Here is a 113,064-nt window from a genome sequence, read left to right on the forward strand (position 1 = left end):
GGCCTCTGAATCGGCCCATGGGTCTGCAGCCCAGCCGAGCGATAGGATGTGCCAGTCCGTTTTACTTGCTGGCAAGCTACTCCATTCTTGGAATAATCTCACCCCACAAACCTAAAGGCCGGAGCGGTCAAATCACCCCCTTCCGCAAGTATCCTAACCTGGTGAAAGGGAAGAACGTAGACGCACCCAATCAGCAATGGGTAAGCGATATCACGTACTTGCCCCTGCCTCGTGGGTTCGCGTACCTGAGTTTGATCACCGATGCCTATTCACGAAAAATAGTCGGTTGGGCGCTGCATCCTACTTTAGAAATGGTAGGGCCATTAAGTGCGTTGAAGATGGCTTTGAAAGCCAATAAAGCAAGGCAGCACTTGATTCACCACAGCGCCGGCTGCCCGGTCGGACCGGGGCGTTCAGTATTGCTGTCATGCGTATACGGGTCTGTTACGGAAAAACAAGATTGCCATTAGCATGACTGAACAGGGCGATCCGTACGAGAATGCATTGGCTGAACGAGTCAATCGGACCATAAAGGAGGATATGTTACTCAACCGGGGCTTTGTCACTTACGCAGCAGCCGAAGAAGGGGTTCAACGAGCGATTGAGAACTACAATCAGTTACGACCGCATCGGAGCTGTGACTATTACACCCCCGACCAAGCGCATCGAATGCAAGGTGAGTTAATCAAGAAGTGGCGGGTAACGAAACGTCGGCAAGCAGCCAAAATGCGATCGATAGACTCAATGTCGGCTGCATAAAAATGAATCTAAATCTGTCAAGTAAAATCAGGGTAATACAATAAACTATTTTAATAGTTATTCTACGGTCATTATAGTTATATTGCAATGCTTTGTAAATCTTCTAACTGTTCTTAATCATGAGGTCTTCACTAACCGCTTCTAAAACTGCCTTACTCGTAGTAATATCTTCTTTAGCTTTTGTCTCGTCAGGCTGTCAGAAAGAGTATGAACAGGATTTGGAAACTATTCAGAATCAGTGGGCTGGTTCTAGTAGCGACCTAATGGTCAATCATGGGAAGGTGGTGATTAAATTAGAGCCACATGGCAGTATACGGGCCAAAGTTTTTCAAGGCCAGATACCAGTTTACGAATTTATTTTAGATCGAGAAAAGCAACAGAATTTGCTAACGAATACGATTGACAATGCTGATGTCTACCTGACCGGAGAGCATCGGGATGGCTTGGTGATCGACGATTTACAAAGCAGGACGCGTTACGTATTATCGTTTTATGATGTTGCCAACCGACTGAAGGACATTCCTACTTCGCAGCCTAAAACCATTTTCATTAAGGGCTATGCAATGGGGTTAGCTCCTTACACACAATCAGTTGCACTCAACTCATATTGAGTCAACGACAAGTTGACTATATTTCTGTCTTTATTCTCTTTACATAAAGTTAGTTATAAAACTGGGCTTGCAAGAGTACAAACTACTGGCTATTAATCAAATAATACTTTTCTGAGATTTGTCGTCGTACTTTAATGAGTAGCTATCCTGATCATTTTAAAAATTTATTTAGAATAGTAACCTTGCTCACTTTGTTATACGCAGGTGTTGAAAATTACTTAGCTGATACCTTTTGGAATGTAAAGAACTTGGCCCACTTTATACCGTTTATCGTTGTTTTACTGGCCTACAGATTTGGAGCTTTTTACCGGCCAATCAAGTTCGATTCAGAGTTTTTCTACGTAGAGAACAGCCAGAATAGGATTCCCCTCTCCAGCATTCAGTCAATTAAGCTCACAGAGCTGTCTGATGTGTACAATACCCGCTACTAGCAAGTAACGTACTTAACAGATCAACTTGATTCTGTTCGCGTTCTACCTTCTGTTATAGATGATGGCTTCCTTAGATTTATCGAAGCCGTAAAAGAAGCGAACCCGTCTGTTAACACTGATGCTTTTGAGTTCAAGCTATACTTCGGTTTTCTACCTAAAGTACGTTGGGAGAAAAGTACAAACTAGCTATTCATCAATGATTTGCACTTCTCTAAGCCTAGTTTTATAACTATGAATATGTAAAGAAATTTTTCTTAGAAACGTTCAGAGTTATTAAATCAATCGGTTCTGGATTTTATACTAAACAGAATCTCCTCCAAGGAGCGCTTTTATGAGGTAGCCTATCCAAAACAACCCACTCAAAACCTATCAAAGATAGTACTCTCTTTTCTTTTGTAGGATGATCTGAGAAGTAGATAAATACCATAGGCAGTCAGCAAAAGACCTGAGCATAGTAAAGCAAATAAGCCTACAACAAGGGAATATGCAAACGGGCCTCTTTCATCGGCATACATATAGAGAATAGTAGTTTCGGATTACCGTTGGACTCCCGGCCGCCCGGCGCTTCGGTGGTTCTACTACTACGCTGGTTTCTTCAATGTGCAATAGACCCGAAGTTGATTGATACGGTTGGAAAGGTAAACACTTGTGGTGTCTGAAACATTTGCCCAAGCAAAAAGCCCGGATCAGTACGTCCAGGCTTTTTGCTGTTTTCAATACAATCCGTAGCGTTAGCTTATTTCGTCTCCACCAGATTTGGAGCCAGCCAACGTTGCGATACGTTCAGCGTGTAATCTATAAAGGCACGGGCGGTTCGTTCGTACACCTCGTGTCCAATAAATTGTCCGTTCTCGTCCAGGTTCTTATCCGTCTCGTGCGATTCGTACAACTTTGGCGATACGATTGAATAGCTGTTGGTGAAGCTGATGATTTTATTGACTACGGTCGTCATATCTAGCGCGGGCTGACGACCTCCCCGTCCGTTTGAGATGCCGACCATGGCGAACACTTTGTTCTCGAAAAGGTGCTTAAACGCGGGACCGCCGAGCTGATGGATGGTGTTTGTGGCCTGCGGAGGAGCCGTCCAATTGTATTCGGGCATGGCAAAGATGACCAGATCGGCCCCTTCCCAGGCGCTGATCAACTCCTGCTGGAAGTTGGTCAGGCTGTCTTTTTTAACCGATCCTTGTCCCACAAAGGGTATGTCGTAGTTCTCGAAGTTGACAATCGAAACATCGTGCTGGCTGGTTTCAGTCAGTACGTGTCGGACGTAATTGGCAAAACGCAGTGAATTGCTGTTTTTGCGCGATGAAGTGGAAATTAAGGCGATGTTCATTGCGTCAGGTTGAATCAATTTGGTCTAGTAACTACAAGGTTAAGCGATTAGTTTCTTGATAAAACCAGGCTGACGTTGCAACGTATTCAATAGGAGGTGGGTCCTTTCTATTAGTGGAGTTAGGATAGATAGACCCTCTGTGTAGCTCTAGGTTATAATCTCAGCTTTCACTTAACGATAAAGCCATGAAACTAATCGCATGTTTGCTCTTACTAGGCGTGTATGCTTATGTACAGGTACCGGCAACGGCCATTCGACATGGACACACCTCAATGCGGAGCGATTCTATGCCGTCTGTCTTTCCGCCGGACTTGATGCCAAATATAGGAGCGAACAACTCGTTTTATCGGTATAAGAGTGATCTACCAAACGTAGTACGGGCTACCCTGGATAATATGCCCGTGAAAGTGCCTGATTCATCAATACAGTATTCAGCATTGCCAGTGCTGCCAACCTACCCCAAACCAAATCAACCGGCCGTTCCCTTCATAAAACCACTGCCGCCGGTCTTGCCAAAACACTGGAAGAAAGACTAATAAAGAGGTCATCATTTTTCGACGAACAACCGGGCATTTTGGGCAGAAAATACAACTTTCCCGCCTTTGTAAATCAATTGTTTGGTTTGGGCAGTGTTCGTTGATATTGTAATAATGTGCGAGCTATTAATGATTGTTACATCGGTGCTTGTTGGTACGCGTCCGCATGACCAGGTAGTCGAGCTTGTCCACTCACCCGACTGGGCTGACTCGCAAACGCTGACAGTTAGAGGGCTGGTCTGGAGGTAGGCCAGTATGGCGCTTTGGCCATTTGGCGTTGTACTGCCCCAAGATGGTGCGTTGGCCGTTGGTACGGCGTTGCCCAACGATGTGCCTGGGCTACTCGTGTTTTCTTTATGCATACCCAGCGCTAACACCCCATTGGCGACGGGAAGCACGTTATACAACTCGGTATTATCACCACCGGCACCGGTGGCCGGGTTGAACTGACCGGTAATGAGCGAACTGTAACTAACCGATGACAGATCGGGTTTGTAGATGCGCACAAACTGACTCCAGGGCGAAGTTCCCTGACCAGGCTTTACGTTCTTTTGAAAGGCGTTGGCGGTGGTAATCGTTTTTCGACCCGCACAGACTACGCATACCGCCCCATCGTCGGTGACTTTTACATCCGTACAGCGGGTCGTGTTCAGATTGGGCCAGCCACCATTGGGATTTGGCCATCCATCCAGGTTAGGATCAGTCAAGGCGGCTCCGTAGTTGTTGCTTCCTTCATTAAATTCGCCCAGGTAAGTGCTATTCGTCAGGGTGCCGTCGCCCAGTTTAAATTTGCCCAGCCAGCTCAGGTGAATATTGCCGTTGTTACCCGTAAACTGATTTTGGAAACCCGTCCCGCCTGGATTAGCCGCTACGGTATTGCCTTCCCACAGGTTCTCAGAGTTGTTACCGTGGCTGCGGGCCAGTACCACCAGCGATGCCGACGAAACCGGCTTTGAGTAATCAATGGCTAAATCATCTACGTATTGGTCGGGTGACGAGTTGACCAGAGTGCCATTTGGCCTGATTTCGTGATAGAGCCGACTCCACCAGATCAAGGTGCCGGAATTATCGTACGCCAACACGGCTGGTTCAAAATCAGGATTGCCGTCGGGCAGCACGCTTTTGATGTTCATACCGATGTAAAAAGCATTCGTCCGTCGGTCAATGACCAGCGCCGACGGACCATACACGAAGGTGGCGGCCGGGGAATAGCCCGTATAGCCCTGGCCACCCGCCCCTCCACCCGTAGATGGATCGCCTGGCCCGGAGAAGAAAGCGTCCAGCGGCCACTTTCCTTTTCGGGTACCCCCGTTGCCATCGGGTTGAACCAGGTTATAATCGTCCAGTGTCCATGAGCGCAGATCGCAGCGCCCAGCCCGCTTGAAAATGATGCTGCTATAACTGATGGCACTGGTACCGCCCGGTGCTGCCGACGCTAACCCCGCAAATTCAGAACCCGTTTTGAGTTTATGATAGCGCCAGTTCGGAACGACCTCGGCTACGCCGTTAGCGTCTAACCGGCGGGCTTCGGCCCAGTCATACCCGTGCGATTCCCCCCACATATACACCACTTTACCATCGGAACCCACATCCCAGGGATGGTACGTTTTGGGGTAACCAACGGCCCACAACGGCACGGCCCAGGCCAGATCGGTGGGGATGCCACTCACGAAGTTATTGTTTAGTTTCGCGATGAAGTAGCCACCATTGTTGGCTTTGGTATCGCTGGTGTTTCCCGAAATAAATACCTCCCCCGTTGGTTGGCCAGGAGTACTGGAGACCTTAATAAAGCGCACGTCCTCGACAGCTCCTTTCGGAAAATGAACTACCTGAAGAATCGTTTTCAGGTCACTGCTCAAGTGTAAGATAAAGCCAATTTTATTGGTGCCGGTACCGTTCTTGATCCCCTGAGGATTGAGCACCTGCCGGGGAACTCCCGACGCAACCCAATTTAGATCATCGGCATAGCCGCCAACCAGGTAATTTCCATTCGTCAGGCGAAGCGCATCATAAAACACTTCTTTTCCGGTACCTCCTGCATACGTAACCACCGATTGGGCGTTCAGGATTTGGCCGCCGAAATTACCTGCCAGCCACAGTAAAGTAAATAATGCGTACCATCGACGCGTGTAGCTGTATGACATCATAGCCAAAACAGGGTAAAAGTTACCGGTTAACAATTTGCATAGATCGCTTCCAGGGTTTGCCGAAGTTGTTCAATACTCGACTCCGACAGCCCTCGTAAGGCCGTGCTCCGATACTGATGTACAATGGGCGTAACGGCCTTCAGCAACGCCTGGCCCTGGGGCGTAATGGTACGGTCGACCCGGCGCCGGTCTTGCTGACTCGTATTTTGAACGAGCAGGTCCTTCTTGACTAGTAAGTCAATAATGCGGGCTACGGATGCCTGATCCTTGAAGACTCGCTCGGCAATTTCGGTCTGCCCCAGCGCGGGCGACTCCTGAATTATGTTTAATACCAACCACTGATCGATGGTAATAGGCAGACCGGCCTGATCAATACTACTCTGGGCAAATTGCCGGTAGCGTTTAATCGTCTTTTCGAGCACGTAAAAAATAACATCATCGAGCATAAGGTTGTCACGGTAGGTAAGTTAGTCACTACAAGTATATCTAAACTTGTCGGAATCCAACCGTTCATCCCCAAAATAGTTCGTTCACCCTGCTTTTTGCTCAATTCATTCTAAATCCTTGTCTTTAATTAAATGATATATCATAGGTTTGTTCCCGGCGATTGTAGTGCCGCTTATTTATGAAAACACCGCTTTACCTAAACAGCTTTCTTGCTCGGCTTCTGCTACTCTTCACGTTAGTGCTGAGTCAGGTTGCTCTTGCCCAAACAACTGCTCACCTGCGGGGTAATATTCGGACGGAATCCGGATTAGCCGTTGAATTCGCTACGGTTACGCTCCACCGGGCGAGTGATTCGGTCGTGGTTAAGGCCGAATTTACCGATGCCGAAGGTGCGTATGCGTTTTCAATACCCTCTGCTGGACGTTATTACGTAGCGGCTTCACAAGTTGGCTTCGCCCGAGCTAAATCAGCGGTGGTCGACGTAGCAACGGGGGATCAAACTGTACCCGCCCTGGTGCTCCGGCCCAGTCAGAACACCACGTTGAACGAAGTGAAGGTCGTGGCGCAGAAACCGCTGTACGAGCGACAAGCTGATCGTACCGTCGTGAATGTAGAAGGTAGTTCGCTGGCAGCCGGAAATACATCTTTAGACGTGCTGGCCCGCTCACCGGGCGTGACGGTCGATAACAACGACAACTTAGCCCTGCGTGGTCGGCAGAACGTTTTGGTACTCATCGACGGCAAACGCCAGCCCATGACCGGCTCGGAGTTGGCTGATTATCTGCGGGCGTTACCGGCCGATCAGTTAAAAAGCATTGAACTAATCACCAATCCACCCGCTAAATACGACGCGCAGGGCACGGCAGGGGTTATCGCTATCAATCTCCGGAAAGACCAGCGCCTAGGGACCAATGGCACAATACAGGCCAGCTACGGACGTAGCCAGTACGACAAATACACGGCGGGTGTCTCGCTTAACAATCGGCGGAAAGGGCTGAACCTGTTTGGATCTTATAATTATGCCAACCGGGATGGCCTCGCGCAACTGGATATCCACCGCGACTTCTTTCGGTCTGCCGATGCGGCCGTCGACCCGAACCGCCAACAGACGCTGACGGGTAGTAGCGACCAGATTAACCGGAGCCGGATGAATTTCCTGTCGCATTCGGTACGGGCCGGATTCGACTATACGCTCTCGAAACGAACCGTGCTGGGTGCGGTGGGTAGCTACCAGCAAAATCGTGCGCCGGGCCAGCTTGGCGAGAACCAAACGACGCTTTACGACGCTGGCGGCCAGCCAACGGACATCTACAACGCGCGTAATATCCGCAGCTTTGTTTCGCCGAATGGCTCGGCCAATCTGAATTTCAAACACACGTTTGCCGACTCATCGAACAGTCCGGAACTGACGGCTGATGTTGATTATGCCCGTTACCGCACGAGCCGCCTGCAACAGTTATCGACCACCTACACTTTGTCTAATCGCAGTAGTACGTTGTTGGACGGTGACCAGCAGGGTGACCTGACAATTGTGTCAGCCAAAGCGGATTACACGCGTCCGCTCGCCCGACGGAGCCGGATCGAAGCGGGGGTGAAAGCCAGCCGCGTATCGTCTGATAACGATGTGGTGTTTCGCCTAACCGAAGGTTTTCTGACAACGATTGACCCTAACCGGTCAAACCGCTTCAAGTACGACGAAACCATTTTAGCTGCCTATGGAAACTGGAACCGTACATTAGCCAAAACAACGCTTCAGTTTGGCCTGCGCGTTGAGCAGACGATAGCTGAAGGACGACAGGCCGTGGGCGACAGTAGCTTCAGCCGTCGGTACGCGCAGTTGTTCCCCAGCGCAGCCATCAAACGGACGTTGAGCAAAAATCATGAGCTGAATCTGACCCTGAGCCGTCGGATTAATCGACCATCGTACGGGCAGTTGAATCCATTTCGCATCATCATCGATCCGACTACAGCTGGCTCAGGCAATCCCAACCTACGTCCCGAAACTAGCTACAACCTCGAACTGACGCATACGTTCAAGGGGACGTTTAGCACGGGATTGAGCTATGCCCGTACGAGCCTGCCCATCATTGGGGTGGTGCAACCCGAAACCGACTCGACGGTGTTGTCGACCAGCGTAAACCTCAACCGGCAGGATTATTTCGCTTTGACAATTACAGCACCTGTACAACCCGCTAAATGGTGGCAGATGTACAACAATGCCGTGTTCTATTACAGCCACTTTGTGGGCAACTTGGCGGGTACTTCGCTGAACAAAGGTCGCCCGGCGTTTAACCTGAGCAGTAACCACACCTTTACGTTCGGCAAGGGTTGGTCGGCCGAGCTGAACGGCAGCTTCCAGTCGGGGGAGCAGTACGGTTTTCTACGCGTACAACCCAATGGTCAGGTAACCGCTGGGTTGCAAAAAGCCCTTTGGGACCGGAAAGGAACCCTGCGCATAAACGTAGCGGATGTGTTCTTTACGCAGAAAGTACGGGCTGTGTCGGCTTACGATAACTATATCGAGCGGTTTTACCAGCGCCGGGATTCGCGGGTCGCCACCGTTTCGTTTTCGTACCGGTTTGGTAATGACAAAGTTACGCCTATACGCCGACGCACGAGTGGTGCCGAAGACGAAAAACGTCGGGCCGGAGGAGCGTAGAAAACTGTGAGGTCAAGAGTGGTCAGAAGGTTATTAGGTATTGTCATTGATTGATAAAGAGCGAACGACTCCTGACCATACCTCGTAACCCCTGCCCACTACCTTAATGCCTGTGCCAGATCCGCAATCAGATCCTCGGCATGCTCAAGCCCAATGGACAGCCGAAGAAGGTTGACGGGGGTTGATGAGTTGGCGCCCTCGGAACTGGCCCGATGCTCAATTAAACTCTCAACGCCCCCCAGACTGGTGGCTCGTGTAAACAACGTTAGCTTGCCAATAAACTGTAACGCTTCTTCAGCTCCTCCTTTTATCTGTACGGAAACCATAGCGCCTGGTCCGTTCATTTGCTGATGAACAATCGCTCGGTCGGGATGGGTTGACAAACCTGGATAATGGAGTTGCTCAACCGCCGGATGATCGCTTAAAAAGTCAGCAACAACTTGCGCCGTAGCCATCTGCGCCCGCATACGAACGCCCAAGGTTTTAATGCCCCGGCTCACCAACCAGCAGTCGAACGGCGAAGGAACCGCCCCTGATAAGCTCTGTAGCGTCCGGACACGCTGCGTAAATTCGTTGTTGGTTTTAAACACTAACGCTCCACCCAATACGTCGCTATGCCCGCTCAGGTATTTGCTGGTCGAGTGCATCACCACATCGCAGTTCAGTTCTAAAGGACGCTGGAGTACGGGAGTCGCCCAGGTGTTGTCGCAAACACAAAGGGCGTCGGCTTCATGCGCCAGCCGCGCCACCGATAGCAAATCCGTAATGGCCAGCATGGGGTTAGAGGGCGTTTCGCACCAAACAATTCGAGTGTTTTCGTGAATGGATGCCTGCACGGCGTCGAGGTCTCGCATGTCTACACGGGTATACGTAAGGCCCCAGGGGTGAAATACCTGCTCAAGCAGGGCGGGCGTACCGTAATACGCTTCGGTAGACAGCAACACATGGTCGCCCGGTCGAAGTGCCTGAAGGAGGGTCATCGTAGCTGCCTGCCCTGAGCTAAAGGCCATGCCAACCGCTCCACCTTCCAGCACCGCCAGGGCTTTCTCCAGCGCTTCGCGGGTCGGATTGTTGTTGCGAGCGTATAGGTAATTGGCTGGCAACTCGTTTGTTTCGTTGCGAGCAAAGGTTGTTGATAGATGGATAGGCGAAACAACCGCACCGGTCGCAGGGTCAGGTGCATGGGAAGCATGGAGCGCAATCGTATCGAAATGCATACCGTATAATCAGAGTAAGATAAGTCAGCGGGTTACTAAATCTGCCGAGCGCTAAAAATAGACAGGAATACTGAGTTGCTTGTCATTCGTTAGCCTACCGAATAGAAACTTAGGTTAGTAACAACAAACAGAAAGGAATAGTGAGGAATTAAATTATATTATGTTTGTTTAAAAAATCTTGTTTATGTTTATTTATGAGTTTATTATGTGCCTTATTCTGCTAATCTAGCTCTTTGATGCCTTACCTGGACCTGTACACCGAACCGCTAACAGCCAGAACGGCCGCTCACTTGCTTCGCCGGGCTACCTTTGGGCCGACGCAAACCGAAATAACTAACTTTACCGGGGTAACGGCTACGCAGGCGGTGCAGCAACTGATCAGCAATGCTAATTATTCGCCCCCGCCCCCAGTCGACCTGGACAGCACCAAACCAACGGCGGGGCAGACGTATCTGGACAAACCCTTCAACGGGGATCGAAATTTCGACTTCGGGCACTATCTACGTTATTGGTGGTTAGGCTTAATGACCTCCCAAACGGCCCCGCCAAGCCTGCTCGATAAACTGACGCTTTTCTGGCAGAATCACTTCGTAACCACCCGCGAAGTGGTCGATGATTACCGGTTTGTGAATCAGTATCTGCTCCTGCTGCGAAACAACGCGCTGGGCAACTTCAGGACTTTGGTCACCAGAATCAGCAAAGAACCCGCTATGCTACGTTACCTGAATGGTAACGAGAATGAAGTAGGCAAACCCAACGAAAATTACGCCCGCGAACTTCAGGAGCTATTTACGGTAGGAGCGGTTGATTTCGCCGGGAATAAAAACTACACCGAAGATGATATAAAGGCCGCAGCCAGGGTGCTCACCGGCTGGAAGTACACCAACTACTGGGTAGTCGGGTCAACCAGTTTTACAACGACGTTTGCCGACAGCAAGCACGACAAAACAGATAAACAGTTTTCGGCCAAGTACAACAATACGATTATCAAAACACCCGCAGCAGGTACCGTACCTCAGGGCAAAACGACCGGTGATGTTGAACTAGACAGTTTGGTGACGATGCTGCTCAAGCATCCCCAAACCCCCCGGTTCATTTGCCGAAAGCTGTACCGCTGGTACGTTAATCCGAACGTAACGCAGGCCATTGAAGATAACGTAATTGGGCCACTGGCTACGTTTTTTGCGAGTCCGGCGAATGATTATGCCATTCAGCCGGTCATCGTCAAGCTGCTGACAAGCCAGATCCTTTTCGACGAAGCCAATATCGGGGCTATGATTAAGTCGCCCGCTGAGCTGGCCGTTGGTGCCCTGCGATTTTTTAACCAGCCCGTGCCGGACATGACCACGGACTATGCCGCGTTCAAGACGTATTTCGACTTTGTATTCTGGCGAATGCGTGATTTGCAGCTGGCGTTAATCGACCAGCCCACGGTGTTCGGCTACGAACCTTATTACCAGACTGGCTATTCCAAAATCTGGATGAACACCACAACCATCGCTCTGCGCAGCGACTATACTGATGCGTTTATCTGGCGATGGCTTACCGTAAAGCCTGGGTATAAAATGGGCATCGACGTAGTGGCCTGGGCGACGGCGCTCCAGCCCAATTTCTCGGATGTGACCGGAACGCCCGCTATTTCCTGCGTTGATGTGCAGAATGGCTTTTCTAAGAACTTGTTTGCCAGAGAGTTGTATCAGTCGCAGAAGGATTTTTTGATTGATACAATCATGATGCAGGGCATTCCGCGCTCCTCCTGGACATTTGAATGGAATGCCTACCGCCGGGCGCCAACCGATACAAATAAGAGAAATGCCGTCACCTGGCGCTTGCAGAACCTTATGAAGTATATGCTCCGAATGGCTGAATACCACCTCTTTTAACAGAAAAGCCACCGACTAACTGACCTATTTTCGTATGAAACGCAGAGACTTTTTAGCGTCGGCTTCGGCAAGCGTACTTCCCGTTATGCTGAATGGCTTTGGCCTGAAAGCCATGAATCGGCAGTCGGCTCTGGTGCAGGCGCTGCTGGGAACCACGGCCCTTAACAACGACCGGGTGTTGGTGATCGTGTATTTGAATGGCGGTAACGATGGGCTGAACACGGTGATTCCTGTCGATCAGCTATCGGCCTATAACGGGCTACGTAGCAATATCGCTATACCACAAAACAAAATTCTGACGTTAGAAGGCAATCAGGCAACGGGACTCCATCCGGCTATGACGGGTATGCGGGATTTATACAACGAGGGTAAATTGTCCATTATTCACTCCGTATCGTATCCCAACCCCGATCAGTCGCATTTTCGCTCGACTGACATCTGGATGACGGCCGTCGACGCTAACCAGACGTCTGCGTCGGGCTGGGCCGGACGCTATCTGGAAAACTCCTTCCCGGGTTATCCCGCCAATTATCCCAATCCGCAAATGGAAGACCCGCTGGCCATTCAAATCGGCTATTTGACCTCAACCGCACTGCTTGGGAGTCAACAATCGATGGGAATTGCACTCAACGATCCGAATAGTTTCTACCAATTGGTTGGTTCAGGTGATGCCGCATCACCCACCGATGTACCCTGTTGCGATGCGGGCGACCTGATTACGTATATCCGTAAGCAACAGGCCCTTTCGGTAGGGTACGCCGGTGAAATCAAGCGAGCGGCCGACGCGGGCAAAAACCTGGCGACGTATCCTGATGCGACGGCTAAAAACTCCCTGGCCGATCAGTTGAAGATTGTGGCCCGGCTGATTCACGGTGGGCTCAAGACAAAAATCTACTTTGTGTCGCTGGGTGGATTTGATACGCACGCCAGTCAGGTCGATAACAGTGACACTACCCAGGGAGAGCATGCCAGTTTGCTGGGTAAGCTTTCGGTGGCGATCTCGACCTTCCAACAGGACTTAAAATTGCAGGGGCTTGAAGATCGGGTCGTAGGTATGACTTTTTCCGAGTTTGGACGGCGGGCCAATTCCAACAACTCGAAAGGAACCGACCACGGTATTGCTGCGCCGATGTTTGTATTTGGTACCAGTGTGAAACATCGCACCATTGGCCAAAACCCAAACTTATCGAACCTGACTGGCCAATGGGGAGATAAAGAAATCGATATGCAAATTGATTTCCGACGAGTGTATTCCGATGTCCTCAACGACTGGTTCGGTACGGCCCGTTCGACGACCGATACGCTGCTGTTCCGCAATTTTCCGACAACGTCGCTGTTTTCCAACATGGTCGAAACCGTTGCCTCGGGCGATTGGATGGACCGAACGCGCTGGACCGTTGGCCGGGTTCCGTTTGCGAATGAATACGTTAAAATCAACGCTGGGCATACGCTGACGGTCGGGCAAACGGTTACCGTCAAAAATATCAGGTTAGAGGGGCTGCTGAAATTTACCGGCCCTTACTCCATTCGGATGACTGGATAGGGTTAGATCTGGCGCTCTCTGACGAGGTGCGCTGCTTATGCGAAATTCTGCTACCTTTACGCTGATCGTATGCAAGCATACTATTAGCTATGGAACAAACCTATCAGTCTTTATCATTCGAGCAAGCCAACGGCGTGCTGACTGTCTCGCTGCTCGGACCAGGCAAGGGAAACGCCATGGGGCCGGAGTTTTGGGATGAACTGCCCAAAGCCATGGATGAAATCAACCGAATGGCCGAGGTACGTTGTGTTGTCTTCCGGGGCAGTGGCGATCACTATAGCTACGGCCTTAACGTCGCGCAGATGATGCCTCGCCTGAGCGCCATGACCACGGGAGCCGTCATGGCGCATCAGCGGGTTAACCTCATGGCCCAAATTCGGCAAATGCAGTTGGGTTTCCAAAAGATGCATCAATCACCGAAGCCCGTGATTGCTGCCGTACACGGCTGGTGCATTGGCGGGGGCGTAAATATGATTGCCGCTGCGGATATCCGGCTATGCTCACGTGAGGCCAAATTCAGCCTTCGCGAAGCAAAACTGGCTATCACGCCCGACATTGGTGGCTTGCAATGGCTACCGCCCATCATTGGGCAGGGATTCACGCGGGAGATGGCGTTCACGGGGGCTGACTACGACGCTGCCTTCGCTGAACGTATTGGACTGGTTAACCACGTGTACGACACGCCCGAGGCTCTGTTCGAGGCTGCCGCAGCCCTGGCCGGTCAGATTGCTGACAACCCCGCCACGGCTGTGCAGGGAGCCAAACAAGTGCTTAATTACAGCCTGAACAAATCCATCGAAGATGGGCTCCAGTACGTTGCCGTCTGGAATTCAAGTCAGTTGCAATCTGACGACTTCAGCGAGGCCATGCAGGCAACGCTCGAAAAACGAAAAGCCGAGTTCAACAAGAAAACAAACCGAGGATATTAAAGAGTGAAAAACTGAATGAGCGAAAGAGTGGTTTGTCTGTTCGCCCTTTCAGTCTTCCGCTCTTTCACTCTTTCACTCAATATGACTACAGGAATGCTGCGCGATGATGCGCTAAAGGGGAAAGTAATTATTGTAACCGGTGGTGGCACCGGGCTTGGTAAGTCAGTAAGTCGGTATTTGCTTCAACTGGGAGCTAATGTTACGATTTGCAGCCGCCGTCAGGCCGTTCTGGATCAAACAGCTGAGGAACTGATGACCGAAGTTGGCCGAACAGATGGGTATGGGCAAGTGCTGGCTGTTCAATGCGATGTTCGTAACCCACTCGACATAGAAAATGTTATCAACAAAACCGTCGAGAAGTTTGGTAAGATTGATGGCTTATTGAATAATTCGGCTGGTAACTTTATCAGCCCCACCGAACGCCTGTCGTACAAAGCCTTCGATACGATTGTCGACATTGTCCTTCGCGGCACCTACTACTTTACACTGGCAGTGGGCAAATACTGGATCGAGAACAAAATTCCCGGTACAGTGCTCAATATTTCGACAACCTACGCTACAACTGGTTCGGGTTACGTAGTGCCGTCGGCGGTAGCGAAGGGGGGCGCGTTGATCATGACGAAATCACTGGCGGCTGAATGGGGTAAATATGGTATTCGGCTCAACGCCATTGCGCCCGGCCCGTTCCCAACCAAAGGTGCCTGGGATCGGCTCTTTCCTGAACCGCTGGCCAGCATGATGGACCCAACCAGCCGAATTCCGCTCAAGCGGGTTGGGGAACACGGCGAATTGGCTAATCTGGCGGCTTATTTGTTATCTGATTACTCCGGCTACATTACGGGCGAAAGCATCACCATTGATGGGGGGGAGGTCTTGTCTGCCGGTGAATTTTCGCATCTCGAGAAAGTCACCGAGGAGCAGTGGGACATGATCGAAAGCACCATCAAGCAAGCCAACCGAGCCAGTAAAAAAGAAGGACAGTCGTAAGCGTTTAATTTCGTTTGTAGCCCCGACAGCATTTCGACGTACCGTTTCTGTTGGGGCTACAAACGCTATAACTTGGGTCGCTTGGCGGTTTCGTAGGGTTGCGCGACGGTACGCCGTCGCGGTCGCTTCTTTCACGCCTTAAAAGCGGTAATCTACAACTCATCGCTTATCGTATACGAGCTTCATCGTATTCTCGCGAGAGATTGAGCTCGGATTGACCTGGACAGAAATAGACTTTCCATCGTTAATCAACTTCCAAACCTCTGTTACTTTAAAATCTGGCTCCTCAGCGATTGTAGCGAACGATCTAACCGAGATAACCGTCATCGTCTGGCCATCAGCTGACCACCTTGCGGTAGACTTCTCCCTTGGACTTCCGACAACAATAGCTTCGCTTTCTTTCCCGTCGAAGAATAGTTTCTCTTGTCTTGTAATCAAGGCTCCGTTAGAAGACGAGTTCACTACTTCTACAGTTAGAAAATCTGCATGTTCGGCTATTTTCATAGTTTTAGAAACTATATGATCCCTCTCTCCGAATATACAAATAGGAAACTGTCTATCAAGTTCACTCTCCGACTCATTTAGTTTCCATTCCCCAGAAAAGTTGGCGCGACCTGCGGCCATACTTGTTAGTTCGCAGGAGGTGATTACGCCTTTGGTTTCAGACTTACAAATATCTGTTGGTCGGTCAGTTTTATTTTGTTGTTTCCAGGCGGTGCAAAAAACAAACAAGAAGAACAAAGCATATACAGGTGCGTATTTCATCATTTTTTTCTTTTTCAGTACAAAAGAATCTCAACAAACTTAAATGCTTTTATGCTGAGTTTTAGTTAATGGCTTGTAAAAGAATGTTAATGAAACGTTAAAGCATCTTTTGTTGACTGCTGTGGCTTTTTGCTTTAAAGACTCAAGTAGTTAGACACAATGTACACAAATCTTGCCAATACAACTGTCTCACAATAAAGCTCTTATGCTAGGCGAATAAGCATCCATGTTGAGTGTCTGCTCTTAAATTGGAGCGTTTAATGAAACTATGTATTGTGATTTTACACGCTCATTGGTAAGCTATTCTAGCGTAAGACAGATCCAAAAGCGTTGACCGAGTTGACTTAAAAATCTAGGATAGCTGTTTTTGTGTATGTAAATATTTACTCGATGATCAAGATAATAGCCATTTAGCTCAATCCCAGTAAATGAGCGCAGTTAGCTAACAAAACTTTAGTGATTAATTGAGACAAGTGCCCCCATGAATGAGGAAATTCGATTGCTGAGTTACGGGTCAAAAGGTTAACCGGTAGAAAGGTATGGGTAGAAAACCTTGTTGATAAGCAGTCCCAATCGTGTTGGTGCGGGGGTTATAGGCCTGCATGAAAATGTTTTGATGGCCCGTAAAATTCTGTAAATCCAAGGCGTATTCGTGAGTCAGGCGACGGCGGTTTATCTTAAAACCCAGCTTTAAATCGGTTCGGAAATAGGCGGCCTTCTGACTCGAAAAAGCCTGGTTGTAGTCATCGACTTGTTGATGCTGAGTGGCCGAAGCCGACCGATTAACGGGCGTGACATACTTTCCCCCGGCGGTGGTTAGTTTCCAGTTTATGCTCAGTACATTTCCTTGTCTACCAACCCGAAATTCACGGCCCGTGAGCAGGTTTACTACGTAGTGATTGTTGAAAGGTGTATTGCGTTCAACGCCGTCACTACCTCTGTAAGTTGAGTTAAAGAGTAAAATCGTCGCCAGGAAATAGTAATTATTGGAAAAGAATTTTTCAAGCGTCAGTTCTAGCCCGTAGTTTCGCCCCGTGCCTCCATTAACCAGATTACCCCGGTTGACTGGACCAAAATCGTTACCCGTCGTCAGCATTGAAAAGTAACTGGGTGTCTGGTCAACAGGGACCTCAAATAGCCACTGGTGATACGCTTCTAGCTTCAATCGCACCGACTCCGTAAGCATTCGGTCATAACTAATTACCAGGTGATGACTACGCGTAAAGCCCAGATTTTTGTTGGTCAGCGCATATGAACTGTCTGGCTGACGCGTCTGGTAGAAGTAGGTTAGGATCGGCTGCATCAGGCTATGTTGAGTGAGCTGGTTGGGCCAAGTTGATAACTTAGTCCTAGTCTAGGCTCAAGAGCGGTGGAACCATTAAGGGTCAGATGCAAGAAAGCCAGGCCCGAATTCATCGTCCATCGCTTAGTGAACCGGTGCTTCCACTGACCATAGAGTTGAGTCAGCAACGTACTGCCCGTCGCATTCTGCGTTGACCGACTAATCGGGTAGAAATCCGCTGCCTGCAAGTTATACTGGATAACATCGGCAATACCCCCCACCGACAGGTTGTCTTTAGCCCCTATTTTGTGCAATAGAGAAGCATTGAGGGAAAGTTTGCGCTGCGTGTAGGTCGATTCGCTGTTGGGAATTTGCTGCTGGATTTCTTTCACTTTTTTATAAATCACCGTATCGCCATTGAACCATTGCTTGGTGCGGGAACCTGATAAAATCAGTTTCCCGTAGGTGCGCTTGGAAAACCGGTGTTGGTAAGAAATGGCTGCGATGTTGGTAGCGTACCTTACCCGGATATTATTGTTCTCGTTGCCATAGGTATCAGCCCGCTTAGCGGCTAAGAAAGGGATTGTCGTGGTGACTACGTGTACGGCGGTGTATGGCTTACCGCCAACGGTTCTGTCGAAAGCAAATTTAGTCCAGGTGTTGAAAGTTCAGCAGGAAAACCTTCAACTGCTCCGGGCCAACGGAGTGGTACTGGCCATCGGTAGCGACATGGTCAACGATTCCTCAGTGGAGGAAGCGGAGTATCTTCAAAAGCTGGGCATTTTTGATAACCTGACGTTATTGAAGATGTGGGCCGAAACCACGCCAAGGACGATCTTTCCTAAGCGGAAGATTGGCCAATTGCAGGAGGGCTTTGAAGCCAGCTTTCTGGCTTTAGCGGGAAACCCATTGATGGACTGGACTAACGTGCGAAAGATTAAAGTACGATTTAAACAGGGTAATTTGTTGGCGCCCTAGTAGAGCAACTTTGCCGAACAGGCAGCTTTTGTAAGAAGGCTGGTATGGGTAAGCTTATGAGAAAAATAGCTCACTTTTTTTGAAGGAGTGAGCATTAGTAAGACCAATTGCTGAGCATTGGTTAAAGTGATTTCTATTACGGATAAAAGCATTGTTTCATAAAAGGCTCAGTTTGGTGTTACATAGTGAGGCAAGTGACGGATTGTACGGTCCCGCAACGGCGTACCGTCCCACTGCCTACGAAACGGCAAAGTCACTCAACTTCTTCTGATACGCCAGGAATCGTAGACCGGGCCGGAACCCCAGCGTGATCTCTCCGGCATACTCATAGCCCATTCTAGGAAATAACTTTTGGGTGATGTGGTTTTCGGAGTTCGTGTCGATGCGTAAGTACGTGATGTTCCGATCGAGGGCGAGTTGCTCGGCCTGAGCCAACAAGGCTGCCGCTACACCTTTCCCCCGAAAGGCGGGGGCGACCGCCAGGCGGTGTGTGACAATGGCCCGTTGGCTAATGTCGAAGCCGACCTGTGCATATTCGGGTTCCTGATCTTCCGTAAGAGCAGCCACACCTGCTAGCTGACCGTTTATCTCGGCCACCCAAAGCTGATGCTTGGCAATGTCCTCGCTAAAAACGGTTTCGTTCGGGTAATGATTATCCCACTGAAAATTACCCGCTTCGTGCATGAGCGGCACCACATGTTGGAGCAAGATAATCAGAGCAGGCAAATCAGCAGGGGTAGCCGGTCGTATGGTCATTTGGGTATTAAGAGTAGTAGTAAACAAATATAAAGACACCCTTTTAACTGACCATTTCGAGTAAGTAAATTTCTCCTGCCTGTATTAATTAACTAACCTGTTCCGCATAAATCAAGGGACAGGCATTTTGCTTAATGGGCTTAAATAGAAACACTTAGTAATTTATTATAAATTATAAGTTTATTAAAATATATGTTATTCGTTATTGTTTGATAATAGTTTACTTATTTGGCATTAATTAAACTAATTGACTACTTCTTCATGAAAAAAAATCTTTACTTGATTTTAATGCTATTGAGTTCGTTCGCTTACGGTCAAACCAACATAATGGTTACCAATGCAACGGCCGACGCCATCATGGCGGGAAACTATACCCCGTCTACTTACAGCTCAGGTATTACCGCAACGCCCAGTGCGATTTCAATGGACCTTCATCAGTCCATCTCATCCGATTCGCTGAAGGATTATGTCCGGCAATTAGCGTCATTTGGTACGCGGAATACGAACACGGTATCGAATACATCCACAACTACCGGATTAAAGGCGGCCAACGCTTGGGTAGAAAATAAATTCAGGCAGATTAGTGCCCAGCGTAACAATCGGCTGATTGTTTCCCGAATGACGTTCAATGCAACGGTTTGTTCGGTTAGCAAAGTGTATAGCCAAGTTTTTGCCGTTTTACCCGGCACGGACATAACTAACAAGTCATTTATTCTGGTCGAAGGACACATTGATTCCCGCTGTGAATCAACCTGTGACGTAACCTGTAATGCCCCCGGCGTTTCAGACAATGCCACCGGATCGGCGCTGGTCATTGAAACGGCGCGTGTGCTGTCAAAATATAACCTAAAGGCAACGGTCGTTTTCCTCTTGACAATTGGTGAAGAGCAGGGGCTGTATGGCAGCACAGCTTTTGCTAATTACACCTCCTCTAAAGGCCGTTCGGTTCGTATGGTGATGAATAATGACATCGCCGGAACAACCCTGTGCGGCCCCTGCTCATCGGCTCCTTCCTGCGTGGCGGGCAACGTAGCCAATAACAGTATCCGGATTTTTTCGTACGGTAGTTCCAATTCGATCCATAAGCAACTCGCCCGCTACATCAAGCTTGAATACAACGAGCAGATTAGACCAGTAGCTGCGGTGCCTATGACCATCAATATTATGAGTGCAGAAGATCGCACGGGGCGTTCCAGCGACCATGTTCCCTTCCGGAATAAAGGGTATGCCGCCGTCCGGATGATCTCTCAGAACGAAAACGGGGATGGATCCGGCACTTGTGGGGTTGTACACTCCATTAAGGACAACGAGCAAATCGACACCAACAACGATGGAGTTATGGATGATTTCAGCGTTGATTTTGGGTATCTATCGCGTAACGCGGTCATCAACGCCAATGCGGTGGCCATGGCGGCTCAATCTGTAAAAGCCCCCACATCATTTACCGCCAAATACGTAAGCCTTAATAAGGTTTCGCTGACGATTACCGATGCCAGCAACGCACCTGGTTACCGGATTGCGTTACGTTCGCTAACAAACGACTGGGATTCTGTTTACACCGTCTCGACCAAAAATCCGACGATTGCATTCGTAGGAAACAGCAGTACGGTGCGCTACGTAAGCATTGCTGCGGTAAGTGCAAGCGGTGTTGAAAGCCTGTTTTCGGGCGAAGTTACCGTGAATGTACCGGCCACCATGGCGATGAATCAGACGCAAGGGATTAATTATCTGGAACGGCTCATGCGGGCGCCGACATCCTCGCAGCCAGGCGTTGAAATTCTTAAAAACTACCCTAACCCGTTCGATGAGTCAACGTATATGGTATTGAAGAATGAAAGTGATGTCACCTACAAAGACGCTTATCTGACGGTTCGAAAAGGCGATGGAACGTTAGTTGAGCGTCGGAAAATAAGTATCCAGGCAGGCATTAATGAGTATCTGTTCAGCTACAAAAACGACGGCCGAATCGAAGTGTTCTATTACACGTTTGAGGTTGATGATAAAGTGATTGCCACAAATCGGATGATGATGAGGCATTAAGAAAAGATAGAACACCCATTACGCGGATAAAACAGATATGTACAGATTTTTATCGGCGTATATCCGTTCAATCCGCGTGATCGGTGTTCTATCCTGTTTATTATTTTTCTTCTTTAAGCATCTCAACAATCAGCGTCAATTCATCGACGGTGGTTACGGGATCGCCGGAGTAGCCGACGTGGCGGTAACGTACGCGGCCTTTTGGGTCAATGACAACCTTTGTCGGAATCCCCTGAACTTTATACGCATTGGCCACCCGCTGCGATGCGTCGAGGGGTACGGTGAATTCGTATGGGTGTTTGTTCATGAAGTCATGCACGCGCTGTAAAGGCCCACCTTCACGGGTGTTCACGAACAGAAACCGGACGTTTGGATCGCTCTGGAACCTATTTTGAGCCTGCTGCATGGCCGGAAAGGAAGCGATACAGGGCACACACCAGGTAGCCCAGAAGTCGAGTACCACGACTTTACCCTTCAGGGCCGCCGACGAAATGGTGCGCCCCTGCAAATCGGTGAGCGAAAAAGCGGGTGCGGGTTCATTAATGAGCAGTTCTCGAAGCTCATCGCGCTGTTCAGCTTTCAAATCGGCTTCGAGCTCAGTTAAGTACGCGTCCGCCTTAGCGTTATCGTTGCCGGGTTGTTTGGCGTACCAGTCGCGCAGCGCCGTTTTCATGCGAGGAGTCGCCTTTCCGATTTGTATGGCGGCTTCGGCCAGCGGTCGGGCCTCGGCTCCGTGATTCGTCTGCAAAGCACAGAGTAAATACCGTTCGTTGGTGCGCGGATCGCTGTTATCTACGTCATCCGGCACCATCACTTCCTGATAAGCCGTATACGCTTCGGGGTATCTACCCTGCTGTTCCAGAACCCGGGCGTAGGTGTTCATGAGCTGCCGCTGACGGAGCTGCTTTTCGGTTGCCCAGTCGCCCGTTACGTTGCCTGGTTTAGCTTGCGTTTTCAACACGGTCAGCGCCCGCTTTACCAACTGCTCAGCTTCTGGCAAGGCCCGCTTGTCGTCGGCCATTTGAAACGCCATGGTGTTGAGCATCAGTACGTCGATGTGATTGGCTGGTTGCTGCTCCACAAATGCGACCAGTCCCCGAATGTCGTTGTTTTTGAAATAGCCGTCGGTCATCATTACCGTTAGGGCTGGTAGGTACGAGGAGTTCGGAAACTCCTGCGCAAACGCCTGATACGCTGCTTTCTTACGGGTCCAATCAGGTTGGTTCCGGACGGCCATAGCCCGGTCTTTTTGAGCAAGGGAGCCAGCCGGGTCAAGCGTTTTTATCCGCTCGCGCAGGGCATTGGCTTTCACAAAGTCGCCCATGCTTTCGTAGAGCTGAATAGCCGTGTTCAGTTCGTTGGCGGTTGGGCTCGGGCGGGAGGCCAGATACGATTCAATGCCAGCTTTCACCTTTGGGCCGTAGCCCGGCTTCCTCTGCTTTATCTGAGCAGATAGGTAGTCTGACCAATAAAGCGGCCGAACATCGGGATTTTGCCGGATTTCGTATTCATACAACGCGACAACCCAGTTTGGGTCAGCGCGTCCACCGGCTTCATACAGAAAATTCGTTCGGTTGTACACCGACGCCTGACCGCCCATGGCGTGAGGAAGCATTCGCCCGCTGGCATCACAAACCGGGATAACGTACATCCGTCCCTGGCGTATGTCGTTACGTTGGGGCATCATACTGTTGCGGAACATCAGCATGATACCGGCTGCGTCTTTTTTTGGAACGTACACTTGGCCTACGTAATCCAGCCCCTGCTTCGTTAACTTAACCGTAGCTGGGCGACTCATGTGCATGGTTGTTGGTGCACCATAATACACGTATCTTCCTTCGATTGTGCTGTCAGCGGCCAGCGGTGTGCCTTGGGGTGTGTAAGTGAACGATACCGTTTGCCCGATCTGGGGCTTCTCGGGCAAGTAACAAACCTGAGCTGTAGCCGACAAGTAGGTCGCTCCGGCTAAGATGGTCAAGAGGTAGGCTTGGAGGTTCATAACGTGAAATTTAGAAAAAATTAAGCGGCTATCGGCATCTGTTTCTTCACCGGACGCGACACGGCCCATAGGCCAACAAAGGTGAACAGCCCATTCAGGAGTAACCGCTCGAAACCGAATTGGTAGCCGTTGAACCAGGCCGATGAGTTTTCATTCACAATGTACGTTAAGAGGGGCGACGCTACGCAAATCCAGGGAACAAACCGATCCATGACCGGGCGTTTGCTGAAGATACCGAAGGCATACAACCCCAGTAACGGTCCATAGGTATACCCAGCAATGTCAAATACGGCCGTAATGACCTCTTTACTGTTCAGCTGGCGAAAAACGATGATGACGACGTAGAACAGCAATGAGAAGCCAATGTGTACGGCGTGCTTAATCCGGGATCGCTCGGTTTCTGGCCGGTTTTCGACATTCATAAAATCGACGCAGAACGACGTAGTGAGCGCCGTCAGGGCTGAGTCGGCGCTGGCGTAGGTAGCGGCCGTAATGCCTAGCAGAAACGTAATGCCCACCACCAGACCGAGGTGATTCAAGGCCAGCATGGGGTACAGATCATCGGTGCGTTCGGGAATGGCGATGCCTTCGCGTTGGGCAAACACATACAGCAATACGCCAAGGGAAAGGAACAGAAAGTTAACAAAAACCAGCGTGACCGTAAACCAGAACATGTTCTTCTGGGCTTCGCCGATGTTCTTGCAGGTCAGGTTTTTCTGCATCAGATCCTGATCCAATCCCGTCATCACGATGGCAATGAACGTACCCGAAATGAATTGTTTAAAAAAGTTCTTAGAGTCGTTACCGTCCCAGAAGAACACCTGCGACATAGAGCTATCCCGCACCGTTTGAACCAAGTCGCCAAACGACAAACCAAGATTTTGGGAGATGAGAATGATGGTCAGCACGACGGCCGTAATCAAAAAGATGGTTTGCAGCGAGTCGGTCAGGATAATGGTTTTTACGCCCCCTTTAAATGTGTATAGCCAGATCAAACCAATGGTAATCAGCACCGACACCTCGAAAGGTATACCCAATCCGTCGAATAAGGCCAACTGCAGTACATTAGCCGCTACGTAAAGACGTACCGCCGAGCCGACCGTGCGGGCCAGCAGAAAAAAACCGGCCCCGGTTTTATAGGACCAGAAGCCGAAGCGCTTTTCGAGATAGCCGTAGATTGAAATAAGGTTCAGCCGGTAATAGAGGGGCATCAGCACCGTGCCGATGACCAGGTAACCGATGATGTAACCCAGGACGACCTGAAAATAGGAAAATCCAATCTTGCCGACGGCTCCGGGCACCGAAATAAACGTAACTCCGGATAGTGACGTACCGATCATACCGAAGGCAACCAACCACCAGGGCGACTGCCGGTTAGCGGTGAAGAACGTAGTCGTATCGGCTCCTCGGGCAGTGTAAAACGAAACGGCGATCAGCATCCCAAAATAGGCGACCAAAATCACCAGGGCGACGGTGGTATTCATGTACTAAAGTATGGAATTACAGAGTAAACTATAAGCCGATTTTACCCCTGTATTAGCAGACAAATCGGGCAACTTTTTTAAGGTAAAAGAGGTTCTTTTAACGCGCGGGGCTAGCTTTCAAAAGTGCCTGTTTTGCCGTAAATTTGCTAAGTAAATACCATTTTATCTCCCATGCAACCTTTTGAAGAGACAGACGTGGACGTATTGGACGAAGTAGTTGAAACTGCTGTCCATAACCTCGTAGTCTTCAATGACGACGTCAACACATTTGAGCACGTCATCGATACATTGATCGATGTGTGTGATCACACCCCCGAACAAGCTGAACAATGCACTTTATTGATTCATTACAAGGGTAAGTGTGCTGTCAAAAACGGATCATGGGAAGAGCTCGTGCCGATGCGCAACGAAATCTGCCGACGGGGTATCTCGGCAGAAGTTTTAAATTAAAGAGCGAAAGATCGGTTGTTACCATCGACCGTTTTGACAGCCAAGTCTTTCGCTCTTTTACTCCGCATCGACGGTCCGATTTCACTCTTTAATCAGTTAAACCTTGGAGTATCCGTCCAAACTTATAGAAGACGCAGTCAACGAGGTGTCGAAGCTGCCGGGGATTGGTAAAAAAACTGCCCTTCGGTTGGTGCTCCACCTGCTGAAACGCGACGAAGAACAAACTGAAACGCTGGCCCAAAGTCTGACGGCCATGCGCACAAAGGTTAAATACTGCCGCAAGTGCCACAACCTCTCTGATCACGATTTATGCAGTATCTGCTCCAGTAACAAGCGCGATGAGTCGCTGATTTGCGTTGTTGAAGATACCCGCGATGTATTGGCCATTGAGAACACAGCGCAGTACAAAGGCTTGTATCACGTACTGGGCGGCATTATCTCTCCGGTGGAAGGTATTGGGCCAAGTGATTTGCAGATTGATTCATTGATAGCCCGGCTTAGCGGACCCGAAGGTGAACAGGTACGCGAAATCATTCTGGCCATCAGTCCGACTATGGAAGGCGATACCACGGCCTTTTACTTACAAAAGAAGTTAAAGCCGTTTAAGCTTAAAATTTCGACTATCGCACGGGGCGTTCCTATTGGGGGCGACCTCGAATATGCCGATGAGGTCACGCTTGGCCGGAGTATTCTCAGTCGAATTGCTTACGATTAATAGCAAGGTAGCCCTGGTTCATCGGGGCTTTTTTGTTGCTTAAGGAATAGGAAGAAACAGCCTTCACAGACTGTTCTCTTTGTTTAAGTCGCTTTTAATGGGAGTGGGGCCTATTTTTCGGGAAAAGTATCGTTCTTTACGCCGATAAGCATACGCTGGCTAAACATCCCTTGTTCAAGCCGGTTGTATGACTAAAAGCAAGTTTAATTCCCTCCAAACCAACACTCGCATGAATCGCTCCGAGTTTTTGAAGCTGGCTTTCGGTGCTTCGGCCGGTCTGGTCGCTTTCCGCTCTTATGGGTTAGCCACACTTGGCCTTGCACCTGTCCAGGCAGAAGGACCTTTTAAGTTAGCTCCGCTACCGTTTGATGCTGGTGCGCTCGAACCGCACATTGATAAGACAACCATGGAAATCCACCATGACAAGCATCATAAAGCGTACGTTGACAATCTCAACAAGGCTGTGGCTGGAACCGATATGGCCAAGATGGACATCGACGCCCTGGTTAAAAGTGTAAGTAGCAGCACCCCTGCGGCTGTGCGGAACAATGCCGGTGGTCACTGGAACCATACGTTCTTCTGGAATATTCTAGGACCTGGTGCCGGTGGGGCTCCTAAGGGGGCGCTTGCCGATGCCATCAACAAGAAGTTCGGCTCGTTCGACAACTTCAAAACGGAATGGGGAAAGGCCGCCACCGCTCGCTTTGGCTCAGGTTGGGTGTGGTTAATTAAGAACGGGAACGACATCGAGATTACCTCGACGCCTAATCAGGATAACCCGCTCATGGCCGTCGCCGAGAAAAAAGGTACGCCAATCATGGGACTTGATGTGTGGGAGCATGCCTATTACCTGAAGTACCAAAATCGCCGGCCCGAATACGTGACGGCTGCCTGGAACGTGTTCGATTGGAATAAGATAGGAAAGAATTTCGCGTAGCATACGTAGAGACGCGATACCTCGCGTCTCTACTTTTTTATACCCATCGGTAAGTAGACATGGAAGGTGGTGCCATGGTTCAATGCACTCTCCACGGTTATAAATCCGCCATGGTTTTCCGCGACCCGCTTGCAGGTCGCCAGGCCAATCCCCGAACCCGTAAACTGCTGCCGACCGTGTAACCGGCTGAATAAGCCAAAAATCTTGTCGAAGTTCTCCGGAGCGATGCCGATGCCGTTATCCTGAACGCTGATTCGTGCGTAGGTTTGGCTGTGCTCAACGTCCGGATATTCAGGCACATCTTTGCCCTCGACCAACTGGCCCATTACCTTTACCTCCGGGCGCTGGCTGGGCTGTGTGAACTTGATGGCGTTCGTTAACAGATTCTGAAATAACTGCCGGAGCTGCGTGGCGTCGCCGGGTACTGTGGGTAAATATGGCCCAATTGTGATAAGCGCGTCGCGTTCACTAATTATGACCTCCAGGTCATTCTGGATGCAAATCAACAAGTCTTCCAGAGCAACTAAGTCTGGTTGTTGCTGCGCCAGACCACCCGGCGATGAAAGGCGGGCATAGGCTAATAGACTCCGAATCAGCGTATCCATCCGATCGGCCGCTGATTGCATGCGGTGTACAATATCAGTCCCTTCCTCGTCTAAATCATCAGCGTAACGCTTATTTAAGAGATCGCCAAAGGATTTTATTTTGCGTAAGGGCTCCTGAAGGTCATGGCTGGCCACATAAGCAAACTGCTCCAGACTGCGGTTCGACTGCTGTAACTCGTTGTTCATCCGCTGGAGCGTCTGCTGTTGACGAAACTGTTCGGAAGTGTTTCGATAAACGCATAACGCCATCACCACATCGCCCCGTTCGTTACGGACCGGCCCCACGTAACACTCACACCGCCAACCACCCCAATGGTCGCTAAAATTATGCTCTTCACCCCGCAACGCTGTACTGATATAACGTTTCCAGTCGTCCTGATACTCAGGCAAGATCACATCGACGATGCGCTTGCCAAGTAAGTCGTCGGCATCGCGGCTGGTGTACAGGCCCGGTAAATCACCAGTTGCCGACAAAACCTTCTGAAAAAAACTGACGACAACCACACACATACCCGGTACGTTGGAAGACAGCGCTTTGAACAGAATCGCTTCGCCCATTAGCGTCTGTGTCATCTTTTTCAGCGCGGTGATGTCCGTAAAAGACACAACAGCGCTTTGCCCATCGCCCAGAGGTTCTATACTCAAATCGAACCAAAGCTCTTGCTGAGTGCGGCTGATTTTATAGAATAACTCAGCATGGTGCGCTTCGCCCGTCTCAATAACCTCAGCAATGTCGTCCCAGAGGGTGGTCGCCTGAGTAGGTGGAAACAGTTCGGCAGCTGTACGGCCCAGCATCTCGTTACGGTCGATGCCCAGAACCTGCTCAGCCCGGTGGTTGGCCAGCTGAACGGTATATGTTTCTATTTCACCATACTGGTCACGCACAGCTTTATAGACTATAATCCCACTGGCCGATTGATCTAACGCCTTTTGCCAAAGCGAAGGGGGCGTTTGTGTAGAGTTAGCAATGTTGACGTTCATGATGTTGAAGGATGGTGGTAGATGGCTGCTGAGCGAAGTTCAGGACGCCTACTTACGTACTTTAACAAGTTAAAACCGGCCTTGTTGCAAAAAATCACAGTACCACTTGGCGCTGTTCACCGTAACAGAGTAAAAACCAAAAATAGGCTGCATGAGTTAAGGCTTGTTTGTATGCTGAAGGTTCATAGTGCCCTTTTCATGTGCCTGGTTCCTGCTGACGCATCAGGAAGCTGATTAAAGCCGGTGCTACATTGTCGCCTGTCCTGGCCGCCTTCATTGGCCAACATCAGATTTGGCAAAGTTTTGTATTTTTGTAAAAATAGTCTAGTCTATGTCATCACAAGAGTTATACGACGAAATCCCATCCTTAGATCTGGCCGACTTTACTTCGGGCGATCCCGAACGTAAAGCCCGGTTTGTCCAAACCCTGGGCCAGGCGTTTAATCAGATTGGTTTCGTAGCCATCCGTAATCATGGTTTGACCGATGAGCTAACCAAGAAATTATACGATTCAGCACAAGCGTTTTTCTCGGCTTCTGACAACGTTAAGCAGAAATATGAACGTCCTGATCTGAACGGCCAGCGGGGCTATATCGGAAAAGGAAAAGAAACCGCCAAAGGGTTCAAAGTAGCTGACTTAAAGGAGTTTTACCACATTGGCCAGCCTGAACCAGTCGGTGACATGCCGGCCAATGTGTTGCCCGACGAGTTCCCCGAGTTCAGCGAAGCGACTTTAACCGCCTACCGGACGCTGGAGAATGCGGGTAAGCAACTCCTGCGGGCCATTGCGCTTTATCTGGAGCTGCCCGAAAATTACTTTGATGATAAAGTGCAGAATGGCGATAGCATTTTACGCGCCCTGCATTATTTCCCGCTCGACCCTGAAACAACCCCCGACGGAGCCGTTCGGGCGGCTGCCCACGGCGATATTAACCTCATTACGTTGTTGATGGGCGCTTCGGCCGATGGGTTGGAAGTGCTCCGGCGCGATGGTAAATGGATTGGCATTACGGCCCTGCCCGACCAGGTTGTGGTAAACGTTGGCGACATGCTCGACCGGCTGACGAATCATAAACTGAAATCAACTATCCACCAGGTAGTAAACCCACCGCGGGAGAAAATGAACCAGTCGCGTTATTCGATTCCTTTCTTTATGCATCCCCGCGCCGACATGGACCTAACCAGTCTTAAGAGTTGCATTGATGCTGAGCATCCAAAATTATATGTCGACATGACCGCTGGTGAATTCCTTAACGAGCGGCTCATGGAACTAGGCTTGAAAAAAGCCTGATTGTGGCCTGGTCTAGTCAATTCATTGAACTGACTAGACCGGGCTTATAAAATGCGCTTCCTAACCACCTTCTATGCTGCCCTATCTGACGACTGTCAAGCCTATGCGCCGAATTCGGTACTTCATCTTTTTGAAAGATGTACTGATTTTGGCGCTGACAACGTTTGGTGGTCCGCAAGTGCATTTGGCCATGCTCTACGATCGGTTTGTGCAGAAACGACGCTACCTGACCGAAGAGGAATTAATGGAGCTAAATGCGCTGTGTCAGGTACTGCCTGGGCCAACGTCAACCCAGACAATTACGGCGGTGGGGTTTAAGATTGGTGGCCCGAACCTCGCCTACATTACGTTATTGATTTGGGTACTGCCTGCCGTTTGCGTTATGACAGCCGCCGGTATGGGAATTTACTACCTGGAGCAACGTAACTTATCTTTGCAATTCGCCCGGTTTATTCAGCCCATGGCGGTAGGCTTTCTGGTCGTGGCGGGGTATCGTATAGGACGTAAGGTTATCAAGAATCAGGTAAGTTTAGCGCTTGCCCTCACGGCAACGTTGGTAGCTTATGTGTTTAGCTCGCCGTTCATGACACCCATCGTGATTGCGGCAGGAGGGCTTACCACTGCCTTGACGTACGAGAAACAGGAGCGTATGACAAAGAAGCCTCTGCAAGTGCAGTGGGCTAACTTTTTTTTGTGGCTGGGGGTGTTCGTTGCCGCGGCCGGGCTAGGGGCCATTACGCAGTCACTGCCAGTACGTCTGTTTGAAAATTTCTACCGGAACGGCAGTCTGGTCTTCGGGGGTGGACAGGTGTTAACTCCTATGCTTTACAACGAGTTCGTTGCCTTTAAACACTACCTCAGCCGGGAGGAGTTTCTGTCTGGCCTTGGTCTGGTGCAGGCGCTCCCCGGACCCGTTTTTGCGTTTGCGTCGTACATCGGTGCGTTGTCTATGCGTAATGATGGGCTGAACGGGCAGTTCTGGGGGAGCTTTGTTTCCACAGCCGGTATCTTTCTGCCGGGTACGTTCCTGATCTTCTTTGTGTATCGATTCTGGGAGCAGTTGAAACGCTACCGGGTAGTACGGGCGTCTCTGGAAGGAATCAACGCCACCAGCACAGGACTGACAGCAGCCGCAGGTTTAGCGCTCTTTCAGCCGATGGCCGCGCATTGGCCCTCGGTGGTGGTAGTGGTGGTTACTATTGCAGTGCTCCTATACACTAAAGTACCGCCTTACGTATTGATCCTGGGCGGTTTGCTGGCTGGCATCTATTTATAAAGTAAGCTTCTCTTCGGTACAGCCTTCGGCACGACAGTTTCATGCGGCCTATGCAATGACAGCTTATCGGCGTTCTGCATATCAATGGTTGTAATGTGCCTGGCCATACCTTATAACTATTGACTAATTACTGTAATGCCTGTACTGCGAGTGGTAACCCACAGCTTGTAGAACCATCTTGCGGGTGGGAACCCGCAGTAAAAAAGGCCGTTGAAAGGGCGCTAGCCTAACTTTTTATAGACTAAACTACCTTATATATAACCCTAGTGGTTTAGTATGGTTTTCTGTTGAAAGAGGTAGTGAACTATGACTGAAAACCGTGCTACAACCTGGAACCAGCTTATGGACTTTCTGTACGAAGATGCCTGGACGCCTGCTCTAAGACGATTTAGACCGTCCTATGCGTTTCGAGGGCTGGCCGATGCTGTTTTCACGCTGGATACATCATTGATGAGGTTGGGTAATGACTATGCGAGTATTGAAGGACACTTACTACGTAATTTCAAGAAATACGCGCTTCACAATGTTACTGAGCATGATTCATTCTGGTACTGGCTTTCGGTCGCTCAGCATCATGGTTTGCCCACGCGACTAATGGACTGGACGTTCTCTCCGTACGTAGCGCTCCACTTTGTTACCTCTTCCTTAGACTATTATGACCGGGATGGGGCTATCTGGTGCCTTAATTATAAGAAAGTACATCAAGAATTACCTGGTTCGCTTGGCAAGTTATTGGAAGAAGAAGGAGCCGATGTATTTACGGTTGACATGTTAAGGCAAATTGACTCGTTGCACGATTTTGACGATCTGGCCAATGAGCCATTTGCTTTGCTGTTTGAGCCACCATCCATCGATGATCGCATAGTTAATCAGTATGCCTTGTTTTCGGTCATCTCTGACCCTACAATCAGTCTGAGTCAGTGGCTGGAGTCGCGGCCGGATATGTATCGTCGAATCATTATTGGTCATGAGCTCAAGTGGGAAATACGGGATAAGCTTGACCAGGCTAATATTAACGAGCGTGTCCTGTTTCCGGGCTTGGATGGTTTGAGTGGCTGGTTACGGCGGCAGTATATTCAGCCCAGTGGTGATGATGTAATCAGTGATTGCAATCCTGGCGAGCCGTAATGACAACGTTGATCTATAAAATAGGTGATTGATGGGTCGTAGCCTCATAAGGGCGACTAATTAAGAACAAGCGTTGCGTGTGCGTGTTAACCTAGCGTAAACATAGACTCAACGTTATGCAATCAATTCAGGACCCGCGTCAACAGTATCCAGCACCCCCTTATCCGCAATCACCTCAAGATCACCCCGGCTCAGATGCAACGCTGGCACCCAAGGCCGATCATGGAGAAACATCCTATAAGGGAAGTGGTAAACTCACAGATCGGAAAGCGTTAATCACCGGTGGCGATAGTGGCATTGGCCGCGCGGTTGCGCTGGCTTTCGCCCGCGAAGGAGCCGACGTACTTATTTCGTACCTGAGTGAAGAGCAGGACGCTCAGGAAACCGTGCGGCTGATCGAAGAAGCGGGCCGCAAAGCCGTGGCCGTTAAAGGAGATATTCAAGATGAAGCGCATTGCCAGGAGCTTGTCAATCGGGCGATCGGCGAGTTTGGGCAGTTGGATATTCTGGTCAATAATGCGGCTTATCAGATGAACCACACGTCATTTCTGGACATTTCGACGGAAGAGTTTGACCGTACTTTCCGGACCAATGTTTATGCTATGTTTTTTCTCAGCAAAGCCGCTTTGCCTTTAATGAGGCCCGGTGGGTCAATTATCAACACGACGTCTATTCAGGCGTATCAGCCGGAACCAAGCCTACTGGCCTATGCGGCTACCAAAGCGGCTATTGCTAATTTCACCAAATCGTTGGCTAAAGAAGCGATTGAAGTAGGTGTGCGCGTCAATGCCGTTGCACCGGGGCCTGTCTGGACACCATTGATTCCGTCAACTATGCCCGAAGAAAAGGTGAAGAGCTTTGGCGAGGACTCGTTGCTTGGGCGAGCCGCACAACCTGTAGAGTTGTCACCAATTTATGTATTGCTAGCCTCTCAGGAAGGCAGTTATATTACGGGAATGATCTACGGGGCTACCGGTGGCCGACCGATTGCGTAAGGGGCTAATTGCTAATAAGATCATCATTAATCAGAATCGGATTTGTTGGTGGATACGCATCAGATTAGCTGTTTTGTTGAAGCTCAATGCTCGTTAGGAGAAGGGCCCGTTTGGGATGATACCCGAAATGGCTTATGGTGGGTAGACATTGTTGAAAAGCAGGTCTACTTTGCCGATGCTACGGGCCAATTTGTCCGGCAATGGACTATGCCCGAACTCGTTGGCTTCGTGCTACCCCGGTCTGATGGGCGGCTGTGGGCAGGGTTCGAATCAGGGCTGCACATTGTACATCTGCCCGATGAAGGTGAACCATCTTATGAACGCATCGACAAGATCGACCATGATCCACCTAATGTTCGCTTCAACGATGCTGCGTTCGATGGTAACGGCAATATCTACGCAAGCACAATGGACTTGAACAATGAACAGCCGTTAGGCAAGGTCTTGTATTACAAGGTCAACCCAGACGGTCGGCCTGAGTCCGCGGTAGTGGTTGCCAGCGATTTCGTTATTGCTAACGGGCCAGCTACAGCTGATAGCCAAACGCTCTTTATGATTGAAAGCAGTGGGCATCCGGGCCGAGCTAAGGGAATATGGGCTTCTTCGATCCGACCAGATGGTACCCTTGAGTCAGAAAGGCATCTGGTGGAATGGCCCTACGACGGATCACCAGATGGAGGTACTATCGATAGTGCCGGAAATGTGTGGGTTGGTCATTACGGTGGCGATACCATTCGGCAGTTTTCGCCAGCCGGCAAATTGCTACAGGCGATTCAACTACCCGTAATTAACCCTACCAAGGTTGCAATTCAGGAGGAGGGTAAGTTATATGTCACCAGCGCCCGAGAAGGCGCTACGGACGAACAGATTGCGCAGTACCCGCTGACGGGTAGTGTGCTGCAGGTTCAATTGCCCTGAAGGAAATAAACGTACAGTAGCGTAGGAGACAACCCGCACTACTGTACGTTTATTCCTTTATAAATCATCTGACAGAAACTTACGAATGGTCTGGTAGGGGCGAAGTCCCTGGGGTTTGCCATTGGTAGCTTTGTCGGGTTGACCACCGTTTGGCCTGACTTCACCACTGCGGCCACCATTCAGGCGGCTTCCGTTTTGCAGGGATAGCATTTCTTTTCGCAACTGTCGCTGTTCATCGTCGCTCAGCACCGTGCGGGTGGCTTCACCCTGACCATAGCCATCGTTGAAATTACTGATTCGACTGTCGGTTTGCGCTAGTTTCAGTTCGGCTAACAGCTCATTCAGTTCGGCCGCGACTGTCCGACGTTCTTCTTTTAACTCATCCAGGGCAGGCAACAGATCAAGGTTGTGCTGTAACACATTCTGGCGCGTCCGCTGCTCGGCAAGCTGAGCCTCCAGCGGAGCCATTTCTTTGTCTAATCGCTTCAGTCGACGGCGTAGCTTCCAAAGTTTAATGTCGGCCTGTAACCACCGGAACCAGAACGCCGAAAGAACCGGGAGGGCAATGCCCAGACAGACGGCTCCTGCCAAGGCGAACAAAATTCCACTCAGTACAAATGAGAGAAGCGCCCAAGGGCTGTTGACCAGCGCTAAGTTAAGTTCGCTTGATTCACTAAGCTGTTTTTCAATCTTGCTTAATGTGGCCGCGTCCAGCGTTTGCGTAGCGGATGTCGGGTCGGTGTTTAACTGGAGCTGCCGAACCGACTTGTTAATGGCGGCCTTTAACTGGTCAGTACGGTACGCTTCATACCGAAACCAGCCTAAAACGGCCAGCGTCAATACAGAAAACACGGCCAGTGCAATCTTAAATCGCTGGTACTTTCCCTGATTCTGCTCTGGGTTTTCCTGGTAAGGCTTTTCAATCAGTCGATCGTAAGCCGGTTTCAGCAGGATCGATACCATGGCCAAACCGACGGCAAAGGCCCAGGCTTCGTTGGTGTTGCGAATGTTAAGGGCATAGGCTACAATCTCGTGCGAGATAATGAGGTCACCCGCTAAAAACGAGATACCAGCTACCAAAAAAAGTAGTCCAGCCAGCAGCGAATAATCAGGTGCGGCTTTTGTTCGGCGCTCGCGTAGGTTGTCGCGGTCGTTTTCGAGCGCCAGCCGATCCGCTTCACGGCTTTTAACCTGCCTGTCTAACCGCTCTACCTGAAGGGCATGATTTTGTAGGTCAGCGTAAGCTACCCGATTGGCTTCAGTGGCTTCGGCCAGTTGCCGATCAACAGTGGTTAGTTCGTTCCGTTTCTCCTGAATACGGTCCGTGAGCCAGTCGGTATTAACCTGACTGGAGAGATAGCCTTCGTATGTTTCCCGGTTGACTCCCTCCACGCCACTCGTGTAGCCGTGCTGAAAGTCTGGGTTGTTTGTTGGTTCCATACTTTACGTTTTATAGTTGATGAGTCATATCGGTGAAGAAAGAGCGTTATAAATCGCCACTTTCTCCTTCATTAACACACTATAAATGACTCAGTAATGGTAAACTACATAACGTTATAATTTCGTAAAACTTCGGTTCGTTGCTGTTCCGTTAGCCGATCACGGAGGCTTCTGGCCAGTTCAAACTCGCTCAGAAACAGATTAACAAGCTGGTCGCCCTGGGCGTTCAATCGAGCCAGCTCCGTCTCAACGCGGTTGAGAGCTGCTACGAGCGGCCATTTTTGAGCGCGAACGGCCTCTATTTCGCGTTCGAGCTGCTCGGCTTGGGCCTGCCATAGGGGCAGTTGTTGCTGCTTATCAAGCACTGACTGGCGGTTTTCCTGAATTATCGCCAGATCATGACGTAATGTCGTCAATAGACTTAACAACAGTTTGCCGGCTAGCAAAAACAGAAAAAACACAAAGACAAACAAGGCAAAAGCTTGCCAGAAGGGCTGTTTCTGAATAGCCTGGGCCAGTATAAAGCTAGCGGCTGCCAGCGGCAAACCCGCTTCTTCCAGTAATCGACGACCCGTTAGCCGTCCTCCTTCTTCATAAAAGAACGACGTACGACCAAATAAGTTGAACATACCGGCCAAAAATACACCGACGGCAATCCAGCGGTTGGCAAATACCGGACGCAATGTTTCATCAATCAGGTAAAAGTTGCCAACGCATAGCATCACTGATACGCCCAAGCTTAGAAGCGTTCGAATGAGGTTATCAGTAGCCGGTTGGCGGTTGATCAGGTGGTTAATCCGTTGCCTGAGGTCGTCAATACGATTATTACGTTGTGCAATAAATCTGTCAAGCTCAGCAACTCGCTCGTTATAATGATCAATCGCTTGTTCGTAAGGAGCTGACTGGTTGGTGAAGTACGCTTTAATTTCGGCTATTTTCTCGTTAGGAGACGCTTCCGAGAGCCCAAACAAAACACCTTCGTCACGTAACGATTCCTGGTCAACCAGCCAGTAGGGTGTACTGTCAGTAGGACCATCGGAGGGCTGAACAATCGGTAAAAAAAGGTTAACTTCAGGTTGTAAGGATGGTGTTGCTGACACAGGTATAGACGCTGGAAATGTGGGACTCATGGCCCCATCAAATCGGGTAGAATCAGGGACAAATAACGAATAAAGGCGTTGGAAAAGCGTCATTTAAATAAACTGGTCGTAAGCTGGCTGAACGGTCACTTGCTTAAAAACGCCTTCAAATACGCGAATAGTGCCTCAATAATGCAAATCTTGATTAAGACACTGGATTAGAAGACGAGCGAATGACAGGAAGCGATACATTCCTGAATAAAACCCACGACAGCGCCATACCTCCCAGGAAGAGAAGACTTAAACCTGGGTTGAAGTAGATAATGGCGATTAGGCACACCAGGGAGAGTACTAACGCAACCAACGGCACGAGTGGGTATAAAGGGGTTCGAAATGGGCGGTGCAACGTAGGTTCGGTCCGACGTAATCGAAACAGGCTGAGTAAGCTGATGATATACATGCCTAACGCGCCCAGCACCGATAACGTAATGATTTCGCCGGTTGTGCCCGAAAATAAAGCGGCTAAACCGATGATTCCACCCACGATCAGCGACCAGTGTGGCGTATGGAAGCGCTGATTCACATCAGCCAGAAACCGGGGCAAATACCCCGCCCGCGCCAGGGCAAACAGTTGGCGCGAATAGCCGAGCGTATTTGCGTGAAAAGAAGCAATCAAACCAAAAAGGCCAAGCCCTGCGAAGAGCTTTGCCCACGAGCTTTGCCGCCCCAGTACAATGGCGAGTGTTTCAGGCAATGGATAGTCGAGCTGGCTCAACTGCCGCCAGTCACCCACCCCCGCGCACAAGAGCATGGTGCCAAGCGCTAGCACTACTAACGTCCCGATGCTTAGTAAGTAGCCGCGGGGAATCGTTTTGTGTGGGTCACGAACTTCTTCGGCCACCATGGCCACGCCCTCAATGGCCAGATAAAACCAGATGGCAAAGGGTAAGGCCGCAAATACGCCACTAATACCAAACGACTCATTATGTGCCAATACGTTTTCGGTTTTATAAGCCGGAGCTACTAGTACCATGAACACCAGTAGTTCAACCACGGATAACACCGTAACAATGACCGAGAAATTAGCCGATTCTTTAATCCCTAAGATATTAACGCTAATAAAAACTACGTAAGAGGCTACGGCTACGCCCAGTACCGGTAAGGCCGGGTTCAGAAAATGGGCATAGGCACCCAGAGCAGCCGCAATGGCGGGGGGAGCCATCAAAAAATCGACCAGCGTAGCAAAGCCAGCTATAAAGCCACCCGTCGTGCCAAAGGCCCGCAGGGCGTAGGCGAAGGGACCACCGGCATCTGGAATGGCCGTTGTGAGCTCCGTATAACTGAAAATAAAGGCTAAATAAAGAACCGTAACTGCCAACGTAGCGACTAGAAAGCCGAGGGTGCCGGCCACCGCCCAACCGTAGTTCCAGCCGAAATATTCGCCCGAGATAACCATACCGACGGCAATCGCCCAAAGCTGGGTTGTGGTAATAACCCGGCGTAGCTCTGACGGCTGGCTTTTTGGTCCGCCCACTTCCGTAGAAGAGGGTGAGCCGTTAGGAGGTTCGGTCATACGTAGGGTGGTGATGGCGGTTAGGCAACTTCAACGAACCGGGGCGTACTGGTCAAAGCTATGCGTATCGCTGTAAAAATACACGCTGTAAGGCAGCCCACAACCGTTTTTTTAAGTTTTGATCCGCTTCAATGGTTGGCAGAGAGTCGGCCATTAAAAACGTAATTCCTTCAAACCGCACAGGGGCATAGCGATCCATCATGATATCGAGATTAATACGCTCAAACGGCACACCAAACGTAATGAAATGGTTGATGTATTTGCCCCGCAGCAGCTCGGCAAAATTAATGTCCCGAACACCATGTAAGTTTAATAAGTCGACCCCGTCGATGTTCAGATTGACCGCTTTTAGGATTTTCTCCAGGAATAGCAGGTTGCTGGGGTCTAGTTCTTCATCGGCGAGCAGCAGCACCTTATGATTTAATTGGGGTAGGCGGGAAGATTGCTGAACCGGTGGAAGAATTGAAGGCGCTAAGGGACGGGGAACGGGTTGCGGTAAAGGCTCCGGTGACGAAATCACGACCGCAGCCTGCGGTTGTGGCAATATGACGACTGGCGTTTCTACAACGGGCTCTGCATCCTCTATGAGTGCGTCAAGAGTAATCTCGGTGGCTACTGCCAATGCATCGAGGTCGCTTAATAAATCCGTAGCGGTTTCAACCGCATCTGACGATACGTCCTGTGCCGTGGGTAACTCCTCAACAACAGTCCACGACTCATCCGCCAGCCGAAAAAGTTGGTCTGTTTGGAATAACGTCTGATAAAAATTCTTCGCCGACATAAATTGAGAGATTCGTAGCTACCGGGCAATAGCGGTCACTTGCTTAGTTTATACCACTTCGTTGCTTTTAAGGGCTCCCGGCGCCCATCATACGTTCGTTCAAGAGGACCGTAGTGCTTTACCAGGTAATTCACAATAGCTGGTTCTGACTCGCCTAAATCCCAAAGTTTCTGCGTACGCTGCATCCATCGAATCCGTTCAATCCACTTCTCACGGGAGAAATGACTTTGCAGAATCAATTTGCTGGAGTGGCAGGCGGTGCACTGGCCTTTGACCAGCATGAGTTGGTCATCTAATGCCAGGCCGGTTTCTGGATCAGTCCTGATGGAGTCAGCTGTTGTCAGTAAAGCCTCCGCGACTGGTTTGTGAACCTTGTCCGTAAAATGAACACCAACATGTTTGCTACCAGATAGGGTCGTTGTAGCTACGGACAGCCAAATACCAATGGCAAGCAGTAGTAATGTCTTCGTTGCTTTCATGACGTTGAAAATCTATTAACTAACCAACCTTTACCGCAATCCGATGACAGGCGTTATTGCAATAGCCTTCCGGATTCCATTGCGGCATCACCATCGGCTGCGACACGCCGGCATCGTCGGTGGCGCGTGCCCAGACCTCATAATAGCCCGGCCGAGGTAGTTTTACTTCTGCCGACCAGTGCTGCCAGGCGAGTCGATTTTTGGGTGGTTTCAGGTTCGCTTTTTGCCAGGTCGCCCCGAAATCAGCGGAGACGGCCATCTCCCGAACGCTACGGTCGCCCGCCCACGCGTGTCCCCGCAAAGCCAGCATCTGTCCCGCTGCAAGCATAGCGCCCGTTTGTGGGAAGGTTATAAGCGATTTGACGGGCATGGATTCGATAATACGGAACTGATCTTCGGGCGGATCAACACCGGGCTCAACCGGATTGATAGGAACTTTATAACTCTTCCCGGTCATTTTAGCGCCGTCGTGTACTTTATTACGTACTGCTAACGTATGAAGCCACTTTCCCGATGCTGACGCAGGCCAGCCACCCGCCACCAATCGCAACGGATAACCGTGCACGAGCGGAATATCCTGACCATTCATGGCCCAGGCGATCAGCGTTTCATCTTCAAGGGCCTTACGCATGGGTACGCCCCGCGAGATAACGGGTTTGGCAGGGTCGAGGCTGACATGCAAATCTTTGCCATAGTAACCGATGTAAACGGCATCATCCGTGATCCCTACATCGGCCAGAATGTCTTTTAATCGAGCACCAGTCCACTCGGCACAGCCAACCCCACCATCGGTCCACTGATTGCCGGATGTCTTGGGGAAATAACCGGATCGGCCGTTACCCGCGCATTCCAGGGTTAGCTGGTATGTATAGGGCTTAAACTTTTTCTTAAGGTCGCCTAACGTATAGGTTTTTGCTTTTTTTACCGACTCCCCATTGATGGTCAGTGTCCAGCGGGCCGCATCGATTGTTTCCGGCATGAGACCATTGTTTCGGATAAATAATTTGTCGGCCGGTGTAACGGCATCATCTAACAAATGAGCAGGTGTCTCAACATTCCAGGGCTTATCGCTAAGTACCACTAATTGCTTGTTCTTGTTGGCCATCGGATCAATGTCGAAGGCCATAGGCAGGTAGTTGGGCGGTAATTGATTCGCAAAAACGATGTCGGTGCCCAGTAGTGTTGTTAGTGTGGCTAATGAGCTTTTTTTGAGAAAGCCCCGACGGTTAAAAAGATGATCTGATGGGTTGAGTAAGTTCATATACGTAAAAGCAAACCCAGATAATTTGCCAAAAATACATAAAAAACCAGCCCTATTCATATACGACAAGGCTGGCTCTTAGTAATGATCAAATACCTCATGTGTTGAGGGTAGGCCGTGTCGAAATCTTCAGTAGGTCATACACCCAACAATAGCCTAGCAAACAACTAACGGATAAAACTAGGGCTAGAGTAAGCATTAAGTAGACAACCGGACCGGTTACAAATCCCAGCAGACAGGGCATCACCAGATCAAGGACAAGTACTGCCCGTACCACCTGGTCGACAAGGCCAACATTCTTTTTTAGATTCATAGGTCAAGAAAGGTACGTTCAAGGTGGGTAAATATAGGTAATTACTTGTAATTAATAGGGCTAATTATCAGGTATATATAACAAAAACGCTCAGAAGGCTGAGCGTTTTTGTGGAAACGTATATCATCAATTAAAATTTATACTATACCGACGGCCTGCCGATGAATAATAGCTTCACGATCCGGACTGGTTGAAATAAAGCTTATGGGCAAACCAAGCGAATCCTCCAGGAAGTTGACATAAGCGGCTAATTCGGTCGGCATCTCATCGAACGAGTGGATATTTTTCAGACCTGTTTTCCACCCTTTGAATGATTTATAGACCGGTGTTACGTCGGCATCACAGAGGTCATAGGGAAGATGTTCGGTCGTTGTTCCATCCGGGAGTTTGTAGTGCGTGCAGACCTGAATTTCGTCGAAGATATTTAGTACATCCACTTTCATCATCACCAGCTGGGTAACGCCGTTGATCATGATCGCGTACTTCAGCGCAGGCAGGTCGAGCCAGCCGCACCGGCGTGGGCGGCCCGTGGTAGCGCCGAATTCACGCCCTTCCTGCCGTATCCGCTCTCCTGTTTCGTCAGACAATTCGGTAGGGAAGGGGCCACTACCAACGCGCGTGCAATACGCTTTGAAAATACCGAAGACCTCGCCAATCTGACGTGGCGCTATGCCCAGCCCTGTGCAGGCTCCGGCCGTCATGGTGTTCGACGACGTAACAAATGGGTAGGAGCCAAAGTCGATGTCCAGCAAGGAGCCCTGGGCACCTTCAGCCAGCACTTTGCGGCCGTCTGCCAAGGCCTGGTTAACCTCGTATTCGCTATCCGTAAGCTGGAACTGCTTCATGAAGTCAACCGCCTGGAAAAACTCCGTTTCAGATTGGGGGAGTACCGAAGCAAAATCGAAGTGATTCTGTTCTAGGATCACCTTATGAATGGCGACCAGCTTGTTGTATTTATCCTGAAAGTTGGGCGATAAAATGTCGCCTACCCGCAGGCCTTGCCGTGCTACTTTGTCTTGATACGTTGGGCCGATCCCGCGCAGGGTCGAGCCGATCTTCGACTCGCCCTTCGCCTGTTCGTAGGCAGCATCGAGCAACCGGTGCGTTGGCAGGATAATAGACGCTTTCTTAGAGATTTGCAGATTTTGAGTCAGAGCAAGGTTATACTTCGCCAGCCCGTCGATTTCTTTTTTAAACACGATTGGGTCAAGCACGACTCCGTTACCGATGATGTTTAGAATATCATTCCGAAATATACCGGATGGAATCTGGTGCAAAACGTGTTTAAAACCATCAAATTCGAGGGTATGCCCAGCGTTGGGCCCCCCCTGAAAGCGGGCCACTACCTGATACTGCGGAGCCAGTACGTCCACAATCTTTCCTTTCCCTTCGTCGCCCCACTGGAGGCCTAATAAAACATCTACCATGCTACAGTACATTAAAAAACATCCTTATCGGGTAATCTCACTCTATCGTTGAACCTGAAGATATCGACAGTCACTTTGCCAATTGGCGTCAATGGCTCTATGAAGCCGCCGGATAATCTAAAATGCTCAGCCCAAATATCGGTCCTTGGGTTAAAAAAACGTACAATCTCCTGACTACTCCAATCAATTGATGCAATATCAGTTCCCTTATTACGATTACAATCCGGGCATGTATACGCGAGATTGCTTTCATCGTTTGACCCCTTATGCTTACGGCTAATGATATGGTCTATTTCAAAACCAATGAACGAATTTTCATCTTGTTCAAGGCAATACTCACAGATATAAGAAGCTCGTTGGGCTACCCGTTTCCGTGCGGTTAGAGAAACGGGTGTATTATTGGTGGGCATATTGCTTCGCTCTCGCTTTAGCCAAGCGCATAATGTGCTCAACGCTCATGAATTTGTCGATGAGCTCGGTTTCTTGTTGAGTAGCAGTGCCCACTTTTTCTTTTTCTAATAGACTATAAAAATGGTCATGCATTTCTTCGGAAGCCCTGAACTGAAGTATGTCTTCGGGTTTCACGTGTTTAAGCAAGAAGTCAACTAGTGTCAAATACGGGTCCATATCAGCTAACCGTCGGTATCACCAACTCATTGTTTTCAACATCAGATACAGTCTGCATTGGCCATACCTCCCGAAAGGTAAAGGCCAGAGGCCCCGGTCCGTTTGCATTTAACTGCTCAAGGCGTTCGCGGGCTTCCTCCACCGTCGGGATACGGCCATCCGGTACCCACCACAATACGGTTGTCATCTGAGTAGGCTTCTCAAACCATTTCCGGCGATCTTTCATGACCTCCGTATGCATACTTTTGAACACAAATGTTTGCAACTTCTCCGGCGATTCCCAAACCGACAGGTTGACAATGATGCGGTCATCGTCGAACGGACGGATGTCTGTTGCACTATTACCATCGCCTTTGAGCCGCCAGATGAACCCGTCACTGCGCTCGGCCAGCCCATTAATCACATCGAGCTGAGCCACAAAATCTGCCATGATGGGATGACTAATGTCTGGCGCAAGCATCCGTGATATATTAAGCTGAGCAAGGTGCATAGTAATGGATAAGCTGTAACTATTGATGGGTTGAGGTAAGAGCTTATGGGTAAGAAACACAGCTCATAAGCTCCACATTCTTTAGTCTTCCACGGGTACTTGTCTCCCCGGCGAATCCACGCCGGGCTGCTGCGCGGTTTCCGCACGGTTTTCGCAGCGGTCGCGGGCGCAGGAGCCGTAAAAAATCAACGAATGGTGCATGACGTTGAATTTTAACATATCGCCCACCATGTTCTGAATGTTTTGAACGCGGGGATCGCAGAATTCCATCACTTTATGGCAATCGGTGCAAATCAGGTGGTCGTGCTGGCGATAGCCAAACGATTTTTCGTACTGAGCTAAATTACGGCCAAACTGATGTTTGGTGACTAAGTCGCAGTCTACCAACACATCCAGTGTATTGTACACCGTTGCGCGGCTGACCCGGTATTTTTTGTTTTTCATAGAGATGTACAACTCATCCACGTCAAAGTGGTCTTGCCGGTTGTAGATCTCTTCAAGTATGGCAAATCGCTCCGGGGTTTTCCGCAGTCCTTTCCGTTCAAGATAGGCCGTGAAAATCATCCGGGCAGATTCTAAATTGGATTGATTCGGCGCAGGCATAAGACAAAAGTAATGATGAATGACGAATGATGAATGCCCCTGGACAAAGCCACTCTCCATTCGTCATTCTTAATGGGTTGTTTAAGAATCAAACCGAACCACCTCAAATACCCCCTGAACGCGCTCCAGTTTGCGCATAAGGGTTTCTAAGTGGCCGGTGTCATGCACGTAAAGTCGGATATTACCCTCAAAGATACCATCTTTCGAGTCAATCGTTACCGAGCGCATGTTAATGTGTAATTCATTGCTGATAACCCGCGTTACGTCGTTGACCAAACCGACCCGATCGGTACCCGTAATACGCAAACCGGCCAGAAACGCCAGTTCTTTTTGACTGGTCCATTTTGCCTTGATAATACGGTTACCGTGGTTCGACATCAATTCAACGGCATTGGGACACGTAACGCGGTGAATCTTGATCCCGTCGTTGATGGTTACAAAGCCGAACACGTCGTCGCCCGAAATCGGATTACAACATTTAGAAAGCGTGTAATCAATTCGATCCATGTCTTCGCCAATAAGCAGCATGTCAGCATCGGCGCGTTCACCATGAATCTTTTTGAGTTCCTTAACAAATGCTTTGGCATCGGGTAAAGCGTCGGTGTTTAGCTTATTGGCGCGATTTTCCTTTGCTTCTTTATCCGACTTGAACTTCTTAAGTTCCTGAACGTCAATATGCCCCTTCCCAACGCGATAGAAGAAGTCATCGGCAGTTTTAGAGCCGAAATAAGCTCGCAACTGATTAATGATTTCGTTCGTCATATCCAGCCGTAGAACCCGTAACTTCTTACCTACCAAGTCACGACCATCCGTTACGTACCGCTTATTTTCTTCCTTGATTAAGTCCTTAATCTTGGTTTTAGCTTTCGAGGTTACCACAAACCGAAGCCAGTCTTCACTGGGCTTCTGGCGGTTCGACGTAATGACTTCGACCTGATCCCCATTTTGCAAAACGTGACTTAATGGCACCAGGGTGTTATTCACCTTAGCGGCCATACATCGCGCCCCAATTTGGGTGTGGATATCAAAGGCAAAGTCGAGGGCGGTAGCCCCGCGTTGCAATACTTTCAAATCGCCTTTGGGCGTAAAGACAAAAACCTCTTCGCTGTAAAGATTACTCCTAAAATCATCGACGAACTCAATAGCGGCTTTTTTATCGCCACTACCCGCCGATTCGATCATGTCGCGCACCTGGCTAATCCAGGCTTCAATGCCCGCACCGGTTTGCGTATCGTTTCCTTTGTATTTCCAGTGAGCGGCATACCCTTTTTCGGCAATCTCATTCATGCGCTCCGTCCGAATCTGAACTTCTACCCACTGGCCCGATTTGCTCATTACCGTAGTATGAAGCGATTCGTAGCCGTTGGTTCGGGGGGTACTAATCCAGTCTTTCAAGCGGTCTGGATTAGGCTTGTAATGATCGGTTACGATTGAATAAGCGCGCCAACAAGCCGCTTTCTCTTCATCCTGGGGTACGTTGAGGATGATGCGAACGGCAAACAAGTCATATATCTCTTCGAAGGGCTTCTTCGATTTATTCAGCTTCGTCCAGATCGAATAGATCGATTTGGGTCGACCTTTGATAACGAATTTTATATCGGTCTCGGCTAAGTCAGCTTCGATGGGTTCAATAAAGCGACTAATAAAGCGGTCCCTGGCCAATTTTGTCTCCCGTAGTTTCCGGGCAATATCTTTATATGCTTCTGGCTCAACATGCTTTAAGTACAAATCCTCCAGCTCCGACTTGATGGCGTACAAACCAAGCCGGTGCGCAAGCGGGGCATAGATATAGATAGTTTCGGAAGCAATTTTTAGCTGCTTGTCGCGTGGCATGGAATCCAGCGTCCGCATGTTGTGCAATCGGTCGGCGAGCTTAATCAGGATTACCCGTACGTCATCTGACAAGGTCAGCAACATCTTGCGGAAGTTCTCGGCCTGCTGCGACGTACCGTATTCGAAAATGCCCGATATCTTAGTCAGTCCGTCAATAATTTTGGCCACTTTAGGGCCAAATGCATGATCAATGTCGGCGATAGTGGTGTCGGTATCTTCGACTACGTCATGCAACAGGGCAGCTACAATACTGGTCGGCCCCAGTCCAATCTCTTCAACAGCAATCTGTGCGACTGCCAGCGGATGGTAGATGTAGGGTTCACCGGACCGCCGACGCATGTTTTTATGGGCTTCAGCGGACGTATTGAACGCTTTCTTAATCAGCTTGGCATCGTCGCCTTTCAGCATAGGTTTTGCCGCCCGCAATAGTCGCCGATAGCGTTTCAGAATTTCCTGTCGTTCCAGTTCCAGATCGATAACAGGCTCGGTCGCATCAGCGGGCCGACTGGGTCGACGTTCGATAGAATTAATCATTGGTTGGCGTCTGTATGGGCTATGACCCTTCGGTTGTACTCGTACTACCAAGATAACAAATTAATACTGGAAAGTTGATTAGATAGATGCGAAAAATAAAACCTTCGCAGAAACCCTTGCTCAATTAAAACTTATTTGTACTTTTGCACTCCCAAACGACGCGAAAGCCTCTAAATTGTTGGGAAAAAGTGCAGCCGTGAGGCTGAGGTGGCCTTAGTTCTGCGGGCGTGGCGAAATTGGTAGACGTGCCAGACTTAGGATCTGGTGCCGCAAGGCATGGGGGTTCGAGTCCCTCCGCCCGTACAATGATTCAAAGAGTGAAAGAGCGAATGAGTGAATGAGTGCCTAGTTTCCGAACAACCGCCCTTTCACTCATTCGCTCTTTCACTCTTTGTTATTTTAAACTAACACATTCGTGGATATTACGCTAGAAAAGTCCAGCGATACCAATGCTTCGCTGAAGATTACGCTAACCCCGGCTGACTACAAGCCTGAAGTAGATAAGAAACTGAAAGACTATGGTCGTAAGGTTCAGCTGAAAGGGTTTCGTCCTGGTCATGTGCCTGCTTCACTTGTTCAGAAGATGTACGGAAAAAGCATCCTGGTTGATGAAATCAACTCGATGCTGAGCAAAACTGTGAGCCAGTATATCCGCGAAAATAAATTGCAGGTGGTGGGCGACCCGGTGCCCAATCGTGAAGAAGCTGATGCAATCGACTGGGATAATCAGACTGACTTCGCGTTTAGCTATACACTTGGACTGGCCTCTGAGTTTGACATCGACTTTAGCGACTTACCAAGCGTAACACAATATGAAATTCAGGCTGGCGAAGCTGAAGTAGATAGCACGATTGCTGATTTGCAGCAGCGGTTCCACACCCACTCACATGGTGACGAAGTGGCCGATGGCGATACGATTTACGGTGAGCTGAAGCAGTTGAATACCCCCGAAGGCGCGGAGCCATTCAGTGCTAAGACAGCGTTCCCGATGAACCAGATGGCCGAAGAAGCTAAAGGTCAGTTCGTTGGTAAGAAAAAGGGTGACGTTGTTACGTTTGTGCTGGAGCAGGCTTTCCCCGAAGATAAAGCGCGTGCAACAGCCACCGGCGTAAAGAAAGAGGAGGCCGCCAACCTGACCGGCGAGTTTACGTTTGAGATCGACGACATTACGCGTCACGAACCTGCTGAATTAAATCAGGAGTTCTTTGATAAGGTACTCGGTGCCGGTGCCGTTGAAGACGAAGAACAATTCCGGACAAAAGTAGCCGAAATCATTCGGGGTAACTACGGCCGTGAGTCGGCTCAACTTCTGCGTCTGGACATCGAAAAGACGCTACTCGACAGTACGCCAATCTTATTGCCCGACGAATTCCTGAAAAACTGGCTGCTTGAAGTAAACGAAGGTAAATTCACGCCGGAGCAGGTTGAGGAGCAGTACGATGATTTCACGAAGTCAGTTAAATTACAGCTCATCAAAAACAAAATTGCTGAGAAAGCTGACATCAAAGTCGAGTTCGAGGAAGTGCTGGAAGTGACGCGCCAGATGGTACGTGAACAGTTTGGCTTCGCGGGTGGTGAAAACGAAGAGATGAATCAAACCATTGACCGCATTGCTCGTAATTACCTGCTGGACGAGAAAAACAACGGCCAAAACTACACCAGTACGTTCAACCGGGTGTACGATGACAAAGTGATTGAATACGCCAAGACGCAGATGACTCTAGTAACGCAGGAGGTGTCGGTCGATGAGTTTAAAGCGCTGGTCGAAAATCGATAAGAGCATTAAGTTCAGGAAACAGCAACGGCCCGGTCATTAACCGGGCCGTTGCTGTTTAAGAAGCTGGTTTCCTTATTGTTGGTAAAATGTCTATTTTGAAAAGCAAATACAACTGATACTGTTTAGTCGTTTCGTCAAATGTTGGGAGTTGATGGCTATGAAGAAGGTATTATTGATGGTCTTGTGTGTTTTGGGCCTTGGAAAGACCAAATCACAGGCACAAAGTTTGCCTAGATTGGTCAGTTACAGTCAACAAGATACCGTACGCGCCATTGAGCACTTGTTTGCCGCCAGACGAACAGGAGGGAAAATCTATTTGGGTGTTGGTTTACCCCTAACATTGATTGGGGCAGGTACCGCCCTGGTGGGCACTACGCTGGCAGCAACGGTTAAAGGAGGGGAAGGTAAAGAAAATATTATACCCGTTACTTTAGTCAGTGCCGGAATTGGATTAGTGCCGGGCAGTATTGGTCTAGTGAGAGCTATGCGTTTTAGCCGCAGTCGAGAGAGCACTATATTGACTACTTATCAGGAAGGCGAAGCGTTACCCCGCAGCATTCAACGAAAATTGAAGCCTAAATTTTTCTGGTAACAGTAATAGGAACAGATTCACATAATAAATCTTGAAATCGAACCCATAGTAAAACACAAAGCCGGACTCGCAGTAATCCGGCTTTGTGTTTTACTATGGGTTCGATTCTTCTACTGATACTGAATGTACATTGGTTTTGGTGTTAAGGCCAGTACCTCTTCGGGCTTCATAATGCGAGAACCAGGCTTGCGGAAATCGTTATCGTAGAACAGCTTAAAGCCGGTGTATTGTACGGGCTCTTTCTGTATGTAGTCGTGATAAGAGTCTTTCTTTAGCACCGGTGGCCCCCAGCCATCCATGTCCATCACAATCTGTACGTCTGGATTAAGCTTGATATTTTTGTAATTCTTGATCATGCCCTGGGTGAATCGGTGCACGACTAATACTTTAGGCGGTAGGTTATTCTCTTTAACGACCTTGCTCAAGAAGTTGACGGCTTGATTAACATCGGCCGCATCATAACTACCAATTTTGGTGCCGGGTTTGGCCCCCGTTACCATCGAGAATTCAGGATCAATACCCAAGTGCACAAAGGGCAATTTAAGATACTTTTCAAGGTAAGCCATTTCTGGGCCAAGTGGAGCATGCCCACGCTGAATGTCCAGGAATACAATGGCTTTGTGCTCGTTGCCCCATTTGAGAACTTTCTTAATGGTTTTGTCGGACATCCGTAACCGGTAGCCACCGTCTTTGCCAGGAGCACCCTGCGCCGAAATGGCCACTAAATGCAAGGCGGGCTGAATAGGAGTATTAGGGTCAGCTTTCTGCCAGTTTTTGATTTCCTGATCCAATCGCTGCAGCATTTCATCCTTGGGATACTTCCCCAGGATACCCATCTTTTTGGAGTGTGGGTTGCCGTAATAGGCGAAGATGCGCTTTTTAGGTAGAATGGCTTCGTTTGGTGCGTACGTCAGCGAATCAAGTGTTGCATCGCCTGTTTTACCCGCCGGGGCGCTAGTTGTCGATTGGGCGGTTGGCGTTTCCGACGAATCAGGTTTCGCGGTTTTGGCCGATTCAGGTTCGGCGGAGGCTTCGGTGGTAAGCTTGCCGGTTTTCGACGAGCCCTCCAGTTTAGATTCTGAAGAACAGCCGGTGAGCTGACTTAGGGCCAAAAATGAGAATACGGCCAATGACAAACGCATACTGCAGAAATGAATTAGGGGTTGCTTCACAAAAAAAGGGTTAAACTCCGGGATGAAGGAGTGTTAACCCTACGGTGCAAGTATAGAATGTTATGGCAACTTTTCAAAGCACTAATTCACCCAGGCCCTGACGAACGATTGAAAATTCATCGTCGGTCGCATCCACGATCGTCGAAGGAACATTGCCGCCATACCCCCCGTCAATAACAATGTCTACCTGATGCTGAAATTTTTCAAATATCAATTCCGGATCGGTTGAATACTCAATAATCTCGTCTTCGTCGCGGATGGATGTCGTAATGATTGGATTCCCTAATTCGTGTACGATCTGGCGCGGAATGTCATGATCGGGTACGCGAATACCGACAGTCTTCTTGTTTGTATTCAAAAGCTTAGGTACGCTGCCACTGGCTTCGAGAATGAACGTGTAAGGTCCCGGCAGCAGCTTTTTCATGAGTTTAAACGCCTGATTGCTTACCCGCGCATAATCGGCAATGTGGCTTAGATCGTAGCAGATAAACGAAAAGTCATTTTTAGCTGGTTTTATCCCTTTAATACGCGCCACTCGCTCAACAGCCCGGGCGTTATGAATATCGCATCCCATCCCATAAATCGTGTCAGTTGGGTAGATAATAACGGCCCCGTTGCGCAGCGCCTTGACAATGTGCTCAATCCGGCGAGGGTCAGGGTTATCAGGGTACAGTTTAATGAATTCGGCAGGCATGAAGTAACGAGTTAACAGTAGTAACACACATAGTCAGGTAGCTCCTCGTGCGGACGTCTACTTAATCTGCTTACGTAACTCCAAATGGATCAGACCGGTTTTGCCCGAAGGGTGAATTACCTGGTTACTCCACTTCAGATAGTGGCGGTAGAGGCTATTGATGGGGAGATCAAGGCGGCTCAACCGCAGGATCAGGCTCGTTACCAGGCCAGGCTGTTCAATTGAATAAAGCAACTGGCCAAATTGAAGCGCCAGCTCAAACTGTTCGGCATAAAATGCTTTTCGGATGAACGTTCGGATGCGTTTAGCTAACGATTTGAACTCGGTTGGCGTATGGCAACGCTCAAACGCTTTGTGGCAAACGGTGAGCGTTGAGCTAAGCAGGTTATTATCAGGCAAGATTACCTGCGTCGATAATGAATTCGGCAGACGACGTTTAAAAGTCAACACCTCATCCAGATACGCATACAAATACAACCGCGACGACCGCACCCAGAAATCGAAGTCTTCAAAAGCCAGGGTCTCGTCGTAGCCACCGAGTTCATTCAGTACATCCCGACGCATCATCATCGTCGGCGTACAAATGAAATAAGCATCTAAAATAGGCTGGAACACATTGCCAGAGGGTATTTTGGCCCGGGCATGACCAGCCGCGTCAACCGCATAGTGCAGCCCGATTTGCTGACCTTGCTCATCAATGTAAGCCGCGTTTGTAAACACGACGGCGTAGGGACCCGAGAGCCGCTCGAACAAATCTGTTTGTTTAGTGATACGGCCGGGTAGCAGCACATCGTCGGCCGACAGGTCGATTACGTAACGCCCTTGGGCTAAAGCCAAGCCTTGATTGAACGCACGATTTAAGCCGATGTTGATTGAATTCTTGATAAACTCAACGGAAGGGTAGGAGCTAATGAAGTCATCAATACGTTCGGCCGTCTGGTCGGTGCTTCCATTGTCGATCACAATGAGCTGAACGTTAGGATAGTCCTGCTCAACAACTGACCGGAGCGCTTCTACTACGTATTCTTCATGGTTATAACTCGTGCAAATGACCGTCACCCAAGGTTTTATCTGGTTGAGATAAGGACTCATCGGCAGAAAGTTGGATTGACCAGTAACAGAAACCATGAGTAGCAAGAGCGTTCCGCTGGAACTGTAAGCCTACGACGACAGGCTATTGTGTTATACGATTTAAAGATACTGCCCGTTTGTTACTGACTTGCTGAATTTTTGAGCAAGCGGAAAAAAAGAAGACATAATGAGTAACCATTTTATCAAGTTGGCACGGTTTTTCGCCATTTATTTAACAGACACGTTTGGTATGTGCCAATCTGGCGCGGCCCCGACCGTGTAAATACATTTATGGGTTAGGGTTCGCAAAGGCTACTTCACGTGTTGGAGGTAGCCTTTGTTGTTTTCTCGGCCATGTTTGGGTTCTTGTCTCCCTCCAGATTATAAAGAGCTACATTCATCTCAAAGCCTAGAATGAGCAATAAGGCAATCAAATTTATCCAGATCATCAGGGCGATTAGCGTACCGATGGAGCCGTACACTTTGTTGTAGGAACCAAAGTTGGAAACGTAGTACGAGAAGCCGAGGGTGGTCAATACGATCAGTACAGAAGCTATAATCGACCCCGGCGTAACAAATGTCCACTTCATGTCTACATCCGGTCCATATTTGTAAATGACGGATACGGCCCCTACGAAAACGGCAAACACAAGCAGGTAACGGGCGACGGCCAGAAGATTAACGATGATAACATTATTTAAAATTCCGAAACGTAGCAGAAAATCACTCACCACGCCACCAATGATGAGGACAACGATGGCCAGAATCAACGCAAACGCCAGCGTTAGGGTCAAGCCGACGGCTACGGCACGAACCTTGAAAAACCCACGACTATCTTCCGACTCGTGCGAAGAGTTGAACGCGTTCATCAGGGCTACCAGACCGCTTGTTGCTGAGTAAAGCGCCAACAAAAAGCCGAATGATAAGACTCCACTGCGCGGGCGGCTGATAATGTCACGAATCGTCGTATCGACCGAACTGTACGTATCCCCTGGTAAGACACGCTTGAAAAAGGACATGATTTGCGCGTCTAGATCCGGCACGGGAATGTACGGAATCAGGGTAAACAGAAATATAATCGTTGGGAAAACCGCCAGGATGAGGCTATAGGATACCGATGCCGCCCGCTCGCTCGTGTCATTCTCAGTTATTTTATCCGTCATCTTGTTTAGAAAATCATACCAGTTCGTTTTGGAGTTGAACGGATGATGATCTCGTAGCCAGAGCCGAGCATTTTGCATCGAGTCGAGGCTCATAAGTTTTTCAAACATAACGTGTTGAGTCAGTGAGTTTATGATTCCTACAACAGTCAATCAGTCGGCTGGTTAAACCGTATGAATGATACCATACCGGATTAACTAACCGACTGATTGACTGTTCCATAATCTAAACCTACGGCTCAAAAAAAGGTTTTGCGGCCTCAACCAGGTCGGCAGGTGCAGAACAGGGCCGGCCCGTGTCGGTGCGAATGAATACCAGGGTTGTCTGGCCGGTGTTGAGTAGTTGGCCGTCCTGGTTGAAGATCTCGTAGGTAAACAGGAAACGCGTTTTGGGGAGTTGCGGAATCGTAACGCGAATGGTCAGCAGGTCGTCATATTTCGCAGGGCGAATGAATCGGGAACTGAGGTCATATACTGGCATTGAAATACCACGTTCCTCCAGTTCTTTATAATGCAAACCAAGATGGCGAATGGTCTCAACCCGACCTATCTCGTAAAAACGAGCGTAGTTGCCGTAATAAACAATGCCCATCTGGTCGGTGTCATAGTAGCGCACCCGAATGTTCGTAACGTCGTAGATAATCATAAGGCAATTTGCAGGGAACAGAGAGCAGTCAGTAGTCAACTGTCAGCAGGTAACTGCTCCGAATCAGAAATTTTCACTGGTTAGTAATCAACTGTTGGCTGTTCCCTGCTCCGTGTTCATTCTTACTTCATAATCTTCATGCGGGTCAGCGCCTGCTGGTACAGTCGGGCATTGGCCAGGTGCTCAGACAGGGTTCTCGAAAAGGTATGATACCCATTGAAACTGGCATTTACTACGAAGTAGAGGTAGTCGTGCTGCTCGGCGTTTAAGACGGCATCAATCGTGGCTGGAGCGGGTAGGTTAATGGGGCCCGGTGGTAAACCTGCATAACGATACGTATTGTACGGAGAATCGACGGTCAACTGGCGGTTAAGCAAACGTCGGATCGTAAAATCACGCAGGGCGAAGATAACCGTTGGGTCAGCTTCGAGCTTGATGCCTCGTTTCAGGCGATTCAGGTAAACACCAGCTACCCGTGGCTGTTCATCGCGTTTATTCGTCTCAGCCGCTACAATGGAGGCTAAGACCTGGGCTTGCGTTTGAGATAGACCTAATGCCTGCGCTTTGGCTTTCCGTTCGGGTGTCCAGAACTTCTTGTATTCGGTACCCATTCGTTCCATGAACGTTTCGGGCTTAATGGTCCAGAAAAATTCGTAGGTGTTCGGCAGAAACAAACAGACGATGGTGGTGGTGTCAAAGCCAAATTTTTCACAAGTAGCTGGATCATTGAGCAGCTTCCCGAGCGCATCGGGCCCAAACTCGAACTTGCTGCCCAGGCGTTGAATCAGGTCGCTTTTGAGTCGAATATTATTGAACGTAACGGGCATGGCATCCTGATCACCGCTACGCAGCTTAACCAGCGCTTCGCGGTTACCCATGCGCGGCCGAATCTCGTAGCGCCCCTCTTTCACCCGCTCGGGGTATTTCATCATTTTGGCCAGAAACCGAAACGATACTTCGTCGTTGACAACTTTATGGGTTTTCAGAGTGTCCATTACAGACTCAAACGTAGCGCCTTTCCGAATGAGCAAAGCAAATGTTTTATCCCCGTCCTGAACCTGGAGATTTGGGCTTTTGAATACCTGCCAGAAGTAAAACGAGAACGTAGTAAGCAGGATGGATACGGTGAGGAAAAGACCGATTTTAAGGTTACGCGACATAACAGATTGTTAAGTTATGATTTACGCCTATGAAATTGCGTGCCGTTTCGGTACGGTTTTGGATAGGAGTTACTCGTAAATCACGGCAAATTTACGCCAAATCATAACCAATAAATCTACCCATAATGAAGTACTCGTTATCAATTTTGCTCATTCTTGTGTTGACAGGTGCCTGTCGAACGCGTGTCGAAACTCCCCGAGCTATGAACCCGGCCGCTGCCGTTCGCCAAAAAGCCATCGACGAAATCCGCGAAGCCGACCAAAATTTTAGCATACTCTCTGAAAAGCAAGGAATGGCTAGAGCGTTCACCACCTATGCCGCCGATGACGTTATTAAACTCAATGACGGGGCTGCACCAACCATTGGATTCGATTCCTTACGGGCCCAAATGGCCCGTATGCCCCGCGATGGGTCAAAACTAACCTGGCAGGTGCTAAAAGCCGATGCTGCTCAATCGGGGGAGTTAGGGTATAGTTTCGGGCAATGGATGCTGACCAATAAAGACGAAGCTGGTAAAAAATCTGCCCGCCATGGCGTCTATGTAACCGTCTGGAAACGTCAGCGTAATGGGCAATGGCGGTTTGTGCTCGATGGCGGTAACCAGACACCGGAGCCTCAATAAGCGGTAGACTTTCCGTTAAAACCAGGGGCCTTAGTTGAAAACTTCGTAAATTTGAGCGAACTAAATCAAGTCGTTTTGGTAGTTCGTTCGCTTTTTGTTCGTCGGGTCTCCGACGGTCCTTCCCTTTATACGCTCTCCTTTTGGTTGCTGTGCGTCAGCAACTTTTTGTTCTCAGCCAGTTTTTCCATGATGATTCCCGAGCTACCCGCTTATCTGACAAAACTGGGTGGACAGGAATATGTTGGCTTAATTATCGCCTTATTTACCCTTACGGCGGGCGTATCGCGGCCGTTTAGCGGGAAACTTACTGATACGGTGGGGCGGGTACCTGTAATGGCCTTCGGTTCACTGGTGTGTTTCGTCTGTGGGTTTCTGTATCCGTATCTGTTAACCGTCTGGGGGTTTTTGACGCTTCGGCTCATTCACGGCCTCTCGACCGGAACCAAACCCACTGCTACAGCTGCCTACGTAGCCGACGTAGTGCCCGCCACGCGTCGGGGCGAAGCGATGGGCATGTTGGGGCTGTTCACCGCAATGGGCATGTCGCTTGGACCCGCCATTGGGAGCTGGCTGGCTGATGACTATTCCATGAATGTGATGTTCTGGACTTCGTCAGCCTTTGCGCTATTGTCCATTGGGATTCTGCTCCGAATGCCCGAAACACTGGTCAATACGCAACCGTTTCGGTTTGGTTTACTGCGGCTGAAGAAAGATGAGATTTTTGACAAGCAAGCCTTACCACCGTTTATCGTTCTATTGCTTCAGTCATTTGCCTACGGAGCAGTATTAACGTTAATTTCAACACTAAGCACTTCCCTCGGAATCACAAACAAGGGGTTGTTTTTTACCGTCTATACGCTTGCAGCCCTATTTACGCGGGTGGTTTTCAGCCGAACCTCTGACCGCTATGGCCGATTGCCAGTGCTGACAGTGTCGACGGCTGTGCTAGTGCTGTCGATGATCTTGCTAGCACTAGCTAAAACACCATACATCTTCTGGACCGCAGCCATAGTGTATGGGCTTGCTAATGGTATGAACTCACCTACGGTACAAGCCTGGACTGCTGATCTGGCCGATGAGGCAACACGCGGCCGGGCGATGGCTACGATGTACATTGCCCTGGAAGCCGGAATTGGCATAGGGGCGGTTGCCTCTGGCTGGCTGCTCAATCATCTGGCGGGCGATGTCGGAGTAGACGCGTCGTTTGTGTTATCGGCCCTGTTAGCATTAGCCGCAACGGGCTATCTAGGGTGGTTATGGCATCGGGATCGGCAAGCTAACAAATATCGGCTTAACGAGGGCGATGAAATGGCTTTACTCGATGGTGAACCGTGATGGATGAGCTGGAGCCGAAGATACGCCCTTTGGTGGAGGCTCTGAACGCAACAAAGATCGTCTGCACATTTTCGAGCTGCCAGGGACACTATGCGCCGGATGAGCAAACCATTGTCGATCGTAATCGCGCCGAAGTACGCTTCATTCCAGCCGAGAGCGTAGCGGTAGCCACCGTTGAAAAACTGCTGACTTATATCTTGATCCAGTTTAAAGCCCGCCACGGCCTGATTCCAATCAACGTCATCGGATATAAGCTCTTCACGCCCATTGACGAAGCAGTTGAAGAGACGTTTGTGCTGGAGTTGCGTCCTTTCAACCGCTTCGACCCACCCGACCGCAAGCGTAGCGATACCGACCGGGCTATTGAGCAGGTGGTGCATATCCTGGATCAGCTAGCCCGGACCGGATACGACTTATAAAATAAACTGGCTCAGGTCGCGGTTTTTAACCAGGCCGTTCAGCTTTTCGCCAACCAGCTCTTTTGTGACGACGACGTGGGCGTTAGCACTAATCACATCCGGAATGTCGAACATGAAGTCGTTCATAAGGTGACTTAACACCGTTTGTAAACGACGGGCGCCAATGTTTTCGACTTCGCCGTTCACCTCGAAAGCAATGCGGGCTAGTTCGCGCAGGGCATCGTCCTGAAACGTCAACTCTACGTTCTCAGCTTGTAGCATAGCCTCATACTGCTTGGTAAGCGCATTCTTGGGCTCCTTCAGGATTTGGTAAAAATCGTCTTCCGACAAGCTTTGTAACTCTACCCGAATTGGGAAACGCCCTTGCAGTTCAGGAATCAGGTCGCTAGGTTTAGCTACATGGAAAGCACCGGCCGCAATAAACAGGATGTGATCGGTACGGATAATACCGTGCTTGGTGTTAACGGCGCTACCTTCCACAATGGGCAACAGGTCACGTTGAACACCTTCCCGGCTGACATCCGGGCCACCTCCGCCATTACCTGACCGGGATGAGGCTACTTTATCTATCTCATCAATAAAGATGATACCAGCATCTTCCGCTTTGCGAATGGCTTCTTCCTTTACCTCGTCCATATCGATGAGCTTGGCCGCTTCTTCTTCCAGCAAAATGGTACGCGCTTCCGCGATGGTGACTTTACGTTTCTTGCCCCGCTTGGGTAACATGCCGCCAATCATTTCCTGGATGTTCATCATCGACAGGTCATCGACTGAACCTCCCATGATGCCGATATTAGGCGTCTGACTTTGTTGCACATCGATCTCAATTTTGCGGTCGTCCATCTCGCCAGAGCGAATTTTCTCACGGAAGCGCTCGCGGGTACGCTCGTTGAGTTCGGCGTCTGGGTCTTTGCTTTCACTTTCGAAACCTAAATGCTGGCCATTGGCGGGCTTGACAGGCGGAATCAGAATATCCAGAATCGCATCTTCGACAAGTTGCTGAGCACGTACCTGCACGGCTTCTTTCTTAGCCGCCCGAACCATGTTGACCGATTGCTCGACCAGGTCGCGCACCATGCTTTCAACATCACGACCGACATAACCGACTTCCGTAAACTTCGAGGCTTCGACTTTGATAAATGGGGCGTCTGCGATCTTGGCGAGACGTCGGGCAATTTCAGTTTTACCAACGCCCGTCGCGCCAATCATCAGAATGTTGTTCGGGGTAATCTCGCGCTGCATATCGGCCACGCTGTTCATTCGACGCCAGCGGTTTCGCAGGGCAATGGCTACGTTGCGTTTCGCGTCGTGCTGGCCGATAATGTATTGATCTAGTTCGGCAACGATCTGCCGGGGCGTAAGGTCTTTAAGTAACTGGGTCATTGAAAAGCTAGAGCGCATTGTGCGCTTCTTTCCAAAGAAACACAGGAAACCGGAAATTGTGCCAACGAGGGGAGAAAAATTGAAGGGAGCTTAATTTAGAGATGAAGGCCACTTAGTAGTGTTCACGGAAATAGGCTATCCAGCGCTATCCAGAGGGGCAATACCGGTAATCTATGATTTTGGGGAATGTTCCCTCAGAATACTCCTTCATACACATCGGCAACACGTAGCGTAATAGCGAGGGCATTTATTAAAAACGAGTCGTTTGTATCCGTATAGTAAGCGTACTCCCATTTCATACCGGTACGCTGGTACACTTCAACCAGTGGTTCGGCCTGCGAAACAATTAGGTAACACTCAACCGAAGGCATCCCGATGTATTCATGAAGCTTTTCGTCATGATCGACGCCCGACGAGTTCTCAGAGGTGACTTCGACGGTTACTACAGCACGGTTGACAACGTGGGTATCGTCATTGTCCTCAGCAGGAACAACCATGATATCAGGATAGCGATATTTACGACCGGGTACGGTACGGAGTTTGACGTCGTGGTTGTAAACTTTGAAAGGCTTTCCTTTCACTCCCATTCGTAAGGCAACATAAATGTTCCCGCGAACTTCATTTGCTTTTTTCGATTCTCCCGGCATTTCGATTAAGATTCCATCGACAAATTCATGCTTCACCTCGGACGTTTTTTCTAATTCGAAATATTCGTCTACCGTATAGATGCGATGGCCAGTCACTTCCGCTATCATATTGATCGACTCCGGTTAATGTACAAGTGAAAAATAATAGATCGAGTGCTCAATCGCAAATCGGCCACTTACTGGGCGGAATACACCCGTAAGCCAATGATACCCACGGCTATCAGGGCTATAAATAGGAGCTCGGTATACGACCAGTTGGCTTTGAAGATAAACACATCGACTGCTTTGATCAATATTAGGGCCATGGCTGTCCAGACGGCAAAAGCGGTGGGCGTTGGAATCTGCTTGATCGCCATCGAGAAAAAATAAATGTTAGCGATGCCGAATACCACATAACCCACAAACGGCAGTAAGATGGGCAAACCAATGGTAGGGACGTAAAAGGTGTTCCAACGGAGGGTTTTTAACTGGCTAAAGGTCATGTATTTGACCGAATAGGTCCAGGCTGTTTCGAAGGAGGCCGCGATGAGAAGAAATAACCAGGCTTGCAAAATCAAGTAACGTTTTCAGGTTCAACATGTGACGATTGTCTTGGTTTTTTCGAACCCATTTTCAATCGACGGAGTACCGCTGGGCGCAGGTTATAATACCACGCAAACCATCGATACTTCAGCAAACTGCGCTCGTCAAACCGCTTGATGGAGAACGCATGTTGCAGGAAGTAATCTTTAGGGTAATCGTAATACAGTCCCCAATGTTCTGGTTCGTTGCCAGGCGCATGGCCGGGATCATACGCTGTGCCCAGCAAGTAATCAAAAAACGAAAATTTGGTGCTAAAGTTAGCATGAAACACTTCGCGGTAGTTGGCGTGGTGCCACAAATGCAGGTGTGGGGAGTTAAAGATGTACTTTAACAAACCGAGCCTGACTCGGATGTTGGCGTGGATAAACATGCCAAACATAGCATCTAACAGGGCCTTAATCGGGATGACGGCTGGGTCGGCACCAAGCAGGACGATGGGAGCAAACTCGATGGTCTGGTTAATAATGATTTCGACCACATGCGACCGGGAACCGGCCAGGAAATCCACTTCCTTGTTCGAATGATGGGCCTCGTGCGTCCGCCAGAGCCATTTGTTGGCGTGTTGCCAGCGGTGAAACAGGTAGATGTATAAATCGTGGGTAAACAAAAAAAAGAGCACCTGTACCCAAACCGGCCAATCGCTCACAAACTGCCAGTCCGACCAGTCGAACCGGCTCTGAAGGGGAGCAATGATGTAATCAAAAATAAGGATTTTAAGGAGGTAGCTTTGAATGATTGTGTACCAGACTAAATCAACCCAAAAACCATCCCGAAATAAGGAAAGGCCTTTACGGTAAGGGGCAACCCGTTCCCAGATAAGGATAACGACAATCCAAGCCACCAAAATAGTGGTCGTGATGCGTAGCAGTTCTGCCTGCGGCATGGTTAACAATCTTGTTTGAGATGATAATGGATTGGTGTCGCGCTTTCGTATGACTTATTTTATGTCATACGAAACATATCATCCTGGGCAATCAGTTCAACTTAATGTTACAGCGAATAAACGGGGTTAATGTTAACCCGCAGTCGTTTCATGGGGCCTAATTCTGACTCATACACCTGCTTAACGCCATCACCTAGGGCCGTTTCTACGTCACGGATGTCGCGTACTAACCGCTGAAAGCCTTGCGGTTCAACGGATGCCGCATGATCGGAGCCCCACATGGCTCGGTCTAAGGTGAAGTGCCGTTCCACGAACGTTGCCCCAAGCGTTACTGCTGCTACGGTGGTACTAAGTCCGGTTTCATGACCAGAGTAGCCAATGGGTATGTTTGGGTAAGCCGACTGTAAGGTCGGCACCATTCGTAAGTTGAGCTCTTCGGGTTTGCATGGGTAAGCCGAGGTCGAATGGGCTACCATCAATGGGTAGTTAGCGTCGTACTGCGCTACAAGGCTAATCGCTTCGTCAATTTCCTGCATGGTCGACATACCGGTCGAGAGCATGAGGGGGCGGCCCGTATGCAAAATCCGTTCGATGAGCGCTAAATCCGTGAGTGAAGCAGAAGCCAGCTTATAGAGGCAAGGGGCAAACGCTTCCAGAAAATCTACCGATTCAACATCCCAGGCTGAGGCAAACCAGTCGATACCCCGTTCGCGGCAATACTGGTCAATGGCGGTGTATTCGAGCATGCCGAACTCCGTCTTGCGCTTGTAATCAATGTAGGTCATGCGACCCCAGGGGGTGTCGCGCATGACGTCCCACTGATCGCGGGGAACGCAAACTTCGGGAGTCCGCTTCTGAAATTTAACGGCATCTACTTTGGCGGCAACGGCCTCATCGATCAACTGTTTGGCTATCTCCAGTGAGCCGTTGTGATTAATACCAATCTCAGCAATGACGTAGCAGGGTTGCCCTGCGCCAATACTACGATCCCCGGAGGGTCGGCCGGACTCAAGCGTTATGGTTCTCATTGTGTAGGTTTGTTTGGAAAGATGTAGAGGATACAGATTGTTTAGCATCGATAATTAGCTCAGCCAGTTCGCGGAAGCACCCTTCTCCGCCCTTTGCTTCGCAGCAGTAATCGACAACAGCTTTGTTGTAGCGGGTTGCATCGGCCGGGCAGGCTGAAAAGCCAACGGCCTGCAGAATCTCCAGATCGTTGACGTCGTCGCCGATAAACGCCACTTCGGATGCGTCGAGCCCTTTGCGCTCCAGAATGCCACCGAGTAAGCTTAACTTATCCTGGGCGTCGAGGTGCAATTCTGTAATTTTAAGTTTGGCCGCCCGGGTTACGACCGATGGTGATTTCTCTCCGGTGACAATGCCCGTTTCGACGCCGAACAGATCGCGGAGCCGCACAACGCCCATGCCGTCGCGGATGTTGAATTTTTTGAGGACCTCACCGTTTTCGCCGTAGTAAACACCAGCGTCGGTCAGTACGCCATCACAGTCGGTCAGGACTAATTTGATCCGGACAAGTTTTTCGAGTAGTTCAGTTGTCACTAAGTATGTAGTTTGAGGTTTTCGGTATACAGTTTTTAATTTGGTGATCAAATGAAAATTCACGGAAAACTGTGCACCAAACACCGTGTACTGTATCGTATACCGAAACCTGTTTTCAAATGGCTGTCCAGCCCCCGTCCACGACCAGGTTAGCACCGGACATGTAAGCGGATGCATCGCTGGCCAGAAAAACAATGGCTCCCTGATAATCATCGGGTTGCGCCATACGGCCCAGTACCGTTTTGGCTGAGTAATTTTTTACAAAAAGCTCATTCTGACTATTTTCAACACCCCCCGGAGAGAGCGTGTTGACGCGTACGCCTTTGTGCCCCCAGTAAGCCGCCAGAAAGCGCGTAAAGTTGACAACGGCCCCTTTCGTTGCCGGATAAGCGGCTGTTTTGTAAAAGGTTTGTTCCCCGGCTTCGTTGCGGTAAATACGTTGATCCGGACCAACGAGGCCATACGTCGACGCGACGTTAATAATGCTGCCTTTGCCTTGTTTAGCCATCACACTACCAAATACCTGAGCGCATAGAAAAACCCCCGTTACGTTCACTTCCAGCGACGCCCGGAACTGTGCAACCGGAAAGTTTTCAAAAGCAGTCAACTCCAGCGCCATGGCCGGATTCTCGACGGCTTCATTTAGGGCCGCGTTGTTCACCAGCACGTCGATGCGGTTGTATCGTTCCAGAACGCGATCACGAACTTGCTTTACCGCGTCTTCGTTAGTTACGTCCAGGCCGATGCCCAGGTGTTGACCGCCCAGTTCGGCCGCAAACGATTGCGAGGCTGTTTCGTTGAGATCAGCGACTACAACATTGGCTCCCGCTTCGGCCAGCGCCCGGCAATGATTGCGGCCAATCAGTCCAACCGCTCCGGTAACGATGGCGACGCGGCCAGCAAGAGAAAATTTTTCAAGCATACGTTCTTAGCTATTGCACAGAGATACACAGAGTGGGGGTCGCTGAGCTTCGGTCTATCTCTGCCAGTTCGTCGATGCGGCAACAATTTTTTAAGCCGGTACCTTCGGTTTGATGTTGTAGTCGCTGGTTTTGCGGAACACCGCTTCCAGCACTTCGCCATGCAGATAAGCCTTTACATTGCCGCTTTCGATGGCTTCTTTCATAACGGGCAATACGTCACGATAAGCGGACAGCGCATAGGCAATGTCCTCGTCGGAATGGCTAAAGCACATGTTATGAAAGCCCGCCCACAAGATGCCCCGCTTAATCATTTCCTGCTGCATCAATGTTTTTAGCTCCAGTCCGTTGCCCGCTTCCGGCGCGAACGTTACCATCGACCGGCAGTTGTACCCAATGCATTTGGTCAGGTGCGCCATACCGAGTTCGCTGGCCAACTGGTTATAGCCGTCTTTAATCAGGCCCCCTTTTTCGTTCAGGTAAGCCGGTACGCTCTTTTCACGGAGTTCGTTGATGGTGGCTATGCAGGCCGCCAGCGAAAGAGCTTCTCCACCGAACGTCGTATAGCTAAACACCTCGCCGTTGAATAGCTCCATGACATCGGCCCGGCCAGTCAACAGGGCGATGGGCATGCCGTTGGCGCAGGCTTTGGAATAAACAGCCAAATCAGGGGTGACATTAAAATATTCCTGAGCACCTCCCAAGGCGATGCGGAAACCAGTCCACATTTCGTCGAAGATCAGCAGCGTACCGTTTTCGCGACAGACCTGCGCTAGTTCTTCCAGAAAGCCGGGCTTCGGCGCTTCAAAGATAAACGGCTCCAGAATCAGGGCGGCTACCGTATCATCGAGGGCGGCTTTGATGCTGTCAATGTCGTTATACTCGAACGTATAGGTCATGTCTTGAATGGCATCCGGAATACCAGCATTACGGCTTGTTACGGCAATGTACCAGTCGTGCCAGCCGTGGTAGCCGCAGCAGAACACTTTCTCGCGACCGGTGAAGGCCCGCGCTACCCGGATCGCGGCCGAACAGACGTCAGCACCCGTCTTGCTAATTTTGACCGCTTCGGCATTCGGAATAACCTCCTGAATCAACTCTGACAACTCAACCTCAAGCGGATGCATGAGCGAGAACGTAATGCCTTTGTCGAGTTGTCGGCGGATGGCGTCATCTACGGCCGGATAGCAATAACCTAGGGAGATGGGGCCAATGGCGGCATTGAAATCAAGAAACTCGTTGCCGTCGACGTCCCAGACGTGTGAGCCTTTCCCCCGGTCCAGATACTTAGGGGCAATTCCCTTCGTAAATTGGCCCGGTCCTTTGGCCAGCGTTTGGGTAATGGGTTTCTGAACGGCCAGGGCTCGTTCGTAGTACTGGTCCGACACCGAAATGTCAGGGTAGTTTTCGTTAAATCGAATACCGTTCATAAATGATGTAAATTGTTTTTGAAACACAAAGCGAACGGAGATTGCACAGAGTGAACAGAGTCTTCAAGACTTCTGTGCAACCTGTGTTCACTCTGTGTTTAATTCATCAGTCTGCTAAGTTCTCTACCATCTGGGCCGTAATCGCTTCGGCCAGTTGCGGGCCCGTAAAACCTTCGTAGGTTAAGACCTCATTCAGGCGGGCGGGCTTATACCACTTTTCTTTAAGGGCGAAGGGGAATACGTTCGCCGTTGTGCGGTGTTTCAACAGCGTTTCGGCCACAATGCTGTACAAACCGCCCGTCATGAAGTGATCTTCCAGGGTGACGACTAACTCTGAGGTAGCACAGGCGTCCAGGATTACCCGTTCGTCAACGGGTTTCAAACTACGCATGTTTACCAGACCTACTGAATGACCAGCCTCACGCAGTTGATGAGCCGCTATCAATGCCTGCTCGAATAGCATGCCGTACACCAGAATCGTTACGTCGGAACCCTTTGCTACCACTTCGGCCTTACCCAGCTCGAACGGTAGGTGATGCTGATAGGTTGCCGGACGCGTGGTAATGCGGACGTAGGATGGCGCAGTCGACGCCCAGATCGTTGGCAGCATCAGAAGCAAATCCTGCTCATCGGCCGGGCAGAAGACCTGCATGTTTGGAATTCCCCGCATGAGTGCTATGTCTTCGATGGCCTGGTGGGTGGGGCCGTTGCCGTCCGACAAAAAACCAGGAATAAAGCTGCTTAGCTTCACGGGTAAGTTGCCAATGCCAACGTCAGTCCGGATAAATTCGTAAGCACGCATCGACAGGAAAGCTGCCAGTGCATGAACCACCGGTATGCGTCCACGAAGGGCCAGGCCGGCGGCTGTGCCAATCATGCACTGTTCGGTGATACCCGTATCGACAAACCGGTTGCCTAACGTAGCGGGCATGTTTCGCACCAGCGCCCGGTTTTCGGCCGTCATCACAACGAAGCGCTCGTCGGCAAGGGCAGTTTGAGTAAGTAGTTCTTCGTAAGTCATTCTTTTAAAAGATTTAAACACAGAGGAACGGAGGGTTCACGGAGCGAACAGAGTTTCTTCGTGACCTTTGTGTGACCTCCGTTCCTCTGTGTTTAGAAATCATCGGACTACCAAAGTTTCGGATTCCAGCGTAGCTGCGTGTTCGCCGTGGAGTTCGCTAAGCAGCGCATCCACTTCGTCGTGGGTGAAATTGCAGAACCAGCGGTCAGCGCGGGCTTCAATGCTGGGAAGGCCTTTGCCCCGGCGTGTGTCGGCAATCAGCACATTGAGCTTATCCTTCTGAAAAGGGAAAGTGGACAGGGCGTCTTCCAGGGCTGAGAAATCATGCCCATCAACGCGTTTAACGGCAGCACCGAAAGCCGCGAATTTGTCGGCCAGTGGCTCCAGCGGAATAAGCTCTTCGGTGGGCATGTTGGCCTGAAAGAAATTACGGTCGACCACAAACAGGAGATTATCGAGTTTGTAGGCATTGGCTACTAATACGGCTTCCCACACGGACCCCTCGTTTAGTTCGCCATCTCCCAGAATACAGACAACCTTGTTGGGCGTTCCCCCTATCTTGCAGTCCAAGGCTACCCCCAGAGCTACCGACGGCAGATGCCCCAGTGAACCCGAATGAAACTCAATGCCCGGCACGTTCACATTGGGGTGCCAGTAGACGGAATCCTGGGTCGAGAGGTGATTTTGCAGCCGCTCGGCTGGCATCCATCCCAACTCGACAAAGGTACCATACAGCGCCGGTACGTCGTGGCCTTTAGACAGGAACAGATAATCGCGGCCCGGATCGGTCAGTGTGTCCTGGTCGATGCGCAAAAACTGCTTGTAGAGATACACAACCAGGTCGGTGGCCGACAGCGATGCCCCGGTAAAACAGCCGCCATCGGTAGACATACGGACAATGTGCTCACGGACACGAAGCGCCGTTTGTTGTAAATTGTTTAAAACGTCACTATTCATTCACTACGTAGTTAAAAGCTGTTTAGTCTGATCGGCCGAAACCGTATTAAGTTCGCTTAAGTGATGTCGGTACCAGTTGACACCCGCAAAACGAGCATTAAGCTGGTAGATGTCAGGGCGACGGTTGAGGAGGTCCAGGATGTCTTCGCACGAGAAAGTAGGGTTGGCAGGGTACAGTTCTTCGTAGACGGTGCGGATGAACTCGTAGTCTTCCGGATAATCGATGGTGAAGCGGTGACTCATAGAATAATCTAAGCCCGTTGACCATGCTACGTTCCCAATGCGAAACTGCTCGGGGGCGCTATCCCAAATGTACGGGGTTGTATGCTCGCGTTCGAGGGGTTTGGCGGCTTCGGCCCAGGTCCGGTGCAGGCAGGAGCGGGTCATGATTTCGACATCGTTACCATCGGGCCAGGTGGCGGGATGCAAGTTACTCACGAAGTCGTACTCCTCTTGATGGGCAAGATAGAAACGGAGTACGCTATCTACGATGCGCGGATCAATTAGCGGGCAGTCGGAAGGGATCTTGACGGCTAGGTCGGCGTTCCATTGCTGGGCAATCTGCTCGTGTCGGTCGAGACAATCGGTCAGGCTGCCCCGGTAAACGGCTACGTGTTCGGCTCGGCAAAACTCCTCAATGCAATCATCCGCCGAATCGGTCGAGGTGGCAACAACCGTCGTGAATGGCGTTTGGCACTTGTTCAGGCGTTCGAGCATACGGGCCAGTAGCGGGCGGCCAAGAATTGGCAATAGGACTTTTCCCGGCAGGCGACTCGATGACATCCGGGCCTGAACGATAACGACGATGTGCGGGGTTGGCATCGGAAGCTTACGGTTGATAGTGCGATTTACAGCGAAAGGTGTTCCCGACCATGCCCCTGAGGCTCGTACTGATACGATTTAACAAAATCTTCACGTTGGCCGTCGAATTTCAGGAAGTCACGGCAGATACGAGCGATGGTTGCGGCCGATGTGCCTCCGTTCTGGATGGGTGTCAGCCGCCGAAGCTCGTCCAGATCAAAATAGGACGAAACCGGTTTGCCGAGTGCCATACCCACATAGACTACGGTTGAGTATTGGGTGATCAATTCGGCACAGTTAGCGATCATTTCATTGGTGTTACCCTGCTGGAAAATCAACGTGTCAGCCGGGGCAATGGCCCGGATCTCCGCTTCGGCGCGTTCCCAGACTTCATTAGGGTGCAGTTTGAAAAGCAGCTGTCGGCCATTGGCCATCTCGACGGCTCGTTTGATAAAGGCTGGCCGGTCTTCGGAGCGGAACGTCTCGCGGATGTCCGATGTCGCAACCATGACGTAGTCGCGATGCGGAAAGTCATTCCGCAAAAACTGACGGACGTTGTCGAAGTTAGGAATGCCCGTTACAAAGATCTTCTGGGCGTCGGTGCCCATCTTGGCAAAAAACGACTTATAGCCCTCTGACGCAGTACAATACACGTTGCAAAGGTTCGACGAGCCGTTGAGCGAGGTGCCCACGCTGAAATAGCGGGGCAAGCCTAGAGCCTTAACCGCTTTAGTTAACCAGGTCACTTCATCAATCATACCTTCCTGCACCCAGATGCTTCTGGTAGCCCGAATGGCGCTGGGCACAATCAGGTCGGTGCAGACCACGGCCAGATCGTATTTATTCTGTTGAGCCCGATAATCAATCTTCAGCTGGTTGGTGCGCAGATACGATTCGGCATCGGTGCGGAACTTACCCGCCAGGATCGTATGATCGAGCCAGCCTTGCCGAACCCCCCAGTTAATAAGTTTAGCGTCGGCATAAAACTGACTGAACCAACAGTCGTACTCATCGGCTAGCTGCGCCGAAATCTGGTGCATCTGCGAGGTTTGGTTAACCGAGCCGACAATGAACAGGATCTTTTTTCTCACGTTGAAGGGGCTTAGAAGTCGAATTTCATCCGAAAGCGAACGCCGTATCCTTGCGGTGCCAGCGGATTCTCCAGATAGGTCAGGCGCTTTACTAAATCGACTCGCAGAATTTTGAAAATATTAGCTATCCCCACGCTCGCTTCCATGTAGGGTTTCGACCCCAGAGCAAAAGACACGGGTTCACCGGTTTCGTTCGTTGGGAGTCGCATTAAATTAGTATCTGGCCCCGGTCTGTTTTCAGGACGTAAGCCACCCCACAGACTTTTAAAGGTAATGACTTCGCGCAGCCGAAGCTTTTTTATCAGCGGAATCTTATTAAAAATGAAGCCATTGAAATAATGGTCGACAAAAATGGCTCCGTAGTGATCGCTGACGAACTCCAGGAAATTCATCATGTTGTACGATTCTGGTTGATAAGCATAAGTCTGGTTGGCGCGGTGAATGGTCAGGAGCGGAAAGGGCACCTGGCCAAAGGTTTGCCCGCCCTCCAGGGTTACGTCGGTGTAGCCAATGGGCGTAACATAAAATCGTTTGTTGGCGTAGGCCATGAGCCGCTGGAACGTATACTGCCCACCCAGCAGATTTTTAATGCCCGCCGTGTACCGGAGTTGAATAATAGGGTATTTGTTGACGATGGGAACGCGGTAATTCTTGCCCTGGTAAAACTGTTCGTGAGGGGCGTAACGCAGTCCCGCCGTGAGCTCGGTGCTAATAACGTTGGGAATTGGGGTGATGGCGCCTTCGGGGGTATACTGGTCAAAGGTCAACGCCCCGGCCGGTGTTTGCTCTATACGTTTGACGTTCAGATTCAGGGCTAAACCACTTTTCGATTCGTTCAGATAATCAACCTGCATCACCTGATTATAGGTACGGCGATTATTAGGGCCTCGCTTAAAGGAAAGCAGAAAGTTATCCTCCTGCACGAACTGTAGTTCCTGGCCTGGAATCTTCAACTCGTTCTGAACGCTGACCTGTATGTGTTTAATTGGATACGTATAGGTATTATGGTCAGTAAGGGAGAAGGTGGCCGCAGCAAAGTATTTGAACCGTTTGTCCCGGAAACCATAGGCCCCGTAGGTCTCGAAGGCCATGCGATCGCTGAAGGTTGTGGTGGTGCGCCCGCCAAGGCGTAGCCGGAATCCTTCTACCGGGTTGAAGCTATAAAACGTACTCACTGGCCCAATCTCAAATGGTCCAACCGACTTATAGCCTTCCAACAGAAACAGTGCTGTGTTCATAAACTTCTGAAACAGCGGTACCTTTCGAACACTATCGACCATGGCATAAATACCTTGCTCTTTGCTCGATAATGGCTCGTGTCGGGCCTGTGCCCAGAAGCTGTCGTCATGCGTCAGCGCATCTTTGCTGACGTCGTTCGATAGCCCGGAGAAGCGCTTCGGATCAATGGGTTGATTGACAACATAGTTGCGGTACGATACGCTCCGTTGCCCGAACAAGCCCATGCCATTCTCTTTTTTGAGCAGATTGAACTCAATGGCCAGTTCGTCTTTGGTAAGCATAAGCCCCTGATCCTGAACAAAATTGTACTCCTGAGCCAGGCGCATGTCCGTGACAAAGTTGACGTTAATGTCTTTGGAGAAGCCCATGATTACTTTCCGGATCGCGTAGCTTGAATCCAGCGCAATGGCCATAGTGCCCTGAAAGAGCAAGTCGGTCTTGTTGCGTGGCGAAAACCCCAGATTCACACACCGAGTGCCGTTGAGAGTGGTCGAGTCGATGATGACGTATTTGTAAAACTGAGGAGCTAACGGGGCTGTCGGCCCCAGGAACTGCTGGGCTAACAACGAAATGTTGTTGTCGTAGACATTAACATCCTGATACAAGGTTTCGAGGTATACCTTGATGCCGTTGTTGTCCACGTAATTACCCAGGCCCGTCATTTTTTCGCCTTCCACAAACTCTTTTTTGCGCTCAGGATTGTGGCTGTAGAAGACGTTGGAGACGGATTCCTTTAAATAGATGGGTAGGTTGACTTTGCCCGTTACCTGCGAGGTATCGAGGTAGTTAAAGACAAAATCAAACTTCTTGAGCGAACGGCGATTGCGAAACTTCTCGGAAATATTACTGAGGTCAAATTCGATCTTTTCGTACTTGTTATACTGATAGAAAGAGAAGGATTCTTTTCGGTTCTGCTGTTTGTGCCCAATCACTTTTTCGATCAGCGCAACCGCCGGATTGTCTTTATTTCGGTACCGTTCGCGCTTCCCGCGTACTGTTACTTCCGACAAGTTTTTTTGCTGAGGCTGCAACCGAAAATTCAGTGTAATGACTTTCTGAGTGCCATCGATGAGAAGCGTTCGGGACTCGGCCGCGTACCCAACGAACGACGCTTTAATGGTTACCGTACCGGGAGAAAGTTCTAAGGCGTATGCGCCATTCAGGTCGGACTGAGTGCCCAGGGTTGTGCCAACCAGTAGGACGTTGGCAAACTCAACAACTTCATTGGTTCGAGCGTTTACAACCTTACCCCGAAGGATTGTTTTTTGGCCAAAGCTTTGAAAACCAGTGGCGAAGAGCAAAATAAAATAGACCAGCCAAGTTAGGTTGGAGGCAGCCGATAACGAGCGATGAACTCGTAGCACAGACGATTCCGGATAGTTGTCGTCCATAAAGTAAGCAGTCGATGAATGATGGAATCAACCAGTATTCAAACAAGTAAACCCGGTTGACGACCTACATACAATCTAACTTTTAAAAAAGTTTTCTCTTTTCAATAATCGATTTAAATTCTTGTTTAAAAGAAACGATTACCCCGTTTTGTCTAACAAAATAGCGGTGATACGTAGACTTATTTAAGAAGTTGTTCCAGATCGATTCGCAACGATAGCTGGCTGGTTCCGGCGGTGGGTACGGCCGTGAATCGCCCATAGGTGAGTTGAAAACCGCGGGCTTGTACCGATGCTCCGAACGAGATGCCAGCGGCCCCGCCAAACGTAGTGAGTCGGCCTTCCTGCCGTTTCTGGTGGTTGTAGCCGACTAACAAATGCACGTTACGGCTAATGAGCAGTTCTGCTCCGATGCTCAGGTGCCGGGCGGCTTTTTCGACCACGCTCACCGTCCGCGGAATGGGGTTGCCGTTTAGATCGTAGCGTACATTGAGGTTCGGATCGTCGTAACTGATGTCGAATCGCTGAAGGTGGTGAGCGGTTAACGTCAGCCGGATGGGGGCGTGTTTGGGTTTAACGGTTACCCCAGCCTGAAGATCGAAGGGCAAGTCAGCATCCGCCGGTCCATAGTTCTTAAGCAGATAGCCCGCGTTTTTGGCTACCAACCCGAACGTCAGGTTTTTGGTAGGATGCCGCCAGATGCCGCCAAAATCGGCTAAGACTCCGAATGCCGAATACGTTTCAATGGACGACCCAACGGCTTTAAGGGTAGCCCCAAGCGTAAAGTTGCCCTCGGTATGGGCGTGAGAAAGGCTCAGAGCATAGTCGTTGGCCGAGAACGTACCGAGCGAGTTTCCGGCTGGATCTGTCAGGGTAAACTGCCCGTAGGTGAGATATTGCAAGCCAACCGCCCATCGGGAGCGCCGGGCCGTTTCACTTGACTTGATGGGCAGTCCATATTGTAAAGTGTAATATTTAGCCGCGGCCAGATAGGGCATCAGGCTGATGGATAATTGATTATTCCGGATCGAATCGGCCAGCGCTGGGTTGTTGAGGTGATAAGCGCCGTCGGGCTGAGTTGCTGTAGCGATTTGTCCGCCCAACGCTGCGACGCGGGCGTGAGTGGGCAAATCCAGAAACGAAAAGACGCGCTGTCCACCCAGGGGTTGGGCGTAGCCACCTACCGTTACTAAAAGTAGTAGAACAACAAAGCTGTATTGTTTCAAAGTGCAAAGCCTACTTTTAGCCCGGCCGTTATGCTTGGGGTCAGTTGGTTCTCCTTTTGGGTAAACGAGCGTCCCAGGCCACAGCCGCAATAGGAATGAGGTGGTGTGCCTGTGTCAGCAATGTCGTTGAAAGCCCATCGAACACCGGCTCCGAGGTAAATATCGAGTAATGTTCGCGAAAAGCTGCGATGAATCGGATCATAAAACGCAAATTGCCGACCAATTTTTAGATGTGTACCCAGCACATACCGACTGATGCGCATCGAACCCACGTATTCGGGTTTAGCACTGGAGGATGGGTCCTGCCATTTGAACTCCTGATTTATGACGTTAATTCGCTTGCTTAAAGCCTCTATAGCCCAGTAGTTTCCCAGAGGAAAGCTACTCTTTATGGCAATGTCTCGTCGACGGTTGGTTCGGTAACGACCATTATAGAAGCGGACCTCAGCCCGGGTTCGCCACACTTCCGCTTTAACGTAATCGTCGAGATCAGCCGTAAAGGGCGATAAGCCTTTCCAACCATAGCCAAACTCAGCCTGCACAGAAGTCTTTGCTCCGGTACGGTACTCCAAACCACCCTGTACGGTTGCATCCTGATCCAGGAGAGAGAGAGGGGCCAACTTAACAATCGAACGAGGAACCCGCCGGAGTGTTACCGTTGAGTCCTGACCGAGCGATAACGCACTGCTAAATAACAGGTACGTCAACAGGATGTACAAGCGGTTCATAGCGTTTTCGAGTTAAGTGGCAAATCCTCGATAAGGATACAAAATTGATTTGATCCGTTGGATTCATAAAGAAAAATTAACTTTGCCCGTACTGATTTTGCTAAAACCAACTCCATGCAGACTGAAACCCGCTCTGATACTCAACATACTGGTCTCAACAAACCTTCAAAAACAGAACTATTGGCCCGGAAAAACGCCGAGGCTGAACTTGGTGGCGGACAGAAACGCATTGATGCTCAACATGGTAAAGGAAAGCTTACAGCGCGCGAACGTATCGCCTTGCTGCTGGACGAAGGTTCCTTCGAGGAAATTGGCAAGTTTGTGATGCACCGCACCCGCGATTTTGGTCTTGATAAAGAACACTACCTTGGCGATGGCGTCGTAACCGGTTACGGAACAGTCGATGGACGTCTGGTGTACGTGTTTGCGCAGGACTTTACGGTTTTTGGCGGTGCCCTGTCCGAAACGCACGCCGAGAAAATCTGCAAGGTGATGGACTTAGCCATGCAAAACGGAGCGCCCATCATTGGTCTCAACGACTCGGGTGGTGCCCGGATTCAGGAAGGCGTGTTATCGCTGGCGGGCTATGCTGATATTTTCTACCGTAATACCCGAGCCTCGGGCGTAATTCCACAATTATCAGCCATTATGGGGCCCTGTGCGGGAGGAGCGGTGTACAGCCCGGCCATCACCGATTTTATTTTCATGGTCGAGAACACGAGCTATATGTTTGTGACCGGCCCTAATGTCGTCAAGACGGTGACCCACGAAACCGTTACGGCTGAAGAACTGGGGGGCGCCAGTACCCACAGCACTAAATCGGGGGTGACGCATTTTGCCTGCGAAAACGAACTGGCCTGCATTCAGCATTTAAAACAGCTGCTTAGCTATATCCCACAAAACTGCGAAGACGAGCCGCCCATGCTGCCTTATGAAGCGGGCGATGAGGTTCGGCCGACGCTGAACAGCCTCATCCCCGACAATCCGAATCAGCCCTACGACATGCGGGAGGTAATCGAGGAGTTGGTTGATGCTGATTCGTTTATGGAGGTCCACAAGAATTTTGCGGAAAACATTGTGGTGGGTTTCGCGCGGATCGGCGGACGAAGCATTGGTATTGTAGGGAACCAGCCTGCCGTGCTGGCGGGCGTGCTAGACATCAACGCCAGCACCAAAGCCGCGCGGTTCGTGCGCTTCTGCGACAGCTTCAACGTACCACTACTCGTGCTTGAAGATGTGCCTGGTTTTTTGCCCGGCACCGACCAGGAGTGGAACGGCATCATTACCAATGGCGCCAAACTTTTATATGCTTTCTGCGAAGCTACGGTGCCGCGCGTAACGGTCATCACCCGCAAAGCCTACGGTGGTGCTTACGACGTAATGAACTCCAAGCACATTGGTGCCGATATGAACTATGCCTGGCCTTCTGCCGAAATTGCCGTGATGGGCGCTAGTGGAGCCGCTGAGATTATTTTTAAGCGCGAAATTGCTGAAGCCGAAGACCCCCAGGCCAAGTTGCAGGAGAAAGTGCAGGAGTATACCGAAAAGTTTGCCAACCCGTACCGGGCGGCTCACCGGGGCTATATTGATGAAGTGATTATGCCCGATCAGACCCGCCAAAAGCTCATTCGGGCGTTCAGGATGCTGGAAAACAAAGTAGCTACCATGCCGAAGAAAAAACATGGTAATATTCCGTTGTAGCGTGTTCGGTAAAGTGTGTCAAATTAGTACTTTACTGAACACACTCCACCCATTCAATTATAATTGATTTCGGATGAATGTTTCAAAAGTCATTGATCCAAACTTGTCATATCATTGCCTGATTTTTATTCCACAACTGAAGTCGATTACTCCGGCAATTGGTACTCTTTTGCACTGTTAACAAGTCGCTTTTGATCTGAGCGCCACATTATGAATAACCCAACTCCTAAAAAGCCGGGTAGCCTGCTTAAAACCGTTATCATTGGCTTACTCATCATCTTCGGAATAGCCTTGTTGGTCGGCACCTTATCCACACTGTTTCCGTAGACTACTGCCTAACGTGAATAAGCCATAGAATAACGCCTTGCTGACTATGTCTGGAATTAATTATTGAAATCCGGCTCTCCCGGTGCATTATCCCGCTCGCGGTCGTCGTCGCGTTCTTTTTCTTTCGCTTTCTGCTTACTCAGGCGGTAGCTGAAACCAATAAAACCAATCCGGCTTTCACGCTTACCCAGACTGGTGGCCAAGAAGTTGGGACCAAAGCTGTCACTGCGGAATTGTAAGGTGTTGAAAATATCGCTGACCCGCAGACTTAAGGTACCCCGGCCTTTTAGCACATCCTGTTTAACACCTATATCGACATTGAAAAAACTATTGATCGTTCCCTGAGCGACCAAAAAAGGAGATCGGTAGTTGACCGCCAGTTGGATGGCCAGGGCGCGGGTAGGACGGAAGTCCGACGTTAAACGACCTGTCCAACTACGGTTGGTGCGGGTCAGAATGCCCGGCACATCGGCGCTAGCCTGAATAGACCGCTGAAAAAAGGTGAACGTACCGTTTGCTTTCCACCAGTTGGTGATGTCCTGGTTCAGTACCACCTCTAGCCCGTAATTCTGGGATCGGTTCAGGTTCAGTGAGGTTTGCTCCGTAATACCATCTTCCCGCAAGGTGCGATAGTTCGTAATTTCATTGTTGGTCTGACGGAAGAAAAGCGATGATGTAAGTGACGTTGATTTACCCGTCCACAGATGACTTAACTCGAACGAGTTGATCAGCTCGGGGTTTAAAAACGGGTTGCCAAATTGAATATTGAGTGGGTCAGATAGATCAATAAACGGGTTCAGCGATCGCACCGACGGACGATTAATGCGTCGGGTGTAATTCACCTGCAACTTCTGCGCGTCGTTTAGGTTGTAATTAACAAAGGCGCTGGGAAACAGATAGATGTAATCTCGTGTGTATTGCTGATTGGTGGTTCGCTGGTCAGTATTGATGGTTGTATATTCAGTGCGTACCCCTACCTGGTAGCTAAACTTCTTGAGTTCATTCCCGAAATTGACGTAAGCCGCGCTGGTTTGTTCGTTGTAAATGAAGTTATTACTGATGTTTGGGTTATTGACCCAAGCCTCGTTCAGCCGGTTTTCAAAGATGTAATCGGCTCCTAACCGGCGATACGTGTATTTTAGACCGGTCTCGAATCGTTGCTTCTTCTTGAAGGGCTCCACAAAGTCTGCTTGCAGGACCCCAACTCTATTGTCGCCACTGTTGCTGGCCCGTTGCTCCCCAATCAGGAAGTTGGGCGTTAGCAGATTTTCCGGTAGGGTGGTCGAGTTGGTGAAGTTTTGCGTTTCGGTGCCCCGGTTGGTCGACAGGGTGGCGTCTACCGATAACTCGCGCCCTGGTTTGGTAAAGGTTCGTCGATACCCGAAGGTATAATCGAGGCCCCGTTCGGGTTCGCGTTCTTCGGTAAGTCGTAGCGTTTGCCCTAAAGAAATACGGTTCGCATTCTGCGTGTTAAACGTTTCGACCTCAGAATCGTAACTGTATTCGGGTCGGTACAACACCGAAACCGTTACGTTATCGCGCTCCGATAAGGTGTAATCAAACCCTAAACGCAGGTTGTTATTAGCGCTCCGGCGAATGGCATCGTTGCGTTGGGATAAGAAGCTGGTCGAATCGGTAAAAAAGTTTTGCCGGTCGGACGTCCGGTATTGGAAGCGTCGGGTATCGCGGAAGTTATAGCTACCAAACAGGTTTAGCTGTTTGAAGCGGGCGTTCAGGTTGATCGACGCGTCGTATTTGTCGCGGGTACCTACGTTGACCTGTACGGTACCATTGAAACCGGCTTTCCGTTCTTTCTTCAACACGATGTTGATGATACCCGCGGCCCCATCGGCATCGAACCGCGAAGAGGGATTGGTAATGATTTCGATGCGCTCGATGTTGCTGGCTGGAATCTGCTCCAGGATAGCCTGCCGATCGAGCCCGGTCAGACCCGAGGGTTTGCCATCCACCAGCACAATTACGTTGCTGCTGCCGCGCAGGCTGAGGGCTCCGTCCACATCGACCGTTACCGACGGTACGTTTTGCAGAATGTCGATGGCCGACCCCCCCTGGGCAATGGGTAGCTGATCGACATTGATGGTCTTCCGATCGAGCGAATACTCGTACGCCTGACGCTGCCCCTGCACAACAACTTCGTCAAGTTGCCGGGCCGTTTCGTTGAGCACGACTGTGCCTAGGTTCACGGCTGCATTGTCGGCCGTGATGGTGATACGAGGTAGGCGTTTGGACGCGTAGCCAAGGCTTTGCACCAGCACGTAATACACGCCGGGGGCCAGGTTTGTAATGGTAAAAACTCCTTTCTCGTCCGTTAATCCGCCCGTAACGGAGCTGGAATCGCTCGTTCTGAACACCCCAATGTTAGCAAAGGGAACGGCCTGTTCTTTACCGCCCTGCGTGGCCACTAATCGTCCGCTCAGCGACCCAATTCGCCCGACGGCTTCCTCAGCCTGGGCAGGGTTTGTTGGGGTTGTCTGTGGGTTTATTCCCGGAACGGTGGCCGAGGTCGGATTGGATTGAGTGCTATCGGTTGCTCTGTTGGTTATTGGAGCGGCAGATTGAGGAGATAACTGACGTACCGTATCGGGTCTGTCGGCGGAATTAAATTGGGTAGTATCGGGTCGCGTTGGGGCTGAAGGTTGCACCGTGTCGGGCTGCATTTCCAAGGCCCGGAGCAATCCGTTCGACGCCGGTGGTGGCTGCTGGGCTTTTACCTGAACAATGGTTACGCAGACAAGCGATAAGACGTAAAACAAAAGTTTCATCAGCAAACGGGTGAAGGAGAAACGCTTACAAAGTTTAACTAGATTTTAATGTCTCTGGTTACTTATAATTTGCTTAGACAAGCCAGGCCAGCTAACCGACACGTGGTGTTAAATTGTATATTTGCGGCCTTTTTAGCCTCCCGCTCCCATGAATGCACCAAATCCGCTGGGTGAAGCGCCGATCAAGTCCTTGTTTTTTAGCTATTACGGCCCGGCTTTGATCAGCATACTGTCCACAACGCTTCATCAGGTAATCAATGGCATACTCTTAGGGCAACAAGTTGGAAAAGAGGGACTGGCGGCCGTGGGGTTATATGGCCCCGTTATTATTACGTTTATTGCCCTGACACTTCCCGTTGTGATTGGGAGTGGAATTTTAATCGGCAAAAAGGTGGGCGCTGGCGAGTACGGGAGTGTTCAAACTATTTTTCAGTTTGCTACTACACTGGCGTTGGTGCTCGGTGGAGCCATTGCTGTAAGCACCCCGTTTTTCTTAAAATACGTAGTTGACTTTCTGGTGGGTAGCAGTAACACCGCCATTGCCAGAAACACCGCAGATTATATGTTCTGGCAATTATTGGGTCTGCCGTTTTTCTTCTTGAGCATGTTCTGGGGTGGGTTTGTCCGCAATGATGGCAGCCCTAAGATTTCGCGAAATGCTTCGCTGATTGCGGTCACGACCAATATCGTGCTGGACCTGCTGTTTATTGTTGGATTGCATTGGGGGGTAGAAGGTGCTTCAGTGGCGACAGTAATAGCGAGTCTGGCTTCGGCAACCTATCTATTTTTGCACATTCAAAAAGGGAACAATCATTTCGGCTTTCACAAGTTTCGGTTCACCCTCAACTACAGTGGATGGAAAGAATTGCTGACGTTTGGGCTGCCTACGTTTGCTTCAGAACTGTCGTTCTCGATCGGACTGTTGATCATCAGTCATAGCTTGGTAAACTACGGCTCTCTGGCGGTTTCCGCCTTTGGATTAGTCAACTACCTGAGTTTCGTTTTTATCCGGCTTTTCACCGCAGCTATGATTGCATCGTTGCCTATCCTCTCTTTCAATATTGGGGCCAGGTTACCCCAACGCGTACTCGAAACGGTACGCTTCTCGGTTGGTTTCACCCTGGTGATTGGCGTAATCGTAACCACGCTTGGGGTCGTAGCGCCTAACCTGTTCATCACGTTGTTTTCGGGTGATAAAACGGAAGAGTTCAGGCAGGTAGCAGGCGGGGCTATGTCACTCTACTTCTTGTTATTTTTGGCTGCTGGTCCCAATTATATCCTATCCGCTTACCTGCAAAGCATCGGCAAATCGACGCTGTCGACGCTGATTAATGGCTTGAAAGGTGTTGTATTCGTTAGCGTGTTTATAAGCCTACTTCCCTCTTATTTTCAGATGGGGCTGAACGGTGTCTGGCTATCCCGTTCGTTGGCCGAGGGCTGTACGTTGCTTCTGGTCGGACTGTATACGTATCTCAGAAAAGAAACTTACTACCACGAACGGGCCATACTAGCCAGGCGTTGAATAACAGCGAAGCGGTGTGGCCGTCCAGGCTACTCCAAAACTAAACGCTAATAATGACTTTATACTGTAAGTAAGCCCAGATGCGCGATTACGGCTTGTATATACCCTTTAATAACCAGTATAACTGCTATCGCTACTAGATTCACATTACGTGGGTGGCAGATGGTAAAATTTTTGATTGAGTACTATGACAATAAGCTCTTGTGGAATCGATTTCGGTACGTCGAACTCAACTATTGCCGTTGCCCTTGATGGCAACATCAGTTTGGTGCCGGTTGAAGAAACGTATGTAACCATTCCCAGTGCGATCTTCTTTCGACATACCGACAACAAACCGTTCTACGGCCGGATGGCGGTGGATTTGTTCTTGAATCGGCACGAGGGGCGCTTCATGCGCAGTTTGAAACGGGTGCTGGGTACATCGCTCATGAAACAGGGCACGCTGGTCAATGGCGCGCCGATGAATTTTTCCCTTATTATTGCCGCTTTTCTCCGGCATATAAAGGATAAAGCCGATGCATGGGCCGGGCATTCTATCGACAGCGTTGTCATGGGTCGTCCCGTTCATTTCGTCGATAACGACCCCGCAGCGGACGCACAGGCGCAGAACGAGCTTAAAGCCATTGCCCAGCGAATCGGCTTTACCCACATCGAATTTCAGTTCGAGCCCATTGCCGCGGCCTTTGCCCACGAAGTACGGATCAGCGGAGAGAAACTGGCCATTGTGGCCGATTTAGGCGGAGGTACCTCTGACTTTACCGTCATTCGGCTGTCGAATCAATTCATTCATAAGCCGGACCGCTCGTCGGACATCTTAGCCAATACGGGCGTTCGGATCGGTGGTAATGATTTTGATAAGGCTCTGAGTCTGGCCGCAATTATGCCGGAGTTAGGCTATCGAAGTACGTACGGACCCAAACGACTGGAAGTGCCGCTGAAGCCCTATCATGACCTGGCCGAATGGAGTAAAGTGAACTTTCTGTATACCCCTAAAATGCTCATGCAAACGCGGCAACTGATGCATGAGTCGCACGATAAGAAACGCTACAAGCGGTTGGTCGACGTGCTTGAACATGAAACCGGACACCTATTATTGGCCGGAGCAGAAGAAACCAAAATTGCGCTTTCGTCGGAGGCTGAACATCTTGCTTCGTTCGACTTTATTGATACCGATTTTGTAATACCGATCAAGCAAACCCTATTCAACGAAGCCATCCAGGATGATGTCGACAAGATAACAGCATCGGCTAGGCAGTGCTTGCAGGATGCTGGCGTTCAACCCGCGGTCATCGACTTAGTCATTCTCACCGGTGGGTCAACGGAGGTTCGTTCAATACAGTCCGAGTTCAAACGGCTTTTTCCGAATGCAGCCATCGCTGACCAGAACAAGCTGTCCAGCGTGGGTCTTGGGCTGGGGTATGATAGTCAGTATAAATTCGGCCAACGTGGCCAGACGGTAACGACCAGATAAGACCGGAGCCGGTGCCTGTTCGTTTTGAGTGGTGATATAGTGTGTTAGTTGTAAGGTAGTACAATTTCGTACTTTTGTTACCAGACACGAACATCACGTATCTGCTGTATGAAGAATTACCAGCTTATCCAGGACTTAATAACCTACGTAGCCACGTTTGAAGAGGAACAGCCTCAGGCTGAGCAGCAAACGTTGTTTAACTTCATAACCTGGATGAACAGGCAACTTATGCAGATAGCGGCTGATCGTCCAGCGCCCATAGAGCCTACCACCACAGCGGCCGAATCGCCGGACGTTATGCTAGGTATCCTGATTGGGTATCTGTATCGCTATTCCCGCGTGTACACCAAAAAGGGCCTTGAGAACACGCCACTGGTTACCTACGATGATTTCACGTATCTCGCTACGTTGTGGGCGCATCAGCCCATGACAAAGATTGACCTCATCGAACGTAATATTCAGGAAAAAACAACCGGTACGGAGATTATCCGGCGATTGCTTGCCAATGACTTAGTGGAGCAGTACAACGACGAGGTTGACAAGCGTAGTAAACGGCTAAAACTGACCGAGAAAGGTGTGAAGCTACTGAACAGTATGTGGCCAGTTATGGGACAGGTAGCGACTCTATTGGGAGGTACACTTACGTTATCCGAGAAAATGGTGCTGGTCGGATTATTACAAAAGCTACACATCTTTCATAATCCCATCTTCCTGGACCAACGGGATGAACCTTTAGACAGATTGCTCAACAGTATGAACAAGTGATGATGTACATAAAGATACTATATAAAAAATAATAGTACAATATTGAACAATAATGCGGTGCTTAAGTTGTAGATAAAAAATTATCTATAACTACATGCCATTCTTACATAGTACGGTATCGGTAAGCTTTCTTGTTGCGCCAGATCTGTCGTTGGCCACTATCTCTTCGCGATATCAATGGGGGAATTTTGATGGGTAGTGCAGTAGTAAATCACGGCCCGATAATCCTGTAATCTTCTTAGCGCGTCCTGCACAATGTATAAGCCTGGCTACCACAACCCGCTATACACTAAGGCCGAGTGGTTGCAAAGGCATATCAATAGTTGCCCTACGACGAGCTATCCATCCTTTTGAGTATCCATTAATCAATTTTTGAAATAACTGACTGCATTGCTATGAAAAACAATCAAGTAGAGCGGTATGGTATTGCCGCGCTGGTGATCGGTAGTATCCTGGGAACATTCTTTTTCAGCCGCCCACGCAAGGGTGCTTTTCGCACAACGTTAGCTGACGAACAGCAGGAAGAGCTGGATCGCAATCTTACTACTCCCGCCAATGCTACGTTTGGCGTGGTCTGGCCGGTTGTCTACACCGGTACGATAGGCTTAGCTATTCATCAGGCGCTGCCTTCGCAGCAAAACAATCTTCGTTACGCTAAGGCTCGTCCGTGGCTGGCCGTAAATTACGTCCTGAACGCCTTATTTGGCTACTTCTTTAGTCGACAGGATGTTCGCAGCCGGGTGGGGGCGGGGTTAACCACCGTTTCCATGCTACCGGCATCGCTGGCGCTGCACCAGCAGCTGGAAATAGGTAAGACTGAGGTGCCAGAGCCGGAAAATACGCTCCGAAAGTCGATCAGTCTATACGCTGGCTGGCTCACGGCGGCCACTGTTGTCAGTGGGGCTAACTTGCTGCAACAGGCTGGTTTCTTGGTACCCAAAGCGGTTGCCCGACGCTTGGCGTATGCTGTCTTATCCGGTACGGGCGGTTTGGGATTAATTGTCTCGAAACGCCTGAACGATCCCTACTACCTAACGACGCTGATTGCGGCTTTTGTGGGCATTGCTGCTAAACAGCGTGGAAAAAATGATGGGGTAGCCGCCCTGGCAGCGGCCTGGGCATTAGTGCTGACCGCCGTTTTTACCGAGCGATTACGTGCCAGGCAGAATGCCTTGCCGGTAAGCAAAACTGTAGAGGCCGTAACCAATGAAGCGGATAAATCGCCAGTGCTTACCGAAGCAGAGCCGGTGAGTGAACCGGAGTAAGCGTTGTTATTTTCTGACTCTTATAAAGGCAGTTTGATTTTTCCGCTGAGGTTCGGCCAGTCCGCCGGTGCGGTAGTCTGGAGACTACCGCACCGGCGGACTGGCCGGGCTGTTATCCGGTCTCAAACCAAAGCCATGGGTGACCGGCATGAAACAGCAATTTGCTCCGGTCACAGACTGGATAACAGTAAAGCGAAGGTTGAAACTTCGCTCGACAGCAATACCTCAAACAGTTTCATGAGGTTCTAAAACTTTATATAGCTGATCAATTGCCTCTAAAATCACGGCACACGCTTCCTGAATTTGTGCTTCCGTAATGATCAGCGGGGGAGCAATCCGCATCGAGTTGTTGCAAAACAGAAACCAGTCGGTGATGACTCCATGTGCAATGGCCCGGTCAATGACCGGCTTCAGCACCTCGAACGACTCGAACTCGGCGGCTAACATCAGCCCTTTTCCACGGACTTCTTTTATGGCCGGATGCTGTAGCAATTGCTTGAACAACTGGCCTTTTGCTTCCGCTTTCTCATGCAGTTTTTCGTCCTGAATCACCTGCAGGGTAGCCAGAGAGGCCGCACAAGATACCGGATGCCCTCCAAACGTAGTGATGTGGCCCAAAATAGGGTTGTCTTTAAAGACGCCCATAATCTCGGCGGAACTAATGAAGGCCCCGATGGGCATACCGCCCCCCATGCCTTTGGCACATAGCAACACATCGGGAACCACGCCAAAACCTTCAAAAGCCCAGAACGTGCCTGTCCGGCCGAATCCCGTCTGAATTTCGTCGAAAATAAGCAGCGCGCCCACTTCGGTACAGCGCTCACGAACGGCTTGCAGATACGCCCTGTCTGGTACGCGGACACCCGCTTCACCGCCGATAACTTCCATCACAACAGCGGCTGTTTGGTCTGTTATTTGCTCGATGTCCTGTAGGGCACCAAACCGAATATGGCGTACGCCCGGTAGGAGCGGGCGGTAGTTACGTTTAAAGTTTTCGTCGCCGGAAAGCGACAGAGCGCCTTGCGTGGAGCCATGATAAGCGTTGAAGCAACTGATGATTTCGGTCCGGTTGGTGTAGCGTTTAACGAGTTTCATGGCGCCTTCTACCGCTTCTGTACCTGAGTTGGTAAAGTACACATTGTCGAGGCTAGCGGGCAGGGTTTGCGCCAGCGCGTGGGCCAATTGGGTCTGGGGCGTTTGCACATATTCGCCGTAGACCATCAGGTGCATGTACTTATCCAATTGGTTATGGATGGCCTCCAGCACTTTTGGGTGACGGTGCCCTACGTTACTCACGGCAATGCCTGAGATGAGATCCATGTAACGGGTCGAATCATCCGTTGAACCGAGCGTCGGTCCGAAAATATATATCCCTTCGGCCCGGTCAATTTCCAACGCTAAGGGGAAATTTGAGGTCTGTGCTACGTGCTGAAAAAATAATTGCCGGTGTGTAACCAATTGCATGATCAAATTATCAATATTGCTTTCTTAACAAACAACACCCTCAACCTTGAAAACAGTTCTTTTAGTTTTGTTGCTTTCTCCATGCCTTGTATGGGCGCAAGTCTTCAAAATTACGCCCCAGGACACCGAGCGTAAACAGTCGTACCTGATCATGCGCGACGGAACCGTCATGCGGGGGCAAGTGATCCGACAGGATAGCACCATCATTAGCGTCAGACGGCGGAACGGCGACATGTCGTTCGTCGAAGCTGATCAGGTGCTGTCGATTACCGGCGAGCGCCCAATGTCTTCTGCCACCACCGTTTCTGCCCAAACGAGTACTCCTTCCACTGTCTTTGTGATGAAGGATGGCGCCCGGGTAGAGGGTACATTCGTTAAACGTGACAGCACCATGATCACCGTGCGCCGACGCAATGGGCAACTCACCTTTTTCGAACCAGAGCTGCTCGCCCGCGTCGACACCGTCCGAATGGAAACGTTTACTGCTAGTAGTCAGGGGTTTACAAATCGATTCTCGCCCTGGTTGTTGTCGGGTCTTACGGCGTACAACGCCGAAAAAGGACGCTTTTATTACCGTAATACCTGGTTGCTGCTCAATGAGTTTGACTACGGTATTACTAGTTTCTGGAGCGTTGGAGCCCGATTTATTGCACCCATTCCGTATCTGGTCTATGCCGATACCTACTATGGTACGGGGCAATACTGGGAATCGGCCTCCAGGCTATTTACAAAACTCAGTGTTCCGTTAGGGCAGTCGTTTCGGCTAGGTATCAACGCTATGTACCAAGCCAATCAACGGTACATGTATACAAATTCACGAGGCACCTGGACGTTGCAGGCGCTGGCCACAATCGGCAGTAGTCAGCGTAACGTAACGGTGGGTTATGGCATAGCCGTACCCAGAGCAAAGCTACAGACTGGGTTTGGTCCAGGTGGAGGACTGTATACTCGCTTCGATAACCAGACATTTTTGTCGCTGGGTATTATGCAAAAAGTATCGCGCGGTTTGACCCTCCTTAGCGACAACCGGTTTAACCTGGGTGACCAATACTCGATCTATAACGAAGAGCGAGTCAGTGCTTCATTTGCCCTACGTATTGACCGCCGACGTCATGCCTTCGATCTGGGAGTATTCGGGCTTATCTACAAGCGACCCATGCTGTACGACAATAAGTCCGTACGGTTTTTCCCATACCTCGGCTATAACCTGATTATCGGACGCGACTAACTCGTACTAACATTCATGAAGCAACTTTTATGGGTGCTTGTGTATTTGCTGCCGTTTGGGGTGGTGGCACAAGATGAGTATTATCAAAAGACTAACGAGCCTTCGCCCACTAAGCGAGTGTACACGATAACGCTAAAAGATGGTACGCAGCTACGGGGCGAACTGATCCGACAAGACAGTTCGGAAGCGTTGATCCGAACCAGTAACCTGGGTGAAATTCGGCTGAAGTCGGATCAGATTGTTCGGATGGAGCAGGTAGGCACCCATGCCGAAGGGGAGGGGTTTCCAAACTTGTTTTCGCAGACCATGCGGATTGCCCCCACAGCCTTTTCGGCCGAAAAGGGGCGCGTTTATTTTCGCAATTATTTTCTGTATTTCAGCCAGTTTGAATACGGTATTAATGATAACTGGAGCGTTGGTACTACTTTTTTTACGTTTGGACCTACCAATATTTTTAGCGTAAATACCAAAGTGTCGTTTCCGCTTGGAGACCGCGTTCGGTTGGGAGTAAATGGCCAGTATGCCGCCGTGCGGTTCGATAATTTCTTGTTCAACAAGGGTCTTTATGCCAATATTGGTTATCTACAAGGGATGGTTACAACGGGCGATCGGCAGAATAACACTACGTATGGATTAGGATGGAGCATTGCCAATGGTGATGTGTCCAGAAGTTTTATTGGTACGTTTGGGCTAGTCCGGAAGGTAAGCCCCAAGCTGACGTTCATCAGCGAAAACTTTGTCTTGTTTGGGAGCGGTACGGCTACGTTTGCTGGCATAGCCTCTGCGGGTGTTCGCTTTGATCGTCGGCGGCACGCGTTTGACCTGGCAGCTTACATTCCGCTTATTTTTGAGCGGAACAGCACCGCCTTACTTACCTTCACGCCGTTTGCCAGCTACCACCTACGCATCGGAAAATAAAGCGTTCGGGTGTTTAATCTGACTCAGTCCGACGATTTCCCTTAATTTCGCCGTTGTAGTGAGACAACCCACCTTTTTCATGACCGAAACCCCTACCGATTTACCCCCTTTTGCGCGTTCGTGGCCTCAGCTATACGCCATTGTCATTGGCAGTTTAGCCGCTGAAATTCTCCTGTTCTACGTTCTAATGCGCTGGTTGTCATGAGCGGTCTGGATTGGGGCGTATTGCTTTTTACGTTATTAGGCGTAATCGTATATGGCGTGGTACGGAGTCGGGGTAACCGCAGCATGGACGATTATCTGCTGGCTGGCCAGTCGCTGCCCTGGTATCACGTAGGCTTGTCGGTGATGGCTACACAGGCTAGTGCCGTTACGTTTTTGTCAGCACCGGGTCAGGGCTTTAGCGACGGTATGCGGTTTGTTCAGTTCTACTTTGGTCTGCCACTAGCCATGGTCGTGTTATCGGTGACGTTTGTGCCCATCTTTCATAAACTGAAAGTGTTCACGGCCTACGAATTCCTCGAAAATCGTTTTGATTCACGCGTCCGGACGCTAACCGCTGGTTTGTTTCTGTTGCAACGGGGCCTGTCAACGGGTTTATCGATTTACGCGCCTGCCATCATCTTGTCGACTATATTAGGCTGGAACATCTACTGGACCAACCTGCTCATGGGGGGGATTGTGCTTATTTACACCGTTACGGGCGGCACCCGAGCCATCTCCTACACGCACCTCCAACAAATGGCAATCGTTACGTTTGCCATGGCCCTGGCGGGGTACCTAACCGTTCGGCTGTTACCCGATGGCGTTGGTTTTGTCGATGCCCTGCACGTAGCGGGCAAAGCCGGACGAATGAATCTGATTGACCTAAAATTTGACCCCAACAGCCGTTACAATCTGTGGTCGGGCCTGATTGGGGGATTCTTTCTGCAACTGTCTTACTTCGGTACAGACCAATCGCAGGTGGGGCGTTACCTGACGGGGGAGTCGATTGGCCAAAGTCGGCTCGGCTTGCTTATGAACGGCCTCCTGAAGGTACCCATGCAGTTTTTGATCTTGCTGGTCGGCGTTCTGGTGTTTGTGTTTTATCAGTACAACCCCTCGCCAACGTTTTTCAACAAGCAAGAAACCGACAAGCTGAAGGAAAGCCCGTATGCCCAGGCCTACCAATTAGCTGAAATTAAACATCAGAACCTGACTACGCAGCGACAGCGCGCTGTGACCGATATGCAGGTGGCCTTGGATGCCGACGATGAGGCTGCCCAGGAAGCCGCTGCGACCGTGCTTCGCGATACGGATGCCGCTCTAAAGACCGTCAAAAGCGATGTCGTTAAGTTAATAGAGCAGAACAATCCGGCCGCCGACACAAACGATGTAAATTATGTGTTCCTGCGGTTTGTGCTCGATTACTTACCCCATGGCCTGATTGGATTGTTAATTGCCGTAATTTTCAGTGCATCCATGGGGTCAATTGCGGCAGCGTACAACTCGTTGGCGTCGACAACCGTCGTGGACGTGTACAAACGGCTGGTCGACGGGGAGGCCGACGATGCGCACTACCTGAAAGCATCTCGTTGGGCGACGGTCGGCTGGGGCGTATTCTGCATTGTCGTGGCCCAGTTTGCCAATCGACTTGGCAGTATGATTGAGGCCGTCAACATCCTGGGTTCATTATTTTATGGGGTTATTCTAGGCGTTTTTGTTGTAGCTTTCTACGTTAAATCCATTGGGGGACGAGCCACGTTCTGGGCTGCTGTCATTGGTGAAGTTTTGGTGGTAATTAGCTGGTACTTAAACCTGACTGCTTTTCTCTGGTTGAACGTAATAGGTTGTTTATTGGTGGTTGTCCTCGCCTGGTTGCTGGAATTTGCCATGAATCGCCGAAATGTAAACACTTAACAAAGACCTACTAATGAAGCTTTCTCTTTACGTGTTTTTAGGCTTATTGACCTGCTCGTTCGTTGCCAGGTCGCAGACGGTACCCGAAGGGGCAAGTACCCTTGAAGTGACCACTACGTTGGCGGACTCAACTTTGTTTGAGTCGGTTTTGTCGCATCTCGAAGACGAAGGATTCGACATTGAGGTGGCCGACGAAAGCCAGAAATCTATTGTTACCGAATATCAGGGTAAGACAGAGAGTTCGCGCATACGTATCCTGGCCACCATTGACAACGGGGTAGCTCTTTTTAAAGGTCAATGCTCGGGTGAGTCGGGGGGCGCTACCTACGACAACGAATCTTTGGTCAACGAACAATCTGCCAGTGAGTTTGAGAAGGTCGGCTTTTTGTGGTTCAACCAAATTGTGACGCGGTACGCCCGCTCCCTCGATCAGGCAACGCTGGAATACCACGAACCTTAAGTCATAGTCATTATGTAGTCATTCAGTTGTCAGGCAATAGTCATGAACCGTAAGCTTACAGTCGATTCGTAGCAACCAATGACAATGCCTGACTTTAGATGACCATTCCACAACCTATCGAGCCTGTTCTACCTTTTGCTGGGTGGGTATGTGAGACACTTCTCGCTCGCGTTCGGTTTGTTCAATGTAAACAGCGTAAGGAGCGGGCTCAATTCGTACACCAAAATGATTGGCGTACGCTAGTGTAAACTCGGCACCAAAGTAAAGAATAGCCGCTGTGTAATAAATCCAGGTTAGAATTACGATGAGTGAGCCGGCTGCCCCATATGTCGAACTGGTGCTTGTTGTTTCAATGTATAAACCAATCAAATAGCGGCCCAGCATAAATAACAGGGCGGTGAATAATGCCCCCCAGCGTACATCTTTCCAGGCAATTTTCGCATCGGGTAACACTTTGAAAATAACCCCAAAGAGTACTGTGACAACCGCCGTGCTCAACAGAAAATTGAAGCTGCTGACCAGGAAAACGCCTAGGGATGGAATATAGCGAACTAAAAAATCGCTCAGTGCCAGTATAATACCGTTGATAATCAGCGATACCACCAGCAGAAAGCCCAGGCTGACAATGAGCGAAGAGGAGAGGAGTCGGTCCTTAATAATCTTAAGCCAGCCCCGCTTAGGCTTTGCTTTAACTCGCCAGATCAAGTTAACAGAATCCTGAATTTCGATAAATATACTGGTCGCCCCCAGTAGGAGCGTAATGATGCCGATGGCCAGAGCTGTGCTGGTTTTACCCGAAAGACCAACGCTCTTGATCATATCCTGAATTTGTTTGGCGGCTTCGTTCCCCACCAACCCATTGATCTGACCGAAAACTTGGCCCTGAATAGCTTCTTGCCCGAAAAATATGCTGGTCAGGGAAATGATGAGCACCAGCAAAGGGGCCAGCGAGAAAACAGTATAATACGCCAGGGCCGCGCTCAGTTTCAGGCAACGGTCATCCATGAAACCGTTGAAGGCATCTTTTAGCACGATCCAAAGGTTTGAGAAAAAGTGTTTAACCGTTTCTATAGTCATCTTCTTAATGTAAACTAGTAAGTCAAGCTTTTAGCATCCGAACACACGGTTCGTCTACAAACTATATAGATAAATAACTAAAACGACGCCGGTATGTTGGCTGGTCTGTAGTTTACCTATTGCTTCGTTCGTTGATCGAATGAGTTATGAAGTGGCTTATATGAAGAAGATCCATAAGAAAAGCGCCCTATTCAACTAGCTGCATCTTCTCATGAGAGGTAGCTAGTTAAACAGGGCGCTTAGTGCTTACTAAAGGATAGATTAGGCCTTTTTCTTGCCTTTACTAGCTTTCATTGCGGGCAGCGACGTAGCTTTAGCGCTATAATCGGCAATGCTTTTCTCAATGCCTTCTTTGAAGAACGCAAACGAAGGATCGTTCGACGATTGTCCCAACGATAATGCTTTCTGCGCGACCGGTAGTGCGTCGGTAAACTTGTTCAGTTTGCCCAAAATCTGCGACTTAACGAATAGGTTACGGTATGTTTCTTTCATTGTAATCGACTTATCGATCCAGCTCAGGGCCTGGTCAAGATTGCGGCCTTTGGACAGGTTGTAACTGGCCGCTGCCTGTAAAACAGCCGCATCTTCCGGCTTTTCGGCCACCGCTTTATCGACGTTGGCAGCTGCGTTTGCGCTGGTGTTTACCGCCAGATCAGCACTTGCCTTAACGTTCGCCCACAGGATATTGAGCTTTGCGGTGCTGTCAGTCAAGTCACTAAAGCCGATAGTAAACGTTTCCACTTTCTCACTACTTGCCGATGGCTTGATCTTCACCCGCAGCGCGTCTTCTTCCTGCTTATACGATTGCTCGGATACAGAGGTATTTTTATTGAAAATCAGCGTCCATTCGTCCTGAGCCGGGATCGACAGAATAGCATATGTCCCAGCCGGCAAGGTCTGACCGTTTACCATCACATCAGTTGAGCTGGTGAAAGCCGTGGCTGCATTGGCACCAGTCCGCCATACTTTGCCATAAGGCACCAACGCATCCGTAAATAGAGTACGTCCTTTAAGGCTTGGCCGTGAATATTTTACGGTGAAATCGGTGGTGCCGACGGTTTGCATTACCGTAGCACCGGGGCTTGGAGAAGGTAATTTAATTTGCGCTGTAGCTAGTTGAGCAGTTAAGCACAGGGTAGCCACAGAGAGCGATAATTTACGCATGATTGTCTATAGAGTTTTATAAAAACTGCACCAAATTGCGGCTTTTTACCCAGAAACCCAAGTCATGCACCGCGAACCATTACTTACACTACTCCGCCAATATGAGCCAACCGATGCTACTGAAAAAGAGATGACTCAGGTTACGCTCGATTTTGTTCAACGGCATCCTGATTGCTTTGATCGGTCGTTGCTCATTGGACATATTACAGGATCAGCCTGGATAGTTAGTCCCGACCGCGAACGGGTTTTGCTTATTCACCATCGTAAACTTGACCGCTGGTTGCAGCCCGGTGGCCACGCCGATGGCGATCCGGACGTGGCAGCTGTGGCACTTCGCGAAGCTCAGGAAGAAACAGGGCTTACGTCCCTGAAATTAGTAGAAGATCAGAAGCAGAACCCCTCTATTTTCGACGTAGATGTTCACACCATCCCGGCACGGGGCGAAGTGCCTGAGCATTTGCATTATGATATCCGATTTTTACTCGAAGCTGACCCGGAAGAGCCATTTGGCTTTTCGGAAGAAATTAAGAATATTAGTTGGTTAACGCTGTTAGATGTAAATAATTTAGATAGTTCAGAGTCAATTTTGCGAATGTGTCGAAAAATATATCATTAACTATAAATATAGTAGGTGTTTTGTTTGTTTTTATTGTAACGTGAAAACGTATTTTTGTCAGACAACAAAACCACAGAAAAGCTATGAAAACTGCAATTAAACTGCTCGCCGGTATAGGCCTTTTGGCTTTCGCCGGGCAAGCTTATGCGCAGGATGAACGTAATGCAGAGGACAGTAAGTTACGGAACGATCCGACTTACTCGACTCACAATTACAAGCATCCAAACAAAGCTGCGACGGCTCGTCGTTGGGAAGACAAAACAGGTGTAGCCGTTGGTCGGCCTTCATCGAACGTTGACCGTCTGGCTAATTACAAAAGACAAGTACCAAACCAACAACCTGCGGGTGGTATTACGGTAAACCACACGCCTTCGACGGATGTGGCCGACCGGAATTACAAAATACAGCGTCCGTCACTTACACCTGCTTCGGATGTGAACGTAGTGCGAAAACGACAGGAGAAGCCCGAAAAAGGTAAGCCAACCGAAATTGCCGATTAATTAGTTTAAGTAGTTGATAGGAAAAGCCATCCCATAATCGGATGGCTTTTTTTTGTTGCCTGACCGGGAAGCTAGCAAACAAGAGTTGGAATAGCCGGTTACTCTGCTACACGCTTACTCAACTTAGGTATGAATCGACTTCAGGGAAAACGCGTCGTTATTACGGGCGGATCAGGTGGTATTGGTAAAGCCACCGCCAAGCTGTTTCTGGATGAAGGAGCGACGGTTTTACTCGTGGATATTGACGAGGCTAAACTTCGTGAAGTGGCCAGTCAGCTAGGTGACCGGGTGCATTATTATAAGGCTGACGTCAGTAAGACCGAGGAGGTACAAGCCTACGCTCGAGCCGCTGTAGAGAAATTAGGTGGCATTGATGTGTTTTTTAATAACGCAGGCATTGAAGGCGTTGTCAAACCCATTGTAGATTACCCCGAAGAGATGTTTCACAAGGTATTGGGGGTAAACGTTGTAGGAGTTTGGCTTGGTTTGAAATACGTAATGCCGGTTATGAAACAAAATGGGGGAGGTAGTATCATCATTACGTCTTCGGTAGCGGGGCAACATGGCACGCCTAATGTATCCGCCTATGTAACCAGTAAACACGCCGTGGTGGGCCTGATGAAGGTTGCGGCTCTGGAAGGGGCCGCTGATGCTATTCGGGTTAATTCAGTACATCCGGCTCCCGTAGATAACCGGATGATGCGGTCACTGGAAGAAGGGTTCGCGCCGGGCGCGGGGGCCCAGGCTCAGCAGCAGTTTGCCCAGGCGATTCCATTGAAGCGCTACGCCCAGGAAAGCGATGTTGCTAATCTGGTGCTGTTTCTGGCCAGTGATGAGTCATTATATCTGACCGGCGGTCAGTTTGTTGTCGATGGCGGTCAGTCAGCTATGTAAGCAACAGCCGACAGTTCATTGTTGACTACTTTGGATAGACTGGTACAGTCGGGCATTCTCGTCGTCGAAACACACGAAAAGAACTTCCTGCACTGTTGAAGGTTGTTCGAGAAAGCGGCTAACGGCAGCAAGAGCTACTGAGGCCGCTTTCTCTTTGGGGTATCCGTACACGCCCGTGCTGATGTTCGGGAAGGCAATGCTTGTTAGCTTGTGTTCGACGGCAAGCTCCAGCGACCGACGATAGCAACTGGCCAGCAGGTCTGACTCGCCATGCGAACCACCCCGCCATACAGGACCTACCGTGTGAATGACGTATTTGGCCGGTAGCTGGTACCCTTTAGTAAGTTTGGCATCACCGGTCTGGCAACCTTGCAGGGTTCGGCATTCGGCCAGTAGCTCGCGGCCAGCCGCCCGGTGAATTGCGCCATCGACACCCCCACCGCCGAGTAAACTCGTATTGGCAGCATTGACAATGGCATCCACCGCTTGTTTGGTAATGTCGCCCTGGATCACTCGGATCGTCGCCATACTTATTGCTTTACAACTTTAAGCGTTCGCTTTTTGTCTCCTGCTACCAGCGTCATGAAATACATACCCGCCGACAGATTTAGCTTGGGTAGTACGAATAACGTAGTCTCGTTCTTGGTGTACTGATTTCGCCAGACAATGCGTCCCGCCATGTCGGCCAGCGTAGCGTCAACCGGGGTGTTTGGCGCTAACTCGCCCCAACGCACCGCCAACGATTGTGTGTCATTGAACGGATTCGGAAAGAGCAGCAGCTGGTTAAACGATTCGGCCGCTACCGAGGCCTGGGCAAAGTTTGGAATGCCATAGCCCAGTTCACTATCGGGCGTGGCATACTGACTTCCGGACCGGCGTAGGCTTTCGGTTACCTGACCGGCCGTCAGGTCGGGATGCGCCTGCCAGAAACCTGCCGCCAAACCGGCTACCAACGGCGTGGCGAACGACGTACCGTTGCCCATCAGGATCTGTCCACCGGGGCTGCCGATGACCGTACCTTGCCCTCGGGCGGCTAAATCGGGCTTTACCCGGCCATCTGCCGATGGACCGAAGGAACTGAACGAGGCTCGTTGACCCACTTGCGTAACAGCGCCAATGGCCAGCACCGACGCGGCATCCGAGGGGGCCGATAGGTAGCGCCAGGAGCCGTTGCCCTCATTGCCAGCCGCTACCACGACTACCATACCCGTTTCGGTTGCAATTTGAGCCGCCCGCGTCGACAGGGCTGTTTTGCCGTCCATATTTTGGTAGGTGTAGCTGCTAATGCCGTCGTCAAACTGGGTATACCCCAACGACGAGCTGATCACGTCTACGCCAACACTATCGGCGAATTCGGCCCCGAAAAGCCAGTTCGCTTCTTCGATACGGCTCTCACTACCCGCATCTTCGGTGCGGAGTAACACAAATGAAGCTTTGAACGCAGTACCATACAGTTGGTTATCTGCCGCAGCGGCTATGGCTGACAAGCACGATAGGCCGTGGGAGTCATCTTCATACACGCTGGTTTCTTTATTGACAAAATCATAGGTTGCCACGATCCGGTTTTCGTTGAATAAAGGTTTCAGGAAACCTACACGGTTGGCGTTTAAAAATCCGGCATCCAAGACGCCAATCAGCATGCCTTCGCCCCGGTACCCCTGCTGATGCATGACGTCGGCACCGATCTGAGTAACCTGCAAAGCGGAATTGCCATAATTTATGGGTTGAAAATCGCCAAACTTGGCGTAGCTGCCGGCTTCACTGGTGGCATTAAGGGGAGTGGTGGTACTAACGCGGGCATTGGCCAGAGAGCGCCCAAACTCTAAACCCTGTACGAATGACAACGTTTGAACCCGGGCAATGGTAGAATCGGAGGCTTCTACCAGGACGGCATTCAGCCATCGGGATGTGAACCAGATCTTGGCCCCTGCCTGCCGAATTTGCGCTACGTAGGTTGGGTTAACGGGCAGATCGCGTTCCTGAATGGCTATGTTCTGTTTCTGCCGTCGGAGTAACGAGCGTTGCGACAGGAATTGCTCAGGTCGGTTTACGCTATACGGGGTGTTGCTTTTATCGCGCAGCAGTACCAAAAACTTGCGTGTCGTTTGACCAAAGGCCGAAACGTGCGCAAGGACCATCAGCATTACTAGCCAGCTTACTTTATTCCTTACCATAGGTGTTGATGCGGTATACTTGTCGAATGCCATAGTCAATCTGATACTTACCAATGCAGGTTGGGGTTGATGAGCAAAATTGCAATTGGGTCCGCTCTCTATAAACCATCCCAACTTGCCGGGCATACACGTCAATGCGTTTATCCTGGGCAATCAATGTTGAGTCGTTTTGCGCGACAACGGTTACGGTTTCAGGAAACTCTTTATTCGAAACGCGGTAAGGCTGACCACTATTGCGCATCTCGTAGTCGTCCTGTCCCCGAGTGTTTAGCCGGTTACCGTTCCAGCGAATCTGGTTGTCAATCGGAAATATGAGCTTAACAAAATCGGCACCGTTTTCGGTACGAATTCCTTCATTATTGACCAAACGGGCAGTCCAGATCGAATCGACCTGCCACGGCTGCGTTGCATTGGGTCGGCGATAGCGCATCAGCCGATAGGCAGGCTGATTCGTTACGTCTGAATAAACCGCTCCGATTACTTCTTTAAGTTGGTACGTTCGTGGGATAGGTACGGAATTCAGACGGTATTGGTTCTCCTCTACATCATAGATGGTGTACCGACCCGTTTCGAGCGGGAAGTAGTCGTATCCCGGCGAGCTAGGCTCCGTTGTCAACGACTGGCAACCAGCCATCAACAGTAAGCTACTTAGCAAGGCAGCAAGGCCGTGAACACGAGAGAGCATATATCGGATGAGTGATGAATCGACCCATAACACTGATGATTAAGGCCATAACGGCAAACTAGATATAAACCGCGTATGGAGTTATGAGTCAGTAAAAGCTGTTTTCAGAAGATTAGCCGTAAACATAGATACGTACCATACGCCTGTAGTCCAAAAGATGCAGGGTTGCCAGTAAACTACATAGCCACTCATGAATGTGCTCTTTGTTTATCTCTAAGCCAGTCACGTTGTAGCTGGAGCACAATCTGATTCATTTGCTCAAGCGACGATGGCTTGGTAAAAAAGCCATTCGCTTTTAAGGCCGCAGCTTGTTGCCGGTCACTATCTAAATCAGATGTAGTCAGGATAACAATGGGAACGGCATCGTACCTTGATTGCTGACGTAACAAGTGGAGTGCTTCGAAACCACTCATGTTGGGCATGTTCAGGTCTAACAAAATCAAAGTGGGAAGTTGGATTGCCTCATCTAGGGCTCGAAGCAGTTCTGCCCCGTTCAGAAAGGACGTGAACCTACACCTGGGGTTGTACTGGTTGAAGACTTGTTGAACCAAAAAATGATCGTCTTCGTCGTCATCAACTAAGAAAATATACGGTTGAAGAAGTGAATTCATTAAAGTCAAGTTATACGGGCGGTTATACAGGTTTTGACGGCAAATAAGCTGCAACGTCAAATAACAATACTATTATAAATGATAATTTAAGGTCTGTTAAGTAAATTTTATTGCTAAGATAGCCAAATGACGCCAGAATTAGTTGTTAATCAGAGTCTATTCATTCTTTTTATGCATACAGTTATTGGTAGCACTTCGTTTTACCCGTGGACAGGTACCACGATTGAGCGATCCCATTAGTAACCGCTACTTTAGTTGACTTGACCCGTAAGAAATACCATTCCAGGCCTTTTATATCTAAACACTGTATTTCCAAGATCTGCATGGAGCAAGAAAACGAAACACCTCAATTGAGTGAGGATGAAAAGAATCTCTTTGAAGAGCTGATGCCCGAAGACTTGAATGAGATTCTTGACACGGGTGTAAACCGACGTCATTTTCTGAAACTCATGACCTTAGCCGGTGGAGGAGTTCTGGCCGCGCAATCGGCCGTTGCAGAACAGCTGCTCATCCGTCCACTCGACGTAGTGTCGCCAGCCGAACTCGCCCCGGCAACGATTGAAAACGGGGTCAACGTAGCATTTAAGGTGAATGGCACGGCCCGAAAGCTGATGGTCGATTCAAGAATGACGCTGTTAGATACCCTGCGGGAACGCCTGGACCTAACGGGCTCCAAAAAAGGCTGCGATCATGGGCAGTGCGGAGCCTGTACGGTGATTGTTGATGGGCGTCGGGTTTTGTCGTGTCTTACCCTGGCTGCGAGTTGCGAGGGGAAAAGCGTTCAAACCATTGAAGGGTTAGCTCAGGGGGGTAACAATTCGGCGGTTCGGCTGCATCCTATGCAGGCCGCTTTTCTGAAACACGATGGTTTTCAGTGCGGTTTCTGCACGCCGGGCCAAATCTGCTCCGCGGTAGCGTTGATGGATGAAGCTAAGAACGGTGAGGTCAGCTACGTAACCGAGAACGTGCGTCAAAAGCCCGGTCCGATTCAGTTGTCAAACGAAGAGATTCGTGAGCGGATGTCGGGCAACCTATGCCGTTGCGGAGCGTATCCAAACATTGTTGCCGCCATTCAGGAAGTGCATAGCGGAAAACCCGTGGAACAGTCCTGGCAGTTTGTAGGCTAACCCATCATTCCAGCACCTTATGAGACCATTCAAATACACGAATGCCCAGGATGTCTCCTCGGCTGTAAACGTACTGGCCGCCAACCCCAAGGCAAAGTTTTTAGCAGGAGGTACCAACCTGTTGGATCTGATGAAAGAGGACGTCGAGCGCCCCGAAGAGCTTGTCGACATCACTCGGCTCAGCTTAACCCAGATCAAGACAATATCCGCCGGAGCCAACCAAGGCGGCATCTCGATCGGTGGGCTGGGGAAAAATACCGATGCCGCTAATCATCCTCTGATTCGGCAGCATTATCCGCTGCTGACGCAGGCGATTCTGGCGGGTGCCTCTGGTCAGATCCGCAACATGGCGACCAATGGGGGTAATCTGCTGCAGCGAACCCGCTGCCCTTATTTTTACGAGGTGTCGATGCCCTGCAACAAACGCGAGCCAGGAACGGGCTGCGGTGCACTGGAAGGCATCAATCGAATGCACGCCATCTTTGGATGGTCAGAAAAATGCGTTGCGGTATACCCTTCCGATATGGCCGTTGCCCTGGCTGCCTTGGATGCCGTTATCAACGTCCGAAATGCCAGCGGCCAGGAGCGACAGATTCCTTTTGCGGATTTCCACCGGTTGCCGGGTGATACGCCGGAACAGGATACGAATTTGAGGCATGGCGAATTGATCACCGCCATTGAGCTGCCTACAAATAGGTTTGCCGATAAATCCTATTACCTGAAAGTGCGCGACCGGGCTTCGTATGCCTTTGCCCTGATTTCAGTGGCCGCTGCCCTGGAAACCGAGCGGTCCGACGGGTCGCCAAATCGAATAGTACAGGCAAGAATTGCCATGGGTGGGGTAGCTCACAAGCCATGGCGCGCCCTTATAGCCGAAAAAATGCTGGTTGGCAAAGAGGCAACCGAAGAGAACTTCAAACTGGCTGCCGAGGCTGAGCTAGCAAAGGCAAAGCCTTTGTCGCACAATACGTTCAAAGTAGAACTGGGGAAACGAAGCATTGTCCGGGCGCTGCAACTAGCGATGAACGGTGGCAAAGCTTGATCGTAACATCAACAAATCTTATGCAAGAGAAAGATAAAACGATTGGTACGCCCGTCAGCCGTATCGATGGGATTGCCAAAGTAACCGGAAAAGCAGCCTATGCAACGGACTACCCCGTTAAGAACCTTGCTTACGCCGTTATTTTCAAAAGCACCATTGCTGCCGGGAAGATTATAAACATCGACACTACGGTGGCCGAGAAATCGCCTGGTGTGTTAGCCGTTATCACCCATAAGAACGCCCCTAAACTTAACGTGGGAGGTGGTATTCGTGGGGGAGCCTTGCTGCAAAGTCCTGAGATTGAGTTTCAAGGCCAACACATTGGTATGGTGGTGGCCGAAACGTTTGAGCAGGCCAGGCACGCCACACATCTGATCAAGGTAGAGTACGAAAAGAGCAAGGCCAATGTCGATTTCGATACGCTGGCAAAGGAGGCTGGGCTTCCCAAGGATAAAGACAAAGCCGATGCCAAACGGGGTGATGCGAAAGCGGCACTCAGCGAGGCCGCCTTTAAAGTTGAAGAAGTCTATGGAACACCCATCGAACACCATCATCCGTTGGAACCTCATTCCACCATTGCCGAATGGGAGGGAGACAATGTGACGCTCTACAATGGTTCGCAAATCGTGAACGGAGCGCAAAATGCAGCGGCAGCTACGCTTACTATCAAACCGGAGCAGGTGCGTATCGTTTCGCCCTACATAGGCGGTGGCTTTGGCTCGAAGGGAGGGCAGTGGGCCAACCTGGTGCTCACGGCGGTTGCGGCTAAACAAGTCAACCGCCCGGTGAAACTGGCGCTAACTCGCCAGCAGATGGTCAACTCGGTAGGGATGCGGCAACGAAACTACCAGAAAGTAAGTCTGGCGGCTACCAAAGACGGTAAGCTGACGGCGTTGGCCCACGAGATTACAACCCATGCGGCTATCCGAAACGAATTTATTGAGCCCTGTGGCGACTGCTCGAAGATCATGTACGATGTGCCCAATTCGCTCATCAGCTATCGAGTTGTGCCCATGAACTTGATTCTGCCAACTTACACGCGCGGCCCTGGAAAATCGACCGGCAGTTTTGCTCTCGAATCGGCCATGGATGAGCTCGCGTACAAGCTGAAAATGGACCCGATTGAATTTCGCCTTAAAAATGAGCCCGCCCGTGACCCGTCTAACGGTAAGCCGTGGTCGTCGCGTACTACGGTTCAATGCCTGAAAGAGGGGGCTAAAGCCTTTGGCTGGGAAAAGCGCAAAGCAGAACCGCGCCAGAACCAGCAGGGTAATTACTGGATTGGGTACGGCGTTGCCTGCGGGACATACCCGGCGCATCAACGACCCAGTTCAGCCATTGTGAAGTTAAAACGCGAGGGCAGCGACGTAACTGCCACCGTAGAGCTGGCCGCTGCGGACTTAGGAACCGGAACCCATACCATACTGGCGCAAACGGCAGCCGATGCGTTGGATCTGCCGATCCAAAAAATTAAGGTGAAGCTCGGCGATTCAACTTTGCCGCCTGCTGCGGGAGCGGTAGGTTCGGTGGGGGCCGCCAGTTATTCAAATGCCGTGCATGAAGCCTGCCTGAAAATTACCGACGAGCTGATTTCGCGATCCGGAAAGCAATATTTCCGGCGCCCAACGGCTTCGCAGTTGATGGTTTCCGAGAAAATTACTGATTTTCAGACCCGGGTAGACGCTAAACCGCCCGAAACCGCCGACGACTACTCTTCGCATAGTTTTAACGCCAACTTTGCCGAAGTTGCGGTAAATATGTCGACGGGTATGGTTCGGGTGTCTCGCTTTCTGGCCGTGACCGGTGCAGGTAACATATTGAATCCTAAAACGGCTCGTTCGCAGATCATCGGCGGAAACATCTGGGGAATTGGCATGGCCTTGACCGAAGAGTCGGTCGTCGATCCGCGCTGGGGCAACTTTGTGACTCGTTCCTTAGCGGATTACCATGTACCGGCTAACCTGGATATTGGCACAATGGAAGCAATTTTCATTCGGGAACAGGATACCGTTTCCAACAAGTTGGGCGTGAAGGGTATTGGGGAAGTAGGTATTGTTGGGGTGGCAGCTGCCGTAGCTAATGCGGTTTTTAATGCCACTGGTAAACGCGTTCGGGAATTGCCGATAACGCCTGATAAATTGTTGTAAGAATACAAAAGGAGGGTCCAGCCGGGCGAGCTAGTAGAACCAGATGGCTGTACTAGCTCGCCCGGCTGAATGGTTTGTAGCCGCTGCCTTAGTAGTTATTGACCTCAACTGTGTACAGAATTCAGGGTAAGCCAACAAGCGTATCAGCTGAGGTACAAAATAGGTTCGTACATTAGTGAAGTGAGTTTAATTGAAGTGTTACTTTAATTAAGGGCGTAGGTTAAAAGCATAGACTTTTACTAACGCGTTGGTTTTCAACGTTCGTTGTCTTAGCAGCATAATTAGTGAAAACACCAGATTGTTTAACCACATGTGTTGCTCAAGGCTGCATTCTAAGCGCTTTCTAAGCTTTCCTTAAGCCGCTTTTAAGTATCGTTGTGCTTATTGTCGAGTCATCATACGTTACCGGCATGTTGACGCACGACTTCATTTGTGTTTACCTGGCGAAATACGGCCTTTCTGTGTTGCTTTGCATATGAAATTGTTGCTTGTTGAAGACGAACCTAAAACGTTACAGGCTATTCAGCAAGGGCTGGAAGAAAGCCTGTTTGAGGTAGACATCGCTTACGATGGACTGATTGCCAAGCGGCTGGCACTAAAAAACAATTACGCCCTCATCATCAGCGACGTAGTGTTGCCCGGCCTGAATGGCTTCGAACTCGTGCGGCAACTCCGGGCCGAGGGATTGGCCACGCCTATATTGATGCTGACGGCCCTTGGCGAAACCGACGATAAAATCATGGGCTTCGATGCCGGGGCCGATCAATACCTGACCAAACCGTTCCAATTTCGCGAACTGCTGGCCCGCGTACGCTCCCTCACCAAACGCGGCACGCAGGTAGCTATGACGGCTCAGACGTTACGGTACGGCGGCATTGAGATGAACCTGGATGCTAAAACCGTCACCCGCGATGGCCACATAATCGAGTTAACTGCCCGTGAATTTGCCCTGCTGGAGTTTCTGATGCGCAATCAGGGGCGAGTGCTTTCTAAGCCCGATATTGCCGAACACGTCTGGGATCTTAACTTCGATACGGGGACCAACGTTGTGGAGGTGTACATCAATTACCTCCGCAAGAAGATTGATAAAGACTTCCCCAAAAAGCTGATCCATACGCAGTTTGGGATGGGATACGTGCTTAAGGAAGAGTAACTCATGACGATTCGTAACCGTTTGGCGCTTCGTTTTACGGGTTTGGTGTCGGCCATCCTGCTGCTGGCGTTCGTGAGCATCTACGCGTTTTGCTGGTATTTCATTGCGTCTGATTTTTACCGACGGCTCGACCGGAAAGCGTATACGTACGGAGAGATGCTGATCCATCATCGGCTGGACGCAGACTTGATTCGTCAGTTGAGTCGTATTCGCAGGGACCAGTTGCCTCATCAGAAGATTCTTATTTTCGATCATCGCGACTCCGTTGTTTTCGCCAATAACCGGGCAGAACCCTTCGTTGTGCCGCCTGACCTGCTGGCGAGCGTTCGACAACAGCAACGGAAAGAACTCAGGAAAGACGCTTATTATATTCTCGGCATTCAACTGGTTGCTGATGGTCCACCAGGGCGTGCGGGGCAGTTTGTGGTACTGGCCGCAGCCGAAAATGTATACGGCGATACGTTCTTACGTAATCTGCGGTGGGCGCTGACAGCCCTATTTACCTTAATTGCAGGGATTACGGCCTTCTCAGGTTGGGTGTACGCGGGTGATGCCCTCCGGCCTATGCAACGAATTGATGAGCAGTTAAGCCACATCTTTCCCCGAAACCGGGACGAGCGCTTACCGGTCCGGGCCGAAAATGACGAAATCAGTCGACTCTCCACGACCATCAATCGCCTGCTCGACCGGGTGGCCGAATCGTTCCGGTTACAGCGGATGTTCGTGGCTAACGTATCACACGAATTAAAGAACCCACTCACCCAGATCAGCTCACAACTGGAGGTAAGTTTGCTCAATCAGCGCGACCCGGCTGCCTACCGACAAACCATTCGCTCAGTACTCGACGATGTAAGCGACCTGGCTACGCTCACCCGCGAGTTGCTTCAGCTTTCACAGGTCAATCAGGATAATGTTGCTGGTCTGCTTACCGACGTAGTGCGGCTCGATGAGATGGTCTGGGACATACGAGAAGAGGTGCAGGCGCTTAACCCTCGTTACAACGTAACGGTTGACTTAGGGGTGTTGCCCGACGAGCCGGATCAGCTGACCGTAATGGGCAATAAAACGCTCTTGTGTACAGCCTTAAAAAATCTGACCGAAAATGCCTGCAAGTTTGCTCCAGACGGGCAGGCTCAAATTGCGCTGGAATTCAGTGTAGCGTCGGTGTGCATTACAATTCAAAATGAAGGCCGACCCATTCCGGCTGAAGACCTGCCGTATATTTTCGAGCCGTTTTACCGCAGCCGTCAGACGGCCGATCAGGTGAAAGGCTACGGCGTTGGGTTATCGTTAGTAGAGCGTATTATTCGTCTGCACGGTGGTAAAATCAGCGTGCAGTCTCAGGCGGGCGAGCCAACTGTGTTTCAAATTCTGCTGCTTCGTTCTGACAATCTGGCTGGTGCAGCACTCTAAGTAGATTCTAAGCTCATTCTTACCTTCATTTAAGAAATCAGCGGGACTTTTGGCCGTAAACTTGTCTTTAACATCGCCATGAGCCAATTAAGACCATTGTATCCGTCCGTTTCATTGCCGCCTGTTGATACCGGTTTAGGGTACAATTCGATGCCTGTCGAAAACCCGACTGACAAAGAGCCGCCCCGCCGACCAGACTGGTTAATAGTACTGATCATCGGGTTGTTACTATTATCTCTGTTGATTGCCTGGCTCACCGATTTGCCAAATCGTTTTGTCTCACAAACTATTCAGGAGGTGAACGTAAATCAGCTGGATGGTTTTAGAAATACCCACGGCTAAAGTTAGAATAAGCTATATTCCACTGCTTGGCCGCTGACCGATTTATGTATAGGTACTTATAGCCCTCTTTCAGCTTAAAGTGAGCACAACCGTTCGTTGTGGTAAGCATGATCTCTTCGTTCGGCTGAGCTTTTACCAATACTCTTCCTGCTAGTCCATTGGTATTGGTTGTAATAGAACGTCCTATGTCTTTGGTGAAAAACTTTGAGCAATGCTGATTGATGAAACGATCATACCGACTTGATAAAGAATAAGCGAGTTACTATGTATTCCGTTAGGTAACCTGGGGCAAATCTGCGGTAAAGTACACCACGGAACGCCCCGGTAATTCACGGTCCGCCGTTGGGGGCATCTAGCAGATCAGGCTTGACGAGCAGGTCTTAGAAGCAGCCTGAAGTTTAGGCTGAACATATATCCCCAAATTTGGTTACCTTTATAGACTGGTAATGCTCACAATTACCAGCTTCTTTTCGCCTGGTTGCCCAGTTGGGACACTCTTCCGGACGGACCGCGCCTGCCGGACGTAGAGAGTGAGTGTTACCCAGGTTATTATGACATCCCCTTCAAAGGAAGCCACCACTTCCTTAACCCAACTTATTTCCTATCTAGACGCCCGGCGTGATACCCTGCTCAATCAGTGGCGTAAGACCTGTGAGGCTGATCCCACCCTGAAAATACTCGCCAGCTTACCCCCCGACGAGTTTACCAATAACGTGCCCCGGATGCTTGATCTGCTCCAGCAGCAATTGCAGGGACACGACCAGGAAGACCAAATGGGGTTACTAGCCGCTGAACACGGCCTCCATCGCTGGCAGAAGGGCTATACCCTGGCCGAACTATCAGCCGAGATGCGGCATTTAAGCAAGTGCTTGCTCGCCGAATTACGCTTGTTCTGGCAGGCTCATTCAATTTCTGATTGCGCCCTCCAGCCCATCGTCTATGAGCACTTTGCCACCTTTAGTAATCAGATCAACATCGCCAGTATCCGCCAGTATGCCGACATACAGCGCACGAGTGCGTCCAGTCGGGTCGAAATCCTGGAGAAAACCTTAGTCGAGTTAAATGAAGTGAGCAAGCAGCGCTCGGAGCTACTGCGCCATTCCTCCCATGATCTAAGGGGGAGTTTCGGGGCTATCCAGGGCGCGGCTACCTTACTGGAGCTGGTCATGGACTCTCAGGAAGAACGGCAACAGACCCTAGCCATGTTGCTGCGTAACTTGACCACCTGTCGCTCACTGGTTACTCAGTTGATGGACCTGGCCCGCCTGGAAGCGGGGCAGGAAGTGCTCACCATCCAGGGGCTGGATGCAGGCCAGTTGTTAACCAACTTAGTAGCGAGCTATCAACCGCTGGCCAGGGAGCGAGGACTTTCACTCAAAGCCGAAGGCCCGGCCAGCTTGCCCGTCGAGTGTGATCCGGTTCACCTGCAGCGCATCGTTCAGAACTTAGTACTCAATGCCCTCAAACATACGTCAAGTGGATTTGTGTCCGTCACCTGGACCCAAGAGAGTCAGGACCGCTGGATGGTCAGTGTGCAGGATTCGGGACCGGGTTTGCCCATGGTCACAAACGCCGGTTCGTTGGGCCAGGAGGTAAGCGCTGCATCAACGACGGCAGTATCCACTGGGGCCTTTAGGGCAACGAACACGCATCTTGACGTTCATCAAGATGCCGCCACTGCGCAAGCGTCCCGTTCGGCCTTTTCCTACCAAGGGGAAGGCATCGGTTTATCCATCGTGAAGAGACTGTGTGAGCTGTTACGGGCTCAACTGGAGATCGAAAGCGAGCCCGGTGAAGGTACCCTGTTTCGCATCCGGCTGTCCATTCCCTGGCATCCCTAACCGTTCAGGAGCGTTCCTTTTTAATCCAGCTTAGTTATTGGCCCTGGGCTGCTTCAGGCAAGGGAAGTACCCCCTGTTCCCACCAGAACTGGCGCAGGCTCTGGCTCAGACTTAGCCAAGAGTTGATGGTCTGGGGCTTGACAATGTAAAAGCTAGCTCCCTGGTAATAGGCCCCACGTATATCGGCTTCATCAACGGACGAACTCACGACCAGGATGGGGATCTGCTGCTGGTTGCCAAGTAGCATCCGAATGTCTTTCAGCAGGCCGAAGCCCGCTTCATTCTGAGGCAGGTACAGATCCTGAAGAATCAACTTGGGTAAGGCAATCCGGTTGGCCATGCAATCGGTGAGATAGGCAATAGCTTCCTTTCGATTGGCACAGCGATGTAGAGTCACATCGGAGAAGTACTTAGCCAGGCTAAAGTGGACCAGGGTCCATATATCCTCCTGATCTTCCACCACCAGTAAGGTTGCTTGGTGAAAATTGTGTTGACGTACAGCGGAATAACTGGTATCAGTTAATTGAGCGGCATCTAATGAATCCATAGATTTTCCTTCAGGTGTACTTTAATTCCTAATCTTACCTGAGGGGCTCCTGCTTGCGTTCAGGAACAAATCGCTCAAGCTAAAAAGGCTTAACTTGTTAGGCAGCGTGTTGTTTGAGAGTGCTTCGTCAATTGATTGATTGAGGAGAAAAGGACCGCATGTTCATTAGTAAAAGGAATTTACAGCTCTACATTCAGATATGCCTATTTTTTGCTGCTCTACTACTCGGGGTATAACCAGCCAAACCCCCTGGCCCGCTCCGGCGTACCGGCTGGAGCGGGTGTTCTCCGGCGGCCCGGTTGTAACTCTAGCCGGGTAATTACTACAAATAAATCCATTGCTGCTCCTATTTCTCTAATTGATTACCCATCCATTAGTCTCTACAGATAGAGAAAATCAGAGTAACAGTTGGGCTACATTAAGGGGGTTACCTACATTCCTACGTTATCTCCCCTATGCTACTGATTAGCATTGACAGATATCAGAAAAATCAGCCTGACATTCTAAAAGGGTAGTTTTGCCGTTTCGTACGCCACAGGGCGCCCCGAAAATCCGTCGTTACAGCTCGAAAAGCTGGTGTCATAAAGATAAAAGGTTATTTATTTTAGGCCCTACTTTTTGAACCCTGATTCGGGGAATGAGCATCGACTTGAGGACGAGGCAAAGACGGGTTCAGAAAGGTATGACTTCTTGACCCTTAAACGATCCAGACTTTCTATGGCCCGCCGACACTACCTTTCTTCGGAGGAGCGCACCTGTTTCGATTCGCCCCCACAACTGAGCAGCACCGGGCGGCTGATCTTGACCGAAGTGATAACTTGCTCCGTTTTCTAACTACTATGCGGCTGGGCGTAACCCAGCCCTCGGCGCTACATATACGACTTAATTCCTATGCCCGTCAGCATCCGTTATATAAAGCGTTGAAGGATTTGGGCCGACTCTACCGGATTATATTCTGCGCTAGTCGATGATCCTGATCTACGAGCTAGCGTGGAAGGCATGCTGACGCGCGTTGAGCATGGAAACAAGTTTGGTTCGGCCGTCACGTTGGAGAACAACCAAGCCCTTAGGTGAGCCACCCAACGGGAACGAACGATTGTAGCCGGTTGTAAGATATTGATTATGAATGACATTAACTTCCATAATCTACTGTGCCTGTCGAAAAAGCTGCGCCAATGCGCCAGCGAAGCTGATCGGCAGGAACTGCTGGCCACGATTCTAAAGTCTTCCACCCACACCTGGCATCACATCAACTTAAGTGGAGAATATGTTTTTCTGACCCAGCTCAACTGGCGGATCTCTTCGATCTACAAGCGCTGATGAGCTTACCGCTCTCGCGAGCGATGCGTCCGCAACGCCCGACCAAATGACGTACTATGTAGCAAACGGCAAAACTACCCAACCTGGTCCTCCTTCCTTGATGTACAGCGCTGGTGCATTCCGCAAACTCAGACACTAAACCGCATGAGCTACGTGCTCAGGGTAAACGTCAATGTTTTAAGTGTGCCGTCGATGGATCGGTCCTGAATAAGCATACCCGAGTCTTCGTTGAACAGGCGGTCGCCAATCTGGGGGAGAAGTCCGAACGTAGTGTAGTACTCCTGAATGCTGATGAAGCAGATTCCAAGCCGATCCATCACTGTTGCGACGATGATAGGGTCATCATACCACTCATCGACTGGCGACATCTTCTTGACTTGATGAAGCAGTCTTTCCGATAGCAGGAATTTTACTTTCCAGCCTCTCATCACCCACTCATGAAACTCTATTGCTTCTATAATCGATCTGGTCAGCATAGTTGTCAGGGAGATATTACTGTCAACTGTCTGTATTTTAAATGTTTACTAGTAATGAGGCAACGGTATTCGGATAGGAATAACCAGTAGCCAGCCTTACGGCTGGCTAAAATGCCTTATTAGTTGCTCGTGTACGTCCGGTAGCGTGACGTTTGTCTATATCGCGAATTTCTAAGCTAATTCTAAGCAGACTTTAAGCATTATCTTAATTTCGGAGGATAAATTGCCTTCGAGATAGTACATTCATTTACGCCATTTATCCTTTTTCACAGTTGAATTTTAATAACCAGAACGCCACCCAAGCTTGATCTTAGGTGGCGTTTTTGTGCTTTGCTGAGGATCGCAAATTTACTCTTCAATCTTTTTCGATCACGGCATCGAATGTCGTATTTGCAAGCTTGGTAATACGTAAAGTATACCGCCCTGGCGTTGCAACCGAAATGTCAGCTAAACGACAATCCATGTCTTCAGATCTATGTAATGTCCGGTTAGCCAACGCGAGGTCTATGTTTGCACAAAGAGTCAGATGTACGTCGGATGCAGGAACGTATCCCGAAACAGAATGCTTGAGGATGGGGCCAAGATCAACAAAGGTCAAGGCCGGCTCATAGGCATGATAAGCGGTAACTCGCACGATGTCAGTATCGGTTTGATTATCGACCCGCAACTGATAAACCCCCGGAGTAGGCACCTGATTTTTACGACTGCAGTTTAAAAGTAGAACGACCAGTAAAAAAGCATACTTTTTCATACGTCAACAGGTTTCGATAAAAGACCCGTACTCGTTGAAAACAGTTGTGAATAGAACACTTTTTACAGCGGTAGATTAAGTCCCGACATGAATCAAATGATCCGTTTCCAGGCGAAGCGAATAATCAGCAGCAGGGCAACGAAGCCAACGACTACGTACGTGAAGGGCACATAAGCAATCGCAAAAATACGAGTGCGGTCAACGATCCATAACAAGCTCATGAGCGCAGCTACAAGGATCAGAAAGTTAGAGATGTTACCCGAGCCTGGTATGTAATTGAACGGTATTTTCCGGCGAATCAGGATCAGCGTAATGGCCATAGTGAACACTGGAAGCGCTTGTAAGGCCAGGTTCATCTCCCAAACGCTTTGCCGCTCAAACAAAAACAGGTAGATATCCAAGGTTATCGCGAAAATGCCGGGGATGCAGGCCAGATAAACCAACACGCTGTAAACGTATCGCCACTTCCAGATTTGGTCGGCCGTTTCACCCGACCAGAGATTAACTAAAAAAGCTCCTGATGGCACCGCCGTCAGGAGCAGAAAAAGCAGTGTGGGTTGGCCCGAAACAGCCTCAAAGATGTCACGGAGAGTCATAGCGACGGTGGAAAATGAGGGGCGAACGCAGGCTGTACGCTTTCGTTCGCCCCTTCGTTTATTTCAACGTTAATAAATACCCAATGGTGAAGTTAGCGTCCCAATCGAATACAAACTGGTCGCAACCCGTGGCATCGGCAATGGCTTTATAGATGTTCAAACCCGCCTTTGACTTGGCGTTGTCTAGTTTATAAGCCGATGGGGCATCCAGCACCGTGTACCGCTCTTTGCCATTCCGGACGGCTTTCGCCAGCTCGAACGGCACCCCGCCAATGATGAAGCAGGTTTTACGATGGTCGGCCGGTATTTGCCTGGCTTTAGCGGCTACTTCGGTCGCCACAGTTTCATCGCTGGTGCTGTTCTGGTAATACTTGGCGCCGTAGGTTTCCAGGGCTTTGGTCGAGCCACCTTCTTTCCAGGAAATCTTCGTATTACCCGAGCCGATGTCTACCACAAACGAGTTATCGGCGTAATCGGCGGGCAACACCGACCGAAGGCCAAGTGAGCCTTCCTGCTCCGGCGTAACGGTGTTGACTACGTAGTTAAGCGACTTCAGCGCTCGGATGATCTTCTGCGTGCCCTCCGCTTTCACCGCGCCCGAGCTAACGACGAAGTGAATGTCGCGTCCGCCAACCCCAAAGTCGAGCATCTTACCGATGTAACTTTTCAGACCTGCGCGGATGTCGTCGTCCGATGCCATATTCTCAATAACGAGGCTGTTGCCGAATTCTGCCTTTTCGAGCTTCCAGTTCTTTTGGTCATCCACGCGGATGATGAACGAGTTGAAGCCACTGGCCCCCAGCTCAACTACGCCCTTAAGCTTACCATTCTGGGGGGCAGGAGGAGTGTACGTAAAAGACCGACGGGCGCCAGAACTAGTTGCCTCGTCAGAAGACTTCGTGTCGGATGCGGTCGACTCGTCGGTGGAGGCCGGTGTGGCTTCGTCGCTGGTGCGAGGCATTGTCTCTGACTCCGTATACCCTTTGTCTTCGCTTTTGGGCGCGATTTTACGCAGGGCTTCATTACCACCAAAATAGCGGAATCCAAAGAAGATGGCGGCTAGAATCAGGGCCGTGATGAGTAGCCGACCGGCTACAGTTAATCGTTGCATATAAGTAAAGAGCGAAAGAGTGAAAAAAGTGAAAGAGCGATTGAGTAAATCAGGCGTTAAGTTGTTCACTCAATCACTCATTAGAGTTAGTCCAACAAATTTTTGTAGCCAGCGTCTTTCGGTGGACTTACTTGTCCAGGCATCGGTGCTGTAATTGGGTTAGACGCCGGTGCATCCAGCGAATCCACGCCGGGCTGTACCATCTTAAATTCACCTTTGTTATAGGCTTCCAGCAGGGCCTCTCCTTTGTCGGACAGAATACCGTTCTGAATATCTACGCCATTGATGAAATCCATCGACAAATCCATTGCGCGCTTCATTTCACCGAGCTTTTTGCTCATATCATCCTGGATGTACTCCATCGACTGGTCGAAGTAAAACCGCTTGTCGGGGTCACCTTTGAAGATACTCACGGCCGTTTTAAGGGCGTTCGAGCTTTCTTTAACGATTTGATACTCGGTTTCTTTAAGCCGAACTTTAATTTCGGTTTCTTTAATGATGTAGTCAGCGCTCTGGTTTACTTTTTCCATGAAAGCCAGCACTGTCTTCATATTCCGCTGGAGTGGCAGGAGTTTCTCGTTCATCTCCTGCAGGCCAGCTCCTTCAATCGTGGCCAGTTGCGCAGCTTCACGCATGCCCGGCCGGTCGGTGATGCTGTTGGCTTTGTTGGCTTCAGCAAATTTCTGCTTAATAGCCTCGTTGTTCTCGTTTATTTTTTTGTTCAACTTCACCAGCTGCCCGGCCAGGGTATTAATCTGACCCTGCATTTTCTGCCGTTTTTCTTTCAGATCGTCTATGTAAATCTTCATGATGGCAATCGGATTCAGTTGAATCACTGTTCCGGTAATGCTGCGCATTAACGACTTGAACAGAAAGAATACCGCCGTCCGTACGTCGCGGCTCGTGAACAAAAAGATCAGTACACCCAGCACGCCGAGTAATAGCGCCAATTCGAGCACGTTCGACGTAGCCCGGATCAGAAACTCGACGATGCGGTTAAAATAGACGAGGCCGAGGCCAGCCACTCCGGCCAGCACAATCATGCCCAGAACACCTTCGGGGCGGCTCCAGAACGAACGTTTTTCGACGTCCGTGTTACCACCAAGTTGTGAAAAATCAGGAGTTGCCATATTTAGTAGTTATAGAGTTGTAGGGTTGTAAAGTTTTACAGTTACGAAGTCATAGCGTTGTATCCTTGTTGAGTTAGCGAGCTACTCCACTAGTAATCAACTAAATGACTTTATAACCATAAAACTTTATAACTCTATTTGAGGTATTGGGTCATTTTAGCAATGTCGCTTTTAATCTGGTCCGTAAAGTGAGCAAACGTTACGTCGTAATTCTGACGGTTCTGATTGATTTTGGCGCTTTGCTCCGTTACTTCCCCATCAATAGCCGATAGTCGGTTGTTATTGGCGTCAATCTTTTGCTGAATCTCCACCAGCTGTCTGGCCAGGGTTTCGTTCTCCGATTGCAGTCGTTTTTGCTCATTCTGCAAGCCGCCAACCCGTTCGGCCAAGGCCGTTTCCACACTTTTCGCAAATCCCTCACGGTCTCTGTTCAAGGCAGCCATGTACTGATTGGCCGTATTGGTAAGCACCGAGGCATCAGCCGGACCACCCAGCGCCTTAAAACTTGCCCAGGCCGCCTGATATTGTTTATCCTCGGGCAGGCCCAAATTGTTCAGACTACGTAGCGTTTCACGAAACTCAAAGTAATCCGGTCCTGCCGGATTATTCTGGGCCAGGACGTTAGCAAAGTGCTCGGCAAATTTTGAGTCAACGGTTCCCGACTGAACAGCAGGCCGCTCGCCGGTTGGTGCCGCCCCCGCGGCCGGTGGAGTAGCCGCCGGACGAGGGGAGGCCACTGTGCCTGCCGGGGGCGTTCCCGTTGCAGATGCTGTCGTATCTTCCTCTTTGATGAAGAAACCCAGGATTTTGCGGCCAATGGATTGCTCAGATTCAGGCATAATTGTCAGTCATTGCGGAAGCGTTTTATACACAAAAACGCGCTATTCCGATTAATTACTGAACAATGTTACGAGGTTCGGGCCAATACCGCAATATGCATTTACGCCGAACGGTTGCCGGACTTGACAAAATGCTCTACAGCGGGACGGTTTACGTAGTCGGTTTAGGGTGCCTGGTTACGGATACTTCCAAAAACCGTAAACTGACGACCCTCATTTCAACCAATTCGCCATTCGTTCGCGAAATGTTTCAACTTTGGGCTGAGAGACCCGGGTAATGTACAACTCGTCGGGGTGAAGTCGGTAATAGCCCTGATGGTACACTTCGGCGGGATAAAAAGCCTTAAACGGCACAACCTGAGTGACGACTTTATCCTGGTGGTGCCCCGACGTATTCTCCCGTCTGATAGCGGCTTCGATCCTTGTTTTTTCCTCGGGGGTACGATAAAACGCAATGGACCGGTACTGAGTACCCACATCGGGACCTTCCTGATTTGGCGTTGTTGAATCATGCCCGGCAAAAAAAGCGTCGAGCAAAACGTCATACGGGTAGTCCTAAACTTGTAATGATAGGTTGTAGTGCATGACCACGAACCGAATAGAATCAATGTGCCGGGTCAACTTTTTGGAGAACGATAAGCTTAACCGAACTAGCCGCGAACACCGTTGACGTAA

106 protein-coding genes, 1 tRNA gene and 2 pseudogenes are annotated in these 113,064 nt (G+C 50.0%); 47 read left to right on the forward strand and 62 right to left on the reverse strand.

Annotated elements, in window-relative coordinates; all coding sequences use genetic code 11:
* The 3 genes from ACFSUS_RS25730 to ACFSUS_RS25740 form a co-directional block, all read left to right on the forward strand.
* Positions 1 to 470: transposase (locus ACFSUS_RS25730; protein ID WP_381527326.1), on the forward strand; the 470-nt coding region annotated here is incomplete at its 5' end.
* A gap of 1 nt (position 471) precedes the next feature.
* Entirely contained in the window at positions 472 to 759 is a 288-nt protein-coding gene (locus tag ACFSUS_RS25735) for an integrase core domain-containing protein (protein WP_381527328.1), read from the forward strand.
* Between the two features lie 119 nt (positions 760 to 878).
* Positions 879 to 1,370 carry a hypothetical protein gene (locus ACFSUS_RS25740; protein WP_381527330.1) on the forward strand — a complete coding sequence of 164 codons (492 nt, stop codon included), beginning with the start codon at positions 879 to 881 and terminating at the stop codon, positions 1,368 to 1,370.
* A gap of 1,167 nt (positions 1,371 to 2,537) precedes the next feature.
* Here ACFSUS_RS25740 and ACFSUS_RS25745 read toward each other — a convergent pair.
* Positions 2,538 to 3,137 carry an NAD(P)H-dependent oxidoreductase gene (locus tag ACFSUS_RS25745; protein WP_381527332.1) on the reverse strand — a complete coding sequence of 200 codons (600 nt, stop codon included), beginning with the start codon at positions 3,135 to 3,137 and terminating at the stop codon, positions 2,538 to 2,540.
* A 185-nt stretch (positions 3,138 to 3,322) separates the two neighbouring features.
* Here ACFSUS_RS25745 and ACFSUS_RS25750 point away from each other — a divergent pair, with 185 nt between their 5' ends.
* Positions 3,323 to 3,673 (forward strand): hypothetical protein, encoded by a 351-nt coding sequence (locus ACFSUS_RS25750; protein WP_381527334.1) that lies wholly within the window; start codon positions 3,323 to 3,325, stop codon positions 3,671 to 3,673.
* Between the two features lie 11 nt (positions 3,674 to 3,684).
* Here ACFSUS_RS25750 and ACFSUS_RS25755 read toward each other — a convergent pair whose 3' ends face one another.
* Both ACFSUS_RS25755 and ACFSUS_RS25760 read right to left on the reverse strand, forming a co-directional pair.
* Positions 3,685 to 5,820 carry a hypothetical protein gene (locus ACFSUS_RS25755; RefSeq protein WP_381527336.1) on the reverse strand — a complete coding sequence of 712 codons (2,136 nt, stop codon included), beginning with the start codon at positions 5,818 to 5,820 and terminating at the stop codon, positions 3,685 to 3,687.
* 26 nt (positions 5,821 to 5,846) lie between these two features.
* Positions 5,847 to 6,266 carry a MarR family winged helix-turn-helix transcriptional regulator gene (locus ACFSUS_RS25760; RefSeq protein ID WP_381527338.1) on the reverse strand — a complete coding sequence of 140 codons (420 nt, stop codon included), beginning with the start codon at positions 6,264 to 6,266 and terminating at the stop codon, positions 5,847 to 5,849.
* 179 nt (positions 6,267 to 6,445) lie between these two features.
* Between ACFSUS_RS25760 and ACFSUS_RS25765 the strand changes: the two genes are divergently transcribed.
* Positions 6,446 to 8,926 carry a TonB-dependent receptor domain-containing protein gene (locus ACFSUS_RS25765; protein ID WP_381527340.1) on the forward strand — a complete coding sequence of 827 codons (2,481 nt, stop codon included), beginning with the start codon at positions 6,446 to 6,448 and terminating at the stop codon, positions 8,924 to 8,926.
* 98 nt (positions 8,927 to 9,024) lie between these two features.
* Here ACFSUS_RS25765 and ACFSUS_RS25770 read toward each other — a convergent pair whose 3' ends face one another.
* Positions 9,025 to 10,143, reverse strand: coding sequence for a trans-sulfuration enzyme family protein (locus ACFSUS_RS25770; RefSeq protein WP_381527343.1), 1,119 nt, complete (start codon positions 10,141 to 10,143; stop codon positions 9,025 to 9,027).
* Positions 10,144 to 10,379: 236 nt separating this feature from the next.
* Between ACFSUS_RS25770 and ACFSUS_RS25775 the strand changes: the two genes are divergently transcribed.
* From ACFSUS_RS25775 to ACFSUS_RS25790, 4 genes are all read left to right on the forward strand, one after another.
* Positions 10,380 to 12,026 (forward strand): DUF1800 domain-containing protein, encoded by a 1,647-nt coding sequence (locus ACFSUS_RS25775; RefSeq protein WP_381527345.1) that lies wholly within the window; start codon positions 10,380 to 10,382, stop codon positions 12,024 to 12,026.
* Between the two features lie 34 nt (positions 12,027 to 12,060).
* Positions 12,061 to 13,569, forward strand: a complete 1,509-nt coding sequence (locus ACFSUS_RS25780; RefSeq protein WP_381527347.1) for a DUF1501 domain-containing protein — start codon at positions 12,061 to 12,063, stop codon at positions 13,567 to 13,569.
* A gap of 89 nt (positions 13,570 to 13,658) precedes the next feature.
* A complete protein-coding gene (locus ACFSUS_RS25785; protein ID WP_381527349.1) occupies positions 13,659 to 14,498 on the forward strand; it encodes a crotonase/enoyl-CoA hydratase family protein in 840 nt (279 codons plus the stop codon).
* A gap of 81 nt (positions 14,499 to 14,579) precedes the next feature.
* The gene (locus ACFSUS_RS25790; protein WP_381527352.1) at positions 14,580 to 15,485 is read left to right on the forward strand and encodes an SDR family oxidoreductase; all 906 of its coding nucleotides are present in this window, start codon (positions 14,580 to 14,582) and stop codon (positions 15,483 to 15,485) included.
* A gap of 159 nt (positions 15,486 to 15,644) precedes the next feature.
* Here ACFSUS_RS25790 and ACFSUS_RS25795 read toward each other — a convergent pair whose 3' ends face one another.
* From ACFSUS_RS25795 to ACFSUS_RS25805, 3 genes are all read right to left on the reverse strand, one after another.
* A complete protein-coding gene (locus tag ACFSUS_RS25795) occupies positions 15,645 to 16,253 on the reverse strand; it encodes a hypothetical protein (RefSeq protein WP_381527355.1) in 609 nt (202 codons plus the stop codon).
* A 511-nt stretch (positions 16,254 to 16,764) separates the two neighbouring features.
* On the reverse strand, positions 16,765 to 17,553 hold the full coding sequence (locus ACFSUS_RS25800) for a TonB-dependent receptor (protein WP_381527357.1): 789 nt from the start codon (positions 17,551 to 17,553) through the stop codon (positions 16,765 to 16,767).
* Positions 17,553 to 17,924 carry a hypothetical protein gene (locus tag ACFSUS_RS25805; RefSeq protein ID WP_381527359.1) on the reverse strand — a complete coding sequence of 124 codons (372 nt, stop codon included), beginning with the start codon at positions 17,922 to 17,924 and terminating at the stop codon, positions 17,553 to 17,555. The genes ACFSUS_RS25800 and ACFSUS_RS25805 overlap by 1 nt, the downstream gene beginning before the upstream one ends.
* Positions 17,925 to 18,120: 196 nt before the next feature.
* Between ACFSUS_RS25805 and ACFSUS_RS25810 the strand changes: the two genes are divergently transcribed.
* Positions 18,121 to 18,510, forward strand: a complete 390-nt coding sequence (locus ACFSUS_RS25810) for an amidohydrolase family protein (protein ID WP_381527361.1) — start codon at positions 18,121 to 18,123, stop codon at positions 18,508 to 18,510.
* 237 nt (positions 18,511 to 18,747) lie between these two features.
* Here ACFSUS_RS25810 and ACFSUS_RS25815 read toward each other — a convergent pair whose 3' ends face one another.
* Entirely contained in the window at positions 18,748 to 19,266 is a 519-nt protein-coding gene (locus ACFSUS_RS25815; protein WP_381527363.1) for a GNAT family N-acetyltransferase, read from the reverse strand.
* Positions 19,267 to 19,527: 261 nt separating this feature from the next.
* Between ACFSUS_RS25815 and ACFSUS_RS25820 the strand changes: the two genes are divergently transcribed.
* Complete coding sequence (locus ACFSUS_RS25820) at positions 19,528 to 21,306, forward strand: M28 family peptidase (protein WP_381527365.1); 1,779 nt, start codon at positions 19,528 to 19,530, stop codon at positions 21,304 to 21,306.
* 100 nt (positions 21,307 to 21,406) lie between these two features.
* Here the strand turns inward: ACFSUS_RS25820 and ACFSUS_RS25825 are convergent, their stop codons facing one another.
* The gene (locus tag ACFSUS_RS25825; RefSeq protein WP_381527367.1) at positions 21,407 to 23,305 is read right to left on the reverse strand and encodes a redoxin domain-containing protein; all 1,899 of its coding nucleotides are present in this window, start codon (positions 23,303 to 23,305) and stop codon (positions 21,407 to 21,409) included.
* Between the two features lie 20 nt (positions 23,306 to 23,325).
* Entirely contained in the window at positions 23,326 to 24,789 is a 1,464-nt protein-coding gene (locus tag ACFSUS_RS25830) for a sodium:solute symporter (RefSeq protein ID WP_381527369.1), read from the reverse strand.
* Positions 24,790 to 24,960: 171 nt separating this feature from the next.
* On the opposite strand from ACFSUS_RS25830, the gene ACFSUS_RS25835 reads away from it, so the two are divergent.
* From ACFSUS_RS25835 to ACFSUS_RS25845, 3 genes are all read left to right on the forward strand, one after another.
* Positions 24,961 to 25,239: an ATP-dependent Clp protease adaptor ClpS gene (locus tag ACFSUS_RS25835; protein ID WP_381527371.1), complete on the forward strand. Its 279-nt coding sequence runs from the start codon at positions 24,961 to 24,963 to the stop codon at positions 25,237 to 25,239.
* 103 nt (positions 25,240 to 25,342) lie between these two features.
* Positions 25,343 to 25,954 (forward strand): recombination mediator RecR, encoded by a 612-nt coding sequence (recR, locus tag ACFSUS_RS25840; RefSeq protein ID WP_381527373.1) that lies wholly within the window; start codon positions 25,343 to 25,345, stop codon positions 25,952 to 25,954.
* A 229-nt stretch (positions 25,955 to 26,183) separates the two neighbouring features.
* Positions 26,184 to 26,891 (forward strand): superoxide dismutase, encoded by a 708-nt coding sequence (locus ACFSUS_RS25845; RefSeq protein ID WP_381527375.1) that lies wholly within the window; start codon positions 26,184 to 26,186, stop codon positions 26,889 to 26,891.
* Between the two features lie 29 nt (positions 26,892 to 26,920).
* Here ACFSUS_RS25845 and ACFSUS_RS25850 read toward each other — a convergent pair whose 3' ends face one another.
* Positions 26,921 to 28,477, reverse strand: a complete 1,557-nt coding sequence (locus ACFSUS_RS25850; protein ID WP_381527377.1) for a sensor histidine kinase — start codon at positions 28,475 to 28,477, stop codon at positions 26,921 to 26,923.
* Positions 28,478 to 28,808: 331 nt separating this feature from the next.
* On the opposite strand from ACFSUS_RS25850, the gene ACFSUS_RS25855 reads away from it, so the two are divergent.
* The 5 genes from ACFSUS_RS25855 to ACFSUS_RS25875 all read left to right on the forward strand — a co-directional run bounded on the left by ACFSUS_RS25855 (position 28,809) and on the right by ACFSUS_RS25875 (position 34,085).
* Positions 28,809 to 29,768, forward strand: a complete 960-nt coding sequence (locus ACFSUS_RS25855; protein ID WP_381527380.1) for an isopenicillin N synthase family dioxygenase — start codon at positions 28,809 to 28,811, stop codon at positions 29,766 to 29,768.
* Positions 29,769 to 29,841: 73 nt separating this feature from the next.
* Positions 29,842 to 31,044, forward strand: a complete 1,203-nt coding sequence (gene chrA, locus ACFSUS_RS25860) for a chromate efflux transporter (protein WP_381527382.1) — start codon at positions 29,842 to 29,844, stop codon at positions 31,042 to 31,044.
* Between the two features lie 306 nt (positions 31,045 to 31,350).
* Positions 31,351 to 32,172 carry an FRG domain-containing protein gene (locus ACFSUS_RS25865; protein ID WP_381527384.1) on the forward strand — a complete coding sequence of 274 codons (822 nt, stop codon included), beginning with the start codon at positions 31,351 to 31,353 and terminating at the stop codon, positions 32,170 to 32,172.
* A gap of 116 nt (positions 32,173 to 32,288) precedes the next feature.
* The gene (locus ACFSUS_RS25870; protein WP_381527386.1) at positions 32,289 to 33,167 is read left to right on the forward strand and encodes an SDR family oxidoreductase; all 879 of its coding nucleotides are present in this window, start codon (positions 32,289 to 32,291) and stop codon (positions 33,165 to 33,167) included.
* A gap of 48 nt (positions 33,168 to 33,215) precedes the next feature.
* Positions 33,216 to 34,085 (forward strand): SMP-30/gluconolactonase/LRE family protein, encoded by an 870-nt coding sequence (locus ACFSUS_RS25875; protein WP_381527388.1) that lies wholly within the window; start codon positions 33,216 to 33,218, stop codon positions 34,083 to 34,085.
* Between the two features lie 57 nt (positions 34,086 to 34,142).
* Here ACFSUS_RS25875 and ACFSUS_RS25880 read toward each other — a convergent pair whose 3' ends face one another.
* The 13 genes from ACFSUS_RS25880 to ACFSUS_RS25940 form a co-directional block, all read right to left on the reverse strand.
* Positions 34,143 to 35,525, reverse strand: coding sequence for an AAA family ATPase (locus tag ACFSUS_RS25880; protein WP_381527390.1), 1,383 nt, complete (start codon positions 35,523 to 35,525; stop codon positions 34,143 to 34,145).
* A gap of 104 nt (positions 35,526 to 35,629) precedes the next feature.
* The gene (locus ACFSUS_RS25885; RefSeq protein WP_381527392.1) at positions 35,630 to 36,655 is read right to left on the reverse strand and encodes a hypothetical protein; all 1,026 of its coding nucleotides are present in this window, start codon (positions 36,653 to 36,655) and stop codon (positions 35,630 to 35,632) included.
* 154 nt (positions 36,656 to 36,809) lie between these two features.
* Positions 36,810 to 38,177 carry an ethanolamine permease gene (gene eat, locus ACFSUS_RS25890; protein ID WP_381527394.1) on the reverse strand — a complete coding sequence of 456 codons (1,368 nt, stop codon included), beginning with the start codon at positions 38,175 to 38,177 and terminating at the stop codon, positions 36,810 to 36,812.
* 58 nt (positions 38,178 to 38,235) lie between these two features.
* Entirely contained in the window at positions 38,236 to 38,958 is a 723-nt protein-coding gene (locus ACFSUS_RS25895; RefSeq protein ID WP_381527396.1) for a hypothetical protein, read from the reverse strand.
* Between the two features lie 35 nt (positions 38,959 to 38,993).
* The gene (locus ACFSUS_RS25900) at positions 38,994 to 39,437 is read right to left on the reverse strand and encodes a hypothetical protein (protein WP_381527398.1); all 444 of its coding nucleotides are present in this window, start codon (positions 39,435 to 39,437) and stop codon (positions 38,994 to 38,996) included.
* 19 nt (positions 39,438 to 39,456) lie between these two features.
* Entirely contained in the window at positions 39,457 to 40,698 is a 1,242-nt protein-coding gene (locus ACFSUS_RS25905) for a sulfite oxidase (protein ID WP_381527400.1), read from the reverse strand.
* Between the two features lie 97 nt (positions 40,699 to 40,795).
* Complete coding sequence (locus ACFSUS_RS25910) at positions 40,796 to 41,011, reverse strand: YgaP family membrane protein (RefSeq protein ID WP_381527403.1); 216 nt, start codon at positions 41,009 to 41,011, stop codon at positions 40,796 to 40,798.
* A 137-nt stretch (positions 41,012 to 41,148) separates the two neighbouring features.
* Positions 41,149 to 42,438: an adenylosuccinate synthase gene (locus ACFSUS_RS25915; RefSeq protein WP_381527405.1), complete on the reverse strand. Its 1,290-nt coding sequence runs from the start codon at positions 42,436 to 42,438 to the stop codon at positions 41,149 to 41,151.
* 11 nt (positions 42,439 to 42,449) lie between these two features.
* Positions 42,450 to 42,848 (reverse strand): HNH endonuclease, encoded by a 399-nt coding sequence (locus ACFSUS_RS25920; RefSeq protein WP_381527407.1) that lies wholly within the window; start codon positions 42,846 to 42,848, stop codon positions 42,450 to 42,452.
* The gene (locus tag ACFSUS_RS25925) at positions 42,835 to 43,023 is read right to left on the reverse strand and encodes a hypothetical protein (RefSeq protein ID WP_381527409.1); all 189 of its coding nucleotides are present in this window, start codon (positions 43,021 to 43,023) and stop codon (positions 42,835 to 42,837) included. The genes ACFSUS_RS25920 and ACFSUS_RS25925 overlap by 14 nt, the downstream gene beginning before the upstream one ends.
* Positions 43,024 to 43,066: 43 nt before the next feature.
* Entirely contained in the window at positions 43,067 to 43,555 is a 489-nt protein-coding gene (locus ACFSUS_RS25930) for a DUF3291 domain-containing protein (protein WP_381527411.1), read from the reverse strand.
* Positions 43,556 to 43,636: 81 nt separating this feature from the next.
* Positions 43,637 to 44,158: a Fur family transcriptional regulator gene (locus ACFSUS_RS25935; protein ID WP_381527413.1), complete on the reverse strand. Its 522-nt coding sequence runs from the start codon at positions 44,156 to 44,158 to the stop codon at positions 43,637 to 43,639.
* Between the two features lie 81 nt (positions 44,159 to 44,239).
* Complete coding sequence (locus ACFSUS_RS25940) at positions 44,240 to 46,525, reverse strand: RelA/SpoT family protein (protein ID WP_381527416.1); 2,286 nt, start codon at positions 46,523 to 46,525, stop codon at positions 44,240 to 44,242.
* A gap of 221 nt (positions 46,526 to 46,746) precedes the next feature.
* Between ACFSUS_RS25940 and ACFSUS_RS25945 the strand changes: the two genes are divergently transcribed.
* The 3 genes from ACFSUS_RS25945 (at position 46,747) to ACFSUS_RS25955 (ending at position 48,894) form a co-directional block, all read left to right on the forward strand.
* A tRNA-Leu gene (locus ACFSUS_RS25945) sits at positions 46,747 to 46,828 on the forward strand.
* Between the two features lie 112 nt (positions 46,829 to 46,940).
* Positions 46,941 to 48,302 (forward strand): trigger factor, encoded by a 1,362-nt coding sequence (gene tig, locus ACFSUS_RS25950; RefSeq protein WP_381527418.1) that lies wholly within the window; start codon positions 46,941 to 46,943, stop codon positions 48,300 to 48,302.
* 157 nt (positions 48,303 to 48,459) lie between these two features.
* Entirely contained in the window at positions 48,460 to 48,894 is a 435-nt protein-coding gene (locus ACFSUS_RS25955) for a hypothetical protein (RefSeq protein WP_381527420.1), read from the forward strand.
* A 110-nt stretch (positions 48,895 to 49,004) separates the two neighbouring features.
* Here ACFSUS_RS25955 and ACFSUS_RS25960 read toward each other — a convergent pair whose 3' ends face one another.
* The 6 genes from ACFSUS_RS25960 to mltG form a co-directional block, all read right to left on the reverse strand.
* Positions 49,005 to 50,036: a hypothetical protein gene (locus tag ACFSUS_RS25960; protein ID WP_381527422.1), complete on the reverse strand. Its 1,032-nt coding sequence runs from the start codon at positions 50,034 to 50,036 to the stop codon at positions 49,005 to 49,007.
* Between the two features lie 103 nt (positions 50,037 to 50,139).
* A complete protein-coding gene (locus ACFSUS_RS25965) occupies positions 50,140 to 50,760 on the reverse strand; it encodes an L-threonylcarbamoyladenylate synthase (RefSeq protein WP_381527424.1) in 621 nt (206 codons plus the stop codon).
* A 57-nt stretch (positions 50,761 to 50,817) separates the two neighbouring features.
* Complete coding sequence (locus tag ACFSUS_RS25970) at positions 50,818 to 51,852, reverse strand: glycosyltransferase family 2 protein (RefSeq protein ID WP_381527427.1); 1,035 nt, start codon at positions 51,850 to 51,852, stop codon at positions 50,818 to 50,820.
* Between the two features lie 296 nt (positions 51,853 to 52,148).
* Complete coding sequence (locus ACFSUS_RS25975) at positions 52,149 to 53,102, reverse strand: YihY/virulence factor BrkB family protein (protein WP_381527428.1); 954 nt, start codon at positions 53,100 to 53,102, stop codon at positions 52,149 to 52,151.
* A gap of 121 nt (positions 53,103 to 53,223) precedes the next feature.
* A complete protein-coding gene (locus ACFSUS_RS25980) occupies positions 53,224 to 53,637 on the reverse strand; it encodes an acyl-CoA thioesterase (RefSeq protein WP_381527430.1) in 414 nt (137 codons plus the stop codon).
* A gap of 122 nt (positions 53,638 to 53,759) precedes the next feature.
* Positions 53,760 to 54,797, reverse strand: coding sequence for an endolytic transglycosylase MltG (gene mltG, locus ACFSUS_RS25985; RefSeq protein ID WP_381527432.1), 1,038 nt, complete (start codon positions 54,795 to 54,797; stop codon positions 53,760 to 53,762).
* Between the two features lie 125 nt (positions 54,798 to 54,922).
* Between mltG and ACFSUS_RS25990 the strand changes: the two genes are divergently transcribed.
* The 3 genes from ACFSUS_RS25990 (at position 54,923) to ACFSUS_RS26000 (ending at position 57,174) form a co-directional block, all read left to right on the forward strand.
* On the forward strand, positions 54,923 to 55,420 hold the full coding sequence (locus ACFSUS_RS25990; RefSeq protein WP_381527434.1) for a YybH family protein: 498 nt from the start codon (positions 54,923 to 54,925) through the stop codon (positions 55,418 to 55,420).
* A 75-nt stretch (positions 55,421 to 55,495) separates the two neighbouring features.
* Entirely contained in the window at positions 55,496 to 56,755 is a 1,260-nt protein-coding gene (locus tag ACFSUS_RS25995; protein WP_381527544.1) for an MFS transporter, read from the forward strand.
* Positions 56,755 to 57,174 carry a hypothetical protein gene (locus ACFSUS_RS26000; protein ID WP_381527436.1) on the forward strand — a complete coding sequence of 140 codons (420 nt, stop codon included), beginning with the start codon at positions 56,755 to 56,757 and terminating at the stop codon, positions 57,172 to 57,174. Before ACFSUS_RS25995 ends, ACFSUS_RS26000 begins: the two co-directional genes overlap by 1 nt.
* On the opposite strand, the gene hslU is transcribed toward ACFSUS_RS26000, so the two are convergent.
* The 15 genes from hslU to ACFSUS_RS26075 form a co-directional block, all read right to left on the reverse strand.
* Positions 57,169 to 58,557 carry an ATP-dependent protease ATPase subunit HslU gene (hslU, locus tag ACFSUS_RS26005; RefSeq protein ID WP_381527438.1) on the reverse strand — a complete coding sequence of 463 codons (1,389 nt, stop codon included), beginning with the start codon at positions 58,555 to 58,557 and terminating at the stop codon, positions 57,169 to 57,171. The genes ACFSUS_RS26000 and hslU overlap by 6 nt on opposite strands.
* 194 nt (positions 58,558 to 58,751) lie before the next feature.
* Complete coding sequence (locus tag ACFSUS_RS26010; protein WP_381527440.1) at positions 58,752 to 59,312, reverse strand: Uma2 family endonuclease; 561 nt, start codon at positions 59,310 to 59,312, stop codon at positions 58,752 to 58,754.
* Positions 59,313 to 59,380: 68 nt separating this feature from the next.
* Positions 59,381 to 59,755, reverse strand: a complete 375-nt coding sequence (locus ACFSUS_RS26015; protein ID WP_381527442.1) for a DMT family transporter — start codon at positions 59,753 to 59,755, stop codon at positions 59,381 to 59,383.
* A 2-nt stretch (positions 59,756 to 59,757) separates the two neighbouring features.
* A complete protein-coding gene (locus tag ACFSUS_RS26020; protein ID WP_381527444.1) occupies positions 59,758 to 60,669 on the reverse strand; it encodes a sterol desaturase family protein in 912 nt (303 codons plus the stop codon).
* Positions 60,670 to 60,776: 107 nt separating this feature from the next.
* Positions 60,777 to 61,697, reverse strand: coding sequence for an N-acetylneuraminate synthase family protein (locus tag ACFSUS_RS26025; RefSeq protein ID WP_381527446.1), 921 nt, complete (start codon positions 61,695 to 61,697; stop codon positions 60,777 to 60,779).
* Complete coding sequence (locus ACFSUS_RS26030) at positions 61,678 to 62,229, reverse strand: KdsC family phosphatase (protein ID WP_381527448.1); 552 nt, start codon at positions 62,227 to 62,229, stop codon at positions 61,678 to 61,680. Before ACFSUS_RS26030 ends, ACFSUS_RS26025 begins: the two co-directional genes overlap by 20 nt.
* A gap of 115 nt (positions 62,230 to 62,344) precedes the next feature.
* The gene (locus tag ACFSUS_RS26035) at positions 62,345 to 63,151 is read right to left on the reverse strand and encodes an SDR family oxidoreductase (protein ID WP_381527450.1); all 807 of its coding nucleotides are present in this window, start codon (positions 63,149 to 63,151) and stop codon (positions 62,345 to 62,347) included.
* A 90-nt stretch (positions 63,152 to 63,241) separates the two neighbouring features.
* A complete protein-coding gene (locus tag ACFSUS_RS26040) occupies positions 63,242 to 64,579 on the reverse strand; it encodes an aminotransferase class III-fold pyridoxal phosphate-dependent enzyme (RefSeq protein ID WP_381527453.1) in 1,338 nt (445 codons plus the stop codon).
* Between the two features lie 106 nt (positions 64,580 to 64,685).
* A complete protein-coding gene (locus ACFSUS_RS26045; RefSeq protein ID WP_381527455.1) occupies positions 64,686 to 65,600 on the reverse strand; it encodes a transketolase family protein in 915 nt (304 codons plus the stop codon).
* A gap of 99 nt (positions 65,601 to 65,699) precedes the next feature.
* Entirely contained in the window at positions 65,700 to 66,557 is an 858-nt protein-coding gene (locus ACFSUS_RS26050; RefSeq protein ID WP_381527457.1) for a transketolase, read from the reverse strand.
* A 3-nt stretch (positions 66,558 to 66,560) separates the two neighbouring features.
* A complete protein-coding gene (locus ACFSUS_RS26055; protein WP_381527459.1) occupies positions 66,561 to 67,379 on the reverse strand; it encodes a cytidylyltransferase domain-containing protein in 819 nt (272 codons plus the stop codon).
* A 26-nt stretch (positions 67,380 to 67,405) separates the two neighbouring features.
* A complete protein-coding gene (locus tag ACFSUS_RS26060) occupies positions 67,406 to 68,449 on the reverse strand; it encodes a hypothetical protein (protein WP_381527461.1) in 1,044 nt (347 codons plus the stop codon).
* Between the two features lie 11 nt (positions 68,450 to 68,460).
* Complete coding sequence (locus ACFSUS_RS26065; RefSeq protein WP_381527463.1) at positions 68,461 to 71,079, reverse strand: DUF5686 and carboxypeptidase-like regulatory domain-containing protein; 2,619 nt, start codon at positions 71,077 to 71,079, stop codon at positions 68,461 to 68,463.
* Positions 71,080 to 71,258: 179 nt separating this feature from the next.
* Positions 71,259 to 72,302 carry a type IX secretion system protein PorQ gene (porQ, locus tag ACFSUS_RS26070; RefSeq protein ID WP_381527464.1) on the reverse strand — a complete coding sequence of 348 codons (1,044 nt, stop codon included), beginning with the start codon at positions 72,300 to 72,302 and terminating at the stop codon, positions 71,259 to 71,261.
* Positions 72,299 to 73,030, reverse strand: coding sequence for a hypothetical protein (locus tag ACFSUS_RS26075; protein WP_381527466.1), 732 nt, complete (start codon positions 73,028 to 73,030; stop codon positions 72,299 to 72,301). Before ACFSUS_RS26075 ends, porQ begins: the two co-directional genes overlap by 4 nt.
* Before the next feature lie 114 nt (positions 73,031 to 73,144).
* Between ACFSUS_RS26075 and ACFSUS_RS26080 the strand changes: the two genes are divergently transcribed.
* Positions 73,145 to 74,731: an acyl-CoA carboxylase subunit beta gene (locus tag ACFSUS_RS26080; RefSeq protein ID WP_381527469.1), complete on the forward strand. Its 1,587-nt coding sequence runs from the start codon at positions 73,145 to 73,147 to the stop codon at positions 74,729 to 74,731.
* A 383-nt stretch (positions 74,732 to 75,114) separates the two neighbouring features.
* On the opposite strand, the gene ACFSUS_RS26085 is transcribed toward ACFSUS_RS26080, so the two are convergent.
* Complete coding sequence (locus tag ACFSUS_RS26085) at positions 75,115 to 77,841, reverse strand: TonB-dependent receptor domain-containing protein (protein ID WP_381527471.1); 2,727 nt, start codon at positions 77,839 to 77,841, stop codon at positions 75,115 to 75,117.
* Positions 77,842 to 77,989: 148 nt separating this feature from the next.
* Here ACFSUS_RS26085 and ACFSUS_RS26090 point away from each other — a divergent pair, with 148 nt between their 5' ends.
* The 4 genes from ACFSUS_RS26090 to ACFSUS_RS26105 all read left to right on the forward strand — a co-directional run bounded on the left by ACFSUS_RS26090 (position 77,990) and on the right by ACFSUS_RS26105 (position 82,864).
* Positions 77,990 to 79,363, forward strand: coding sequence for an MATE family efflux transporter (locus tag ACFSUS_RS26090; protein WP_381527473.1), 1,374 nt, complete (start codon positions 77,990 to 77,992; stop codon positions 79,361 to 79,363).
* 187 nt (positions 79,364 to 79,550) lie between these two features.
* Positions 79,551 to 80,834: an Hsp70 family protein gene (locus tag ACFSUS_RS26095; protein WP_381527476.1), complete on the forward strand. Its 1,284-nt coding sequence runs from the start codon at positions 79,551 to 79,553 to the stop codon at positions 80,832 to 80,834.
* A gap of 108 nt (positions 80,835 to 80,942) precedes the next feature.
* On the forward strand, positions 80,943 to 81,599 hold the full coding sequence (locus ACFSUS_RS26100; protein WP_381527478.1) for a MarR family winged helix-turn-helix transcriptional regulator: 657 nt from the start codon (positions 80,943 to 80,945) through the stop codon (positions 81,597 to 81,599).
* 395 nt (positions 81,600 to 81,994) lie between these two features.
* Complete coding sequence (locus tag ACFSUS_RS26105; RefSeq protein WP_381527481.1) at positions 81,995 to 82,864, forward strand: TspO/MBR family protein; 870 nt, start codon at positions 81,995 to 81,997, stop codon at positions 82,862 to 82,864.
* A 225-nt stretch (positions 82,865 to 83,089) separates the two neighbouring features.
* Here ACFSUS_RS26105 and ACFSUS_RS26110 read toward each other — a convergent pair whose 3' ends face one another.
* Positions 83,090 to 84,328 (reverse strand): aspartate aminotransferase family protein, encoded by a 1,239-nt coding sequence (locus ACFSUS_RS26110; RefSeq protein WP_381527483.1) that lies wholly within the window; start codon positions 84,326 to 84,328, stop codon positions 83,090 to 83,092.
* Positions 84,329 to 84,374: 46 nt separating this feature from the next.
* Here ACFSUS_RS26110 and ACFSUS_RS26115 point away from each other — a divergent pair, with 46 nt between their 5' ends.
* From ACFSUS_RS26115 to ACFSUS_RS26135, 5 genes are all read left to right on the forward strand, one after another.
* Positions 84,375 to 85,556, forward strand: coding sequence for a hypothetical protein (locus ACFSUS_RS26115; protein ID WP_381527485.1), 1,182 nt, complete (start codon positions 84,375 to 84,377; stop codon positions 85,554 to 85,556).
* Positions 85,557 to 85,571: 15 nt separating this feature from the next.
* Complete coding sequence (locus tag ACFSUS_RS26120; protein WP_381527487.1) at positions 85,572 to 86,474, forward strand: hypothetical protein; 903 nt, start codon at positions 85,572 to 85,574, stop codon at positions 86,472 to 86,474.
* Positions 86,475 to 86,553: 79 nt separating this feature from the next.
* Positions 86,554 to 86,679 (forward strand): hypothetical protein, encoded by a 126-nt coding sequence (locus ACFSUS_RS26125; RefSeq protein WP_381527489.1) that lies wholly within the window; start codon positions 86,554 to 86,556, stop codon positions 86,677 to 86,679.
* Positions 86,676 to 88,373: a sodium:solute symporter gene (locus tag ACFSUS_RS26130; protein ID WP_381527491.1), complete on the forward strand. Its 1,698-nt coding sequence runs from the start codon at positions 86,676 to 86,678 to the stop codon at positions 88,371 to 88,373. The genes ACFSUS_RS26125 and ACFSUS_RS26130 overlap by 4 nt, the downstream gene beginning before the upstream one ends.
* Before the next feature lie 13 nt (positions 88,374 to 88,386).
* Positions 88,387 to 88,833: a hypothetical protein gene (locus ACFSUS_RS26135; protein WP_381527493.1), complete on the forward strand. Its 447-nt coding sequence runs from the start codon at positions 88,387 to 88,389 to the stop codon at positions 88,831 to 88,833.
* A gap of 114 nt (positions 88,834 to 88,947) precedes the next feature.
* Here ACFSUS_RS26135 and ACFSUS_RS26140 read toward each other — a convergent pair whose 3' ends face one another.
* Together ACFSUS_RS26140 and ACFSUS_RS26145 are read right to left on the reverse strand one after the other, a co-directional pair.
* A complete protein-coding gene (locus ACFSUS_RS26140) occupies positions 88,948 to 89,910 on the reverse strand; it encodes a YihY/virulence factor BrkB family protein (protein ID WP_381527495.1) in 963 nt (320 codons plus the stop codon).
* Between the two features lie 261 nt (positions 89,911 to 90,171).
* Positions 90,172 to 91,074, reverse strand: coding sequence for a DUF2911 domain-containing protein (locus tag ACFSUS_RS26145; RefSeq protein WP_381527497.1), 903 nt, complete (start codon positions 91,072 to 91,074; stop codon positions 90,172 to 90,174).
* A gap of 64 nt (positions 91,075 to 91,138) precedes the next feature.
* Here ACFSUS_RS26145 and ACFSUS_RS26150 point away from each other — a divergent pair, with 64 nt between their 5' ends.
* From ACFSUS_RS26150 to ACFSUS_RS26160, 3 genes are all read left to right on the forward strand, one after another.
* Positions 91,139 to 91,690 (forward strand): NUDIX hydrolase, encoded by a 552-nt coding sequence (locus tag ACFSUS_RS26150; protein ID WP_381527499.1) that lies wholly within the window; start codon positions 91,139 to 91,141, stop codon positions 91,688 to 91,690.
* Positions 91,691 to 91,773: 83 nt separating this feature from the next.
* Positions 91,774 to 92,190 (forward strand): hypothetical protein, encoded by a 417-nt coding sequence (locus ACFSUS_RS26155; RefSeq protein WP_381527501.1) that lies wholly within the window; start codon positions 91,774 to 91,776, stop codon positions 92,188 to 92,190.
* A 129-nt stretch (positions 92,191 to 92,319) separates the two neighbouring features.
* Positions 92,320 to 93,084, forward strand: coding sequence for an SDR family NAD(P)-dependent oxidoreductase (locus ACFSUS_RS26160; RefSeq protein WP_381527503.1), 765 nt, complete (start codon positions 92,320 to 92,322; stop codon positions 93,082 to 93,084).
* A gap of 15 nt (positions 93,085 to 93,099) precedes the next feature.
* Here ACFSUS_RS26160 and ACFSUS_RS26165 read toward each other — a convergent pair whose 3' ends face one another.
* From ACFSUS_RS26165 to ACFSUS_RS26180, 4 genes are all read right to left on the reverse strand, one after another.
* Positions 93,100 to 93,612, reverse strand: coding sequence for an O-acetyl-ADP-ribose deacetylase (locus tag ACFSUS_RS26165; protein WP_381527505.1), 513 nt, complete (start codon positions 93,610 to 93,612; stop codon positions 93,100 to 93,102).
* A 2-nt stretch (positions 93,613 to 93,614) separates the two neighbouring features.
* Complete coding sequence (locus ACFSUS_RS26170; protein ID WP_381527507.1) at positions 93,615 to 95,258, reverse strand: S8 family serine peptidase; 1,644 nt, start codon at positions 95,256 to 95,258, stop codon at positions 93,615 to 93,617.
* Entirely contained in the window at positions 95,245 to 95,943 is a 699-nt protein-coding gene (locus ACFSUS_RS26175; RefSeq protein ID WP_381527510.1) for a hypothetical protein, read from the reverse strand. The genes ACFSUS_RS26170 and ACFSUS_RS26175 overlap by 14 nt, the downstream gene beginning before the upstream one ends.
* Before the next feature lie 188 nt (positions 95,944 to 96,131).
* On the reverse strand, positions 96,132 to 96,554 hold the full coding sequence (locus ACFSUS_RS26180) for a response regulator (protein WP_381527511.1): 423 nt from the start codon (positions 96,552 to 96,554) through the stop codon (positions 96,132 to 96,134).
* A 323-nt stretch (positions 96,555 to 96,877) separates the two neighbouring features.
* Here ACFSUS_RS26180 and ACFSUS_RS26185 point away from each other — a divergent pair, with 323 nt between their 5' ends.
* From ACFSUS_RS26185 to ACFSUS_RS26215, 7 genes are all read left to right on the forward strand, one after another.
* Positions 96,878 to 97,681, forward strand: coding sequence for a 2Fe-2S iron-sulfur cluster-binding protein (locus ACFSUS_RS26185; protein WP_381527513.1), 804 nt, complete (start codon positions 96,878 to 96,880; stop codon positions 97,679 to 97,681).
* A 19-nt stretch (positions 97,682 to 97,700) separates the two neighbouring features.
* Positions 97,701 to 98,723: an FAD binding domain-containing protein gene (locus tag ACFSUS_RS26190; protein ID WP_381527515.1), complete on the forward strand. Its 1,023-nt coding sequence runs from the start codon at positions 97,701 to 97,703 to the stop codon at positions 98,721 to 98,723.
* A gap of 20 nt (positions 98,724 to 98,743) precedes the next feature.
* A complete protein-coding gene (locus tag ACFSUS_RS26195; protein ID WP_381527517.1) occupies positions 98,744 to 100,870 on the forward strand; it encodes a xanthine dehydrogenase family protein molybdopterin-binding subunit in 2,127 nt (708 codons plus the stop codon).
* Between the two features lie 475 nt (positions 100,871 to 101,345).
* Positions 101,346 to 102,023, forward strand: a complete 678-nt coding sequence (locus tag ACFSUS_RS26200) for a response regulator (RefSeq protein ID WP_381527519.1) — start codon at positions 101,346 to 101,348, stop codon at positions 102,021 to 102,023.
* A gap of 3 nt (positions 102,024 to 102,026) precedes the next feature.
* Positions 102,027 to 103,436 (forward strand): sensor histidine kinase, encoded by a 1,410-nt coding sequence (locus ACFSUS_RS26205; RefSeq protein WP_381527521.1) that lies wholly within the window; start codon positions 102,027 to 102,029, stop codon positions 103,434 to 103,436.
* Positions 103,437 to 103,514: 78 nt separating this feature from the next.
* Positions 103,515 to 103,778: a hypothetical protein gene (locus ACFSUS_RS26210; RefSeq protein ID WP_381527523.1), complete on the forward strand. Its 264-nt coding sequence runs from the start codon at positions 103,515 to 103,517 to the stop codon at positions 103,776 to 103,778.
* Between the two features lie 551 nt (positions 103,779 to 104,329).
* Complete coding sequence (locus ACFSUS_RS26215) at positions 104,330 to 105,619, forward strand: sensor histidine kinase (RefSeq protein ID WP_381527525.1); 1,290 nt, start codon at positions 104,330 to 104,332, stop codon at positions 105,617 to 105,619.
* Between the two features lie 34 nt (positions 105,620 to 105,653).
* Here the strand turns inward: ACFSUS_RS26215 and ACFSUS_RS26220 are convergent, their stop codons facing one another.
* A complete protein-coding gene (locus ACFSUS_RS26220) occupies positions 105,654 to 106,166 on the reverse strand; it encodes a response regulator (RefSeq protein ID WP_381527527.1) in 513 nt (170 codons plus the stop codon).
* Positions 106,167 to 106,984: 818 nt separating this feature from the next.
* On the opposite strand from ACFSUS_RS26220, the gene ACFSUS_RS26225 reads away from it, so the two are divergent.
* Both ACFSUS_RS26225 and ACFSUS_RS26230 read left to right on the forward strand, forming a co-directional pair.
* Positions 106,985 to 107,137, forward strand: coding sequence for a Tn3 family transposase (locus tag ACFSUS_RS26225; RefSeq protein WP_381527529.1), 153 nt, complete (start codon positions 106,985 to 106,987; stop codon positions 107,135 to 107,137).
* Positions 107,138 to 107,288: 151 nt separating this feature from the next.
* Complete coding sequence (locus ACFSUS_RS26230) at positions 107,289 to 107,486, forward strand: hypothetical protein (RefSeq protein ID WP_381527530.1); 198 nt, start codon at positions 107,289 to 107,291, stop codon at positions 107,484 to 107,486.
* 149 nt (positions 107,487 to 107,635) lie between these two features.
* Here ACFSUS_RS26230 and ACFSUS_RS26235 read toward each other — a convergent pair whose 3' ends face one another.
* From ACFSUS_RS26235 to ACFSUS_RS26270, 8 genes and pseudogenes are all read right to left on the reverse strand, one after another.
* Positions 107,636 to 107,962, reverse strand: coding sequence for a hypothetical protein (locus ACFSUS_RS26235; RefSeq protein WP_381527532.1), 327 nt, complete (start codon positions 107,960 to 107,962; stop codon positions 107,636 to 107,638).
* A 355-nt stretch (positions 107,963 to 108,317) separates the two neighbouring features.
* Positions 108,318 to 108,713 (reverse strand): hypothetical protein, encoded by a 396-nt coding sequence (locus tag ACFSUS_RS26240; protein ID WP_381527534.1) that lies wholly within the window; start codon positions 108,711 to 108,713, stop codon positions 108,318 to 108,320.
* 92 nt (positions 108,714 to 108,805) lie between these two features.
* The gene (locus ACFSUS_RS26245; protein ID WP_381527536.1) at positions 108,806 to 109,309 is read right to left on the reverse strand and encodes a hypothetical protein; all 504 of its coding nucleotides are present in this window, start codon (positions 109,307 to 109,309) and stop codon (positions 108,806 to 108,808) included.
* Between the two features lie 58 nt (positions 109,310 to 109,367).
* The gene (locus ACFSUS_RS26250; protein ID WP_381527538.1) at positions 109,368 to 110,420 is read right to left on the reverse strand and encodes a hypothetical protein; all 1,053 of its coding nucleotides are present in this window, start codon (positions 110,418 to 110,420) and stop codon (positions 109,368 to 109,370) included.
* An 86-nt stretch (positions 110,421 to 110,506) separates the two neighbouring features.
* Positions 110,507 to 111,550, reverse strand: a complete 1,044-nt coding sequence (locus ACFSUS_RS26255; protein ID WP_381527540.1) for a hypothetical protein — start codon at positions 111,548 to 111,550, stop codon at positions 110,507 to 110,509.
* A gap of 134 nt (positions 111,551 to 111,684) precedes the next feature.
* A complete protein-coding gene (locus ACFSUS_RS26260; RefSeq protein WP_381527542.1) occupies positions 111,685 to 112,389 on the reverse strand; it encodes a hypothetical protein in 705 nt (234 codons plus the stop codon).
* A gap of 213 nt (positions 112,390 to 112,602) precedes the next feature.
* Positions 112,603 to 112,938 (reverse strand): annotated as a pseudogene (locus ACFSUS_RS26265) (peptide-methionine (S)-S-oxide reductase); the annotation flags it as partial.
* 6 nt (positions 112,939 to 112,944) lie between these two features.
* Positions 112,945 to 113,064 (reverse strand): annotated as a pseudogene (locus ACFSUS_RS26270) (IS1 family transposase); the annotation flags it as partial.

This window comes from Spirosoma soli (genome assembly GCF_042684525.1).
Taxonomy (GTDB): domain Bacteria; phylum Bacteroidota; class Bacteroidia; order Cytophagales; family Spirosomataceae; genus Spirosoma; species Spirosoma soli.

Excerpts from the sequence above, each read along its gene's own strand:
- ACFSUS_RS25735 (WP_381527328.1), top strand. The coding sequence starts at position 472 with ATGACTGAACAGGGCGATCCGTACGAGAATGCATTGGCTGAACGAGTC.
- ACFSUS_RS25740 (WP_381527330.1), top strand. The coding sequence starts at position 879 with ATGAGGTCTTCACTAACCGCTTCTAAAACTGCCTTACTCGTAGTAATA.
- ACFSUS_RS25745 (WP_381527332.1), bottom strand. The coding sequence starts at position 3,137 with ATGAACATCGCCTTAATTTCCACTTCATCGCGCAAAAACAGCAATTCA.
- ACFSUS_RS25750 (WP_381527334.1), top strand. The coding sequence starts at position 3,323 with ATGAAACTAATCGCATGTTTGCTCTTACTAGGCGTGTATGCTTATGTA.
- ACFSUS_RS25755 (WP_381527336.1), bottom strand. The coding sequence starts at position 5,820 with ATGATGTCATACAGCTACACGCGTCGATGGTACGCATTATTTACTTTA.
- ACFSUS_RS25760 (WP_381527338.1), bottom strand. The coding sequence starts at position 6,266 with ATGCTCGATGATGTTATTTTTTACGTGCTCGAAAAGACGATTAAACGC.
- ACFSUS_RS25765 (WP_381527340.1), top strand. The coding sequence starts at position 6,446 with ATGAAAACACCGCTTTACCTAAACAGCTTTCTTGCTCGGCTTCTGCTA.
- ACFSUS_RS25770 (WP_381527343.1), bottom strand. The coding sequence starts at position 10,143 with ATGCATTTCGATACGATTGCGCTCCATGCTTCCCATGCACCTGACCCT.
- ACFSUS_RS25775 (WP_381527345.1), top strand. The coding sequence starts at position 10,380 with ATGCCTTACCTGGACCTGTACACCGAACCGCTAACAGCCAGAACGGCC.
- ACFSUS_RS25780 (WP_381527347.1), top strand. The coding sequence starts at position 12,061 with ATGAAACGCAGAGACTTTTTAGCGTCGGCTTCGGCAAGCGTACTTCCC.
- ACFSUS_RS25785 (WP_381527349.1), top strand. The coding sequence starts at position 13,659 with ATGGAACAAACCTATCAGTCTTTATCATTCGAGCAAGCCAACGGCGTG.
- ACFSUS_RS25790 (WP_381527352.1), top strand. The coding sequence starts at position 14,580 with ATGACTACAGGAATGCTGCGCGATGATGCGCTAAAGGGGAAAGTAATT.
- ACFSUS_RS25795 (WP_381527355.1), bottom strand. The coding sequence starts at position 16,253 with ATGATGAAATACGCACCTGTATATGCTTTGTTCTTCTTGTTTGTTTTT.
- ACFSUS_RS25800 (WP_381527357.1), bottom strand. The coding sequence starts at position 17,553 with ATGCAGCCGATCCTAACCTACTTCTACCAGACGCGTCAGCCAGACAGT.
- ACFSUS_RS25815 (WP_381527363.1), bottom strand. The coding sequence starts at position 19,266 with ATGACCATACGACCGGCTACCCCTGCTGATTTGCCTGCTCTGATTATC.
- ACFSUS_RS25820 (WP_381527365.1), top strand. The coding sequence starts at position 19,528 with ATGAAAAAAAATCTTTACTTGATTTTAATGCTATTGAGTTCGTTCGCT.
- ACFSUS_RS25825 (WP_381527367.1), bottom strand. The coding sequence starts at position 23,305 with ATGAACCTCCAAGCCTACCTCTTGACCATCTTAGCCGGAGCGACCTAC.
- ACFSUS_RS25830 (WP_381527369.1), bottom strand. The coding sequence starts at position 24,789 with ATGAATACCACCGTCGCCCTGGTGATTTTGGTCGCCTATTTTGGGATG.
- ACFSUS_RS25835 (WP_381527371.1), top strand. The coding sequence starts at position 24,961 with ATGCAACCTTTTGAAGAGACAGACGTGGACGTATTGGACGAAGTAGTT.
- ACFSUS_RS25845 (WP_381527375.1), top strand. The coding sequence starts at position 26,184 with ATGAATCGCTCCGAGTTTTTGAAGCTGGCTTTCGGTGCTTCGGCCGGT.
- ACFSUS_RS25850 (WP_381527377.1), bottom strand. The coding sequence starts at position 28,477 with ATGAACGTCAACATTGCTAACTCTACACAAACGCCCCCTTCGCTTTGG.
- ACFSUS_RS25855 (WP_381527380.1), top strand. The coding sequence starts at position 28,809 with ATGTCATCACAAGAGTTATACGACGAAATCCCATCCTTAGATCTGGCC.
- chrA (WP_381527382.1), top strand. The coding sequence starts at position 29,842 with ATGCTGCCCTATCTGACGACTGTCAAGCCTATGCGCCGAATTCGGTAC.
- ACFSUS_RS25865 (WP_381527384.1), top strand. The coding sequence starts at position 31,351 with ATGACTGAAAACCGTGCTACAACCTGGAACCAGCTTATGGACTTTCTG.
- ACFSUS_RS25870 (WP_381527386.1), top strand. The coding sequence starts at position 32,289 with ATGCAATCAATTCAGGACCCGCGTCAACAGTATCCAGCACCCCCTTAT.
- ACFSUS_RS25880 (WP_381527390.1), bottom strand. The coding sequence starts at position 35,525 with ATGGAACCAACAAACAACCCAGACTTTCAGCACGGCTACACGAGTGGC.
- ACFSUS_RS25885 (WP_381527392.1), bottom strand. The coding sequence starts at position 36,655 with ATGAGTCCCACATTTCCAGCGTCTATACCTGTGTCAGCAACACCATCC.
- eat (WP_381527394.1), bottom strand. The coding sequence starts at position 38,177 with ATGACCGAACCTCCTAACGGCTCACCCTCTTCTACGGAAGTGGGCGGA.
- ACFSUS_RS25895 (WP_381527396.1), bottom strand. The coding sequence starts at position 38,958 with ATGTCGGCGAAGAATTTTTATCAGACGTTATTCCAAACAGACCAACTT.
- ACFSUS_RS25900 (WP_381527398.1), bottom strand. The coding sequence starts at position 39,437 with ATGAAAGCAACGAAGACATTACTACTGCTTGCCATTGGTATTTGGCTG.
- ACFSUS_RS25905 (WP_381527400.1), bottom strand. The coding sequence starts at position 40,698 with ATGAACTTACTCAACCCATCAGATCATCTTTTTAACCGTCGGGGCTTT.
- ACFSUS_RS25910 (WP_381527403.1), bottom strand. The coding sequence starts at position 41,011 with ATGAATCTAAAAAAGAATGTTGGCCTTGTCGACCAGGTGGTACGGGCA.
- ACFSUS_RS25915 (WP_381527405.1), bottom strand. The coding sequence starts at position 42,438 with ATGGTAGATGTTTTATTAGGCCTCCAGTGGGGCGACGAAGGGAAAGGA.
- ACFSUS_RS25920 (WP_381527407.1), bottom strand. The coding sequence starts at position 42,848 with ATGCCCACCAATAATACACCCGTTTCTCTAACCGCACGGAAACGGGTA.
- ACFSUS_RS25930 (WP_381527411.1), bottom strand. The coding sequence starts at position 43,555 with ATGCACCTTGCTCAGCTTAATATATCACGGATGCTTGCGCCAGACATT.
- ACFSUS_RS25935 (WP_381527413.1), bottom strand. The coding sequence starts at position 44,158 with ATGCCTGCGCCGAATCAATCCAATTTAGAATCTGCCCGGATGATTTTC.
- ACFSUS_RS25940 (WP_381527416.1), bottom strand. The coding sequence starts at position 46,525 with ATGATTAATTCTATCGAACGTCGACCCAGTCGGCCCGCTGATGCGACC.
- ACFSUS_RS25955 (WP_381527420.1), top strand. The coding sequence starts at position 48,460 with ATGAAGAAGGTATTATTGATGGTCTTGTGTGTTTTGGGCCTTGGAAAG.
- ACFSUS_RS25960 (WP_381527422.1), bottom strand. The coding sequence starts at position 50,036 with ATGCGTTTGTCATTGGCCGTATTCTCATTTTTGGCCCTAAGTCAGCTC.
- ACFSUS_RS25965 (WP_381527424.1), bottom strand. The coding sequence starts at position 50,760 with ATGCCTGCCGAATTCATTAAACTGTACCCTGATAACCCTGACCCTCGC.
- ACFSUS_RS25970 (WP_381527427.1), bottom strand. The coding sequence starts at position 51,852 with ATGAGTCCTTATCTCAACCAGATAAAACCTTGGGTGACGGTCATTTGC.
- ACFSUS_RS25975 (WP_381527428.1), bottom strand. The coding sequence starts at position 53,102 with ATGTTTGAAAAACTTATGAGCCTCGACTCGATGCAAAATGCTCGGCTC.
- ACFSUS_RS25980 (WP_381527430.1), bottom strand. The coding sequence starts at position 53,637 with ATGATTATCTACGACGTTACGAACATTCGGGTGCGCTACTATGACACC.
- mltG (WP_381527432.1), bottom strand. The coding sequence starts at position 54,797 with ATGTCGCGTAACCTTAAAATCGGTCTTTTCCTCACCGTATCCATCCTG.
- ACFSUS_RS25990 (WP_381527434.1), top strand. The coding sequence starts at position 54,923 with ATGAAGTACTCGTTATCAATTTTGCTCATTCTTGTGTTGACAGGTGCC.
- ACFSUS_RS26000 (WP_381527436.1), top strand. The coding sequence starts at position 56,755 with ATGGATGAGCTGGAGCCGAAGATACGCCCTTTGGTGGAGGCTCTGAAC.
- hslU (WP_381527438.1), bottom strand. The coding sequence starts at position 58,557 with ATGACCCAGTTACTTAAAGACCTTACGCCCCGGCAGATCGTTGCCGAA.
- ACFSUS_RS26010 (WP_381527440.1), bottom strand. The coding sequence starts at position 59,312 with ATGATAGCGGAAGTGACTGGCCATCGCATCTATACGGTAGACGAATAT.
- ACFSUS_RS26020 (WP_381527444.1), bottom strand. The coding sequence starts at position 60,669 with ATGCCGCAGGCAGAACTGCTACGCATCACGACCACTATTTTGGTGGCT.
- ACFSUS_RS26025 (WP_381527446.1), bottom strand. The coding sequence starts at position 61,697 with ATGAGAACCATAACGCTTGAGTCCGGCCGACCCTCCGGGGATCGTAGT.
- ACFSUS_RS26035 (WP_381527450.1), bottom strand. The coding sequence starts at position 63,151 with ATGCTTGAAAAATTTTCTCTTGCTGGCCGCGTCGCCATCGTTACCGGA.
- ACFSUS_RS26040 (WP_381527453.1), bottom strand. The coding sequence starts at position 64,579 with ATGAACGGTATTCGATTTAACGAAAACTACCCTGACATTTCGGTGTCG.
- ACFSUS_RS26045 (WP_381527455.1), bottom strand. The coding sequence starts at position 65,600 with ATGACTTACGAAGAACTACTTACTCAAACTGCCCTTGCCGACGAGCGC.
- ACFSUS_RS26050 (WP_381527457.1), bottom strand. The coding sequence starts at position 66,557 with ATGAATAGTGACGTTTTAAACAATTTACAACAAACGGCGCTTCGTGTC.
- ACFSUS_RS26055 (WP_381527459.1), bottom strand. The coding sequence starts at position 67,379 with ATGCCAACCCCGCACATCGTCGTTATCGTTCAGGCCCGGATGTCATCG.
- ACFSUS_RS26065 (WP_381527463.1), bottom strand. The coding sequence starts at position 71,079 with ATGGACGACAACTATCCGGAATCGTCTGTGCTACGAGTTCATCGCTCG.
- ACFSUS_RS26075 (WP_381527466.1), bottom strand. The coding sequence starts at position 73,030 with ATGAACCGCTTGTACATCCTGTTGACGTACCTGTTATTTAGCAGTGCG.
- ACFSUS_RS26080 (WP_381527469.1), top strand. The coding sequence starts at position 73,145 with ATGCAGACTGAAACCCGCTCTGATACTCAACATACTGGTCTCAACAAA.
- ACFSUS_RS26085 (WP_381527471.1), bottom strand. The coding sequence starts at position 77,841 with ATGAAACTTTTGTTTTACGTCTTATCGCTTGTCTGCGTAACCATTGTT.
- ACFSUS_RS26090 (WP_381527473.1), top strand. The coding sequence starts at position 77,990 with ATGAATGCACCAAATCCGCTGGGTGAAGCGCCGATCAAGTCCTTGTTT.
- ACFSUS_RS26095 (WP_381527476.1), top strand. The coding sequence starts at position 79,551 with ATGACAATAAGCTCTTGTGGAATCGATTTCGGTACGTCGAACTCAACT.
- ACFSUS_RS26100 (WP_381527478.1), top strand. The coding sequence starts at position 80,943 with ATGAAGAATTACCAGCTTATCCAGGACTTAATAACCTACGTAGCCACG.
- ACFSUS_RS26105 (WP_381527481.1), top strand. The coding sequence starts at position 81,995 with ATGAAAAACAATCAAGTAGAGCGGTATGGTATTGCCGCGCTGGTGATC.
- ACFSUS_RS26110 (WP_381527483.1), bottom strand. The coding sequence starts at position 84,328 with ATGCAATTGGTTACACACCGGCAATTATTTTTTCAGCACGTAGCACAG.
- ACFSUS_RS26120 (WP_381527487.1), top strand. The coding sequence starts at position 85,572 with ATGAAGCAACTTTTATGGGTGCTTGTGTATTTGCTGCCGTTTGGGGTG.
- ACFSUS_RS26125 (WP_381527489.1), top strand. The coding sequence starts at position 86,554 with ATGACCGAAACCCCTACCGATTTACCCCCTTTTGCGCGTTCGTGGCCT.
- ACFSUS_RS26130 (WP_381527491.1), top strand. The coding sequence starts at position 86,676 with ATGAGCGGTCTGGATTGGGGCGTATTGCTTTTTACGTTATTAGGCGTA.
- ACFSUS_RS26135 (WP_381527493.1), top strand. The coding sequence starts at position 88,387 with ATGAAGCTTTCTCTTTACGTGTTTTTAGGCTTATTGACCTGCTCGTTC.
- ACFSUS_RS26140 (WP_381527495.1), bottom strand. The coding sequence starts at position 89,910 with ATGACTATAGAAACGGTTAAACACTTTTTCTCAAACCTTTGGATCGTG.
- ACFSUS_RS26145 (WP_381527497.1), bottom strand. The coding sequence starts at position 91,074 with ATGCGTAAATTATCGCTCTCTGTGGCTACCCTGTGCTTAACTGCTCAA.
- ACFSUS_RS26150 (WP_381527499.1), top strand. The coding sequence starts at position 91,139 with ATGCACCGCGAACCATTACTTACACTACTCCGCCAATATGAGCCAACC.
- ACFSUS_RS26155 (WP_381527501.1), top strand. The coding sequence starts at position 91,774 with ATGAAAACTGCAATTAAACTGCTCGCCGGTATAGGCCTTTTGGCTTTC.
- ACFSUS_RS26160 (WP_381527503.1), top strand. The coding sequence starts at position 92,320 with ATGAATCGACTTCAGGGAAAACGCGTCGTTATTACGGGCGGATCAGGT.
- ACFSUS_RS26165 (WP_381527505.1), bottom strand. The coding sequence starts at position 93,612 with ATGGCGACGATCCGAGTGATCCAGGGCGACATTACCAAACAAGCGGTG.
- ACFSUS_RS26170 (WP_381527507.1), bottom strand. The coding sequence starts at position 95,258 with ATGGTAAGGAATAAAGTAAGCTGGCTAGTAATGCTGATGGTCCTTGCG.
- ACFSUS_RS26175 (WP_381527510.1), bottom strand. The coding sequence starts at position 95,943 with ATGCTCTCTCGTGTTCACGGCCTTGCTGCCTTGCTAAGTAGCTTACTG.
- ACFSUS_RS26180 (WP_381527511.1), bottom strand. The coding sequence starts at position 96,554 with ATGAATTCACTTCTTCAACCGTATATTTTCTTAGTTGATGACGACGAA.
- ACFSUS_RS26185 (WP_381527513.1), top strand. The coding sequence starts at position 96,878 with ATGGAGCAAGAAAACGAAACACCTCAATTGAGTGAGGATGAAAAGAAT.
- ACFSUS_RS26190 (WP_381527515.1), top strand. The coding sequence starts at position 97,701 with ATGAGACCATTCAAATACACGAATGCCCAGGATGTCTCCTCGGCTGTA.
- ACFSUS_RS26195 (WP_381527517.1), top strand. The coding sequence starts at position 98,744 with ATGCAAGAGAAAGATAAAACGATTGGTACGCCCGTCAGCCGTATCGAT.
- ACFSUS_RS26200 (WP_381527519.1), top strand. The coding sequence starts at position 101,346 with ATGAAATTGTTGCTTGTTGAAGACGAACCTAAAACGTTACAGGCTATT.
- ACFSUS_RS26205 (WP_381527521.1), top strand. The coding sequence starts at position 102,027 with ATGACGATTCGTAACCGTTTGGCGCTTCGTTTTACGGGTTTGGTGTCG.
- ACFSUS_RS26210 (WP_381527523.1), top strand. The coding sequence starts at position 103,515 with ATGAGCCAATTAAGACCATTGTATCCGTCCGTTTCATTGCCGCCTGTT.
- ACFSUS_RS26215 (WP_381527525.1), top strand. The coding sequence starts at position 104,330 with ATGACATCCCCTTCAAAGGAAGCCACCACTTCCTTAACCCAACTTATT.
- ACFSUS_RS26220 (WP_381527527.1), bottom strand. The coding sequence starts at position 106,166 with ATGGATTCATTAGATGCCGCTCAATTAACTGATACCAGTTATTCCGCT.
- ACFSUS_RS26230 (WP_381527530.1), top strand. The coding sequence starts at position 107,289 with ATGAATGACATTAACTTCCATAATCTACTGTGCCTGTCGAAAAAGCTG.
- ACFSUS_RS26235 (WP_381527532.1), bottom strand. The coding sequence starts at position 107,962 with ATGCTGACCAGATCGATTATAGAAGCAATAGAGTTTCATGAGTGGGTG.
- ACFSUS_RS26240 (WP_381527534.1), bottom strand. The coding sequence starts at position 108,713 with ATGAAAAAGTATGCTTTTTTACTGGTCGTTCTACTTTTAAACTGCAGT.
- ACFSUS_RS26245 (WP_381527536.1), bottom strand. The coding sequence starts at position 109,309 with ATGACTCTCCGTGACATCTTTGAGGCTGTTTCGGGCCAACCCACACTG.
- ACFSUS_RS26250 (WP_381527538.1), bottom strand. The coding sequence starts at position 110,420 with ATGCAACGATTAACTGTAGCCGGTCGGCTACTCATCACGGCCCTGATT.
- ACFSUS_RS26255 (WP_381527540.1), bottom strand. The coding sequence starts at position 111,550 with ATGGCAACTCCTGATTTTTCACAACTTGGTGGTAACACGGACGTCGAA.
- ACFSUS_RS26260 (WP_381527542.1), bottom strand. The coding sequence starts at position 112,389 with ATGCCTGAATCTGAGCAATCCATTGGCCGCAAAATCCTGGGTTTCTTC.